This is a genomic window from Gemmatimonadaceae bacterium (assembly GCA_020846935.1).
Lineage (GTDB): Bacteria > Gemmatimonadota > Gemmatimonadetes > Gemmatimonadales > Gemmatimonadaceae > RBC101.
Map to the genome: position 1 here is coordinate 57,672 of JADLCY010000015.1, position 115,343 is coordinate 173,014.

At 67.9% G+C, this 115,343-nt stretch carries 89 protein-coding genes (2 of these 89 cut by a window edge); 41 read left to right on the plus strand and 48 right to left on the minus strand.

The window, feature by feature from the left end; genetic code table 11:
* Positions 1–151, plus strand: partial view of an aminoacyl-tRNA hydrolase gene (arfB, locus tag IT361_18370; protein ID MCC6319641.1) — the 3' end only. The gene continues 293 nt to the left of window position 1, outside the view; only the last 151 of its 444 coding nucleotides appear in the window; its start codon lies beyond the left edge, outside the window; the stop codon is at positions 149–151.
* A 3-nt stretch (positions 152–154) separates the two neighbouring features.
* On the opposite strand, the gene IT361_18375 is transcribed toward arfB, so the two are convergent.
* From IT361_18375 to IT361_18390, 4 genes are all read right to left on the minus strand, one after another.
* On the minus strand, positions 155–643 hold the full coding sequence (locus IT361_18375) for a tRNA (cytidine(34)-2'-O)-methyltransferase (GenBank protein ID MCC6319642.1): 489 nt from the start codon (positions 641–643) through the stop codon (positions 155–157).
* 3 nt (positions 644–646) lie between these two features.
* A complete protein-coding gene (locus IT361_18380; GenBank protein MCC6319643.1) occupies positions 647–3,058 on the minus strand; it encodes a glucan 1,4-alpha-glucosidase in 2,412 nt (803 codons plus the stop codon).
* Positions 3,059–3,121: 63 nt separating this feature from the next.
* Positions 3,122–6,157 (minus strand): glycoside hydrolase, encoded by a 3,036-nt coding sequence (locus tag IT361_18385; protein ID MCC6319644.1) that lies wholly within the window; start codon positions 6,155–6,157, stop codon positions 3,122–3,124.
* A 318-nt stretch (positions 6,158–6,475) separates the two neighbouring features.
* Entirely contained in the window at positions 6,476–8,914 is a 2,439-nt protein-coding gene (locus IT361_18390; GenBank protein MCC6319645.1) for an ABC transporter permease, read from the minus strand.
* 546 nt (positions 8,915–9,460) lie between these two features.
* Between IT361_18390 and IT361_18395 the strand changes: the two genes are divergently transcribed.
* Positions 9,461–10,282, plus strand: a complete 822-nt coding sequence (locus IT361_18395) for a flap endonuclease (GenBank protein MCC6319646.1) — start codon at positions 9,461–9,463, stop codon at positions 10,280–10,282.
* On the opposite strand, the gene IT361_18400 is transcribed toward IT361_18395, so the two are convergent.
* The 4 genes from IT361_18400 to IT361_18415 all read right to left on the minus strand — a co-directional run bounded on the left by IT361_18400 (position 10,279) and on the right by IT361_18415 (position 14,408).
* A complete protein-coding gene (locus IT361_18400; protein ID MCC6319647.1) occupies positions 10,279–11,502 on the minus strand; it encodes an RNA polymerase sigma factor in 1,224 nt (407 codons plus the stop codon). The two genes, IT361_18395 and IT361_18400, sit on opposite strands and share 4 nt — an antisense overlap.
* A gap of 48 nt (positions 11,503–11,550) precedes the next feature.
* Entirely contained in the window at positions 11,551–11,928 is a 378-nt protein-coding gene (locus IT361_18405; protein ID MCC6319648.1) for a YciI family protein, read from the minus strand.
* A 259-nt stretch (positions 11,929–12,187) separates the two neighbouring features.
* Positions 12,188–13,471 carry a dicarboxylate/amino acid:cation symporter gene (locus tag IT361_18410; GenBank protein ID MCC6319649.1) on the minus strand — a complete coding sequence of 428 codons (1,284 nt, stop codon included), beginning with the start codon at positions 13,469–13,471 and terminating at the stop codon, positions 12,188–12,190.
* A 199-nt stretch (positions 13,472–13,670) separates the two neighbouring features.
* The gene (locus IT361_18415) at positions 13,671–14,408 is read right to left on the minus strand and encodes an outer membrane beta-barrel protein (GenBank protein MCC6319650.1); all 738 of its coding nucleotides are present in this window, start codon (positions 14,406–14,408) and stop codon (positions 13,671–13,673) included.
* Between the two features lie 292 nt (positions 14,409–14,700).
* Between IT361_18415 and IT361_18420 the strand changes: the two genes are divergently transcribed.
* A complete protein-coding gene (locus IT361_18420) occupies positions 14,701–15,801 on the plus strand; it encodes a threonine/serine dehydratase (GenBank protein ID MCC6319651.1) in 1,101 nt (366 codons plus the stop codon).
* Here the strand turns inward: IT361_18420 and IT361_18425 are convergent.
* Both IT361_18425 and IT361_18430 read right to left on the minus strand, forming a co-directional pair.
* On the minus strand, positions 15,798–16,025 hold the full coding sequence (locus IT361_18425) for a hypothetical protein (protein ID MCC6319652.1): 228 nt from the start codon (positions 16,023–16,025) through the stop codon (positions 15,798–15,800). The two genes, IT361_18420 and IT361_18425, sit on opposite strands and share 4 nt — an antisense overlap.
* Complete coding sequence (locus IT361_18430; GenBank protein ID MCC6319653.1) at positions 16,022–16,741, minus strand: sigma-70 family RNA polymerase sigma factor; 720 nt, start codon at positions 16,739–16,741, stop codon at positions 16,022–16,024. Before IT361_18430 ends, IT361_18425 begins: the two co-directional genes overlap by 4 nt.
* 264 nt (positions 16,742–17,005) lie before the next feature.
* On the opposite strand from IT361_18430, the gene IT361_18435 reads away from it, so the two are divergent.
* On the plus strand, positions 17,006–17,389 hold the full coding sequence (locus IT361_18435; protein ID MCC6319654.1) for an RNA-binding S4 domain-containing protein: 384 nt from the start codon (positions 17,006–17,008) through the stop codon (positions 17,387–17,389).
* A 103-nt stretch (positions 17,390–17,492) separates the two neighbouring features.
* Here the strand turns inward: IT361_18435 and IT361_18440 are convergent, their stop codons facing one another.
* The 5 genes from IT361_18440 to IT361_18460 all read right to left on the minus strand — a co-directional run bounded on the left by IT361_18440 (position 17,493) and on the right by IT361_18460 (position 20,286).
* Complete coding sequence (locus IT361_18440) at positions 17,493–18,143, minus strand: hypothetical protein (GenBank protein ID MCC6319655.1); 651 nt, start codon at positions 18,141–18,143, stop codon at positions 17,493–17,495.
* Positions 18,140–18,892, minus strand: a complete 753-nt coding sequence (locus IT361_18445) for a LysM peptidoglycan-binding domain-containing protein (GenBank protein ID MCC6319656.1) — start codon at positions 18,890–18,892, stop codon at positions 18,140–18,142. The genes IT361_18440 and IT361_18445 overlap by 4 nt, the downstream gene beginning before the upstream one ends.
* Positions 18,889–19,404 carry a hypothetical protein gene (locus IT361_18450; GenBank protein ID MCC6319657.1) on the minus strand — a complete coding sequence of 172 codons (516 nt, stop codon included), beginning with the start codon at positions 19,402–19,404 and terminating at the stop codon, positions 18,889–18,891. Before IT361_18450 ends, IT361_18445 begins: the two co-directional genes overlap by 4 nt.
* Before the next feature lie 72 nt (positions 19,405–19,476).
* Positions 19,477–19,683, minus strand: a complete 207-nt coding sequence (locus tag IT361_18455; GenBank protein ID MCC6319658.1) for a hypothetical protein — start codon at positions 19,681–19,683, stop codon at positions 19,477–19,479.
* Positions 19,684–19,731: 48 nt separating this feature from the next.
* Positions 19,732–20,286 carry a thioredoxin family protein gene (locus IT361_18460; protein MCC6319659.1) on the minus strand — a complete coding sequence of 185 codons (555 nt, stop codon included), beginning with the start codon at positions 20,284–20,286 and terminating at the stop codon, positions 19,732–19,734.
* Positions 20,287–20,591: 305 nt separating this feature from the next.
* Here IT361_18460 and IT361_18465 point away from each other — a divergent pair, with 305 nt between their 5' ends.
* The 3 genes from IT361_18465 (at position 20,592) to nhaR (ending at position 24,705) form a co-directional block, all read left to right on the plus strand.
* Positions 20,592–22,724 carry a S9 family peptidase gene (locus IT361_18465; protein ID MCC6319660.1) on the plus strand — a complete coding sequence of 711 codons (2,133 nt, stop codon included), beginning with the start codon at positions 20,592–20,594 and terminating at the stop codon, positions 22,722–22,724.
* A 3-nt stretch (positions 22,725–22,727) separates the two neighbouring features.
* Positions 22,728–23,735 (plus strand): threonylcarbamoyl-AMP synthase, encoded by a 1,008-nt coding sequence (locus IT361_18470; protein ID MCC6319661.1) that lies wholly within the window; start codon positions 22,728–22,730, stop codon positions 23,733–23,735.
* Positions 23,736–23,805: 70 nt separating this feature from the next.
* Positions 23,806–24,705: a transcriptional activator NhaR gene (nhaR, locus tag IT361_18475; protein MCC6319662.1), complete on the plus strand. Its 900-nt coding sequence runs from the start codon at positions 23,806–23,808 to the stop codon at positions 24,703–24,705.
* A gap of 3 nt (positions 24,706–24,708) precedes the next feature.
* On the opposite strand, the gene IT361_18480 is transcribed toward nhaR, so the two are convergent.
* Positions 24,709–25,461 carry a DUF2490 domain-containing protein gene (locus tag IT361_18480; GenBank protein MCC6319663.1) on the minus strand — a complete coding sequence of 251 codons (753 nt, stop codon included), beginning with the start codon at positions 25,459–25,461 and terminating at the stop codon, positions 24,709–24,711.
* A 318-nt stretch (positions 25,462–25,779) separates the two neighbouring features.
* Here IT361_18480 and IT361_18485 point away from each other — a divergent pair, with 318 nt between their 5' ends.
* Complete coding sequence (locus IT361_18485; protein MCC6319664.1) at positions 25,780–27,576, plus strand: caspase family protein; 1,797 nt, start codon at positions 25,780–25,782, stop codon at positions 27,574–27,576.
* Positions 27,577–27,578: 2 nt separating this feature from the next.
* On the plus strand, positions 27,579–28,451 hold the full coding sequence (locus IT361_18490) for a hypothetical protein (GenBank protein MCC6319665.1): 873 nt from the start codon (positions 27,579–27,581) through the stop codon (positions 28,449–28,451).
* Between the two features lie 298 nt (positions 28,452–28,749).
* On the opposite strand, the gene IT361_18495 is transcribed toward IT361_18490, so the two are convergent.
* Positions 28,750–29,625 (minus strand): hypothetical protein, encoded by an 876-nt coding sequence (locus tag IT361_18495; GenBank protein ID MCC6319666.1) that lies wholly within the window; start codon positions 29,623–29,625, stop codon positions 28,750–28,752.
* A 346-nt stretch (positions 29,626–29,971) separates the two neighbouring features.
* Here IT361_18495 and IT361_18500 point away from each other — a divergent pair, with 346 nt between their 5' ends.
* The 6 genes from IT361_18500 (at position 29,972) to IT361_18525 (ending at position 40,993) form a co-directional block, all read left to right on the plus strand.
* The gene (locus tag IT361_18500; GenBank protein ID MCC6319667.1) at positions 29,972–30,550 is read left to right on the plus strand and encodes an LPP20 family lipoprotein; all 579 of its coding nucleotides are present in this window, start codon (positions 29,972–29,974) and stop codon (positions 30,548–30,550) included.
* A 154-nt stretch (positions 30,551–30,704) separates the two neighbouring features.
* Positions 30,705–31,868 carry a hypothetical protein gene (locus IT361_18505; protein ID MCC6319668.1) on the plus strand — a complete coding sequence of 388 codons (1,164 nt, stop codon included), beginning with the start codon at positions 30,705–30,707 and terminating at the stop codon, positions 31,866–31,868.
* Between the two features lie 478 nt (positions 31,869–32,346).
* Positions 32,347–33,429, plus strand: coding sequence for a hypothetical protein (locus IT361_18510; GenBank protein ID MCC6319669.1), 1,083 nt, complete (start codon positions 32,347–32,349; stop codon positions 33,427–33,429).
* A gap of 222 nt (positions 33,430–33,651) precedes the next feature.
* The gene (locus IT361_18515) at positions 33,652–34,827 is read left to right on the plus strand and encodes an efflux RND transporter periplasmic adaptor subunit (protein MCC6319670.1); all 1,176 of its coding nucleotides are present in this window, start codon (positions 33,652–33,654) and stop codon (positions 34,825–34,827) included.
* Between the two features lie 29 nt (positions 34,828–34,856).
* Complete coding sequence (locus IT361_18520; GenBank protein MCC6319671.1) at positions 34,857–37,904, plus strand: efflux RND transporter permease subunit; 3,048 nt, start codon at positions 34,857–34,859, stop codon at positions 37,902–37,904.
* Positions 37,901–40,993, plus strand: a complete 3,093-nt coding sequence (locus tag IT361_18525) for an efflux RND transporter permease subunit (GenBank protein MCC6319672.1) — start codon at positions 37,901–37,903, stop codon at positions 40,991–40,993. Before IT361_18520 ends, IT361_18525 begins: the two co-directional genes overlap by 4 nt.
* Positions 40,994–41,120: 127 nt before the next feature.
* Here the strand turns inward: IT361_18525 and IT361_18530 are convergent, their stop codons facing one another.
* Entirely contained in the window at positions 41,121–42,365 is a 1,245-nt protein-coding gene (locus IT361_18530; protein ID MCC6319673.1) for a diguanylate cyclase, read from the minus strand.
* Positions 42,366–42,453: 88 nt separating this feature from the next.
* Here IT361_18530 and IT361_18535 point away from each other — a divergent pair, with 88 nt between their 5' ends.
* Positions 42,454–43,851 carry an amidohydrolase gene (locus IT361_18535; GenBank protein ID MCC6319674.1) on the plus strand — a complete coding sequence of 466 codons (1,398 nt, stop codon included), beginning with the start codon at positions 42,454–42,456 and terminating at the stop codon, positions 43,849–43,851.
* 80 nt (positions 43,852–43,931) lie between these two features.
* On the opposite strand, the gene IT361_18540 is transcribed toward IT361_18535, so the two are convergent.
* From IT361_18540 to IT361_18580, 9 genes are all read right to left on the minus strand, one after another.
* On the minus strand, positions 43,932–45,473 hold the full coding sequence (locus IT361_18540) for an SAM-dependent DNA methyltransferase (protein MCC6319675.1): 1,542 nt from the start codon (positions 45,471–45,473) through the stop codon (positions 43,932–43,934).
* Positions 45,470–46,939, minus strand: coding sequence for an ATP-binding protein (locus IT361_18545; protein ID MCC6319676.1), 1,470 nt, complete (start codon positions 46,937–46,939; stop codon positions 45,470–45,472). Before IT361_18545 ends, IT361_18540 begins: the two co-directional genes overlap by 4 nt.
* 19 nt (positions 46,940–46,958) lie before the next feature.
* The gene (locus IT361_18550) at positions 46,959–48,488 is read right to left on the minus strand and encodes a restriction endonuclease subunit S (protein MCC6319677.1); all 1,530 of its coding nucleotides are present in this window, start codon (positions 48,486–48,488) and stop codon (positions 46,959–46,961) included.
* A 50-nt stretch (positions 48,489–48,538) separates the two neighbouring features.
* Positions 48,539–51,409 (minus strand): DEAD/DEAH box helicase family protein, encoded by a 2,871-nt coding sequence (locus tag IT361_18555; protein ID MCC6319678.1) that lies wholly within the window; start codon positions 51,407–51,409, stop codon positions 48,539–48,541.
* Between the two features lie 138 nt (positions 51,410–51,547).
* Positions 51,548–52,159, minus strand: a complete 612-nt coding sequence (locus IT361_18560; protein ID MCC6319679.1) for a thioredoxin family protein — start codon at positions 52,157–52,159, stop codon at positions 51,548–51,550.
* Positions 52,156–52,653, minus strand: coding sequence for a signal peptidase II (gene lspA / locus IT361_18565; protein MCC6319680.1), 498 nt, complete (start codon positions 52,651–52,653; stop codon positions 52,156–52,158). The genes IT361_18560 and lspA overlap by 4 nt, the downstream gene beginning before the upstream one ends.
* A gap of 132 nt (positions 52,654–52,785) precedes the next feature.
* A complete protein-coding gene (locus IT361_18570; protein MCC6319681.1) occupies positions 52,786–53,535 on the minus strand; it encodes a hypothetical protein in 750 nt (249 codons plus the stop codon).
* A 90-nt stretch (positions 53,536–53,625) separates the two neighbouring features.
* Positions 53,626–55,008 (minus strand): hypothetical protein, encoded by a 1,383-nt coding sequence (locus IT361_18575; GenBank protein ID MCC6319682.1) that lies wholly within the window; start codon positions 55,006–55,008, stop codon positions 53,626–53,628.
* 484 nt (positions 55,009–55,492) lie between these two features.
* On the minus strand, positions 55,493–56,506 hold the full coding sequence (locus IT361_18580) for a glycosyltransferase family 4 protein (GenBank protein ID MCC6319683.1): 1,014 nt from the start codon (positions 56,504–56,506) through the stop codon (positions 55,493–55,495).
* 310 nt (positions 56,507–56,816) lie between these two features.
* Between IT361_18580 and IT361_18585 the strand changes: the two genes are divergently transcribed.
* From IT361_18585 to IT361_18615, 7 genes are all read left to right on the plus strand, one after another.
* The gene (locus tag IT361_18585) at positions 56,817–57,836 is read left to right on the plus strand and encodes a hypothetical protein (protein MCC6319684.1); all 1,020 of its coding nucleotides are present in this window, start codon (positions 56,817–56,819) and stop codon (positions 57,834–57,836) included.
* A 280-nt stretch (positions 57,837–58,116) separates the two neighbouring features.
* Positions 58,117–60,114: a Sec-dependent nitrous-oxide reductase gene (gene nosZ / locus IT361_18590; protein MCC6319685.1), complete on the plus strand. Its 1,998-nt coding sequence runs from the start codon at positions 58,117–58,119 to the stop codon at positions 60,112–60,114.
* 55 nt (positions 60,115–60,169) lie between these two features.
* Positions 60,170–60,808, plus strand: coding sequence for a hypothetical protein (locus IT361_18595; GenBank protein ID MCC6319686.1), 639 nt, complete (start codon positions 60,170–60,172; stop codon positions 60,806–60,808).
* A 2-nt stretch (positions 60,809–60,810) separates the two neighbouring features.
* Positions 60,811–62,067 (plus strand): nitrous oxide reductase family maturation protein NosD, encoded by a 1,257-nt coding sequence (locus tag IT361_18600; GenBank protein ID MCC6319687.1) that lies wholly within the window; start codon positions 60,811–60,813, stop codon positions 62,065–62,067.
* On the plus strand, positions 62,064–62,795 hold the full coding sequence (locus IT361_18605) for an ABC transporter ATP-binding protein (GenBank protein MCC6319688.1): 732 nt from the start codon (positions 62,064–62,066) through the stop codon (positions 62,793–62,795). Before IT361_18600 ends, IT361_18605 begins: the two co-directional genes overlap by 4 nt.
* Positions 62,792–63,583 carry an ABC transporter permease subunit gene (locus tag IT361_18610; GenBank protein ID MCC6319689.1) on the plus strand — a complete coding sequence of 264 codons (792 nt, stop codon included), beginning with the start codon at positions 62,792–62,794 and terminating at the stop codon, positions 63,581–63,583. Before IT361_18605 ends, IT361_18610 begins: the two co-directional genes overlap by 4 nt.
* Before the next feature lie 30 nt (positions 63,584–63,613).
* A complete protein-coding gene (locus IT361_18615) occupies positions 63,614–64,054 on the plus strand; it encodes a hypothetical protein (protein MCC6319690.1) in 441 nt (146 codons plus the stop codon).
* Here the strand turns inward: IT361_18615 and IT361_18620 are convergent.
* From IT361_18620 to IT361_18635, 4 genes are read right to left on the minus strand one after another with little or no spacing between them, the layout of a single operon-like run.
* A complete protein-coding gene (locus IT361_18620) occupies positions 63,994–64,257 on the minus strand; it encodes a hypothetical protein (GenBank protein MCC6319691.1) in 264 nt (87 codons plus the stop codon). The two genes, IT361_18615 and IT361_18620, sit on opposite strands and share 61 nt — an antisense overlap.
* A gap of 54 nt (positions 64,258–64,311) precedes the next feature.
* The gene (locus IT361_18625) at positions 64,312–65,091 is read right to left on the minus strand and encodes a dimethylargininase (GenBank protein ID MCC6319692.1); all 780 of its coding nucleotides are present in this window, start codon (positions 65,089–65,091) and stop codon (positions 64,312–64,314) included.
* A gap of 4 nt (positions 65,092–65,095) precedes the next feature.
* Complete coding sequence (locus tag IT361_18630; protein MCC6319693.1) at positions 65,096–66,025, minus strand: branched-chain amino acid transaminase; 930 nt, start codon at positions 66,023–66,025, stop codon at positions 65,096–65,098.
* 1 nt (position 66,026) lies between these two features.
* A complete protein-coding gene (locus IT361_18635; GenBank protein ID MCC6319694.1) occupies positions 66,027–66,329 on the minus strand; it encodes a hypothetical protein in 303 nt (100 codons plus the stop codon).
* Positions 66,330–66,605: 276 nt separating this feature from the next.
* Here IT361_18635 and IT361_18640 point away from each other — a divergent pair, with 276 nt between their 5' ends.
* A complete protein-coding gene (locus IT361_18640; protein MCC6319695.1) occupies positions 66,606–67,670 on the plus strand; it encodes a hypothetical protein in 1,065 nt (354 codons plus the stop codon).
* 2 nt (positions 67,671–67,672) lie between these two features.
* Complete coding sequence (locus IT361_18645; GenBank protein ID MCC6319696.1) at positions 67,673–68,218, plus strand: hypothetical protein; 546 nt, start codon at positions 67,673–67,675, stop codon at positions 68,216–68,218.
* A gap of 19 nt (positions 68,219–68,237) precedes the next feature.
* On the opposite strand, the gene IT361_18650 is transcribed toward IT361_18645, so the two are convergent.
* The 4 genes from IT361_18650 to tadA form a co-directional block, all read right to left on the minus strand.
* Complete coding sequence (locus IT361_18650; GenBank protein MCC6319697.1) at positions 68,238–70,916, minus strand: carbohydrate binding family 9 domain-containing protein; 2,679 nt, start codon at positions 70,914–70,916, stop codon at positions 68,238–68,240.
* Between the two features lie 382 nt (positions 70,917–71,298).
* Complete coding sequence (locus IT361_18655; protein MCC6319698.1) at positions 71,299–72,492, minus strand: type II secretion system F family protein; 1,194 nt, start codon at positions 72,490–72,492, stop codon at positions 71,299–71,301.
* 21 nt (positions 72,493–72,513) lie between these two features.
* Positions 72,514–73,674 carry a type IV pilus twitching motility protein PilT gene (locus IT361_18660; GenBank protein ID MCC6319699.1) on the minus strand — a complete coding sequence of 387 codons (1,161 nt, stop codon included), beginning with the start codon at positions 73,672–73,674 and terminating at the stop codon, positions 72,514–72,516.
* A 276-nt stretch (positions 73,675–73,950) separates the two neighbouring features.
* Complete coding sequence (tadA, locus tag IT361_18665; GenBank protein ID MCC6319700.1) at positions 73,951–76,431, minus strand: Flp pilus assembly complex ATPase component TadA; 2,481 nt, start codon at positions 76,429–76,431, stop codon at positions 73,951–73,953.
* A 117-nt stretch (positions 76,432–76,548) separates the two neighbouring features.
* Between tadA and IT361_18670 the strand changes: the two genes are divergently transcribed.
* Entirely contained in the window at positions 76,549–79,047 is a 2,499-nt protein-coding gene (locus tag IT361_18670) for an MASE1 domain-containing protein (GenBank protein ID MCC6319701.1), read from the plus strand.
* Here IT361_18670 and IT361_18675 read toward each other — a convergent pair.
* Positions 79,037–79,942: a M28 family peptidase gene (locus IT361_18675; GenBank protein ID MCC6319702.1), complete on the minus strand. Its 906-nt coding sequence runs from the start codon at positions 79,940–79,942 to the stop codon at positions 79,037–79,039. The two genes, IT361_18670 and IT361_18675, sit on opposite strands and share 11 nt — an antisense overlap.
* Positions 79,939–85,857: a cell surface protein SprA gene (gene sprA, locus IT361_18680; GenBank protein MCC6319703.1), complete on the minus strand. Its 5,919-nt coding sequence runs from the start codon at positions 85,855–85,857 to the stop codon at positions 79,939–79,941. Before sprA ends, IT361_18675 begins: the two co-directional genes overlap by 4 nt.
* A 311-nt stretch (positions 85,858–86,168) precedes the next feature.
* Between sprA and IT361_18685 the strand changes: the two genes are divergently transcribed.
* Genes IT361_18685 through IT361_18700 form a run of 4 tightly spaced genes read left to right on the plus strand, consistent with a single transcriptional unit; the run spans position 86,169 to position 90,788 of the window.
* Positions 86,169–87,968, plus strand: coding sequence for an LptF/LptG family permease (locus IT361_18685; GenBank protein MCC6319704.1), 1,800 nt, complete (start codon positions 86,169–86,171; stop codon positions 87,966–87,968).
* The gene (locus IT361_18690; GenBank protein MCC6319705.1) at positions 87,968–89,062 is read left to right on the plus strand and encodes an LptF/LptG family permease; all 1,095 of its coding nucleotides are present in this window, start codon (positions 87,968–87,970) and stop codon (positions 89,060–89,062) included. The genes IT361_18685 and IT361_18690 overlap by 1 nt, the downstream gene beginning before the upstream one ends.
* Positions 89,059–89,910 (plus strand): ABC transporter permease, encoded by an 852-nt coding sequence (locus IT361_18695; protein MCC6319706.1) that lies wholly within the window; start codon positions 89,059–89,061, stop codon positions 89,908–89,910. Before IT361_18690 ends, IT361_18695 begins: the two co-directional genes overlap by 4 nt.
* Positions 89,907–90,788, plus strand: a complete 882-nt coding sequence (locus IT361_18700) for an MCE family protein (protein MCC6319707.1) — start codon at positions 89,907–89,909, stop codon at positions 90,786–90,788. Before IT361_18695 ends, IT361_18700 begins: the two co-directional genes overlap by 4 nt.
* Positions 90,789–90,990: 202 nt before the next feature.
* Here the strand turns inward: IT361_18700 and IT361_18705 are convergent, their stop codons facing one another.
* The 3 genes from IT361_18705 to IT361_18715 form a co-directional block, all read right to left on the minus strand.
* The gene (locus IT361_18705) at positions 90,991–92,736 is read right to left on the minus strand and encodes an Ig domain-containing protein (protein MCC6319708.1); all 1,746 of its coding nucleotides are present in this window, start codon (positions 92,734–92,736) and stop codon (positions 90,991–90,993) included.
* A 365-nt stretch (positions 92,737–93,101) separates the two neighbouring features.
* A complete protein-coding gene (locus IT361_18710) occupies positions 93,102–96,395 on the minus strand; it encodes a carboxypeptidase regulatory-like domain-containing protein (protein MCC6319709.1) in 3,294 nt (1,097 codons plus the stop codon).
* A 210-nt stretch (positions 96,396–96,605) separates the two neighbouring features.
* The gene (locus IT361_18715) at positions 96,606–97,955 is read right to left on the minus strand and encodes an amino acid permease (protein ID MCC6319710.1); all 1,350 of its coding nucleotides are present in this window, start codon (positions 97,953–97,955) and stop codon (positions 96,606–96,608) included.
* 82 nt (positions 97,956–98,037) lie between these two features.
* Here IT361_18715 and IT361_18720 point away from each other — a divergent pair, with 82 nt between their 5' ends.
* Genes IT361_18720 through IT361_18730 form a run of 3 tightly spaced genes read left to right on the plus strand, consistent with a single transcriptional unit; the run spans position 98,038 to position 99,531 of the window.
* The gene (locus IT361_18720) at positions 98,038–98,373 is read left to right on the plus strand and encodes a hypothetical protein (GenBank protein ID MCC6319711.1); all 336 of its coding nucleotides are present in this window, start codon (positions 98,038–98,040) and stop codon (positions 98,371–98,373) included.
* A gap of 2 nt (positions 98,374–98,375) precedes the next feature.
* Positions 98,376–99,266: a protoheme IX farnesyltransferase gene (locus IT361_18725; GenBank protein MCC6319712.1), complete on the plus strand. Its 891-nt coding sequence runs from the start codon at positions 98,376–98,378 to the stop codon at positions 99,264–99,266.
* Between the two features lies 1 nt (position 99,267).
* A complete protein-coding gene (locus IT361_18730; GenBank protein ID MCC6319713.1) occupies positions 99,268–99,531 on the plus strand; it encodes a hypothetical protein in 264 nt (87 codons plus the stop codon).
* 194 nt (positions 99,532–99,725) lie between these two features.
* Here IT361_18730 and IT361_18735 read toward each other — a convergent pair whose 3' ends face one another.
* The 3 genes from IT361_18735 to IT361_18745 form a co-directional block, all read right to left on the minus strand.
* Positions 99,726–101,066, minus strand: coding sequence for an amino acid permease (locus tag IT361_18735; GenBank protein MCC6319714.1), 1,341 nt, complete (start codon positions 101,064–101,066; stop codon positions 99,726–99,728).
* 135 nt (positions 101,067–101,201) lie between these two features.
* Positions 101,202–102,386 carry an aminopeptidase P family protein gene (locus tag IT361_18740; GenBank protein ID MCC6319715.1) on the minus strand — a complete coding sequence of 395 codons (1,185 nt, stop codon included), beginning with the start codon at positions 102,384–102,386 and terminating at the stop codon, positions 101,202–101,204.
* Between the two features lie 3 nt (positions 102,387–102,389).
* Positions 102,390–103,019, minus strand: coding sequence for a hypothetical protein (locus tag IT361_18745; protein MCC6319716.1), 630 nt, complete (start codon positions 103,017–103,019; stop codon positions 102,390–102,392).
* A 96-nt stretch (positions 103,020–103,115) separates the two neighbouring features.
* Here IT361_18745 and IT361_18750 point away from each other — a divergent pair, with 96 nt between their 5' ends.
* From IT361_18750 to IT361_18780, 7 genes are all read left to right on the plus strand, one after another.
* Positions 103,116–103,910, plus strand: a complete 795-nt coding sequence (locus IT361_18750) for a DUF92 domain-containing protein (GenBank protein ID MCC6319717.1) — start codon at positions 103,116–103,118, stop codon at positions 103,908–103,910.
* Positions 103,911–103,920: 10 nt separating this feature from the next.
* A complete protein-coding gene (locus tag IT361_18755) occupies positions 103,921–105,204 on the plus strand; it encodes an NAD(P)/FAD-dependent oxidoreductase (GenBank protein MCC6319718.1) in 1,284 nt (427 codons plus the stop codon).
* On the plus strand, positions 105,201–105,704 hold the full coding sequence (locus IT361_18760; protein MCC6319719.1) for a flavin reductase family protein: 504 nt from the start codon (positions 105,201–105,203) through the stop codon (positions 105,702–105,704). The genes IT361_18755 and IT361_18760 overlap by 4 nt, the downstream gene beginning before the upstream one ends.
* Before the next feature lie 10 nt (positions 105,705–105,714).
* Entirely contained in the window at positions 105,715–106,428 is a 714-nt protein-coding gene (locus IT361_18765; GenBank protein MCC6319720.1) for a methyltransferase domain-containing protein, read from the plus strand.
* 81 nt (positions 106,429–106,509) lie between these two features.
* On the plus strand, positions 106,510–107,004 hold the full coding sequence (locus IT361_18770; GenBank protein ID MCC6319721.1) for a hypothetical protein: 495 nt from the start codon (positions 106,510–106,512) through the stop codon (positions 107,002–107,004).
* Positions 107,001–108,254, plus strand: coding sequence for a beta-ketoacyl-ACP synthase II (gene fabF / locus IT361_18775; GenBank protein MCC6319722.1), 1,254 nt, complete (start codon positions 107,001–107,003; stop codon positions 108,252–108,254). Before IT361_18770 ends, fabF begins: the two co-directional genes overlap by 4 nt.
* Before the next feature lie 66 nt (positions 108,255–108,320).
* A complete protein-coding gene (locus IT361_18780) occupies positions 108,321–109,055 on the plus strand; it encodes an aquaporin (protein MCC6319723.1) in 735 nt (244 codons plus the stop codon).
* 245 nt (positions 109,056–109,300) lie between these two features.
* On the opposite strand, the gene IT361_18785 is transcribed toward IT361_18780, so the two are convergent.
* Entirely contained in the window at positions 109,301–109,843 is a 543-nt protein-coding gene (locus IT361_18785; GenBank protein ID MCC6319724.1) for an inorganic diphosphatase, read from the minus strand.
* Between the two features lie 347 nt (positions 109,844–110,190).
* Positions 110,191–111,324, minus strand: a complete 1,134-nt coding sequence (locus IT361_18790; protein ID MCC6319725.1) for an ABC transporter ATP-binding protein — start codon at positions 111,322–111,324, stop codon at positions 110,191–110,193.
* Between the two features lie 22 nt (positions 111,325–111,346).
* Between IT361_18790 and IT361_18795 the strand changes: the two genes are divergently transcribed.
* Complete coding sequence (locus IT361_18795; GenBank protein ID MCC6319726.1) at positions 111,347–112,693, plus strand: beta-glucosidase; 1,347 nt, start codon at positions 111,347–111,349, stop codon at positions 112,691–112,693.
* A 125-nt stretch (positions 112,694–112,818) separates the two neighbouring features.
* On the opposite strand, the gene IT361_18800 is transcribed toward IT361_18795, so the two are convergent.
* From IT361_18800 to IT361_18810, 3 genes are all read right to left on the minus strand, one after another.
* Positions 112,819–113,556, minus strand: a complete 738-nt coding sequence (locus tag IT361_18800) for a carbohydrate ABC transporter permease (protein ID MCC6319727.1) — start codon at positions 113,554–113,556, stop codon at positions 112,819–112,821.
* Positions 113,557–113,633: 77 nt separating this feature from the next.
* Entirely contained in the window at positions 113,634–114,566 is a 933-nt protein-coding gene (locus tag IT361_18805; protein MCC6319728.1) for a sugar ABC transporter permease, read from the minus strand.
* A gap of 41 nt (positions 114,567–114,607) precedes the next feature.
* Positions 114,608–115,343: the 3' portion of a sugar ABC transporter substrate-binding protein gene (locus tag IT361_18810; GenBank protein ID MCC6319729.1), read on the minus strand. The gene runs 557 nt beyond the window's last position; only the last 736 of its 1,293 coding nucleotides appear in the window; its start codon lies beyond the right edge, outside the window; the stop codon is at positions 114,608–114,610.

Sequence of the window (115,343 nt, forward strand, 5' to 3'; positions counted from 1 at the left end):
GCGGCTTGCTGCGCTCGTGCGGAACGCGCTGATCGTCCCCCGAACCCGCAAGGCCACGAAGCCGAGTCGTGCGTCGAAGCAGGCGCGGCTCGATGACAAGAAGAAGGCATCGAGGCGAAAGGCGGACCGGCGATCGCGAGACTGGGACTGAGCGTCAGGATCCGCGTGGCGCCTGGCGAACGCCGGCGAGGCGCTGCTGACGGAGAACTTCGTACGCCGCGATCGCGACGCTGGTCGAGAGGTTGAGCGAGCGGACCCTCGGCGACAGGATGGGCATGGCGAGGAAGCGGTCGGCGAAACGCTGATGCAGGCTATCAGGGAGCCCGCCGGTCTCGCGACCAAAGATCAGGACAGCGTCCTCGCCCGCGCCAAGTGGCGCGTCCCAGAGCACGCGTGGCGCCCTTGTCGAGAAGAACCACGGCGCGCCGAGGCGCGGCAGCTCGAGCTCGAACGCGTCCCACGACGGCCAGACGCGGAGGTCGATGTGCTCCCAGTAGTCGAGGCCCGCGCGCTTCACCTCACGGTCTGACAGGGAAAAACCGAGCGGTTCGATGAGGTGCATCGCGGCACCGACGGCCAGACAGGTGCGCCCCGCGTTGCCGGTGTTCCAGTGAATCTCCGGGTGAACGAGGACGACGTGCATGCGTCAGTGCGTCGGCGCTGTCGGCGACACAAGCACCACGGCGTAGTCACGGTTCTCCCAGCGAGCGGCGTCGAGCCAGTAGAACGTAAAGCGCACCGTGGTGGCGGCGCGCGCCCCGGCGACGGGCAGATCGATCACGTGCGTGCCAAAGGGGCGCTCGCGCGTTTCACTGTCATGGGTGGTTGCCCACTCATCCGTGCTCCAGTGCACCATGGCACGGGTGGGCAGCTCCACGCGCAGCAGCTTGCCGGCGGGCATCGCGGCGAGCTTGTGGTTGAATCGCCATGTGCGAAACGATGCCGTGGTGCCGCGGCGGATGTAGCGGTCGACGCCTTGCGGCGGCATGTCGAAGACCACGCCATCACGCAGCGATCGGCACAGCTTGATGTGCTCCGCGTGCGCCCACACGAGCGGCATCGCGCTGCCCGACGGGCGCCCGAAATGCAGTTCCCGCTGTGGAAGCTCTGGTCCATCCCATACCTGCTCGGGAATGAGTCCGCCTTCGTTCGCTGAGCCTTCGAGCGCAGCCAGAAGAAGTTCGGCGCTGGCACGCCGGCCGGCTGCCAGTTCGTAGTGCGCACGTTCGCCGGCGAGCAACGGCCACGGCCGGCCAACGCCAACGCCATCGAAAGGCGCCCCGTCCTCGTGTTCACCGTAGCCGTCGTCGGTGTAGCGGTACCAGAGCGACCCCTGCGGAAGCTCACGTCGCAACAGGCCATCGATCACCTTTACCGTGGCAAGCATGCGTGGATCACTGGCGTCCCGCAGGCCAAAGCGCACCAGCGCCAGCGCGTCAGGGCTGACCACGTGACGGGCGGGCAGACGCGAATTGCCTGGCGGCCGATTCTTGATCGGCACGTAGCCGTCCTTTGGCGACGTCGCCTCGGCGGTGTCTGGCGCGCCGATGCGAATGTAGTAGCCGTCGACGCCGTATCTGGCGGCGAGGTCGGTGTGCTCGACGTACGTCCACTGTTCGATCTGGTCGTTCCAGCAGTCGGCCGTCTCGCGCAGGTACTTCGCGGACTCCGCGTCATCGAACACTTCGTACATGTCCGCCGCGGCGAGGAGGGCGGCGATTTCCACAGCCAGTGTGAACGGACTGTAGCCGGCATCCTCTTCCCATCGATCTTCGCCCGTGACCGGGCCGTTGCGCACCACATAGCCGGCTGCCTTTTCGATCATCGGCATGAACGCGGCCAGCCGCTCCGTCGGCAGATGACCGCAGCGACGCAGGGCATCGGCGAGAAGAATCGGGAAGGCGCATTCGTCCATCTGCACGCCGTGCCAGTATGCGGTTCCGTCGAGCCACGCATTCTGCGGCCAGTGCCCATCGGGTTGCTGGATGCTGCGCAGGTAGGCAAGGATGTCGAGCGCTTCGTCGGATGCACCAGCGGCGAGGAATCCCCCGGCGGTCTCGACCAGGTCGCGAGGCCACACGAGGTGGTACCCACCGAGATCGTCGTCGCCCTTGGAGAATCCCCACGGCACCGAGAGACTGGCCACGGCCGCGCCCGGAGGCGACGACGAGGTGTGGGCGGCCAGGACCGCTGTCGACACGCGATAGGGCTCGAGGCCGGAGGGACATGGTCTCGCCCGGTCGAGTGGCACGAGGCTCTGCTGCCAGGCGCGCCACGAATCGACATAGGCGTCGGCCGCCACGTCGAACCCGCGCGCGAGCGATGCGAGCGCGCGCGACGCGGCTTCCTGAGCATCAGCGCCAAACCCCACCACCAACACCGCCGTGCCGGCGTCCATCGAGAATCCGAGCTCGCCGGTGATGGCCACGTTGCCTTCTTCGGCGCGCGCATGCTCGGGGAGCAGGCGGCCCGTGTTTCGCAGCTGCTGCCAGCCGTCGGACACACCGACGTAGCCCACCGAGCGACCGCGCCACGGCAGCGAGCACGCCATGGCGAGCGTGGTACCGCGGCCGGTGGCAAAGAGCATCGGAACGCCCTCGTGGTCACCGACCCAGGCGGTGTTGCCGGCGCCGGCATTCACGAGGTGGGGCGCGAGCAGACCGTACACGTGGTAGTCGGAGACCTTGCCCTGAAGCGCCGTGAACGTGACCTCCTGCAACAGACAGGGACGCTCGGTGTCGCTCACGATGCGCTTCGTGATCCGCCAGGCGCCGTTCAGCGCTTCATTCGTCATGCGGTAGCCCGGCACGCCGGGCTCCAGCGCGACGATCGCATGCTGCGCGCCGCGCTTCTCCTCGGTGAAGGCACCACCCGGCCCGGTGACGATCAGCCCGAAGTCGCGCGTGCAGGCACTGTCGACCCGAGGGTAGTAGATCTCGTTGAGGATACCGTGGCTGATCGTGAACCAGAGGGGGCTTGCAGCTGACCGCGCCGTGCCGACGCCGCATTTCGCACTCGACGTCCAGCGCGGCGGAATCCCCGGCGCCCCGGGCGCCATCGTCCCGTCCCCTGGCCGCGCGTCAGCGCCCACGACTGACTACCGGTCTCCCCGCCGCACTGCCTAACGCCGGTTGCCCACCTGCGCGAGCAGCCCGTCCAGTTGGGCGAGCAATCGCGTGGAGGCCGTGCGGACGCTGAGCGTGGGGAGGCGATCGGCCTCGTCCACGGTCTGCATCAGCGAGGTGAGGTTGTTGCGCAGGCTGGTGAGCGTGGTCGGACCGCCACCTCCACCTCCGAAGCCGCCACCGCCACCGCTGCCCGCCAGGCGGTCGAGCGTCGCCGCCCGCGTGCTGTCGCCGGCGCTGCGGGCCGTGCGCGCGAGCTCGCGGGCACGTGTGATCCCCTCGGCGGCGCGATTCACGCCGTCCCAGAGTCGCCAGGCGAGCGTCCCTTGCACGCGAATGTCCGCAGGCGACGTGCGCACTCTCGGATCCATGCGCACCGTGAGCGCATGTGTCAGCACCTGCCCGTCCACCGTCAGCCGGACGGTGTAGCGGCCGGGTGGGACAAACGGCCCCAGCGGCTCGGGAACCGTCTGGCCCGGAATCGCGCTGATCGGGTAGGAGAACGACGCCGCGTTCGGGCGCGGGTAGCGCAGATCCCAAACGAAGCGATGCAGCCCCGGTCCGGCATCGAGCACGGGGAACGGCCGGATCCACCACTCGGGCCAGTGGCCCTGGTCGCTCGGTTCAGGCTCAGGGTTCACGCCCTTGACGTACTTCCGCACCAGTCGCCCGCCAGCGTCGATGATCTCGAGCGTGAGGTCGTTGGCCGCGGAGCGAAGGCTGTAGTGAATGCTCACGCCATCCGGCGGATTTGGCGCCCGCGGCTCGTCCGGAGGAAGGGGCGTGTCCGTGTACATCGAGTAGCGCACCCGCGTCGCCAACGACGGCTTGAACAGATGCACCGCCTTCTGCAGCGGCGCGTCGGCCATCTCGCGCAACGCGGCGATGTCGTCGAGGATCCAGATGCCACGCCCATGCGTCCCGGCGATGAGGTCGTCGTCCTTGATGACCAGATCGCGGATCGAGGTAGCCGGCATGTTCACCTGCAGCGACTGCCAGTGATCACCATCATCGAACGACACCCAGACCTTCGTTTCGGACCCGGCGAAGAGGAGTCCGCGTCGCCTGGGATCTTCGCGCACCACGTTGATCGTTGCACCACTGTCGATGCCCGTCACGATGGACGTCCACGTTCGGCCGCCGTCGCGCGTGCGGTAGATGTACGGTCGCAGATCGTCGAGGCGCAGCGTGTTGATGGCAGCGTAGGCGGTGAGCGTATCGAAGTGCGAAGCGTCCATCAGCGACACCTTGGCCCACGGGACCAGCTGCGGCGGCGTGACATCGCGCCAGGTGCGACCGCCGTTGAAGGTCACGTGGATGAGGCCATCGTCGCTTCCCGCCCAGAGGATGTTCTCCCTGAGGTAGCTCGGGGCGATGGTATAGACCACGCCGGGGTGACGGGCGCGCGCCGAACGCTCGTTGGCGTATTTGCCGACGCTGGCCGGGACCACGGAATCCTTGCGCGTGAGGTCCGGCGAGATCTCTCGCCAGCTGTTCGCGCCGTCGATCGTCTCCCAGATGGTATTGGCGCCGAAGTACAACTTGCGCGGGTTGACCGGGGAAAAGAGGATCGGCGCCGTGCGCAACATTCGATAGTTGGGGTCACGGAACGGCTTTGGCGACACATTCTGCGTTTGACCGGTGCGGTAGTCGAATCGCGTGACCTTGCCGCCGTACATGATGTTCGGGTCCAGCGGGTCCGGAGCTACGTAGCCGTACTCCTCCACGCCAACGGGCCGCCACTCACGGAAGGTGATCTGCCCGTCGTTCCCGCGGCTTTGGACGCACGCCGAGCCCGACTCCTGCTGGCCCCCGCAGACGCGGTAGGGCCACGAGTTGTCGGCCGTGACGTGATAGAACTGTGCGGTCGGTTGGTTGTACCAGCTGCTCCACGTCTTTCCGCCGTTGACCGTCACGATCGCGCCCTGGTCGGCGGCGATCAGCATCACGTCAGGCGTGTCCGGGTTGATCCAGATGCGATGGTAGTCGTCGCCGCCGGGGGCGCCGCGGATCATCTCCCAGGTCACGCCCGCGTCGGTCGACTTCCACGTGACGATGCTGCCCGAGAACACGATGTCCGGATTCTTTGGGTGGACCTTCACCTCGGCGAAGTCAGAACCGCGGTTGTGCACCCGCGCATCGGTCGACGTCTTGTTCCACGAGGCGCCGGCGTCGTCAGAGCGATAGATGCCGCTCTTCTGCCCGGCGTCGACGGTTACGAACAGGCGTGAGGGGCGACTTGGAGCGACCGCGATGCCGATGCGCCCGAGCCCATCGGCTTCGAACGTCGGCAGGCCATTCATGATGCGTTGCCAGGTTTCGCCGCCGTCGGTGCTCTTGAAGAGGCCGGTGCCACTGCCCTGCCAGACGCCGTTCTCCCACGGACCCTGTCGCGCTTCCCACAGGGCGGCGTAGAGCGTGTTGGGATCGTCCGGCGCCATGACGACATCGATGGCGCCGGTATTCTCGTCTTTGCCGAGGACCTTGCGGAAGGTTCGGCCGCCATCGAGGGAGCGGTACAGCCCGCGTTCTTCGTTGGGACCGTACGGGTGACCAAGCACGGCGACGAAGAGACGATCTGGATTGCGCGGGTCGACGACGATTTGCGGAATCTGTTGCCCGTCGCGCAGGCCGAGGTGCTGCCAGGTGGCGCCGTTGTCGACGCTCTTGTAGATGCCGTTGCCGGTGGAGAGGTCGGGGCGCTGCAGTCCCTCACCGGATCCGACATAGATGATGTCGGGATTGGATGGCGCCACTGCGATCGCGCCGACCGACCCCGTGGACTGGCCGTCGAAGATGGGATCCCAGGTGCGGCCGTAGTCCGTGGAGCGCCAGACGCCGCCATTGACCGCGGCAAAGTAGAACGTGTTGGGGCGCTGGGGCACGCCGGTCGCCGCCTTGATGCGACCGCCGCGGAACGGGCCGATGTGGCGCCAGCGCAGTTCGGCGAACGGCGAGGAGGCACCCTGGGCGGCCGCGTCCAGGGAGACGAGGCTGACGGCGAGAAGGACGAAGGCAACGCGACGCAGCATGATCGTGAGGGAGGAGGCCTCCGGAATATGCAGCCGGTCGCGCGCCAGCGGCATTTCAGGATTCCCTCAGGGGCGATCCACGGTTCCGCCTATGGTCAGGAGGCGGATCTGACCACGGTGAGCGCCTCGCGGCGCGTGTCTGGCCCGGGGTCGAGCGCGGCCCATGGATTCATGCGTGTGCGGCCATCCGCGAGGCCCACGCAGTGGCCAGGCGCAGCCGCCCGCGTGGCAGCGGGGCGCACGCGACTGGTAGCGGGGCGCAGGCGCCCGCGTGGTAGCGGGGCACAGCCGCACGCGACGGCGCACACGACGGCGCGCCTAACGCGCGCGAATCGCGACGGCCGGATCGATGCTCGCGGCGCGCAACGCCGGCAGCCAGCACGCCGCGACGCCCACCGCCAGCATCGTCAGCGCCACACTCCCCAGGGTGATCGGATCGTTCGGCGTCACGCCGAACAACAGGCCGCGGATCAGCCGCGTCGTGAAGATCGCGCCAATCACGCCGATGACGAGCCCGGCGCCGAGCAGGACGCCACCCTCCTGCAGCACCATCCGCTGCACGCGCCCCCTGTCCGCGCCAAGGCTCATCCGAATGCCGATCTCGTTGGTACGCGCACTGACCGAGAACGCAAGGACGCCGGCGATTCCGACCGCAGCGATGATCACGGCCAGCGCGCCGAACGACGACACCAGCGTGGCGTTGAGGCGACGCGGGGCCACACTGCGTTCGTTCAGCTGCGAGATCGACAGGACATTCTCGATCGGGTCGTTCGGCACGATCTTGCGGACGATGCTGGTCGCCGTGGCCGCCAGCATGGCCGGATCCTGCTCGGCCCGAAGGACCATCGTGCCGCTGAACGCCGGCTCCTGCTCGAACGGCTGAAACACCGTCGCGGCAGGCGCGGCGTCGAGACCACCGTCCTTCGTGTCACCCACCACGCCGACCACGGTCCGCCAATCACCGCTGATGCCGATGAAGCGCAACACATCACCGGTCCACGCAACGCGCTGACCGACTGCGTCGCGCCCGGGGAACAGCAGATCGGCCAGCGTCTTGTTGATGATCACGACGAGCCCCGATCCCTTACGGTCGGTGCTCTGGAACTCGCGGCCGCTGAGCAGCGGGATGCCCGAGGCCCTGAAGTAGTCTGTGCCCGCGGTACGGAAATCAGCCCGCGGCACGGCCTCGCCCGCGGCGAGTGTGTGCCCTTCCCCCTTCACATCGAGCAGGATGCCCGCGGTACGCAGCGGACCGACCGAACCCATCGCCACCTTGCTGACGCCCGGAATGGTCGAGAGCTCCTGCTGCATGCGCGAGTACAGCTGCTTGATGTCGTCATCGGACCGGGCACCGCCGAAGAGCGGGACGTCGAGCGTGAGCACCTTCTCGGTCGTGAGACCGGTTTTCACTTCGGACAGCTCCAGCATGCTGCGCGTCAGCAGGCCCGCGCCCGCGAGCAGCACGACCGACACGGCCACCTGCGCCACCACGAGTACGCGCTGCAGACGCTGGCGACGGCCGTCACCACTGGAGCGGTTGGTGCCCGCCGCGATGAGTCCACCGAGCTTCCCCTCCCGGGCCAGCCGCGGCGCGTAGGCAAGCAGCACGGCGACGACGAGGGTGAGGGTCAGGGTGAACGCCAGCACCATGCCATCCACCCGAATCTCGTTGGCACGCGGCGAATAGCGCTCGGCGAATGCAATGAGCAGCTTCACTCCCCCGGCGGCGAGCAGCAGCCCGAGCAGCGCGCCGCCCACGGCCAACACGAGGTTCTCCACCAACAGCAGTTTGCGGAGCCTCGCCGCGCCAGAGCCCAGGGCGGCGCGCACCACCAGCTCATGTTCGCGGCGCACGCTGCGCATGAGCGTGAGGTTCGCCACGTTGGCCGCGGAGATGATCATGACGAAGGCGGCAGCGCCCATGAGCAGGTAGAGCGTCAGCCGCGCGCGCTCTCCCAGCACCTCCTGGAAGGGCGACACCGTCACCCGATAGTTGGAGTTCGGGTCGTAGTCCTGGGTGAACTCCGCCTGCACGCGCTTGCGGATCGTCGCCGCCTCGGTCCTGGCCTGCTCGATGGTCGCGCCCGGCGCGAGGCGCGCGATCATGTCGGTCATGCGGTGGCTGCGGCCATGCACCATCATCGCGCTCGTGTGGTGCTCGCTGATCACCATGTTCATGATCGCGTCCATCCGCTCGGGGAACGTGGGGGCGGGCTGAAGCACTCCCACCACTTCCACCGCACGATTGTCCACGCGGATGGTCTTCCCGACGATGCCGCTGTCGCCGCCAAAGCGCCGCAGCCAGTAGTCGTGCGTCAGGACGATCACCGGCGGGACGCCCGTGCCGTCGTCACCGTCGTTGAGGGGCCGACCCAGGATCGGCGAGAGCCCCATGACGGAGAAGTAGTTGCCGGTCACGAGTCCCACCTGCATACGTACCGCATCGCGTTCCCCCTGCAGCGTGAGCTGTACGCCCGAATACTCGGCGATGCCCTGGAGCGACTTGGCGTTATCTCGGAAGTCGAGGATCTCGGGGACGGAGAACCGGATGTTTTCGCCGCCAGGTCCGCTCACCGATTGGCGGAGGTACACGAGCCGATCGCCATCGCGGTGCGGCAGCGGCCGCAGCAACACGCCGCGGACCACGCTGAAGATGGCCGTATTGGCGCCGATGCCGAGGCCGAGCGTGAGCACCACGGCCATGGCGAACCCGCGGGCGCGGGACAGGCTGCGGAGTGCGTAGCGGAGATCGAACATTGGGGGTCCGTGGTGGGTGCCACTGATACGTCGTTTCCGCAGGTCCCGTTTCGACATCGCGGGCGAGTCGACCTGAGCCGTTGGAGCCGCGCGCCAGATGGGCACACCGGGCGCCGTGGGAATCGGACCCGGGACCGGAGTTCGGAGCCCGAGACCGGAACCCGAGACCGGAACCCGAGACGCTGGACCGGAGACCGGAGACCGGAGACCGAGAATGGAAATCGGGAACTCGAACAGCGGGGGCGCGAGCGTGACCGGGGAGAGGGTGCAGACGCCGCGTCTATCTCCCGTTGGGGCCTCGCAGCGGCACTCTACCGCCCTTTGACACTAAGGTCAATATCTAAGTATTGACCGTTGGAGCGCCTTCACTCCGGGAGCGGAGGAGACGAGCTACCGCGCAGTCCAACAGTTGATGTTGGCGTCTTCCGTCCGGGACGGGGATCGCACACTACCTTCCCCCTGTGATTGCCGCCCCCCCCCCGCGCTGGTGTTCTGCGCCCGGGTCGCGAAATGCCTGGCTCCGGCGCCCCTTCCGCACTCGTTGCAATGCTCGTTCACCTGGTCGACGGCACGTACGAGCTCTTCCGGCTCTTCTACGGGCTCAGGAAGGGGAACGAGTTTGACGGCTCGATGGCCGCGGCGGCGGGAGTGCTGCGCACCGTCACGAAGATGCTCGAAGACGGCGCCACCCACCTTGGGGTCGCGACGGACCACGTGATCGAGTCGTTTCGGAACGACCTGTGGCCAGGCTACAAGACCGGCGACGGCATCGATCCGGCGCTCTTTGCGCAGTTCCACCCGCTCGAAGACGCCCTGAGCGCGATGGGCGTCCTGACATGGCCCATGGTGGAGTTCGAGGCCGACGACGCGCTCGCGGCCGCGGCCCATCGCGCGGCCCTCGACGCTCGCGTCACGCGCACGTGCATCTGGACCCCGGACAAGGATCTCGCGCAGTGCGTGCTTGGGGATCGCGTCGTGCAAGTGGACCGGCGGAGCGGCGCCATTCGGACGGCCGACGGTGTGCGCGAGAAGTTCGGCGTCGACCCGCTGCGCATTCCCGACTACCTCGCGCTGGTTGGCGACTCCGCCGACGGCTACCCCGGGATTGCCGGGATCGGCGCCAGGACCGCGGCGCGGCTCATCGCAAGGCATGGCCCGATCGAGGAGTTTCCCGACGACGTCCTCGGCGCTCAGCGGGGAGCGGCCCTGCTCTTCAAGCGCCTCGCCACGCTGCGCACCGACGTGCCGGTGTTCGATGACGTGGAGGCCATGCGCTGGCGCGGCCCCTCCGCGGACTTCCCCGCCATCGCACGTGCGTTCGGCAGCGAAGGCCTCATCGGGCGGGTCGACGCCCTCGCGATGCGTTAGGCTCCGCCGGTGAGGGCGGCCACGCGATCGAGCAGCAGACGTCGCTCACGTTCGTTGCGGGCGAGCGAGGCGGCACGCGAGAACTCACCACGGGCTTCGTCGCGACGGCCCAGCTTGAGCAGCAGGTCACCTCGAACGCTGGGCAGCAGGTGATACCTCGCGAGCGACGGCTCCGCGAGCAGCGCATCGATGATCTCCAGCCCCGCCGCAGGCCCGAACGCCATCGAGACCGCAACAGCACGATTGAGTTCCACGATGGGTGAGGGCTGCAGCTGCGAGAGCGCGTCATACAGCGCCGTGATCCGGGCCCAGTCCGTGTCGGCGGGAGCGAGCGCGCGGGCATGACAGGCGGCGATGGCCGCCTGCAAGGCATACGGCCCAAGTGCGCCACCCAGCTTCTCGGCGCGATCGAGGGCCGTCAGACCACGCGTGATGAGCACGCGGTCCCACTTCGCCCGATCCTGGTCGAGGAGCAGCACCGGATCGCCGCCTGGGCCCACGCGCGCCCGAATGCGCGACGCCTGGATCTCCATGAGCGAGACGAGGCCGTGGACCTCCGGCTCCGCGGGCATCAGCTCCGCCAGGATGCGTCCCAGCCGCAGCGCATCTTCACACAGCGCCGGCCGCATCCAGTCGTCGCCGGCAGTCGCGGCGTAGCCCTCATTGAAGATCAGGTAGATCACGCCAAGCACCGCAGCGGTGCGCTCCAGCATCTCGTGCCCGCGCGGCACCTCGAACGGCACGCGCGCTTCGGATAAGGTGCGCTTGGCGCGCACGATGCGCTGGGCCACGGTGGACTCCGGGACGAGAAACGCGCGTGCGATCTCGTCGGTCGTGAGGCCTCCAAGCAGGCGCAGGGTCAGAGCGACACGCGCGTCAGGCGACAACACCGGGTGGCACGCCACGAACACGAGGCGCAGGAGGTCGTCACCCACGTGATCGTCGAGTGCATCGTCAAGCTTCCGCACCACATCGTCCTGGTTCGCATCGAGGTCGCGACCCAGCTCTTCGTGCTTGCGCTCGTGTCGTTGCCCGCGACGCAGGTGGTCGATCGCGCGATGCTTCGCGCTCGCCATGAGCCAGGCGCCCGGGTTGCGGGGAACGCCCGACTCCGGCCACTGATCGAGCGCGGCAAGCAACGCGTCCTGAGCGAGATCCTCGGCCACGCCGACATCGCGGACGATGCGGGCGAGCCCGGCGATCAGCCGGGCCGATTCCATGCGCCAGACCGCCTCGATGGTGCGATGGACCTCGGATCCTTCCACGCGTCAGGTCACCGCGTCCGACGAATCGTGGACCTGTCGCAGTTCGACCTCATGGTCCTCGTGGTCCGGATTGGGAATGCGCTTCGCCCACTCGATCGCCTCGGCCTTCGACTTCACCTGAATGATCCAGTAACCGGCAATGATCTCCTTCGCCTCGGTGAACGGACCATCGGTCACGGAGATGCGACCGTCACCGTGGAATCGCACCTTGCCTCCACGCGCGGAGGTGTGCAATCCCTCGCCGGCGAGGAGCGCGCCAGCCTGTACCAACTCCGTATTGTAGCGAGACATCTCGGTGTGGATCGCCTCGTTCATCGGTACGCCGGCATCGATTCGGGCCTCGAAATCAGGAGTGCTCTTGAGGATCATCATGAATCGCATGGGACGCCTCACTCGCATTGAATGTTTGACGGGCGACCCGTGAACCGTGTCGCCCTCTGCCTTGGCGTCGAACACCTGCGGCTGGAATCGACACGTCCGAACAACTCGGCAGGGCGAAGCCGAACGTCCAACGTGGCGCCGACGCGTTGGACGCCGTTGGGAGCCCGTCGGCGTGCTTGCATGTGATCTGGAGAAGGTGATGCGACGCGCGGCGGCTGTTTGCGTGGACGCAGTGCACCTGACATGGCGTACGCGTGTCTCAGCCAGACGCAATCGCACCCTTGCCTGACGTGCGGGCCACGATGGCCGTGGCCGTCATGTGCCCGGTGACGTTGAGCGTGGTCTTGAGCACGTCCGGCAGTGCGTCGAGCGCGATGAGGATGCCGACGCCCTCGACCGGGAGTCCGACCTGCGGAAACAAGGGCGCGATGATGAACAGGCTGCCACTCGGGATGCCCGGCACGCTGAAGCTCATGAGCACGGCCGCGACGCCGAAGGTGACCACGGACGCGAGCGGAAAGGCCACGTCGTAGAGCCTGGCGACGAAGAGGCCGCCCACGATCCACGACACCGCGAGGTTGAGTCGGAAGATCGACACGGCGAACGGGATCATGAACCCCGACGTCTCCCTGGGGAATGCGAGTTCGCGCTCGGCGGCATTCAGCATCGCCGGAATCGCGGCGAGGCTCGAGCGTGTGCTCGCGGCCACGGCCTGCGCCGGGAGAATGGCGCGCGCGAACCGCGCAACCGGCACGTCGCTGAGCAACAGCACGACGAGGTACATCACGGCGATGGCGACGGCGAGCAGCAGCAGGTGCGTCGCCAGATAGAACCCCACCGCGCCTGCCACACCGGTGCCCAGGCGTGCGCCGAGCGAAAGCGCGAGGGCGCCGATCCCCACCGGAGCGAGCCAGAGGATCCAGCGCACGAGCACCAGCATGGCTTCGCTCACGCCGCGGAAGAACCCGGTGATCGTCGTTCGTTCGCGTTCGCCGAGGAAGCGCACGGCAAAGGCGAACGCGAGCGTGAACACGATGAGCGGCAACATGGCGCCGTCGACCGCGGCCTTCACGGGGTTCACCGGGACGAGCCCGGTGAGCCACGCCGCGAACCCTGGCAGCTCCGGCACGGTCGTCACCGCACCGGCCACGGACTCACGAAGCCGCGCGGCGGCGTCGGGCTCGATGCGGAGCAGGCGGTACATCGGCGGCGCGAGCAGGCCCGTCAACGCGGAAATGCCGGCCAGCATCGCGACGAACACGGAAATGGCGCGTCCACCGAGGCGCCCGACATCGGCCGACGCGCGACTCCGCGTCACCCCAACGATCAGGAGCGACACGACCAGCGGGATGACCGTCATGCGGATGGCGTTCACCCACAGCGTGCCGATCGGGTCGGCCAGCGCCAACACCACGCCCGCGACCGACGTGCCGAGGGCGTGCAGCGCCGCACCGACGCCGAATCCGATGCCGAGTGACAGCACGGCCCGCAGTCCTTCACGCCCCGAGCGTGGAGCCTCCGACTGCGGGTTGGGAGTGGTCACGTGCGCCGATGTCCGCGATAAGGGCGCGTGAAGCTAGCGCCGCCGCGCGCCACCGTCGACCGTACGTACTGCACCGACGAGCGCCGGCGGACTGAGTTCGATGACGAGGGCGGCGCTCGAGCCCCCGACCGAGCCCCTTCAGCCTGCTCGGCTGTGTCGCTCGACCGGGCGACACTCGCGCGAGCCTTGTTGTTTCGTGCTATCGAAAGCCGGCGACGAAACCGACCCGCCAGGAGTAGAGGCGCGTCTGGCTCTCGATGGGCGTGATCAAGGGCGTCTGACCCGGCCGGTCCTGAATGCTGTCTTCGCGCAGGTACTGCCCGCGACCACCGTTGTGGTAGCGAACGCCGATGTCGAGCCCGGCCTCGCGCCGCGAGCCTAGCGGGATGTAGACCCCGGCGCCTCCGGTCGTCGCGAAGATGAAGTCGTCGAAGTTGTTGGTCTCGGCGAAGCTCTGGTTGTCGGAACTCGACCCGGAGACGGATGACTCGGTGAAGAAGTACGAGAACCCGACGCTCCCCGCAACGTACGGACGCACCGGCCCGCTGGGCGCGGTGAGCTGGGGGCCGGCCCCGAGGAAGACGATGTTGTTGGACGTTGTGACGTCGACCATGATGCGGCCGACCGTCGAGCTCAGAGGCGCGCGGATCGTCTCGCGGCCGTACTGCATCCAGCCGCCTTCGACACCTAACGAGAAAATGCCACGCCGATCGACCTTGTAGCGCGCAAAGCCGTCGAGGCCAAAGCCCTGGTCGACGTAGGTAGCGAACTCGCCAGTCGGGCGCCCATAGACGACGCTCACGCCACCAAACACCGGCGAACGACGAGGGCCGCCCTGCGCGTCCCGCTCGTCGCCTCCCACCCGAAATACCTGCGCCAACACGACCTGCGGCAGCGCAAATGCGCCCAGAGCCGCCCACCTGAACCACCGTGACATGCGAAACCCTCGAGTGTGTGACTGACGCCGAATCGGCGAGCGCCCGCAACGCAGGTTGTCCCGACCCTGGCAACTCTCCCAACGCCCCTGGCGATGTTGTACGCCGCGGAACTGCCCGGGTTTCACGGCCTGGAATCTGACCGCGCAGACGACTGGAATGGGGAACCAGATCATGTGTCGCCTCCGCGGCGAGCGTGGCCCCCGTTTGGTGCTCGTCGTCGCTCAGGGCACACGCGGGGCGCAGCAGTTCAACAAGATCCCCGTCGTCGAGAGGCGCGTCCCCCAACCGTGCATGTGCCGGCTGGTGAGCCAGAGGGCGAAGTTCCACGCCCGAGCCGCAGACGCGGAGAGTCGACGCGGCCTCCATAGATTCCACGAAGATGCGCCCGCCAGGTCAGCGGCACTCACCACGGCCCCCGTGACCCTCCCCATCTCGATCGCCGATGTTCGCGCCGCCAGTGAACGGCTCGCCCCGTTCCTCGCGCCGACCCCGCTCTACACCTACCCACTGCTCGACGCATGGGTCGGGCACGAGGTCCGGGTCTTCGTCAAGCACGAGAACTTCCACCCGACCAATGCCTTCAAGGTGCGGAATGGCCTCGCGTTCATGTCTGCGCTCGCCGAGCCCCAGCGTGCGTGCGGCGTGGTCGCGGCCACGCGCGGCAACCACGGGCTGGGGATTGCGTGGGCGGCGCGCGCCTTTGGGGCGAAGGCGACGATCTGCGTGCCGGTCGGGAACAATCCGGACAAGAACGCCGGGATCCGCGCGTTAGGCGCGCGACTCATCGAAGAAGGGCGCGACTACGACGAGTCGGTCGAGGTCGCCCGCCGCATCATTGACGCCGAGGGCGCAACGCTCGCGCATTCGACGAACAACGCCGACATCGTCGCCGGGGCCGCGACGCTCTCGCTCGAAGTCGTAGGGCAGCAGCCCGGACTCGACGCCATGGTCATCGCAGTCGGCGGAGGATCGCAGGCCGTCGGCGCCCTCACGGTCGCCGCGGAGCTCGAGCCGGGCATGCGCGTGTTTGGGGTGCAGGCGCAGGGCGCATCAGCCGCTCACGACTCCTGGCACGCGCGAGAACGCCGCACCACGTCACGGGCGGAGACGATCGCTGACGGCCTGGCCACACGGACCACCTACGACCTCACCTTTCCCGCCCTGCTCGCGGGGCTCGCCGGGTTCGAGCTGGTGAGCGACGCCGAGATCGCGGACGCCATGCGCGCACTCCTCCGCACGACGCATTCCCTGGTCGAACCGGCCGGAGCCGCCGGGCTCGCAGGCCTGCGGCGACTCGCGCCAACGCTCGCGGGGCGCAAGGTGGCGATCGTGATCAGCGGAGGCAACGTGGACGAGGCGACCCTGCGGCAGGTGCTCGAACGCGCGATCTAACCTTCTGCCGCTGCTCCGACGATGCGACGCCGCAGGGCATCAGGCGGCGCGCAGGGCGGCGCGGCCAGGGCCAGCATGGCGGCGACCCGAGCATACGCCTGGGCTTCGCGCGCGAGCCCGGGCTCGAGCGCGAGCCGCGCCTCGAAGGCGGCGCGCTCGCCATCGCTGACCGCCCCCAGCGCCCACGCGGCGGCGACGTCTCCCGCCCATGCGCCGGGCCTCACGAGCGGCCCCCCATGAGCGGGCCAAGTGCCACGCGCAGCTTCTCCATGCCACTCCGCATGCGCGTCTTCACGGTGCCTAACGGCTCACCCAGTCGCTCGGCGATCTCGCTCTGCGAGAGCCCACCGAAATAGGCCAACTCGAGCACCAGGCGCTGGGCGGCCGGCAGGTCACCCAGCGCCCGCCGCACGATCACCTGCGCCTCCGACGACTCGACCTCGCGATCCGGAAGCACCGGCGGAGTCGACAATCCCGGCGACGCATCCTCGTCCGACATCGCCGCCGCCTGATCCAGGACGCGTGCCCGTCGTTTCTGGGAGCGAATCAGGTCCAGCGATCGGGTGCGCACGATCGTCGAGATCCACGCGATCACGCTCCCGCGATTCGCATCGAACGTCGCCGCCGAGCGCCACACCTGCGCAAACGCGTCGGCCACGACCTCCTCGGCGTCGGCGGGATCCGAGACGATCGCCGAGGCCAGCGACCAGGCCAGCGCCCCGTGCCGATCGTACAAGACGCCAAGCGCGCGCTCGTCCCCGGCGATGAGCCGGGACATGACCTGCAGGTCGCTGGCCCCGCTGTCGTTCGGGACCGTCATCGGGTCGATGCGCGGCGGAGGTGGTTCACTGGAGCGGGCAAGCTCGCCTCCCCCGGCCGGTGGCGCAACTCGCGCCGAGCTCCCCGGCCCCGCGCTGAGCGGCTCCTGGTGCAGTCGCATGGAGGTCGGCCGTGGAAGCGCCAGGGTCAGCACGATACGCAGCGGGTTTGCGGTCCGTCTCGCACAGCATGCGCGCCGGTTGCGGTCACGCGTCACGACTGAATACGCCACCCGCCCTTCCATGGATTGCCTGCTCGGCAAACTCGTCCGTGGACCGCGTTACCTTCACGGAACCCCGTGCGCTCGCAGCGCGGGGCGAGCACCAACAACCCGGCCGGCCCATCGGGCACACAGGGACCGCACACGCTGACGGAGCAGCCACGCATGGAACAGGTCCGACTCGACAAGTGGCTTTGGGCAGCGCGCTTTTTCAAGACGCGCGCCCTGGCGGCCGACGCGATCGACATCGGACGCGTCGAGGTGAACGGCGAGCGGGTGAAGCGCGCGAAACACGTGAAGGTGGCAGACACGATCACGGTGCGGCGCCCCCCGTTTGCCCACGTGATCGTCGTCGACGGGCTGAGCGAACAGCGCGGCCCGGCCAGCGCGGCGCAGCAGCTCTACACCGAAACCGCGGACAGCGTGGCCGCCCGGGAGCGGCTCGCGGGACAGCTCCGGGCGGCGGGCACGGCGTCACCGGCCGACGCGGGCCGACCGACGCGGCAGGACCGGCGGGCCATCGACCGCTGGCGGGGACGGGACTCGTAGCGATCGACGGTGAGGCGGACGCCTGACGCTGGACGATGAGGCGGAACGCCTGACGCCGGACGATGAGGCGATAGCCCGGACGCCGGACGATGGCGCGTGACGCCTAACGATCGACGATGGCGCGGAGCGTCGCGTCGTCGAGTCGATGGCCGCCCTCGAACCCGAACCGGCGCACGGGGACGCCGGCGGCGTTCAGCTGCGCTTCCTGTTCCTCGAGCGCCGCCCAACCACCGTATGCATCGCGCGTCCCGCTCACGAGTTCGATCCCGTTCGCCGGGAGCCGGGGCGCGAGGTCACGCACGTCGAGATCGTGCGGGAACCGGCCGGCCCAGACGACCACCCGCTCAGCGCGCGCGGCGCCGAGCGCAAGCCAGCGGATCATGGTCGCCACCCCCTGCGAGAAGGCCAGCGTGCAGAGCCGGGCGCGCGGCGCCCTCGTGGCGTTCGTGACCGCGTCGAGGTACGCAACCGCATCGGCGATCTCGGCCTCGCGGTCCTCTCGCGTCATCCACGTGGCCCCGACGGCAGCGTCCTGATGCGAACCGGACGCGCCACTGGTCAGGTAGAATCGGTTGAGGGCCTCGGGCGCGACAAACGCGCGGCCCGCGGCCACGAGCGGCGTGAAGGTCGCGAGGAATTCGCGTGCCAACTGACCGTACCCGTGCAACACGACCCACACGTCCGACGCGGTCGTCAGGTCGCCGACGGAGTAGAAGCGCGCGCGGCGTTCGACCACGATCCGGTGTTCGTTCACGGCGTACGTCCCGGTCGCACGAGCAGGCGGCGCCCGCTGGTGATGCGCGAATTCGTGAGGCCGTTCCACACGCTGAGGGACTCGACACTCACTCCGTAGCGCCTGGCGATGAACTCCAGCGCCTCGCCACGCTGGACGAGGTGATAGATCGGCCGACGCGCCGCGGCTTCTGCGGCCTCGGTGGCACGACGCTCGGCGTCCGCGGCAGACCGGAGGGCGGCCTGCACGCGGTCCGCCACCGCGATCACCGCCTCGAGGCGCGGGACGTCGCGAGACGTGACGGCAAACTGCGACGTGCCGGTGCTCGCCGTCACCCGGACCGTCGGACCCTGCCGGCGGAATCGCGAGCCGCGCTGGACGGCGAGCCCGCGCGCATACGCGAACGCCTGGGTCACCAGCTCGGGAGGGCCGTTGTCCCGATGGAGAAACGGTTCGGGAGGCACGCCCACGTAAAGCAGGCGTCGATCCGTGGCGGCCAGCACCCCGTAGGTGTGGCGGAAGTAGTCCCACCAGAGCCGCTGCGATACGACGACGCGCGCCTCCACACGCTCACCGGGCTCGAGCCCCGCCTCGATCTCGGCATTGGCGAGACGGGCCGCGCCCTCCGGATCTCCGCGATGCAAGCCGGCGCCAAGCGTGCCGATCACGGCCACGAGCGCGAGAACGAGACCCCAGACCGAGGCGCTGAGCCACAGACTCGCCCGCGCCCGCGTCCTGGTGCCTGGGTGTGGCAGCGTGGCCCCGGTCATCGTGGGCGTCGATCCCGGACCCGATCCGTGCGCGCAGAGCGCATGCGCGTGGCGTCGTCGAGGGCGATCGAATCGAGGCGCCGTTGCTGGTCGGCATCCAGAAGCGAACGTGCCTCCACCCGCGCGATATCGATGTTCACTCGCATCGAATCCATCGTTGGCCGCGCCCATGACTCGAAGCGCGCAATCGCCTCGCGCTCCTTGCCGCTGATGCCGTTGGCGTCGCCGAGGTCGATGCCGGCCAGGTCGCGGAGCGAGTCGAGACGGGCCACATACGACTTGTTCGTCACGCGCAATCGCCGGCGGATGTCCATGAGCCGTGAGCGCTGGACGTCGGTGAGCGTCAACCGTCGCGCGTTCTCGAGGAAATACGAGATGGGCTCACCGTCGGCGAAGTCGAAGGTGTATCCACGGCCTCCCTCAGGCGCGGGCTGGCGACCACGTTGAGCGCACACGGTCGCGGGAAGCGCAAGTCCGAGGAACGCCAGCCACACCACGCGACGACGCAACATGGGAGACCTCACGCACGATGGCGGGGCGACCACGCATCGCCCCCACCCGCGACACGCCCGCGCTGCGCTTCCCTAGTGCTTTGCTTCGGGCGCCGCGGCGTCCGCCGGTGCCGGGGCATGGGACGCGCCGCCCGATGGCGCCGTGGGATCGTTCGGCGAGTGGAACGTGGAACTCTTGATGTAGCCGGCGAGCAGGAAGGCGCCCACGGCGAGCGCCGTGATCAGTCCGGCAATGCCCCATCCCTGCGAGAAGTTCGGCTGGTTCGAGTGCGTGGCCATGTCGTCCGGTCGGTGGCGCGCCCCGAGCGGGGCGCAGACGCACCCAATCTAGCCTCCGGTCGCGTCGGGCGACGAGCCCCCCGAAACTCCGGCCGCGGTCTCGAGCAGTTCCAGCACCTCCCGTGCGATGGAGACGCCACGGTCGCGGGCGTACCACTCGCGCTTGTAGCGCAACCGCTCCGCGGGCTCGACCTTCGGCCCCTGCTCGTAGTGCCAGGCCTGCAACACCGAGGGACGCGGCCCCCACCAGCCGCATTCGCGAAACCCGCCATCGAGCAGAATGACCACGGGAATCGATCGCGTGCCGCGTGTGAGGTGCGCCTGCATGAGGTCCTCATTGAGGTCGCGGCCTACGACACGGAGGTCGATTGCCGGCGCGTCCTCGATGAGCCTCGCGATCACCGGCAGCGCCTGCACGGCGTCGCTGCACCAGTCCTCGGCCAGGCACAGCAGATGCCATGCACCGGGGACGTCGCGCGCCCGCGCACGCAGCAGTGCATCGACACGCGCCAACCGCCGAACGCCGCGCCAGAACTCCTGGTTCGTTTCTGCGGCGTCGATGAAGGCATCGAGGCTCGCCGCCACAAACCATCGGCGGGCCATTGACTCTGAGCTATCGGGACGGGCCATGCGGGTAGACAGGGTACTCGTGCGCGAGAGCACCCGTCTCGGCAGTGCGTCGACGCAATCTCGGCGATGCGTCGGGCGCAATCTCGGCGGTGCGTCGGGCACACTCTCGGCGCAGGGTACGCGCGCGCGAGGGGCGCCCGGTGTGATTGTAGTCACTGTCGCAGGCCACTGCCTCATGCCGCTCTACGGTCGGGTTGGCTCCGCGTGATCGCCGAGGCTAGTTTCGCAGACCCTGATGTCCGGCGCGACGCCCGCAGCGCCATGGAGCATATGCATTGATGGCACGTCTCCTCTCGGGCTCGCTGTTCCTGGCCGCGACCCTCGTCCCACTCATGTCCCACGCCCAACGCGTCGCGTATCCGCCGACCCGCACGGTCGACGTATCCGATGACTTTCATGGCACGCGCGTCGCCGATCCATATCGCTGGCTCGAGGACCTCGGCAGCGACTCGACCAGGGCATGGGTGGCAGCGCAGAACGCCGTGACCATGCGCTGGCTGGCGGCCGCGCCCGACCGCGAGCGCATCCGCGCGCGCCTGACGACGCTCTGGAACTATCCACGCGTCGGTGTGCCGGTGCGGCTGCCGAACGGTGTGCTGTTTCATCAGCGCAACTCGGGCCTGCAAAAGCAGGCGGAGATCGTCGCGCGCTCGGCGCCGGGCACCGCGGCACGCCTGGTCCTCGACCCCAACGCGCTGAGTCCCGACGGCACCGTTGCCGTCTCGCAGTATTCGCCTTCACCCGATGGGCGGCACCTGGCCTACGCGCTGTCAGAAGGCGGCGCCGACTGGCAGGACGTGAAGGTCCGGCAGGTGCGCACGGGCACCGACCTGCCCGACGTGCTGCGGTGGGTGCGGTTCTCCGGGCTCTCGTGGACCCGTGATGGCAAGGGGTTCTTCTATTCGCGCTACCCGGCGCGCAACGAGGCGGACAAGCTCAGCGCGTCGCTCGAGCATCACGCGCTGTACTACCACCGGATCGGCACGCCGCAGGCGGAGGACGTCCTCGTGTTCGAGCGACGCGACCTTCCGACCTGGTTTGTCGTGGGCGCGACCAGCGACGACGGGCGCTACGCGTTCGTATACCTCAGCAAGGGCGCCGACGCACGCAACCGGCTGTACGTCATCCCGTTAGGCAACCCGATGGCGCCGACCATCGGCGCCACGCCGATCCCGCTCGTCGACACCGACGACGGCGAGTTCACCGTCGTCGGCTCACTCGGCAGCCGACTCTTTCTCCGCACCGACCTCGACGCGCCCCGGCGTCGGGTGGTCGCCGTCGATCTCACCGCGCCGGCGCGCACGTCCTGGCGGACGGTCGTTCCGGAGGGTCCGGCCGCGATCGCCGACGTCGCGCTGACCTCATCGGCCCTTGTCGTCCACCGCCTCGTCGACGTGACGAGCGAGCTGACGCTGTACACGCCCGCGGGAAAGCGGCTCGGTGAGGTCACCTTGCCTTCCGCCGGCACGGTCGCCGCGGTCAGCGCCTCGACCGAGGTCTCGACGTTCTACTACGCGTTCACGTCGCACCTCGCGCCGACCACCGTGTTCCGCTACGACGCCCGGGCGAAAATGAGCATCGCGTTCGACCCGCCGACCCTGGCGTTCGATCCGGCGGCCTACGAGACGCGCCGGGTGTTCGCGACCTCGAAGGACGGGACGCGTGTACCGCTTTTCGTCTCGTCGCGCCGCGGCCTCGCGCTCGACGGCGCCAATCCAACCCTGCTCTACGCCTACGGCGGCTTTGGCGTGAACCTGCAGCCAACGTTTTCGCCGGCGACCCTCGGGTGGATGGACATGGGCGGCGTCTATGTCACGGCGGCGCTCCGGGGCGGGAGTGAATACGGCGAAGCGTGGCACCACGCAGGCATGCTTGACCACAAGCAGAACGTGTTCGACGACTTTATCGCGGCCGCCGAATACCTCATCGCCGAGCGGATCACCTCGCCCGCAAAGCTCGTGATCAACGGAGGGTCCAACGGTGGACTGCTGGTGGGCGCCGTGATGACGCAGCGGCCGGACCTGTTTGCGGTGGCGATTCCCCAGGTCGGTGTGCTCGACATGCTCCGCTACCATCGATTCACCGGCGGTGCGGCGTGGGCCACGGAATACGGCTCGGCGGACGACGCCGAGGCCTTCGCGTGGCTCTACCGGTATTCGCCGCTGCATCGCGTGGTGCCGGGAACGTGTTATCCAGCCACGCTCATCACCACCGCGGACCACGACGATCGCGTGGTCCCCAGCCACTCCTACAAGTTCGCAGCGGCCCTGCAGGCCGCGCAGGGCTGCGACCGGCCGGTGCTGATCCGCGTGGAAACGCAAGGCTCGCACGGGTACCGCCCCACCGACCGCATGATCGAGGAGTACGCCGACCTCTGGGCCTTTGCCTGGAGCGTGGTCGGAGCGCGATAAGTCATGACGGCCGAGATCGTCGCCGTCGACGCGGCGTCTCCGGATCCCGAGGTGATCGCCAGGGCCGCGGCGACGCTGCGCCGCGGCGAACTCGTCGCCATTCCCACGGAAACGGTGTACGGCCTCGCGGCAAACGCCCTGGACGCCGACGCTGTCGCGCGCATCTACGCCGCCAAGGAGCGGCCAGCGTTCAATCCGGTCATCGTGCACCTCGCCGACACAAGCGACTTGCCGCGAGTGGCGCGGGAGGTACCGTCGATCGCGCACGACCTCATGCGCCGCTTCTGGCCCGGCCCGCTCACGCTCGTCCTGCATCGGCAGCCCGCGGTCCCGGACATTGTCACCGCCGGCCTCGATACGGTGGGGGTGCGCATTCCGGCCTCCGAGGTCACGCGCGCCCTGATCCGGACCGCGGGCGTTCCGCTCGCGGCGCCGAGCGCCAATCTCTTTACGCGCGTCTCCCCGACCACGGCCGCTCACGTGGCGCGGCAGCTCGGTGATCGCCTGTCGATGATCCTCGACGCCGGCCCGGCGCGCGTTGGCATCGAGTCGACCGTGCTCGACCTCACGAGGACGCCCCCGCGGCTCCTGAGACCGGGCGGAACGCCGCAGTCCGACATCGAATCGGTCATCGGGCCGGTCGAACGATCCATGGCCGCCTCCGGCGATGCACCGCGTCCGTCGCCAGGCATGGTCGAGCGCCACTACGCGCCGCGCACGACGCTCCGTCTCTTCGAGTCTGCGCGGCTGGATGAAGTGCTTGGAGTCGCCGAACGAATGCGCGGGCACGGCACGCGGGTGGTCGTCGTGACTCGGCAGGGAGCGAACGCGCATGGCGCGGGCATTCGCTTCATGCCCGATACCGTCGACGCCTACGCGGGCGCGCTGTACAGCATGTTGCACGAACTCGAGGAGCACGACGTCGAGGTCGCGTTCGTGGAGCAACCGCCGTCGGAGTCAGCGTGGGACGCGATCCGGGATCGATTACGGCGCGCGTCGACTTCGGACTGACGGTTGCGTGAGGGCGGTCCATCCGGGAACATGTCGTGCTCGGCGCTGTCGCCCCTGACGCCCCCTTCGCATGGCCTGGCTCAACTACCATCACCTGCTCTACTTCTGGACCGTGGCCCGAACGGGCAGCGTGACCAAGGCGTGCCAGGAACTGCACCTGACGCAGCCTGCCGTGAGCGCGCAGATCCGCATGCTCGAACGGTCGCTCGGCGAGAAGTTGTTCGTGAAGCGGGGTCGAAACCTTGCCCTCACCGACGTCGGGCGGCTCGTATACCGCTACGCCGACGAGATTTTCGTGCTCGGTCGCGAGATGCAGGAGACGCTCGCCGGTCGCAGCCCCGGTCGCCCTCAGCGACTGGTGGTGGGCGTTGCGGATCAGGTGCACAAGATCGCCGTGTTCCGGCTGCTCGAACCGGCGATTCGTGGCGAAGTGCCGGTGCATCTGGTGATCCGCGAAGACAAACTCGACCGCCTGCTTGGCGAGTTGGCGCTGCACAGCATCGACCTCGTCATTTCCGACGCGCCGGTGGGGACGGGCACGCACGTGAAGGCGTTCAATCACCTGCTCGGCGAGACGGACGTAACGATCTACGGCGCCCCGGCGATGGCGGCGCACTATCGCCGGAAGTTCCCGCAGTCCCTTGACGGCGCGCCGTTCATCCTGCCCACCGACGGCTCGCAGCTGCACCGCTCGATGGTGGCATGGTTCGACAGCCAGGGGATCAAGCCGAACGTCGTCGCCGAAATCGAGGACAGCTCGGTGCTCAAGATCTTTGGCCAGGGCGGGATTGGCCTGTTCCCCGGGCCGACGGCGCTGGACGCGGACATCACGCGCCGCTATCAGGTGAAGGCGGTGGGCCGCATCGAGAGCGTGCGCGAACGCTTCTACGCGATTTCGGTGGAGCGACGCATCACGCACCCGATCGTGAAGCAGATCACGGCGATCGCGCAGGACGACGTGTTCGGCTGAGCGTCAGTGGGCACTGCGCCGCAGCCGGAACGACGTGGACACGTTGGTGACGATGGTGTGGTTGCGCTCCAACTGCCGACCGTTTGGCCGCAGGACCAGGTGGTCCAGGTACTGCAGCTCGAGACGATAGTCGCGACCGAGGCGCCGGCCGATGCCGAGCTGCATGCGGTTCTGGTCGAACGTGTTGTTGGCGATGTTCGCGCCGAAGTTGAGCATCACTTCGTCGGCCACGTTCACGAACCACTCGTTGGCGTCGAGCGTCGCGCCCTGCAGCGGGATGGTTGCCCGGGCGAGGTAGCGGAGCCGACTCGTGCGGACCCAGTTTCGCACCGACGTATCGGTTCCGACGACCGCGACCCGGCCCGACCATCGCTGTTCAAAGCGATAGCGGTGGGTGAACTGCACGCGGCCCGCCGGGTGCGTGAGCTGCAGTTGCTGGAAGAGGCGGTGCTCGGGGGCGCGGAAGGCGACGGGGAGCTTGCCATAGGGGTGCGTGTCGCTCCCGGCGTAGCCCACCGAGGCGCGCACGTTCGCGCTCAGGTTACGCCGTACCGATGCCCGCCAGAGCACCTGCCCGAGCTGATCCACCGGTCCGCTTGCGCGAAGCGAACCGTCGAAGTCGATAGCCCAGCGCGGATCGAGCTCGATGTCGCCGATCCACGACAGCCAGGCGTTGACGTTTTCGAACGTCTCGCGCTGCGCGTGGACGAGCGCGGGGACGACCAGCAGCGAGACGGCGAGGCAGGCGCGGAACATCGCGGGAAGGTAACGGGCAGCAGGCTACCCGACGGCCAGGCGGGAAGAAGGCCTGCGGCTGCCTCTCCCCGGCCGTGCCCCTGCTTCGCCTGCGATCAGCGCGACCGGCGAGCTCGCCCGCCCTCACGCCGCGCGGGACGCGGACCCTGGGCGTCCCTCGACGGAAGGAAGCGCGGCCTGTCGGGTCAGGAGACGGCGCGCTCACTCGGTCCGTGAACCCGGCCATCGCACCGGCCCTCACGCCGCGCGGGGCGTGGACCCGGGCGCCGCTCGACGGACGGAACCTGCTGCACCCGTCAGGTCAGGAGGCGGCGCGCGGTGCCGATACTCCCTCTCATGGTGTTGCCGACAGCGTCGTTCGATCCGGCCGTGGCCGGCCGGCTGATCGCGCGCGCGGCGTCGTTCCTGCTGCTGGCAGGGGCGGCGCTGGCGGCGCAGGTGCCGTCGGGCTTCTCGTTAGGTGACGGCCGTGAGCGGGTGCGGCAGGTGCAGGGCTCGGCAGACCTGGTCGAGCGCCTCGCCTCGCAGGGCGTGGAACACTGGAGCTTTGACGGCGCCACGGTGACGTTCGACCTCGCCACCGGACGCGTCATCGAATGGAACGACCCGCGACGCGTCCTGCGCGTCGCACTGCGCTCGACCCCCGGGACCCGTGATTCCGTGCTCGCGCTCGGCGCCGGGATCGGCGACATCGCTCGGCTCTTCGGAACCCCGTGGGCCGTCACCCGCGACGGCACGCGCCGACAGATGTACCTCGCCTTTGGCCGGAGCGTCATCCGTGTCGACATCGCGTCCGGGCGGGTAACGGGTTGGGTACGCCGCGACGCCGCCATGCGCGTGCGCGCGAGCGACGACTCGCTGGCGCACGCGGCGCTTGCGGCGCGCGCTCCGGCTTCGCTCGCGATCGCCGCCGACCGCACGACCGCCCGCGCGTTACCCGCCCGCTTCGCCCTGGCCTCGGTCACCGTGCGCGATGCCACCGGCGACCAGCGACTCGCTCCTCGCGAGTTCGCCGACATCACCCTGCGTGTGCGCAATGTCGGTGCATCGGTCTCGCCTGCTGTGCCGGCGCACGTCGTCCGCTCCGCCGGCCTCGTGCTCATCGCTGGTGCGCCGGATACCGTCTGGCTGCCCGCGCTCGCGCCGGGCGATTCCACGGATGTCGTCGTAACCGCGTATGCCACGGGGGCGGTCGCGTCACCCGAGATCGCACTCGTGATCCTGGCCCCGGGTTCCGCGGTGCGGCTTGCGGCGCGCGTGCAGACCGTACCGCCGGAGGCGGCAGGCGGCGCGACCTCCACGCGTGACGACCTCGCGTCCGGAATCCCGGCGGCCGCCACGCGCAACGGCGACGCGCTCGCCGTCATCATCGGCATCGGATCGTACCAACGCCTGCCGGACGCACGATTCGCGGACGACGACGCCGCGCTCATGCGCGCGTACGCCGTCCAGGCCCTCGGCGTGCCCGACGACGGCGCGCACCTCATGTATCGTCGCGGCGCGGACGCATCAGGGAGCGAGTTGCGGCGCCTGCTCGGCGATCGGGGCTGGCTTGCTCGGCGCACCACCGACAACACCGACATCCTGGTCTACTTCGCCGGGCACGGCGCGATGGACGACGCCGAGCGCCGGCCGCACCTGCTGCCCGCTGACGGCGACGCGAACTATGTCGGAGAGACCGGCCTCGACCTCTACGCGCTGCTCGACCGACTGGCCCGACTCCCCGCCCGCTCCATCACCGTCCTGCTCGACGCCTGCTTTTCAGGGTTGGGGCGCTCGGGTCGCCCGCTGGTGCAAGGGACGCGCGCCTCGGTCGTTTCCATCGAGCACCCGGCACTTGTCAGGCGCAACATGGCCGTGCTGGTGGCCTCCCGGGGCGCGCAGGTGGCGGGCGACCTGCCGGCCGAGCGGCACGGCGCGTTTACGTGGTTCGTCGCGCGCGGACTTCGGGGCGCGGCCGACGACGATGGCGACCGCACGATCACCGTGGCCGAGCTCGGGCGGTACGTGGAGCGCGAGGTCACCCGCAGCGCGGCGGCGCTGGACCGGGAGCAGCAGCCCCTGACCATCGCCCGCGACTCGCTCCGGGCGGTGGCCCGCCTGGCGCCACGTTAGGCATGCGCCGACGCACCCAGGCGCTCATCGCTGTCTGCGGCTTCGCGTTCGCGGGTCGGTTGCGGGCGCAGGGCGAGACGATCGTCGTGGAACAGCGGGTGCTGCTGCACGACCGCGCCACACCGGCGGCGGTCAAGCGGCGCGCGCTCGAGGAAGCGATGGCCGAGGCCGTGCGTCGCGTCGCCGGCGTGCGGGTGCAGTCGTCGGCGGTGAGCACCACCACGGAGGATCGCACGGGCGTGCGCGGGGAATATCGGAGCGTAGTCCAACTCGACGCTGCTGGCCGCGCGACCGATGCGCGCCTGGTCGGTGAGGCATGGGAGTCCACCCAGGCGCCGGGCCTCGGCGCTCAGGTGTACTACCGCGCCTCGTGGGCGATTACCGTGGAGCGCGAGACGGGAACCCCCGACCCTGCCTTCACGCTCGACGTTTCGCTCCCGACAGAGGTGTATCTGGTGCGCGGCCATGACCCGCCGCGCAACGACGAACTCGTTGCCGTGGTGAAGAGCAGTGCTTCCGCGCGGATCTACGCGTTCTCCATCGTGGGCGACTCGGTGCATGCGCTGGTGCCCAATGCGTTCGTGCCGCCGGTGGAGGCCACGGCAGGCGCGCGCCTGGAACTTCCGGACGCGACCTGGCGCGCGCGTGGGCTGCACTGGCGCGTGACGCTCCCCGACGGCGAGGATGCGCGGGAAGAGCTGCTGGCCGTCGTTGCCGTACGGGGCGCGGGCCCCCCGCTCCCCTCGGCGGCGATGACCGTCATGGAGTTCCAGCGCTGGCTCGTGCGCATCCCGGCGGGCGACCGGGCGACGGGGTTCGTGCCGTATGACGTGCGGCGAGCCTCGGCGCGTGCAGTACCGCGCATGCTTCGGTAGCCGGGAACAGGCGTCCAGGCGGCCTCATACGGGGCACGTGTTCGGTGGACGCAGGACGCTTCCTTGGCTGTGGACCGCCAAGCTGCCACGCGCGACCTCTGCACGAGGTAGAACGAGCGTCAATCTTCCCTCCACCGCCTCGAGACCTCATCGCGCGGGTTCACGGGTTGCCGGCAAGGGCCGAACCCGCGTGGGCCCGCGGGAACATTCTCCGCGATGGAGCTACACGACATCATCGAAAATGTGGCAGCAGCGGCCGCACCAATGGCCAGCCAGGGTGGAAGCATACCTCCTATCCCTATCGGCGGGTGACGGGACGTACCTCGACCAAGCTTCGCGCCGCAGTGTCCCGGTAGCGCAGAAGGGCGCCCCCGCTCCCTGTCTCCTGCCTGCTCTGGACGCCAGCGCTCATGTCAGCGTTCGAAGCGATCGCGAACGTCGCTGCGTCCACGACATAGACCACGCGCGTGCGAACGGGGCTGACACCACGCACCGGGCGAACTTCGACCGCACCAGCGAGTTCCAGGCGCCACGCGCCCTCCTGCGGAAGGAACTCCAAGCCCTTTCGTTCGTAGATGGGGAGCGCGTCGACTGGCTGCCCGAACGACCGATACGAGATGCTCATGGCCTCTTCGGCTGTCAGCGCCGGCATGGGGGCAGACCGTTCTGGCACCGGCCACACGAGAAAGTCATTGCCTCTGATCTCCGCGCTCGTTCGAACCCCCATCGAGTCCACGACGATGTCTGAGGAAAGGGCGGACACCGCAACAGTGACGATGGGCTGGCCGTCGGTGCGCAATGTCACGATGTAGTATGGCCCTGCTCGCTTCCGCTCGGGCGGCGAGGTGCCCTCGTCAGGCACCTCGAAGGGACTCTCGGAGAGCAGCACGTACGGATCGGCGTGAAGTCGCCTGAAGTCGACGGGTTCCCCGCGCAGCCCCTCGATCCAGGTGCGCGCCTGCGGGCCAAACAGTCGGATGTAGGCCTCGGCAAGCTGAGCGGCTCTCGCGGGTGCAATGGCGCCAGCGACCGTGGCATGTCTCGATGGAACCCGCCCAGCGGAGTCCAGGAGTCTGCTCACCGCCGCGGTGACCATGACGGTTCGGTCAAACGGCTCGGCGGCGCTTCCGGTGGCCGACAGCCACTCGCGACTGCATCCCGGGAGAGTGAGCACAGCGAGAAGGATCAGTCCGTGACTGCGCACAATGCGGTGCCTCGCGTTCGTGGGACAAGCGGTTATGTGCGGTACACGTTGGGTGGGCGAACGTTCAGTCAGGAGAGAGGTCGCAGCTTCGAGTCAATTCGAGTGCGGGTGGAGTGGCCACTCACCGTTTGTTCCCGTGCGCGGGGCGTGCCCCGAATCCTCGTCCCCCAGCCACGATCGGGCTGCCGCATTCGTGCCATCCGAGTTGCGTCGCAACCGCTCCACCGTGCGCGGTCGGTCGTTCTGACTGCGGTGCAAGGTGCGACCGGCGCGGCCGATACTCCCGGGGAAGAACCGGACTCCAGCGCTTCCGCCCATGCGTCTCATTCGCCTGACCCTCGCTTCGTTGGTTGCCGCCGCGGCCTGCTCCGGTGGCCCCAGGCCTGCTACCGACCTGTTGCCTCCGGCAAACCGCGAGACGATCCGCAACCTGCCGTCGTGGTACCTCAAGCCACCGACGGAAGAGCACTTTCTGCTGGCGCCGGCCACGTCGGTGTCGCGGGACGTGCAGGTGGCGATCAACAAGGCGCAGGCCGATGCGCGCAACGCGATCGCCCAGCAGCTCGAGGTCAAGTACGGCGCGCTCAACAAGCGCTTCGTCGAAGAAGTCGGCCGCGAAGGTTCGCAGTTGCTCGACCAGTACACGCAGGTCTACAAGGCGGTCGTCTCTACCACACTCTACGGCAGTCGCCCCCGTCAGCAGATACTGCGGACGGAAGGCAGCGTGTATCGCGCGATCGTACTGATGGAGCTTCCGGTGGGCGAGATGTCCAAGCGACTGCTGGAACAGCTCCGTGCCCAGGAGCAGCTGTACACGCGCTTCCGCGCAGGCGAAGCGTTCAAGGAGCTTGACGCCGAGGTGCAGCGCTACGAGCAGTGGAAGCGGGAACGTTAGGTCGATGAGCGACGGGAGGAGCGCCCACCGGGCGATCGTACTCCGCGGACCTTCATGACCCCTTCACAGCTGCTCGACAGAGGCAACGTTCTGCCGTGCGCGCGTGATCCAACGGCGGTAGTCTCCAGACTCCACCACGCGCACCCTGTCGAACATGCATCGCTCTTTCCTGCTCCTCGCCGGGCTCGTCGCCGCGGGCGACCTCGCAGCCCAGGCCACCCGCGCCCTTGGCCGGCCAAATGCCGAGTTCGCGGAGCCCTTCTCCAACATCGCCGGTGTCCGTGAACTCAGGGACGGGCGCGTGCTGATCATCGACCCGCGGGACAAGGTGGTCCAGCTGATCGACTTCAAGGCGGGGGTGCGACAGGTCGGCCGCGAAGGATCCGGTCCCAAGGAGTACGCGCTCCCGATGGGGATCGTCGGACTCCCCGGGGATACCTCACTCGTCTACGATCCGCTCAACAGCCGCGCACTGGCCATACTGCCCGACGGCGAACCTGGGGCGTTCGTGACGATGGAGACCCGTCAGGCGGGCCCCGGTGGCGCCCCGATGATCTCGATGTCGCCCCCGCGCTATGCAGACGCACGCGGGCGTTTGTATTGGGCGGGGAACGGCGTGCGCATGGGCCCGGACGGCCCGATCAGCGCAGATTCGGCGCCCGTCCTGCGTCACGATCGTCGATTGAAGCAGACGGACACCGTCGCGTGGGTGCGGGTGCCCAGGGGCAACGTGCAATCGACCGGTTCCAGCGGCGGTGGACGCATGACCATGCGGGTGGGCGGTGCGAATCCCTTCACGCCGCGCGATGAGTGGTTCGTGTTGCCCGATGGTCGCGTAGGAATCGTTCGCTCGCCCGAATATCGTGTGGACTGGGCCGACACCAGGACGGCGGGCGCGCCCATCGCCTACGCGAAGATCAAGGTCACCGAAGAGCACAAGCAGGAGTGGCGTGACTCACGAAAGAACGCCACGGCGGTCGCCGTTTCGATGAACAACGGTCAGCGGTCGGTCCGCACCGGGCCCGGCGTGCTCGGCACCCTTCCCGAGCCCACGGACTGGCCGGAAGTCCTCCCGCCCTTCCTGGTCACCACCGGCAGCGTGCTGGCGGCACCCAACGGTCAGGTGTGGATCGCGCGCACGCGTGAGGCGAGCGATCGCACGCCAAACTACGACGTGCTGGACGCCACCGGGAAGCTCGCATTTCGCGTCGAGCTGCCGGAGCGTTCCCGCGTGGTCGGGTTCGGCAGCGGCACGCTGTACGTCGTCCGCACGGACGCCGATGACCTGCAGTATCTGCAGCGCTACCAGCTGCCGTAGAGTCGGGGGTTCGCCTTCGCTGTCGCACCCGGTAGATAGACCGACCCGAGAGTGCCTCCCTTCAAGACAAGACGACGGCTGGCCCATACCAACCTCCCTGCGTGCGCATGCCCGGGTCATGCGTTTGCATGGTGCGTGGCACCTGTCCGGCTACAGATGACTTGCGGCAAGGCTCCTGTGGGTCTCATTTCTCGCCACGACACCGTGAACGGAGTTGCGATGCGAGCATGGGGGAGGGGAAGAGGCGTAACGTTCAGCTGGCTGGGTAGAGTTGGCCGCCTGGCGTGGAGAGCTTCGATTGGGGGGGGGCAGGAATGAAGCCTGATGGTCGTGACTGCGGCAACTGTACGGCTCGCCACGAGCGCGATGTGGCTGCCGGAAGCGTCGCTGACGGCGAACGCGCGGTGACTCTGCGGTCGGGAAGCATGATCGCAACGGACCTTCTTACGTTGGGCGATGTCGGGGCGTCGCGTCGACCATGACGCCACCACTGGTGCCCGCGTGCCTGACGATGCTGGTGCTGGCGGTCATCGCCGCGGGTCGCTCGCCCCTGGACGCCCGGCGCGCTGAGCACTCGCACAGGGTTCCGCAGCCCCAGGCATTGGCGAGCCCCCGCACGACCGCTCAGGTGACCCTGCGCCCGCTCTGGCGCTCCGCACCCGACGAGCTGCTCTATCCCATCGACATTCAGTTCTCCGCAGCAGGACTGCTCGTTTTCGATCAGGGTGCACACGGCCTTCACGCGCTCGATAGCCGAACAGGGAGAATCCTCCGCTCGTTTGGCCGGCAGGGCACCGGCCCCGGTGAGTACACGCAACCCGCGCAACTCTTCGGGACCCGGAGGGAGCCGCACACGGTGCAGTTCAGCATTGGACGCGTCGCCGACGTGTCGAGCCTCGCGGTCACGCCGCGACGCACGCCTTCGGGCGGACGCTGGTCCTCGGCCTGTTCGTGGCGCGACCGATCGGTCCTGCTGCAGACTGCGGGCCACGCGACGCACGACGTTTTCATCGTCGCATTGGGTGACTCCGCGCGGCTCCTGGACTCCATCCCGGTCCCCTTCCCTCGCCTCTCGGGCCGCCCGTTCATGGAGCGACAGGCGCAACTGCGCCAGGTAGACGACAGCACGTGTGCGATCGTTCCGCTGTACCAACCGGAGTTTGCGCTGCTGAGTCCTGGTCGGCCGACACGCTCCGGCTCCAGTGTCGAGGTGCTTCCCGAGGCGAGACTGCAGGTGATCAAGACAGAAGGAGGACGCATCGAGCGCCTCCAGAGCGGAGCCCGCGCCGGCGCCATCGACGTTCGCGGGTGGCGGGATCTCGTACTCGTGCTGTTCAGTGGGACCACGCACCACAAGCGTCGGGTGATCGACGCGTACTCTCGGAGCAACCTCGGGTACGTGGGCAGCATACTCTTGCCACTCGAGTCCACGCGGATGGCGATCTCTGGCGACACGCTCGCGGTGGTCGGGGACGATCAAGGCGTCCCGGCGGTTGCGGCATTCCTGCTCTCGCGGACAAGGAATGGACGGCCGCGGGCACGCAAGGCCCCCGGAGGCTGACCGGACACGCGGACCTGCTGTGACCGGCCCGCGTCCGCTCCTTCACGACTCGTTCACAGGAAGCGCTCGCGAGGCAACCTTCAACCGCTTCGCGCTGCCGAACCCGTCGCCGCTCGCCACGCGAGTCCCGGTCCCATAGTCTCGAGCCGCTGGCCTCGGCAACTTGTGTGGTCCACGCGTCCGCGGTTCGATTCCAGCAACTCGACATCCCAAACGTCCACCATGCCCCTCGTCGCACTGCGCGTTGCTGCCTGCCGCGCTCCCCTGCTGGCGTGCGCCCTCCTGCTCGCGTGCGACCGGGTTGGGGAGACCACCACGGCTGACTCCACGCAGGCGACCGCCAGCGGCAGCGCTGACTCTGCGGCGAGCGATGCCCCGCGTGCGGCCACGGTCTCGCTGCCCGTGACCGTGAGCGAGGTGCGCCAGGGCGACCTCGTGCTGAGCGTGAGCACGACAGGCACCGTGCGCTCCGACGGCGAGGCCACGCTCAAGGCCGAAGTGGCCGGAACGATCACCGCCGTGCTGGTCCGCCCCGGTGACCGGGTGCGTCGGGGCCAGCCTCTGCTCCGCCTCGACGCGCGCCCCTTCGACCTGGCCGTCCAGGAAGCCGAGGCCGCCGTGGCTGAGGCCGAAGTGCGCTACCAGGACGCCATCGCACCGGATTCCATCGTGCTCGGCCGCGCCCCTTCACCCGAACAGCGACGCATTGCGCTCACGCGTTCCGGGCTGCAAGGCGCGCGCGTCCGCCTCGATCGCGCCAGGCTCGAGCGCGAGCGCGCGACGATCACCGCGCCGTTCGACGGCATGGTCGATCGCGTGGATCGCTCCACGGGCGAACGCGTGGGCGCGGGTGAGACGCTCACGCGCGTCGTGAACCTCGCGGCGCTGCGTATCGAAGCGTCGGTCCTCGAGCACGACCTGCCGCTCATTCGCGAGGGCGGCGTGGCGACGGTCAGCAGCGCGTCCGCACCGGGTCGCCAGGTCGCGGGTCGCGTCACCGCCGTGCTGCCGCTCATCGACTCCACCACACGCGCGGGACGCGTGTTCGTGCGCCTGACGAACCCCGGCCCGCTGCGGCCCGGCATGTACGCCGATGTGCGTCTCGAGTCGCAGCGACTCTCGAAGCGCCGCCTGGTACCGAGCCGTGCCGTGATCGAACGCGACGGCCGGCCGCTCGTCTTCGTGGTCAAGGACGGTCGTGCACAATGGGTGTACATCACGCCCGGTCGTTCCAACGGTGTCGACACCGAAGTGCTCCCGGACTCCTCGACCGGCACGATCCCCGTTGAGGTGGGCGACCATGTGATCGTCGCCGGCCACCTCACGCTGACGCACGACGCTCCGGTGCGGGAGGTCGTCGCCGACACCGCGCGCGGTGCACGCACGGTTCGCCAATAGGGCACGTCAAACTCTCCAAAGCCGAACCCGTGTCCCTCGTTTCCGCCGCCGTCAGGCGCCCGGTGTCCACGATCGCTTCGGTGTTCGCGATCGTGCTGCTCGGCTCCGTGTCGCTGAGTCGGCTTCCGGTGTCTCTGCTGCCCGACGTCACGCTGCCGGTCCTCACGATCCGCACGCTGTACCCGGGCTCGGCGGCCACCGAGGTCTCACGCTTCATTGCCGAGCCCATCGAGGAGGCAATCGCGGCCACGCCGGGGCTCGTGGAACTGCGATCGATCAGTCGAACGGGCGAGGCGACCACGATCGTGCGCTTTGCCTGGGGCACCGACATGCAGACGACGGTGCTCAACGTGCGCGAGCGACTCGACAACGCGCGCGCGCGGCTCCCGGAGCGCGCCGAGCGTCCGACGCTGCTGACGAGCGACCCCGGCGAACGACCGATCGCGGTGCTCGCGCTCGGCACCGACGGCGATCTGCGGACCTTGTCGCGCGCCGCCGAAGAGGTTTTTGCGCGACGCCTGGAACAGATCGCCGGCGTCGCCAGCGTGGCGGTCGTCGGCGCGCCCGAAGACGAGATTCGCGTCGAGGCTGACCCGGCGCGACTGCGCGCGCTGGGGCTCACGCCCAACGATCTCTCCACCGCTATCGCCGCGGCCAACCCGACCGGATCGAGCGGCACCATTCGACGCGGGCAATTTCGATTTGCCGTCCGCACGCTCACCGAGTTCAGGGACCCGTCGGACGTGCTCGAGGTGCCGATCGGGCCGGTGGGCGCTGGCATCAGGGTGCGCGACGTCGCCACGGTGTCGGTGACGACGGCCGACCCCAAGACGCTGACGAGACTCGACGGGCGAGGCGCGGTCGGCCTCGTCGTGTACAAGGACGCCGGGTCCAACACGGTCGCCGTCACGAAGGAGCTCCGAACGAGCGTCGAGGCGCTCACGAAGGAGTTCCCGGCGGTGAAGCTCACGCTCGTCGCCGCGCAGGCCGATTTCGTGGTCGACGCGCTGTCGAACCTCGGCCAGGAGATCGTGGCCGGCGGCATCATCTCCCTGCTCCTCATCCTGGTCTTCCTGCGCGACTGGCGGATGTCGCTGGCCATCGGCCTCATGGTGCCGCTGTCGGTGCTCGTCGCGCTGGTGCTGCTGCAGCTGCTCGACGTGTCGATCAACGTGCTGTCGCTGGGCGGGCTCGCGCTGGGGGTCGGGCTGCTGGTGGACAATGCCATCGTCGTCGCCGAAGCGTCGGCGCGAAAGCGCGAAGAAGGCTTGCCGTTGCTGCAGGCCACGATCGAGGCGACCGAGGAAGTGTCGGGCCCGCTGCTCGCCGGCACGCTCACCACCCTGCTCGTCTTTGGTCCGATCATCTTCGTGCGCGGGCTGGCGGCCGCGCTCTTTCGGGACCTGTCGCTGTCCGTGGTCACGTCAGTGGGCGCGTCGCTCGTGCTCGCCCTCACGCTGATGCCGGTGCTCATCGCCGGCCGTCGTCGGCCAGGCGCTACGGGGAGGGTCGCACCCCGCGCGCCCTCGCGGCTCACGGCCGTGGGCAATGTGCTCGTGCGCTGGTACGATCGCGGGATGCGCTGGTCGCTCGCTCATCCCGCGATGGTGTTCGGGATCTCGATCGCGGCGACCGTGGCCACGGCGTGGATTGGCATGCGCCTGCCGCGCGAGATCCTCCCGGCGGTCGACGAGCGGGTCGCGGTGGCGCAGCTGCATCTCGCGGAAGGCACCGCGATCGAGGAGACCACGCGCCAGGTGGCTCGCCTGGAGGAGAGCGCACGCGCGTTAGGCGCGCGCGGGATCTACGCGCGAGTCGGCGTCGCCACCGACGAGGAGGTGCTGGCGGGCGCGGAGCCCGGGTCGGCGGCCACGGCGCAGCTGCTGGTCCCCGTGCCCCCGTCGGTGGACGCAGCACGGTTCGCCCAACAGCTGCGGGCCGCCGTGCCCGACCTGGCATCGGGATCGCTCGCCATCGACCTCGCCGGCCAGTCGGAGTTCGGTTCCCTGATCGGCCGTGAGGGCCGCACGGTGCGCGTGGAGATCTCGGCGAGCAACCTCGAAGAGGCGGCCCGCTGGGCCGACACGACGCGCGCACGCCTGGGTTCGATCACCGCACTCACCGATATCCGATCGGCTCAGCAGGGCTCGCAACCGGTCGTCGAAGTGGGACTCGAGCGCGCCCGTATGGCCGAACGAGGCGTCTCGGTCGATGCCGTGGCCAATGCCCTCGCCGGTGGACTCGGCGGCGTCGAAGCCACCGAACTCCGCGAGACCGACCGCCGCACCCCAATCACCGTCCGGTACTCCGGGGCCGCCAACGAGGACCTCGGCGCCGCGTTAGGCACGGTGGTGGACGGCACGCCGGTCGAGGAGTACGTGCAGCCCCGCGAGACGCGCTCGCCGGTGGAGGTCGTCCGCGTGGGCCAGCGCCCGGTGGTCGCCGTCGAAGGACTCGTCGCGGACGGAGGAACCTCGGGCGCCACGGCCGCAGTCACCGACCTGATGAACACCCTCCGCCTGCCGGGTGGGGTGACGTGGAGTGTCACCGGCGCCGACGCCGAGCAGCGGCGGACGACGAGTGAACTGACGCTGGTGGCGCTGCTCTCGGTGGCGCTCGTCTTTCTCGTCCTGGCCGGTGAGTTCGGGTCGTTCCGCATCCCGCTGGTCGTGATGCTCACGGTGCCGCTCGCCGCGGCGGGCGGCATCGTGTTCCTGTGGCTGACCGGGCAGAGCATAAACGCGGTGTCCCTCATCGGCATCGTCGTGATGATCGGCATGGCCGACAACGAGGCCGTCGTCAAACTCGACGCGATCCGCCGGTTCCGCGAGCTGGGCCACCCGATCGACGAGGCCATCGTCCTCGGTGGGCACCAGCGGCTCCGCGCGATCGCTCTGACGAACCTGACGACGATCACCGGCGTGCTCCCGCTCGTGTTCGGCTGGGGCAGCGGCGGCACACTCTACCAACCGTTGGCAGCTGGCGTGATCGGCGGGTCGATCTCCGCGCTCCTGGTGACCTTCTTCCTGCTGCCGACCGCGTATGCGGTGCTGGAGCGGCGCGGCGCAGCGCGATGATCGCCTGGGGCATCCGCCGGCCGGCCGTGATCTGGGCAGCGAGCGCCGCCTTGCTCCTCGCCGGCCTCATGGCCTTCACGCGGCTGGCGCTCGCGACGCGCACGACCGTGGAACTCCCGACGCTGTCCGTCTCGGTGTCGTGGCCGGGCGCGTCCGCGGAGCTGAACGAGATGTACGTCGCCTCGCCGGTCGAGGCCGCGATCCAGGGCGTCCGCGGCATCCGGAAGACGCGCTCGGAGTCGACCGATGAAGGCGTGTCGCTCACCGTTGAGCTGCAGCCCGGTACGGACGTGCAGCTGGCGCGGCTGGGGATCCTGGAGCGCCTCGAGCTGCTGCGGCGCGAGTTTCCGCCGGGCGTGACACCGCCACGCGTGTCCAACTTCGTGCCCACCGAGCTGCAGGAGGAACCGCTGCTGCTCGTGACCATGGGCGGCCCCTACACACCGGGAGCGCTCCAGAAACTCGCCGACGAAGTGCTCGAGCCGCGCCTCTCGGCGATCCCGGGCGTGGCCGGCCTCACGGTGAGCGGCGGCGCCGAGTTCGGCGTGTCGGTGTCATACAACGCCCGGTTGCTGCGGCAGCTCGGCATCGAAGGCAGCGACATTGCGCGCGCCGTGAGCCAGGCGCGATCCGTGGCGGCGCTGGGCCGGGACGCGCGCGGGGCGACCGAGCGACCCGTGTCGCTGCGCGACCAGCCGGGCGCGATCGCCGCGCTGGAAGCGCTGCCGGTGCGCGGCCCCGGGGGACGCGTCTTTCGCGTGGGCGAACTGGCCTCGGTGCGACCACAGGAAGACCAGCGCGGACGCTTCTTCAGGATCAACGGCCAGCCCGCGATTGCCCTGCGCATCGCGCGGCTGCCTGACGCCGACGCGATCCGGACGGCGCGCAGCGTGCGCGCGACGCTCGACGACATTCGCCGCGGCCTCCCGACCGGCGTGACGCTCACCGTCGTGAACGACGACTCCGTGGAGCTCAGGGAACAGCTCACGGACCTCCTCATTCGCGGCGGCATCGCGTTCGCGGCGGTGATCCTCGTGCTGCTGTTCTTCCTGCGCGACGTGCGCGCGACGGGACTCGTGATGTTCAGCGCCGCGCTCGCCGTGGCGGGCACGGCGCTCGGCCTCTTCCTGTTTCGTATTCCGGCCAACCTGCTCACGCTCGCCGGTCTGGCGATGGGGATCGGCATCCTGGTGCAGAACGGGCTGATCGTGGCCGAGCGTCTCGGGACGACGCCCGATACGGAGGAGGGCCGCGCCAACGCGGCACGGCGCATCGCACCGGCGGTCGTGGGCGCCAGCCTGACCACGGCGGTCGTGCTCTTTCCGTTCCTGTACCTGCAGGGCGACGCGCGCGCGGCGTTCATGCCGTTCGCCTCGGCGTTCGTGCTGGGCCTTGGCTGGTCGATCGTGACCGCGGTGGTGATGATCCCCGCGCTCGCCGCGGGGCATCGCGTCCACGAGGCCGGATGGCCGCGCGCCCGACGCGTGTACCTGCGCACGTTGCGCCCGCTGGTGCGCTTCCGCCGGACGACGCTCCTGCTCACTCTGGCCGCGTTAGGCGGCCTCACCTGGGTCTTCGTGAAGAAGGTCCCGCGCTTTGCCTTTGGCGGCTTTGGCAGCGGGCAGCGCACGGTCATCCAGGCGTTCATTTCGTTTCCCCGCGGCTCCGACCCCGCGTCGCTCGACGCCGCGATGCGGGAACTCGAGCACGTCGCCGTCGGTCAGCCGGGTGTCGAGCGCGTCTCGGCCCAGAGCTACGGCGCGTTCGGCGCGGGCATGCAGGTGCTCTATCGGCGCGAAGACGAGCTGAGCGCGCTGCCCCTGCAACTCGAAGAAGCGCTCACGCAGCGCGCTGTCTTCATCGGCGGTGCGTCCGTGTCGGTGCGCGGGCAGGGGCCCGGGTTCGCCTCGGGGCTCGGCGGCGCGAGCATCGCCACGTTCCGCATCCGCGTACTCGGCTATTCGTTCTCCGGCGTCGAACGGCTCGCGCTCGACCTCAAGGAGCGGCTCGAGGGCATCCCCCGCGTGCGCGACGTCGACATCAACAGCTCGTCGTTCTTTGGCAACGACAAGGCGAGCACGGTGACGGTCACGCCCGATCGCGCGGCCCTGGCGCGCTTCGGCCTCACGGCGCGGGACTTTGCTCTCGCGGCCGCGCGGGAGATGCGCAGCCAGTCGGGCGCGATTCGCCTCGAGATCGGCGACGAAGAGTTGCCGGTCACCGTGCAGGTCGAAGGCTCGAACGACCGCTCGCTCGATGAGCTGAGCGACGCGCTCGTGTCCACGCCGACCGGTGCGCCGGTGCGCCTGAGTGCTCTCGCCGCGGTGAGCGAAGCCGAAGGATTGAGCGCGATCAGTCGGGAGGATCAGCAATACGTGCGATTCGTCGCCTACGAGTTTCGCGGCCCCAACAAGCTTGCGCAGCGCACGCACGACGCCTTCATGGCTTCGGTCACCCTGCCGCCCGGCTATTCGGTGGCCGATGCCGGCTTCGGACGCTTCGAGCCTGACGAGAGCGAGAAGGGACTCTGGCTCGTGTTTGCCATCGGGATCGCGCTCGTGGTCCTGAGCGTCGCGATCGTGTTCGACTCCGTCTGGGGCGCGGCCGCCGTCTTCCTCTCGCTGCCGGTCTCGCTGGGCGGTGTGATGGCGGCGTTCTGGCTCTTCGACGCCGCGTTCACCCGTGAGGCGGCCGTGGGCGTGATCCTCGTGATCGGCCTCGCCGTGAACCAGTCGATTCTCGTCGTCGATGCCGCGCTCGAGCGTCGGCGGCGCCTGCAGGCTGCGGGACGCGACCGGCGGCTCGACGGCGGCATGGTCTTGCGTGCGGCCCTCGATCGATCGGGCATGGTCGTGCTCGTGACCCTGACGTCGCTCGCGTCACTCGTGCCGCTCGCGGTCGGCGTCAAGACGACGTCGCTCTTTGGCGCGATCGCACTCGCCACCGCCGGAGGAACGGTGGCCGGGACGCTGGGGGCGATGTTCATCGTGCCGCCGATGCTCGCCGGCCGTCCGCGTCGCCGATCGCAGCGTCGCATTCCTCCGACCGCCGACGCACCGCCATCGGCGCCGGACGTCGGCAGCACATAGCGCACACCGAGCCCGTCACCCACAGCGCCTAACGCACGATCGTCGCTCATGCGCGCAGATCCTGGCGCGCGCAACCGCCTGACGCACACCGCGACCGATGAGCGCAGAATGTGGCGGGCGCGGTCGCCTAACGCCGGCCGCGCCCGCGCTTGCCGGCCAGCAGGCGTCCGTCGGCCTCCTCCAGCAGTTGCGCGAGCGTGCGAGGGTGCTCGGCACTGTGCCAGGCCACGCCCCGCCCAATCGAGAGCGCGTACGGTCGCCCCGCGGCCGCGTTACGCTGCGCGAGTTGCCGGTCGAGTCGGGACAGAAGCACCTCGCCCGTCGCGTCCTGGGTATTCACCGCGAGCACTACAAACTCGTCGCCGCCGAGACGGCCAATCAGGTCCGCCTCGCGGAACGTCTCCCGCAGCAAGTCGGCCACGTCCACCAGCGCCTGATCGCCCACATGGTGCCCAAACTCGTCGTTGATCGCCTTGAAACGATCCAGATCGAGATAGAGCAGGACCGCCGGATGCGGCTGACGCGCGGCGACGGTAAGAAGCTGCTGCGCCAGCAGCGTAAAGCCGCGTCGGTTGTAGAGCCCGGTCAGCGAATCCGTGAGCGACAGACGGTGGAGCGCCTCTTCGTGAGCGGAACGTTCGGTGATGTCCCGAACGACCATCGCCATGCCACCCGAGATCAGCGAGACCGTGAGTTCCTGCGGATACGTCGTGCCGTCGGCGCGTCGGCCGGTCACCTCGCCATGCCAGTGCTCCTGCATGACGAGTTCCTGCAGGATCGACCGATCAAAGACGTCCAGTTGCTCCGGCGAATAGAACTCGCGCCAGCTCCGCCCCTGCAGTTCGGCGCCGGTCGCATGACCGTGCATGCGGGCGAACGCACCGTTGGCCATGCGAACGCGCTGCGTGTCGTCGAGCACCAGGATGCCGTCGATCGAGAGTTCCATCACGGACGACAGCTCAACGAAGCGTCGGGCCAGTGTGCGTCGCTCGGACACGTCGCGGCCGCTCCAGAGCCGGTGGGATGCCGCAGCCGCGCTCCCGCCGAGCGGTGCGATCGAGACCTCGTGCCAGAACGGTGTTCCATCCCGGCGGTGGTGCTGCACCTCGACGCGTCCCCTCGATCCCGTGCGAAGCAGGCCCGCCAGGCGCGCCGAAGCGAGCCGATCGGTCTCCGGACCTGCGAGCAGGTCGAGCGGCACGGCACCCAGCGACTCGTCAGGCCGAAACCCTGTCACCTGCTCGAACGCCGCGTTGGCCCACACGACGCGACCCGCACCGTCGATGACAAGCATGGCGTCGGTGGCGTGGTGCGCCGCGGCGGCGACCACCTCGTCGAGGGTGGCCCGGGCGGAATCGGTGGCGTGCGACATGGGCAGGTGGGTCCTGCTGCGAGTATCGGCAGCGATATCGTCCGGTTGACCTGTTTCCGCTCTGGAGGCACCACTGGGGGCGTGGCTCATGCAGCCGGCCTGTACGTCGGGCGTGCCATGGAGCAACGTTGAGCGCGCGATCTGCTCACCCTCGCTGCCCCGAACCCACGTGCCCGCCTACTTCCGCTCCCTGCCCTTCCTCGCCGCCGTGCTCGGTGCAGCTCCGTTGGCCGCTCAGGCCCCGGCTCCCCTCGTCGCCGACATGGAGCGCAGGATCGCGGCCGCTTCGCCCGCGGTCGTGGCGTGGCGTCGCGACTTCCACCAGAACCCCGAGCTATCCAACCAGGAAGTGCGCACGTCGGCCAAGATCGCCGAGCAGCTCAAGCGCATGGGGCTCGAGGTGAAGACCGGCGTGGCCAAACACGGCGTGGTCGGCATCCTGCGCGGCGGCAAGCCGGGGCCGGTCGTCGCACTGCGCGCTGACATGGACGCCCTCCCTGTGGTGGAAGAGGTCGACCTTCCGTTCAAGTCCACCGTCCGCTCGACGTACAACGGGCAGTCGGTCGGCGTGATGCACGCCTGCGGTCACGACAATCACATGGCGATCCTGCTGGGCATCGCCGAAGTCTTCGCCGGCATGAAGGCCGATCTCCCGGGAACGGTGAAGTTCGTGTTCCAGCCCGCCGAAGAGGGCGTGCCGATCGGTGAAACCGGTGGTGCGAGCGAAATGGTCGCGGAAGGCGTGCTCGAGAACCCCCGAGTCGACGCGATCTTTGGCCTCCACGTGTTCCCGTTCCCCGCGGGCAAGGTGGTCTATCGCTCGGGCGGGCTCATGGCGAGCGCCGACACGTGGCGCATGGTGGTTCGCGGCCGGCAGACGCATGGCGCGCTGCCCTGGAACGGCGTCGACCCCATCGTGATCGCGGCCCAGATCGTCACCAACATGCAATCGATCGTGAGTCGTCAGACCGACCTCACGCTCACGCCCGCGATCCTGACGACGGGGTTCATTCGCGGCGGCATCCGGACGAACATCATCCCGGACTCGGTGGAACTCGGCGGCACGATCCGCACCTTCGACGAGGCGACGCGGGACTCGATCCACGCGCGCTTTACGCGGCTCGCGACGTCACTGGCCGCGGCCGCCGGCGGATCGGCGACGCTGGAGATCGACAAGGCCTACGCCGTGACGTACAACGATCCCGCGCTGACGGCTCGCATGGTGCCGTCGCTGCAGCGCGCGGTTGGTGCCGCCAATGTCTCGGAAGGACGGCCGACGACCACCGCCGAAGATTTTTCGGCGTACCAGAAGAAGGTGCCGGGGCTGTTCTTTTTTCTCGGCGTCAACCCACCGGGCGCCGACGAGTCCATGGCGGCGCCTAACCATTCGCCGAAGTTCTTTGCCGACGAATCGGCGCTGGTGCCGGGCATGAAGGCGCTGGGGCGCCTGGCGCTGGATTACTTGTCCGGGACGAAGGCGATGTAGACAGGCATCGCGACGTGATGCGGCGGTGCGCTCACGCGCGGCCGCCCGCGGCAGCCGAGGGTATCGCGCGTGCGGCGCAATCAGTCTCCGTCGTGGCCGCCCCCCCCGCTCGGGCCGACCTGCAGCCTCTGCTCCAGATCCCCGAGCACGTCTTCGATCTGCGCGAGCGCCGAGCGTAGGTCGTCGGCGATCTCCTGCGCAAGCAGGTGCGGCTCGGGAAGACTCGCCGAATCCTCCAGGCTCTCGTCCCGCAGCCAGAAGAGGTCCAGGCTCACCTTGTCGCGGGCGAGGATCTCGTCGTAGGTGTACGGCCGCCAGCGGCCCTCGGGCGTCGCGTCGGACCAAGTCGCCTGTCGATTGTTCCGATCGCCGGGGCGGTAACACGCGACAAACTCGTCGAGGTCCGCGCGTGCCATGCGTTTGGTCTTGAGCGTGAAGTGCCTGTTGGTGCGCAGGTCGTAGACCCACACCGTTTTCGTCCACGGATCCTTCGCGCCGGGCCGGCGGTCGAAAAAGAGCACGTTGGCCTTCACGCCCTGCGCGTAGAAGATGCCGGTCGGCAGCCGCAGCAGCGTGTGCACCTCGCACTCCTGAAGCAGGTTCCGGCGCACCGTCTCGCCCGCTCCACCCTCGAACAGCACGTTGTCCGGCACGACGACGGCGGCCCTGCCGTGGACCTTGAGCAGCGACTTCACGTGCTGGACGAAGTTGAGCTGCTTGTTCGAGGTCGTCGTCCAGAAGTCGGGGCGGTTGTAGGTGAGCGATTGGCGGTCGGTGTCGCCTTCTTCGTTCACGATCGTGATCGACGACTTCTTGCCGAAGGGCGGATTGGTGACGACCACGTCCGCGTGCGTGCCCGGTTCGTCGCGCAGCGCATCGTCGGTGCGGATTGGCGGCTCGTGGTCGTCGCCGGCGTTGGGGCCGATGCCGTGCAGGTAGAGGTTCATCCCGCAGAGGCGTGCGACGTTAGGTACCAGCTCCGTGCCGCGCAGCGCCTCGAAGCGCAGGTGGCGCTTCTGGTCGCGGTCCAGCTCAGAGTGGTTCTTCACGTACTCGTGCGCCGAGAGCAGGAACCCGCCCGTGCCGCACGCAGGGTCGGCGACGATCTCGCCCGGTTGCGGGCGCACGCAGTCCACGATGGCGTCAATGAGCACGCGGGGCGTGAAGTACTGCCCGGCGCCGCCCTTCACGTCCTGCGCGTTCCGCTCGAGCAGCCCTTCGTACGCGTCGCCCTTCACGTCGGCCGACATCGCCGACCAGTTCTCCTTGCCGATCAGCTCCACCACGAGCTGCCGCAGCTTGGCCGGGTCCTGAATCTTGTTCTGCGCCTTCTCGAAGATCAGGCCGAGCATCCCGCCCTCCTGGCCGAGCACGCGCAGCGTCTCGCGGTAGTGCTGTTCCAGCTCTACGCCCTCCATCTGCGGCGACGCGAGGTCGGCCCAGCGATGGCCCTCCGGGATCGGCTGCGGTTCGCCGGTGAGCTGTGCGCGCTCGTCGGCCATCTTGAGGAACAGCAGGAAGGTGAGCTGCTCCAGGTAGTCCTGATACGACAGCCCGTCGTCGCGCAGGACGTTGCAGTAGGACCAGAGCTTCTGGACGATGCGATTGGCGGCGTCGCTCATAGATCCTTGATCAGCTCCTCGATGTCCTGATGCATGTACCCCGCGCGCTCGGCGTCCCGACGGGAATCCGCCGTGTGTCGTGTGGTGATCGCGACCTTCTCGATGCGCCAGCCGCTCACGGCGTCATGGCGACCAAGAAACCGCGCGACGTGCTCGTCGAAGCGCGCGTAGTCCGGTGCCAGACGCTCGGCGGCCCGCTTGCATGTCCCGACTCGAACGATGCGATCCTCCTCGTTCAGGGCCACCAGGTCCAGTTCGGTGTCGCCGCGATCCCAGTAGCCGTGAATTCGCGCCGTCAGACGGAATCCGTCGAGCCCCTTGCGGCTGCGTTCCTCGTACAGTGCGCCAACCAGCTTCTCCAGTCCGTACCCCTCGGTGTCGGCCAGGCGACGGTCCGCCTCGCCGACGAGCTCGCCGAGTGGACGGAAATGCACCGATGCCGCAGGGGTCGCGAGCGCCGCGAGCCACGACCGCAGGAAGTTGTCAGCGATGTAATACCGCCCATTGCGGGCCGACGCCTTGGCGAACACGGGCTGGCGCTGCTCGATCATGCGATACCGGTCGCGCAGCACCTGCAGGTAGCCGCCCACCTGCTTCTCGCGTTCCGCGTCCACCTGACGCGCATGCGCCAGGATCTCGCCATTGGAACAGCCGGGATTCCGGGCGACGTACTTCAGCACGAGGTCGTAGCGTCCGCTCAGTTCGCGCAGGAACCAGTTCTCCGCCTCCGTGCGCAATGGAGAGGAGCTGGAGAAGAACAGTTCGCGCACGAGATCACCGCGGTCGGCGCCGATGACGCCCTCCTCGTACGCGTCGCGATAGAACTTCGGCACGCCCTCGAAGAGGTTCCACAAGAAGAGCAGACGACTCGCCGACGGCTCCGCGTGCACCCGGATGATTTCGAGGACCGAGGCGATGTCGAGGTGCTGCACGTCCAGCGTGTCCGTGACACGCGCGAAGAGCGGTGCGCTGCGCTCTTCGAGCAGTGCCGCCATCTCGGTGTGGATGGAGCCGAGGACGATCAGTCCCCCCTGCACATCGGCGGCGTCGCGTGCCAACTGGTCCACCTCGTACTGCAGATGTGAGGTGAACTCGTACAGCACCTTGCGGTGGAAGTACTGGAACTCGTCGAGTGCGACGACGAATCCCCGGCGGACCAGCGCGCCGATCGCCGCCGCAAGGGTGCGCAGGTCGGTCGGCGGTGACACTTCGACGCCGAACAGTTCGAAGAAGTCGCGCGCGGCAGAGACGACGCCCGCCGGGTCGGAGTCCGGCACCTGCAGGTAGAGGACGCGATCGCGCCCTTCGGCCTGTAGGGCCTGATGCACGAGGCTGGTCTTCCCGATCCGGCGGCGCCCCGAGACTTTGAGGAAGAACCAGCGCCGACGGCGCAGGATATCCCGCAGCGTTTCCAGTTCGTGGCGTCGGCCGTAAAATGTCCATGGGGAACGACTTACGGCGCTCATGAAGGTAAGGTAATAGTTTCTACCTTAGGCGCCAAGTGCTTCGGGTCGCGTCACGCCGGTCGCGACTTTTGCCGCCCGCCCGAGGAGTGCGAGGCGATTCGGCGCGCTCGGCGCGGATGCGTTCGAGGAGGACGGAGGCCGGCTCGTCGGACGGGTCTTGGTCCACGAGTCGGCCGTCGAAGGCCCACTTGAGGATGGATTGGCGGAGACGAACGGCCCTGAGCCGATTCGCTGACGTTACCGAGAGAGCATTCTCCGCGAGCGACAGCAGTGCGTTCACATTCTCCACGATCCGGGCTTGCTCGACCTGCGGCGGCAGTCGAATGGCGAGGGGAGCTATATCACCATGATTGATCTGTGGCACGTTCGAGCCATCAGCGAGTGAGCCAAGGTCCAGATCACTGAACCAGAGCCACAAATAGCTCCCAACCCCTCCGACGGGGACCACACCCATTGTGTTCAAATCGTATGTACTCGGGCATGCTAATAGCCGCTTCTTGTTGGTGCCGATAGCGCCACCTCGCTTCGGGAAAATGATCGTTCCAGCCGGACGAACGTGAAGGCCCAATGCAGCGACCTGCTCAGCCGTCAACCACTCCTTGGCGACATTCATCCGCAACTCGTTATTAGGAGTGTTCATATCGCCGATGCGAAACCACGGAATAGCGCCCTCTGCCGCCCCAGCCGATGTAACGCCACTTGGCGTTTGCCCTGAAGCGATGAAGCCGAGCTGCTCAACGGATGCCCAGCACCACCCCTCCGGCAGCTCGGGCAGCCCGCTCGTATCCGGCGCGGCCGGCTCCACGTACTTCGCTTTCCACTCGTTGTCCTTCGGCGCCTTGCCCTTGGCCGTCATCTTCGCCAGCTCGGATTCCTCCCACCGACGACGGCGTTCGGCGAGGATGCGCGTGAGGAGCACCGAGGCCGGCTCGTAGCTGCGGCCCTCGGCGCGGGCCAGCTCCGCCTCGGTCGGCACCAGTCGCCCTTCGACGGCAGCCTTGAGCACCGAGGCCCGGTAGCGCTTCAGGTTGCGCTGCACCCGCTCCAGCGTCGCCGCCGCGTCGTCGAGCCGGGTGAAGTAGGACTCGAGGGCGGAGACGATGCGACGCTGCTCGGAAAGCCCCGGGAGTGGTATCGAGAGTGATTCGACATCACCCTTACGAAGCGAAGGCACTGTCGTTGCACGCGCGAGATCGCCAAGACGTAGTGTGCAGGTGAAGTAGAACAGGTACTCGGGGTCAAGGACGTCGACGTCCGGTGCCATCCCGAAAACGTTGTTGTCAACCAATGACGGCCGGCCGAGCATCGCTCGACGGTTCAGAGCGATTGCCGCGCCGATCTTTGCGAAAACAGTGGTTTGGGCAGGCAGCGGACGCGCACCAAGCCCGTTCGCTACTTCATCGGTGACGTAGTGTTGTGCGGCTGACAGAACCTTGTGTCCTTGCCGCCACGCCTCGGAGATGTCTCCAACCTTGTAGAACGGGATCGCACCACTCGTCTGACCTTGGAGATGAACAGGGAAACCAACCCCTGCGAGTAAACGACCCAAGTCTCTAAGTAGTGCTGTTGTCCACCCGGTAGGCATAGCGACCTCGCCGCTCATGCCGCCAGCGCCCCATTCAATTCATCCAGCATCTCGCGCAGCTTCCCCCCAAACACCTGCGCCGCCCTCCCCCGCCCGCCGGCCTCCGCGAACGGTGCGTAATCCAGATCCTCCACCGTCATCTCCACGCTGGTCGCAATGTGGTCGCGCATCATCTCGAGCCAGCGGCGCTGCTCGGCGGTGAACGCCCGCCCGCGGTTCTCCTGCTGCGCCATCCATTCATCGAACCTCGCACGCACCTGCTCGCCGAACGGCACCAGCTCGTCGTCCCGGTGCGTCGCGAAGCGCACCAGCGAGACGATGTCCGTCAGCAGCTTCCCCGACCCACCACGCACTCGGTCCTTCCGTAAGGTCTCATAGGCGCGCCAGAGTTTGTCCGGCGTCCACGCGCGCGGCGGTGCCTTGATCGCCTCGGCCAGCGCCTTGATGTCATTGAACGAGAGACGCTTTGAATACGGCTGCGCATAGAAGAACTGGAGCGCGTCGATCTCGTCCTTGTGCTCACCAATGAAGCGCTCGAAGTCGGCCACGAGCGACTGCGCCTTCTCCCTGGCCTCGGGGCTCGCGCCCGCTTCGAGTAGCTCGTCCTGCGATACTTCGTCGATCACCTGCTCCAGCTCGCGCTTGAGATCGACGAGCAGCGTACGCAACGAGGGGTTAGTGGCCAGCGGCTCGGTAGCACGCTTGAGCAGGGTCTCGGCGGCCTGCCTTATCTGCAGATCGGTCGGCTCCGCATCCGCCGGCACCGCGAAGACGCGGCGCGCTTCGACAATCTGCCGGTCGGGGTCGAGGCCCTCAACGACAGCGCCACAGATCGCAGCGAGTGTCACTCCGCCCGACGCTTCCGCGATGCGCGCCCGCTCCGCAGGTCCGCACTGCTTGTCGAGCCGCGCGAGGCGGCTCGCGAGCGACGAGAGCGCCTCCGGGTCGGTGCCGCCCATCGCCACGTGCTCCAGCAGCGCCTTGAGGCTCACCGTACGTTGCCGGTCGAGCGGCTGCGTGTCGGCGAGCTGCGCCTCGGTCATCCCCACGCAATCCACGATCACGAAGTGCGTCTTGGCGACGGCGTCCTCGCCGCTCACAGCACGCAGGTCGTTCGGGTCGATGATGCGCACGCCGCGCCCCTTCATCTGCTCGAAGAGCACGCGACTCCTCACCGCGCGCATGAACATCACGATCTCGATCGGCTTGATGTCCGTGCCGGTGGCCACCATGTCCACGGTCACGGCGATGCGCGGCTCGTACTGGTTGCGGAATGCCTGGATCAGGTCCCGCGGATTCGACTCCGTCACCTTGTAGGTGATCTTCTGGCAGAAGGCATTGCCACGGCCGAACTCGTCGCGCACGATCTCGACGATGTCCTCGGCGTGGCTGTCGTCCTTGGCGAAGATCAGCGTCTTGGGGACTTCCTTGCGGCCGGGGAAGATGTCCACCGGCAACCGGTCGCGGAACGTGCGGATGATGGTGCGGATCTGATCCCTCGCCACCACGCGGCGATCCAACTCGTTAGGGTCATACGAGAGGTCCTCGTCGGGCGCCTCCCAACGCATCGCGCGGGTGCGGCGGTCCCGGTAGCCGAGCATCGTGTCGGGCTTTGCCTCCACCGTGGAGCCCTGCGCGGTGATCTTTGTGCGGATGTTGTAGACCTCGAAGTCCACGTTGACGCCGTCGGCCACCGCCCTCGCGTGGTCGTACTCCATCACGAGGTTCTTGTTGAAGAAGCCGAGTGTCTGCTTGCTCGGCGTGGCGGTGAGGCCCACGAGGAAGGCGTCGAAGTACTCCACCACCTGACGCCACAGGGTGTAGATCGAGCGGTGCACCTCGTCGATCACCACCACGTCGAAATACTCGGGCGGGTACGCGGCGTTGTACACCACCGGCAGCGGCTCCTTCATGGCGGCGCCGCTGCTCTCGAACTGCGAACCTTCTTCCAGCGAGGGATCGAGATCGGCCTCCCCCTTGAGCATGGAGTACACGCGCTGGATCGTCGAGATGACGACCCGGCTCGAGTCCATGATCGTGTTGGAGGAGAGGCGCTGGACGTTGTACAGCTCAGTGAAGAGCCGGTGGCTGTCGGGGGCTCGATATCCCTGGAACTCCGTCTCGGCTTGTTGCCCGAGGTTGCTCCGGTCCACGAGGAAGAGCACGCGGCGCGCGCCGCCGTACTTGATGAGCCGGTAGATGGCGGTGATGGCGGCGATCGTCTTGCCCGAGCCGGTCGCCATCTGGATCAGCGCGCGGGGACGGTTCTTTTTGAACGAATGATCGAGCTTCGTCACCGCCTCGATCTGGTTCGGATAGAGCGAACCCGGTTCGAGCGGCGGCATCGTGCTGATTCGCGCCCGGAAGGAGGCCGGCCTGGTGTCGTCTGCCGCCGTGTAGAGACCGCCGCCGTCGGCGTGCAGTCGCTTCACCCAGGTATCGAGCGTTTCGGCCTGGATCCACTCGGCGAGGGTTTCCGGGCGATGGATCTCCGACAGATTGCCTGAGATGGCGCGCGTCTTGGGGTCTGGATCGAGGTCGTTGATGAAGCGGGTCTCGACGCCGGTGCTCAAATAGAGGAACGGAAGCGGCTGTACGGGTGGGTTGAGCCCGGCGGGGAGGCCGGTCGCGTACTTGTCGACCTGCAGCTCCACGTTGGTCAGTGCGAATCCGGCCGGCTTGGCCTCGAGCACGCCAACCGCCTTGCCGTTCACGAAGAGCAGGTAGTCGGCGAAGCCGTGTCCCGGCGCCATCCTGAACTCGCGGACGGCCACGCCGGTGCCGGCGGAGAGGTTCATCGCAACACGGTCCTGGACGATCCACCCCGCGGCCTCCAGGGCCGCGTCGATTTCAACGCGGGCCTCTTGCTCGGGCGTCGGACTCATGCGAGGCCTCGCTCGGTCAGGACGTAGCGTCGCCGCGCGACACGATCAGGTCCAGGATGCTCGGCACCGCGCTCGGAAGTCACCGGTCGCTTCAAGCTTCCGAGTCGCCTGGTCGAGGTGCAGGGTCGGTCGGTGCGCTCAACTCGCGGCAGCGCAGGCGCGCTCGCCCTTCGCGGCGCGTTCCATGACGGAGACGATGTCCGACAGCGTCTTCTGCCCCTTGTCCTCGTCGTACCACTTCATCTTGCCGTCGAAAGACCCGGAGCCCTTGCTCATCCACTCCTGCAGCTCGGCCGGCCGTTCGATCCAGCACCCGCGCTCCTCGTAGTTGCCGTCGAGCAGGATCACCGTCGGCGTCGCCGCGCGACCGTCCGGTGTGCGATGCGACTCCATCACGTGGCGCCCGGTGTCGCTGCCGATGATCTGCAGCTCGACGCCCATGAGCTGCTGTACGAGCTTCGCGAGATACGGAATGGTGTTCACCGAGTCGGAGCACCCATCGACGGCGACCACCAGGAACTTCCACGGCCCGCCGGCGGCGCGGGCGCGCGTCAGCAGCGCGTCGGGAACTGCTGCATCACGAAAGTTTCCCTCCCACTGCTGCTTGCGCTGCTGGGCGGCGGCGAGGAAGGACGCGAAGTTCTTCCCGCCTTCGAACAGCGCGCGATAGGTGGAGTTGGCGTTGACGGCAGCGACGGGTTCCTGGCACGCCAGCGCGGCGCCGAGGACTGCGGAGAGAAGGGCGCTCATTTCAGGTGCGGCTCGGTGGAGTGGGAGCGGCGGAGCATGAGATACAATAGCAGTGCCGCGCCGGTCGTGACGCCGACGTCGGCGATGTTGAACACCCAGAATCGCGCATCGCCGATGCCCACGTCGATGAAGTCGACGACGCCCCGCGGAGAGCGGAGGCGATCGACCAGGTTGCCGACCGCGCCGCCGACGATGAGGCCAAGGGCCGCGCCCAGGGCGCGGTCGTGGGCGTCGGCGTCCCGGTACATGCGATAGAGCACCGCGACGATCACCATCGCGAGCGCCGAGAAGACCACGCGCGAGTAGTCGCCTAACGACGTGGAGAACGCGGCCCCGGTATTGTAGATGAGCGTGAGGCGCAGCGTGTTGCCGATCACCTCGTGCGGGAGGTGCTCCACGGTCAGCTGCTCTTCGACCAGTTGTTTCGTGCCGCAGTCGGCCAGGAGCAGCAATGCAGCGAGGGGCCAGAACCAGCGGGCCTTGGGAGCGGTCATGCGAAGGAGGCGTGGCTTTGGTGAGCTAGTCTGCCGCGATGTCCGGCGCCAGTACCGATGCGCCGAGGGCGGAGCGCGATCGACTCGCCCTCCGCCCTCGTATGGGACACTGCGACGATGGTCCGCGTTTCCCTACGGCTTCTTCACCAGCGCCTTTACCTCGGGGGGCAGCTCGAACTCCTTGACGTTCACCGTGTCCCACTCCCAGCCCTGGAGCGTGATGATGAACTGCTGCCCGGCCTGTTCGACCGTTGTGGTCGTGGCGCGCTTGACGCCCCCGAAATCCTTGTAGGCCCCAAAGGTCGTCACCACTTCCATCTCACCCATCGGGGTCGCGGTCTTGGTTTGCGACCAGACGATCATGCCGTCGGCAACCGAAAAACAGTCATGGCTGACACGCCCGCTCTTCCAGGTGTGCTTGACCTTGTAGCAATCCTGGTCGTTGAGCTTGGTCTTCTCCACGGTCTCGGAGCTCACGATGGCCGGCGAGAGGCGGGAGTAGTTGCCCGGGTCGCCGTCTTCGCGCTGGGCCGCCGCCATCTCCTCGGGCAGGACCTGTGCGCCCTGCATCGGGTTCAGCGACCACGAGGTCGTTCCGTCAAAGCCCTGACGCATCTCGCCCATGCCCGGGAGGTCGATCTTGGTCACCGTCATCGGCGGATCGAAGGACTGCGCGAGCTCCATCTTGGCGCTCATGCCCATCGCCGGCATGTCGAACGCCGCCGTCGACCGCGCCGACTTGTGACCCTTCCAGCCGTCGGCATTCACCGCCTTGGCCCACGCCTGGACCAGATCCTTTGCGGCCGGCAGCGCCTGGGCGTGGACATACCCGGGCAGGACCGATGCGAGGGCCGCGGTTGCCAATACCCGACGAACGTTCATGACTGATGTTCTCCGAATGAGGGGAGGTCGGAACTCACCGACCCGAGGACAGGAATCTAGTGCGGAAAGGCCGCGAGGGTTCCGGTCGCTTTACGGACGTATGGTGCGCTGGGTTACACGCGCTCCGGCCTCGACGCGTGCCCCGCCGACCCATGTGAGGGCGGCCGTGAGCGCGACATCGCGGCCCTTGAGCAGGTCCCGGCGCGTCATCGGCACCACGACGTCCGGCGCGACTCCGCTCGCCTCGATGCGAGCCCCGTTCGCCGAGTGAAAGTCGGCAATCGCGTGGATCAGCAGATCGCCGTTGGGCAGCTTCTGGAGCGTGGCGGGCAGCGCCTCACCCGCGGTCGTGTCGCCAAAGACCTTCACCCGCCCGATGTCGCGCATCCCCTCGGCGAAGATCTCGGATGTGCTCGCCGAGAGCCCGTCGACGAGGATCGCCAGCGCACCGCTGTAGGGTTCGACCGATTCACCGCGTCGGTTGCTGCGCCGCGGGTTCACGAGGTAGCGGAGCGTCGTCCCGCGCGCCTGCAAGGTGCCTAACGCCACCGGTCGGTCCACGAAGAAGCCGGACACGCCCATCACCAGCGCCGCCACACCGCCGGTGTTGCCCCGCAGGTCGAGCACGATGCCGCGACAGCTCGCCAGCTCGTCCATCGCGCCTTCGAGCGCTGGCAGCAGCGGAAGCATCCACACCGAAAACCGGATCACGCCAACGCACCCGCGATCGTCCGCATGGCGCGAGTGACTGAACGCGAAGTACTGCGGCGGCAGCGGCCCGTAGCGCACCACCTGGCCGTCGAACGCCGCGCGCGCCACGTCGAGCTGCACCTCGCGGCCATCGTCACGCCTGAATCGCATGTGCACGATACCACCCGGTGCGCCATGGGTCGCGGACTCGGCGCGCAGCGGAATCTGCAGTCCGGCCCGGCGCACGTCGCGCGCATGATCCAGTCGGCGCCGCGCGGCGAGCATGGCGATCAGGTCCACGCCTTCGATCGCGCGCACTTCCCATCCCGCGCGCACTCCGGCCTGCTCCGCCGGCGAGCCCGGCACGACGCGGGAAACCAGGAGCCGCTCGTCGATGAGCCGGAACTCGAGCCCAGTGGTGCCCGGACGATCGCTCTCTTCGTCCGAACTGGCGCGCATTGCCTGCGCCACGTCTCCGGGGACGATGTAGAAATGTGAATCACCCAGTCTCACGAACAGCGACTCGATGGCCTGGCGAACCTCGATGGGTGAGGTCGCACGTTCGGCCAGGGGGCGGAACGTGGCGCGCAACTCGCGCCAGTCGTGTCCACGGAACGTCGTGTCGTAGTACGTCGCGCCGATGCGGGACCACGCGGTGTCGAACGAGGCCACGGCCGTGGCGGCGTCCATGCGCGCGGGCGCGGGGACCGTCGCCGGTCCGCGGCCGCAGGCCGCCGAGATCAGCGCCGTGGCGAGAAGGGAGGGTGGGAAACGCCGAGGCATCAGGGAATGGACGATCAGCGGGCTCGACCGGTCATTCCTCACATTCCCCGCGCCGTCACGCCGGCGTCACGGAGGTGCGGCGGGGCCATGAGCGGAGACAGCGAGCGGGCTCCACCGTGACGCGTGGCCCACCGACGCAGCCGCGGCCCCTGGGAATTGCGCCGGTCCGCCTGGTGGGGCAGCCGGCGTGACGGCGCGGTAACGTCTGCCGCCGAGGCCGTCGCGGCGCGGGCAGATGGCGTGACGGCGCGGTAACGTCTGCCGCCGAGGCCGTCGCGGCGCGGGCAGATGGCGTGACGGCGAGGTGACGTCCGCCGCCCAAGCCGTTTCGGCGCGGGCAGCCGCCCGACGGCGAGGTGACCTCGGGCGCCGAATCCGTAGCAGAGCGGGTAAGCCGCTCGACGGTGAGGCGACAGTCGGGCGCCCGATCCGTAGCGGCGCCGGCAGCCCGCCTGACGCGGAGGTGACGGCCGGCCCCGCGATCCTACGGCGCGCGGTCGCGCCCGCCGGTGCCTGCGCCGGCCTTGGCGGCCCGGCGCGACCACTTCTTTCGGGCCTCCTGGATTGCCCGGGCGAGTTCCACGCGGAAGCGTCCCGGCGAATAGCTCCGTTGGACGAACTCTCGGGCGCGTTCTCCCATCGAGTGGGCGAGGTCCGCGTCATCCAGCAGGCGACGCGCGTATTCGCGCATGTCGAGGGGCGTGGTGGCGATGAAACCGGTGACTCCGTGCTCCACGATCGTGCTCGGGTGCTGGTTGGTCACCACCGGCAGCCCGGCGGCCATGGCCTCGAGCACGGCCATGTTGTAGCCGTCTTCGTAGCGCGGGTCGGCCGTGTGGACGAGAAACCGATGTGACGCCAGCATCCGCTTGAGGTGCTCCCAGTCGTCCGCGGCGCTCACGCCCGGCATGTCCGGATTGTGGCCAACAAGCCGGATCGGCATGTCGGCGAGGGCCGCCTCGTGGAAGTCCCAGGCGAGAAACACGCGCTTGGACGTGACGTGGTTGGCCACGCGAATGCCGGAGTCCACGTCGCCGATGTGCGGCGGGTACGCATCCACGTCGACGGAGTTGTGCACGACGGTGTGCGTGACGCCCCAGCTCTTGGCCTTCATGCGCGAGATGGCGATGGCGTGGCCACCCACCGACGCGAGGTAGGTGTTGAGCAGCGCGCGCATGTCGCGGGCATCGAACTCGGCGGCCTGCTGCTGCATGCGACCCTCGAGCGTCTCATGCAGCACCAGAAGCTTGGGTGCCGCAATGGCGCGCGTGTCGAGCAGATCCGTGATGTTGTGATTGATGACGCAGTCGTACGCCTGACCTGAGGCGATGGCTTCCTCGAGCGTCAGTGTGCGGGCGCCAGCCGGCAGCGGGCGCATGCGTGTGTCCCACGCCGAGGTGTAGCGGCCGGGAAGACCGATGACGATGTCCAGCTCGGCGTTGAGTACACCCAGCTGGTGCACCCATGCCTCATGACAGTTCAGGACGAGCAGCTTCACGGCGACAAGACGCGCGACGGACCCGTCTGGTATCGAAATCGGAGACTCCTCATGAATGCGGGGTACGAGGGAGATGTACGTCGATCCGGATCGTCCATTGAAGGGCCGTCACAGATCATGGTGGTGGCCCCACGCCCGGCGATTGCGCGAATCGCAGCGTCTGCGCCGTGACGTCGCGATCGACCGGGACGAACGTGCTCTGCCAGCGGAGCATGGCGACGGCGAGGGCCAGCCGATTTCGCGCGCGTTCGACTGTTCCCGGCGGCAGGACTCGATTAGCCTGCCCTCCAACCGCTCAGAGGTTTCTGTCGTGATCCAACGTTCGCTCCTGCTCCTCGCGCTCTCTGTCGCAGCCCCCGTCGTACCGGAGGTCGTGGGTCCGGATCCGATCGCCGCGCAGAGCACCAAGGCGAAGTCACCGCCGCGGAGTGGTGCGCGCCCGAAAGCGAAGACAGGCAACGGCTCGGGCACGGCGAACGCCAAGCCAGCTCGGCCAGCGCGTCCGGCGCCGGAGTGGCCCGTGAAGGGACCTGCACCGCTGCCCGGTAGCATCCTCCCGGCGCGGCGCATCGTGGCGTATTACGGAAACCCCCGTTCGACGCGCATGGGCATCCTGGGCGAGGTGCGCCCCGAAGAAATGCTCCGCCGCCTGGACCGTGAAGTAGCCGCATGGACCAAGGCGGATACCACGACGCCGGCCATCCCCGCGCTCCATCTGATCGCCGTGGTGGCGCAGGGGTCGCCTGGCGCCGACGGCATGTGGCGCGCCCGCATGGGCGATTCGCTGATCGCCGAGGTGGCGGAGTGGGCGCAGCGCCGGAACGCGCTCCTGTTCCTCGATATCCAGGTGGGCAAGAGCAACCTGCGGTCCGAACTCCCGCGCCTCGCCCACTGGTTCGCGAAGCCAAACGTGCACCTCGGCATCGACCCCGAGTTCTCCATGAAATCCGGGCACGCGCCGGGCAAGCGCATCGGGACCATGGACGCGAGCGACGTGAACTACGCGAGCGAGTTTCTGCAGGAACTGGTCACGAAGCACGACCTTCCGCCAAAGGTGCTCGTGGTCCATCGCTTCACGCGCGCCATGCTCACGAACTATCGAAACATCCGCCTCGATCCGCGGGTGCAGGTGGTGGTGCAGATGGACGGCTGGGGGAACGCGGAGCTCAAGCGTGGCAGCTACGTGAACTTCGTCTACAGCGAGCCGGTGCAGTTCACGGGCTTCAAGATTTTCTACAAGAACGACGTCCGGAAGAAGGGCTGGGTGCTGATGGGCCCCGCGGACGTGCTCGCCCTGAACCCGAAGCCACTCTACATCCAGTACCAGTAGCTCCGGGGGATTTCGGCGCGCGCAGGACCTGGCTCACCCGCGCCCGTTGGTGGCCGACTTTCCGGCGGCTCGGCGTCATCGGAGCGCGCCACCTCACTGGCGCCAGTGGTATGTCGCGCAGGTGATCGGAGGGCTGTCGGGTAATCCCTGAGGCGGTCGTGCGGAGTCCTGCTGCCGGGTTCGGGGATTCTCCCATGCTGGCGCAGGCCATTGGAAATGATCCTTGAGGTGCAGCCGGACGTCCGGGCCTGCAGAACCCCGAGATCGAGGATCACACTCCATGACATCGTCACGCCGAACCAGGTGGCATGCCTGCGCGCTGGCGGGGCTGCTCGTCGCCGCGGCTGCCTGCGGGCCCGCGCGACCCAACACTTCCATGGCCGGCGCGAGCGACGCCGCGAACCGCGTCTACGTCGCCCCGGGCGCGAAGGACGAGTTCTACGCCTTCATGTCCGGCGGCTTCTCCGGGCAGGTGAGCGTGTACGGCCTGCCCTCAGGTCGCCTGCTCAAGGTCATCCCCGTGTTCGCCCAGAACCCGGAGAACGGCTACGGCTACAACGTGGAGACCAAGGCGCTGCTGAACTCGTCGTTCGGCAACATTCCGTGGGACGATACGCACCACCCGTCGCTGTCGCAGACCGACGGCGCACATGACGGCCGCTGGCTGTTCATCAATGCGAACAACACGCCGCGCTTTGCCCGCATCGATCTCGCGACCTTCGAGACGGTCGAGACGATCGAGGTGCCGAACACCGGCGGCAACCATGGCGCGCCGTTCGTGACCGAGAACAGCGAATACCTCATCGGCGCGACGCGATTCTCGGTCCCGATTCCGCAGGCGGACGTCGCCATCAGCGACCGCGCCTCGAAGTTCAAGGGTACGATCTCCTTCGTGAAGGCGAATGAGGCGGGCAAGATGGACATCGCGTTCCAGCTGCTCGTCCCCGGCATCGACTACGATCTCGGTCGCCCCGGCAAGGGCCCATCGCACGGCTGGGCGTTCTTCACTTCGTACAACACCGAGCAGGCCTTCACCAAGCTCGAGGTGAACGCGTCGAAGAACGACTACGACTACATCGCCGCCGTGAACTGGAAGGCGCTGGAAGCGTGCGCGGCGGGTGGCAAGGCCAGGTCCTGGCCGGCGCGGTATGCGCACAACGTGATGAGCCACACGACGCACCAGGCGACCACCGAGTTCAAGACCGCGGTGAACGTGATCGACCCGAAGGACTGCGCGGGCAGCATCTACTACCTGCCGACGCCCAAGTCCCCGCACGGCGTGGACATCGATCCGACCGGTGAATACATCGTCGGCGGCGGCAAGCTGGCCACGGTGATCCCGGTCCACTCGTTCTCGAAGATGATGAAGGCCATCGAGGAGAAGGCCTTCGAGAAGGACGTGGAGGGCATCCCGGTGCTCGCCTACGCCAAGGTCATGGCCGGCGAGGTCCAGAACCCCGGGCTCGGCCCCCTGCATAACGAGTTCGACGACAAGGGCTGCGCCTACACCTCGGTCTTCATCTCGTCGGAGATCGTGAAGTGGTGCTTCAGCGACTTCAAGGTCGTCGATCGCGTCCCGACGTACTACTCGATCGGTCACCTCATGGTGCCTGGCGGCGACACAAAGAAGCCCTACGGCAAGTACGTGGTCGCCATGAACAAGATCACCAAGGATCGTTACCTCGGCACGGGTCCCGAACTGACCCAGGCCGGGCAGCTGTACGACATCAGCGGCGCCAAGATGAAGCTCCTGCTCGACTTCCCGCTGATCGGCGAGCCGCACTACGCGCAGGCGATCGACGCGAACCTGCTGAAGGACAAGGAGACCAAGTTCTTCACGCTGGCCGACAACGCGCACCCGTGGGCCACGAAGCGTGAACAGGACGCCGGGATCTCGCGCCAGGGCAAGACCGTGCACGTGAAAATGACCGCGATCCGCTCGCACTTCGCGCCGGACAACATCGAAGGCGTCCAGGTTGGTGATACGGTGCTCTTCCACGTCACGAACCTCGAACAGGACTGGGACGTGCCCCACGGCTTCGCGGCCATGGGCAACTGGAGCGACGCCGAGCTGCTGGTGATGCCCGGCCAGACCAGAACGTTGACGTGGATCCCGAAGTATCCGGGCGTCTACCCCTTCTACTGCACCGATTTCTGCAGTGCGCTGCACCAGGAGATGATGGGCTACGTCCGGGTCTCACCAGCCGGACGCGCGGTCGCCCTCCAGGCGAACGTGCCACGTCCCGCGGCGGCTCCACCCGCTGCCGGAAAACGCTAGCTCACCGCATGGGGGTGGTCCGAACGACCACCCCCGTGCACTCACCCGCTGGACCATGCTTCCCCTGCGTTCCCGGATCCTGCTCGCTGCCGCTGCCATCCTGATGGCCGGCATGTTTGTTTTCCCCATCTGGTCCGTGGCCCTGTCGGCACCGCAGTATCCTGAGGGCCTCGCGATGGACATCCGCATCAACACCATCACGGGCCGCACGCCGAACGACCTCGGCAACATCAACAACCTGAACCACTACATCGGCATGAAACGGATCGAGCCGGATACGATCCGCGAACTCCGACTGATGCCATACGTAGTCGCCGCACTGGCCGGCCTCGCGCTGCTCGCGGCCGCCACCGGACGACGCAGCTTGGCGTGGGTCTTTGCCGGTTGCCTGGCGGTGTTCGCCGTCGCCGGCCTGGCCGATTTCTGGTGGTGGACGTGGGACTACGGCCACAACCTCGACGTGGAGAATGCCATCATTCGTGTTCCCGGGATGTCGTATCAGCCGCCCCTCATCGGGACGAAGCAACTGCTGAACTTCACGGCCACGTCGTGGCCGGCGGCGGGCGGCCTGTTCGCCTTTGCCGCCGCGGGGCTCACGGGACTCGCTATCTGGTTCGCGCGCACCGACGCCTTGCGCCAGCGCCATGCGGCCGCGGCAGTTGCCGCGGTGACGGGCGCGGAACGAGTCGCCTGAGCGTGCACACCCCTCGGGCGGCCGGACTCGTCCTGCTCCTCGCCAGTGCCGCGCCCGTGGTCGCCCAGGAGGGCGCGGTGGTGCGCGTGGGCCCGGGCTCGCGCTACGCGCGCATCGGAGAGGCCGTTGCTGCCGCGCCGCACGGCGCCCGCATCGTCATCGGCGCGGCCACCTACCGCGAACCAATGATCGTGGTGCGTCGACCGATGACGCTCGTGGGTGAACCCGGCGCCCGCCTCGATGGCGAAGGCGCCCGAACCATTCTGCTCATCGAGGCCGACGACGTGACCGTCGAGGGTCTCACGTTCGTGAACACCGGCTCTTCGCAGGTCGATGAACGCGCCGGGATCCGCGCGCGCAATGCCAGGGCATGCACGATCCGCGGCAACCGCCTCGAGGCCACGGCCTTCGCGATCTCGCTCGAGCGCACGGTCGGCTGCCGGGTGTCCGACAACACGATCCGCGGCACGGGCGGCGGTCAGATGGAGACCGGCAACGGCATCCACGCCTGGTACAGCGACAGCCTCACGATCACCGGCAATGCCGTCAGCGGCCACCGCGACGGTATCTACTTCGAGTTTGTCACCGCGGGCCAGATCCACCGAAATGTCGCCGAGCGCAATGCGCGCTACGGGCTGCATTTCATGTTCTCCCACGACTGCACCTACGACACCAACACGTTCCGCGCCAACGGCAACGGGGTCGCCGTGATGTATTCGCACACGGTGACCATGACGGCCAACACCTTCGAGAAGAACATCGGGAGCGCCGCCTACGGGCTCCTCCTCAAGGACATCGACGAGTCACAGGTCCGGGGCAACCGCTTTCTCGGCAATTCGGTCGGACTCTACCTCGAGGATGCCGGTCGCAACCAGGTGATCGGCAATCGTTTCGCCGCGAACGGCTGGGGCCTCAAGGTGCTGGCCAGCGCCCAGGGCAACGTGTTCAGCGACAATGTTTTCGAGGGCAACGCCTTCGACGTGGGCACGAACAGCCGCTCCAACTACTCGACGTTCCGCGGCAACTACTGGGACCGCTACACGGGTTACGACCTGGATCGCGACGGCATCGGCGACGTCCCGTTCGCGCCGGTGCGCCTCTTCGCACTCGTCGTCGAGCAGAGCCCGGCCAGCCTCGTGCTGCTCCGCAGCATGCTGGTCGACCTTCTCGATCTCGCGGAGCGCGCCCTGCCGGCGATCGCGCCGGACGTGCGTGACGAAGCGCCCCGGACCCGCGCGCCGCAGGAGGCCGCGAGATGATCGAGGCCCGCAACCTGCACAAGTCGTTTGGCCGGCTGTCCGTGCTGCGCGGGGTCGACATCGACATTCCGCGCGGCGAGGTCACCGCGATCATCGGCCCCAACGCGTCCGGAAAGACCACGTTCAACAAGATGGTGCTCGGCCTCGTCCGGCCGGATGCCGGTGAACTGCGGCTCGACGGACGCCGCATCGAAGGCGACGCCGGATATCGGGCGCGCGTCGGCTACATGCCACAGGCGGCCCGCTACCCCGACAACCTGACCGCGGCGAACGTGTTCGCGATGCTGACCGATCTGCGCGGCGGACGCGTAGAGCGGGACGATGAACTGATCGACACCCTGGCGCTCGCGCCGGTGCTGCACGCGCCGATGCGCCACCTGTCGGGCGGGACGCGCCAGCGCATCAACGCGGCACTCGCGTTCCTGTTCTCGCCGGACGTACTGATCCTGGACGAACCCACCGCCGCGCTCGACCCGGTCTCCAGCTCAACACTCAAGGACAAGATCCGGCGCGTGCGCGACCAGGGCCGCACGGTCCTCGTGACTTCACATGTCCTGAGCGAGGTCGAGGAGCTGGCCGACCACGTCGTCTTCCTCCTCGACGGCGGCGTGCGCTTCAGCGGACGCCCGCGCGCGCTGATGGCCGAGGCCGGTGAACCGACGCTCGAACGCGCCGCCGCGCGGTTGATGCGCGACCACCGTCCCGTCATGCGCGTGGAGGCCCCATGACCATGATCCTGAGGATCGGCCGCTACGTGCTGATCGACGTGCTCCGCAATCGGTGGATCCTCGCGTACCTGGGCTTCTTTCTCCTCGCCACCGATCTGCTCCTCCGGCTCGCCGGCTCGGGTCCGCGCGCGCTGGTGAGCCTGCTCAATCTGGTGCTCCTCCTCGTACCGCTGGTCACGATCGTGTTCGGCACGATCTACTGGCACGGTGCCCGGGAGTTCAACACGCTGCTCCTGACGCAGCCGGTGGACCGCGGACGGCTCTTCCACGGGCTGTTCGCCGGGCTCGTCCTCCCGCTCTCCATGGCGTTCGTTGGCGGCGTGACGGTCCCGCTGCTGCTGCACCGCGCGATTGGCCCCGAGGCGGTGCCGTTGCTGGTGCTCATGCTCGTGGCCGGGGTCGCGCTGACCGCCGTGTTCGCGGCCATCGCGGTCCTCATCGGCGGCCTGGTCGAAGATCGCCTTCGAGGCCTTGCCGCTGCACTCGGCGTGTGGATCCTGCTCACCGTTGCTTACGACGCGGTCGTGCTCTGGATCGCGGTCGCGTGGCGTGATGCCGCGCTGGAAGGTCCGCTGCTCGCGCTGACCTTCCTCAACCCGGTTGACCTCGCGCGTGTGCTCCTCGTGTCGCGCCTCGATGTGGCTGCCCTGCTCGGTTACACCGGGGCGGTCTTCACCCGTGCCTTCGGCGGTGCCACTGGTGTGACACTCGCCGTCGCCGGCCTTGCGATGTGGGCGCTCGTCCCCGGGCTGCTGGCCCTGCGGGCGTTTCGACGTCGCGATTTCTGAAGTCTGAACTCACTACCCGTACTCGACACCATGACCACGAACCGACTGCTCACCATTGCCCTCGCCTCGATCACGCTCGCTGCCTGCGGAGGAGGTACGGAACAGGCCGCGGACACCGCCACGACGCCGGCGGCGGCGCCTGCCGCCACCGGCCAGACCCCTGATCCCGGCGGCACGATCATCCCGGTCGACATGATCACCGACGATCAGGGCAACAACCGGTTCGAGCCCGCGACGTTCGAGGCAAAGCGTGGAGACGTGATCCGGTTCAAGCTGGTGGTTGGCGTGCACAACGTGCACTTCCTGCCGGACTCAAACCCCGGCGTGCAGGGGCTGCCCCCGGCCGGCCAGATGCTCCAGGCCCCCGGTCAGGTGGAAGACGTGAAGGTCACGTGGGGCCCGGGCTCCTACTACTTCCAGTGCGACCCCCATGCGCTGCTCGGCATGGTCGGCCGCGTGACCGTGAAGTAACTGAGACGTGGAAGGGGAGCGGCGCACCGAGGCCGCCCCCCTTCCCTGTGATCCGGCCGGTGAATCCGGCCGGGACCGGCCCCCTGCATCTGCGTCGACGTGTCGATCACCGCAGTCCGCAAGATCACCACGTGCGACGACGTCTCACTGCCGGCGACGGCCGCGTTGTGGCCCGAGGTCCGATAGCCGGAGGTGACGCGGATCGGTCGGTTGGCAAACGCCGTTCCCGCAGTTGGCGATCGCGCCCGGTCGCGGACCTACGCCTCGCTGCCGCGAACGAGCAGCGAACAGCACGTCACACCACCCTCGGCTTTTGCGAGTTCCGAGGCGTCGACCGTGACAACCTCGATGCCGGCGGCACGCAACCGCTGATGCGTGCGTGGAAACGCGGTGGAGTGAATCACCCGGTCACCGATCAGCATCGCGTTCGCGGCGAACGGTTCGGTCGGGTCGACCTCGATGAGCGATACACCGCCGAATACCGAGGCGTCGACCCAGTCGCGATTCACGAGCAGATGACGGGGACCAACACGCGTCACCGCCGTCTTGAGGTGCAAGGCGCCGGCCACGCCGATTGAACGCACGACATAGCCCGCGCCCTCCACGCAGCGCGTGAGTTGGGAGATTCCCTCGGCGTTGGTTCGCGACGTGCGCCCGACCCAGAGCGTCCGGTCGACCACCAGAACATCACCCCCATCGAGCGTCGCAGGTGCTTCGAGCGCGGCGAGCCGTCGATACGGTCTCAACGCCTCCGCCATCGGCGGCACCTCGTCGCGCCTTGACGGTGCGCCGGGTCGTGTGAGGACGGCCAGATCATCGAGCACGATCGCGACGTCTTCGACAAACACCGAGTCCGGGCTCGCGCGCAGTTCGGGGAGCTGCACGACCGTACAACCGCAGGTGCGCAGCGCGTCCTCGTACTCCGCGTGTTGCGCCCGCGCACGCTCCACATCGATCGGCGTGCGCGAGATGTGCGTCAGTTGGCAGTCGACGATGCTCTGCGGCACTGGCCGCGTGAGCGCCACCCAGCCAGACACGCGTTCAGTCGTTGACGTGCGTGAGCCAGCCGTGCGCGTCAGGAATCTCGCCGGTCACCGTCTGCCGGAAGCGCTCCTGCAACGCGCGCGTCACGGGGCCCGGCTTCCCCGTCCCCACCGGCAGCTTGTCCACCGAGCGCACCGGCGTGATCTCGGCGGCCGTACCGCAGAAGAAGACCTCGTCGGCGAGGTAGAGCGACTCACGCGGCATGTCCTGCACGTTCACCTGCACCCCGACGTCGCCCGCGAGAGAGAGGACCGTGTCGCGGGTGATCCCCGGCAAGAGCGTGCCGTCGACCGGTGCGGTGAAGATGCGACCACCCTTCACCAGGAAGAGGTTTGCGCCCGACGCCTCGGACAGCAGACCGTCGGGGCCGAGCGAGATCCCCTCGGCGTAGCCGTCGGCCAGCGCCTGCATCTTCACGAGCATTCCCGAGAGGTAGTTGCCCGCGATCTTTGCCATCGTGGGGATCGTGTTCGGCGCGACGCGATTCCACGACGACACCTGCGCATCCACACCATCTTCGAGCGCACTGGCGCCGAGGTAGGCGCCCCATGGCCAGCACGGCAGGAAGACTTCGACCGGCGACGCGAAGGGCACCATCGACGACGCGCCGTATCCGCGGATGACCATGGGTCGGATGTAGCACGCGTCGAGCGCGTTCTTGCGCACGAGCGCGCGACAGGCGTCCACGAGTTCGTCCAGGGCATAGGGAGGGTCCATGCGGTAGACCCTACAGCTCCCGAGCAGCCGCTCGAGGTGCGCCTGCAGCCGGAAGATCGCCGGGCCCTTCGGCGTGGAGTAGCAGCGTATGCCCTCGAACACCGCGGAGCCGTACTGGACGGAGTGACTCAGGACGTGAATCGTGGCATCCGCCCAGCGGATGAAGGTGCCATCGCGCCAGATCCACTCGGTTGCGGTCAGTTGGGACATGTCAGGTTCCTATGGTGGGCACGGTGGCATCGGCGCCGACGATGGTGGTCCATTCGCGCACCGTCCATCGTTTGACCACGCCGTTCAGCACGAACGGGTCGGTGGCCGCAAAGCGCTTGGCGACCTCGGATGAATCGCCGCGGAAGACCAGGACGGAGCCGTCGGTGGGGTGCATGAGTGCGCCGGCCTGCACCAGCTCCCCGCGTGCATACGCGTCTCTTGCGTGCTGGAGATGCGCGGGCCGGAACGGCGCGCGCACCTCGGCGTATGAGTCGACGCCTTCGTAGGTGAGGATGTAGTACATAGCCGAGGAATCTAGGCGGCGGCGAGAATGCCCGCCCTGTGATCAGCGCGACCAGAGCGCGCGGATGTCAGGCCATCCCGTCGCCGCTTCCGGTCCGACCAACCGTTTCCCTGCATCCGGCGGGCCACGTGCCTGGCTCTTGACAAACGCGCCCCCCCCCCCGCGCATAGTGGCGACGGTTGATGGAACGCTTGCCGGGGTTCGTGCGCGATGAACCACGCCGGGGAGATGATGCCGACTGGCCATTGGGGCGCGGGACTGCGAGGGAGGGTCGCCATGGTGCGGAGGTCGATCGTCGCGTTTCTGGCGCTCATGGTGGCGCCGGGCGGGATTGCGGGGGCGCAGGATGTCGATCTTGCACCGAGCCTTGATCTGCGCGGCGTGGCCGGGCGCTTCGACCTGCTGGCTGGCAGCGTCATCGTGGCAGAGGGTAAGACGCGAATCGCGATCTCACAGGTCTCCGAACGCGGCGCCATCGCCCTGTACGACATCTCCGGTGCATTCATTGCCTTGCTCGGCAGACGTGGCAAGGGGCCCGGAGAGTTCCTGCAGCACGATGGGCTGGCTTTCGGGGACGGGGATTCCCTGTTCGTCCTCGACGGCCTGAACCTGCGCGCCACGGTGTTTGCTCCGGATGGCCGCCTCGCTCGAACCTTCCCCCTCGAAGCGCACGCGCTGAATCCGGCCCGCGTGGGGCATCAGTTCTTCGTAAGTGTGCCGAACGCATCGACAAAGGGACGGCAGGGGCTGGTGTTTCCGCTCCTCGTCAAAGGGGGCTTCGGGCCAAGCGTGCAGCCCGGGGACAACGACGGAGAGGAGGACTTTGATCGTATCCGTCTCCTTGCCGGCGCGGGCGACTCCGGCGTGGTGATCAGCAAGGTGTATGCATACCACGTCACGCTCGCTTCGTCCTCTGGACACCAGCTCGCTGAGGTACGGCCGCGCGTCGACTGGTTTCCTGCGGGTCGAGTGGCCATGCGAGAACCGCCATGGCTCGTGAGGCCCATGCCGATGATTCTTGGCGCACGCGTACTTGGGTCCGATCTGTTCGTCCTCATTCAGCGGGCGAAGGCGCGATGGAAGCCGTTGACGATGGGCGGGTCGCTCGTCAGCCCGAAGGGGCCCAACCTTGCACGCGAGAACTTCTTCGAGATCGTGCTGGAGAGGCGTTCGATCCCTGAGGGGAAGCTAAAGGCTCAGCAGATCCTGAGCCCCTTTGTCGTCGCCATGGCTGGCGCGGACAAACTCGTCAGCGTAGTGGATGCGCCAGATGGCACGAACATCGTACGGCTCTCGCGCATCAGACTAGCGACCAGGAACAACCCACCGAGGAGAGATTGACCATGCGACTGCCATCCCTCTTGGCCATGTCCCTCGTTGTCACGAGTTACGGCAACTCCGATGCGAGTGTCAGTGTCGCTCGCACCTCTCCTGTCGAACTCGGCGCCGCCATTCCAGTTGATGACTGCGCCGCGTGCTACAACGGGATCAATGTCACGTTTGCCTACTCCTTTCACGCACACTACGAATGCCCGGAACAGCCCGCCGGACAGATCATCATCTGTCTTTATGATGGCTACCGGTTTCAGCCCTGGGGCGGCCACCAGTACGGCACGGGCAACTGCAGCCAGCATACCGCGTGCTACCTGGTGCGTGGTGCAGAGCACCGTGGGAGAGAGGTCCTGGCCATGCTGAGTCGGGGTGAGGGAACCGTCGATGACCTGCGCGGCGCGTTTCGCATCGTCGATGTTCTCGCCCCGAAGCGCCCGCGTACGAGACTGTCCTGGCAACGTGCTCGCGGACATCACCCTGACCGCCCCGGCGGATGGGACCAGCCAGTAGGCCGTGGACGCGGGCAGCCAGCGAGCCCGGACTTGTGCGTGTGCTGACTCACCGGCCTGCGCCAGCCTATCGCCCCAGCCAGTAGCTCACCTTCACGAGGAACACGTTGCGCGCCGGATCGCGGAAGGCGCTCGACAAATCGCGTGACGCAGCAAGGTCGGCGACATCGCGAAAACCCTCGCGCTGCTGTTGCCACACGACGAACAGCGTGGAGCCCGGACGGTACTCCCACCGCAACACCGCGTTGCCGCGCAGCGATCGCACCAGGAAGTCCTGCTCGCCAAAGGAGAACGCGGGTGCGAGCCCGGAGCCATCGGGATCGACGCGCACCTGATCGCCGTTCGCGCCGGTGTGCCGCGTGATGGTGCCGCGATCCCGACCGTACACATCAAAGTCGAAGCGACCTGGCGTCCGAAACTCCTTGAAGCTCCGATAGCGACCCGATGCCACGAAGGGTTGGGCCCAGAGCTGCAAGGTCAGCATCGGACTGAACGTCCACTCGGCGCGCGTTTCAAGCGAAAACTCGCTCTGGTCGATGTCGCCAAAGACCCAGCGCGATCCATAGGTCGCCGAGGCGGGGTCGCGCACCACGGTCACGTACTGATCCACATCGAACTGGCGCACCAGCTGTGGGCGGAACTGGATGCGCGCGGCCGAGGACGGCCGGATCTCGACGCCGGCTTCCACCGTGTGCCGCCACTCCCGCGCGGCGTTGCCGTTGTACTCGTAGGCCGCCGAGCCCACCACCACGCGACGGTTGTCCGTCTCGGTGCCGACCCGCGCCTGGTACTCGGTCGGCTTTCGCGAGAGGGGCCCGCCACGCAGGAGCCGGTCGTCCCATGCTTCGGGCTGAATGAAGAGCCAGGTATTCAGCCCCCAAAAGGAGTTGAGCAGGCCGTTGGCGAGCACGGAGAGGCGCTTCTCGACGACATTGCCGTCGGCGTTGGCCGCTCCGGTGACGAAGGCCTGCATCTGGTAGTTGCGGAACACGGCACCTGGCCTGGTCTCCCGGAACTGGACGGCCGAAGACAGGGAACGGATATCGGCGCGGGTCTGGAACCCGAGGTCGTTGACCTCGAAGCCGGGACTGGTGTGCTCGTAGGTCAGGGAGCCCAGCCAGTGCTCGCCGGCGGTTCGCGCGAGCGAGAGCGTCCCGAAGATGCCATCGAGAGACGTCTTCGTGGTGTCCAGACGCAGCGCGCGTGAATCGGGACGCTGGAACGACCGGATGGGAGAGCGCTGGAGCGCGGTGATCACCGGGGCGTCAGCGGCCACACGGCTCCCCGCAAGGAACCCGCTCAGAGCCCACGTGCGCCGCCCCCACCGGTGCTCGAAGTCCGCACCGGAGACGACCGCGTCGCGCACGAAGAAGGAGGCAAGCGCGGGATCGTCGAGCGAGCGGCGGACGGCGGTCGCTACACCGCCAATGACGGTATTCCCCTGGCGGAAGTCCTGTCGCAGCCGCGTGACCAGGAAGCCCGTGCGTGGTTCCACCGGCGCCTTGCCGATGCCGCCACTCGGCAGCGTGAACCGTCCCTGCACCTCGCGCGTGAGCGCTCCCAGCGCGCCAACCGAGAGGCCGCCCGCCGTCTTGCCAGAGACCTTGGCCGCCGCGACGATGTCCGAGCGCGACGGCACGTCAGAATATGCCGCCCCCGTCGTCGCCAGCGATCGACGCGGCGCTCGACCTACACGTCGAGTGTAGAAGAAGTTGCTTGGGTTGTTGTCGTTGAACGTGACGCTCTGGCCAAAGCGAAAGATGTCGACGCCCTCGAGGAAGAACGGCCGCCGTTCGGGGAAGAAGACCTCGAACGCGGAGAGGTTCACGACGGCAGGATCCACCTCGACCTGTCCGAAGTCCGGAGTGACCGTGGCCGTGAGCGTGAGCCCGGCCGGGAGGCCGTAACGCACGTCGGCGCCGACGCGGACATCGGCCGCGGTGGCCTGGTAGAACGGGTTCGCTCGGTTGCCCGGAGCGCGTTCGACCTGCGAGGAGACGTACGGAAGCACCTCGAGCCGACGCGGCGACACCAGGGAGTCGAGCCCCACGAGGTCACCGTAGCGCGAAACGACACCGGGCTGCTGCGGCGGCATCGGTGACCAGAGATCGGCCTCGTTGTTCCGCGCGAACATGCGACCGAACTGGATGCCCCAGCGGGCCGTCGCGCCGTTCGACACCGAAAACCGGAGCTGCGACAGCGGGATGCGGACCTCGACACTCCATCCCGCGCTGTCGATGTGCGCGGCGCTTTCCCAGACCGCGTCCCAGAGGGGATCGTTCTCGTTGTCGTTGTACCGGAACTCATCGCGCTGGATCCCGCGTGGCGAGACCGCAAAGATGAACGACGTACGACGATCGAAGTACGAGTCGATGCCGATCCGGATCCAGTCGGAGTAGATGTCGACCGCATCGCGACGCGCCATTTGCTGTGCGATCGAGTCCGGCCGTGGGTCGGACATGCGGACCCCGATGTAGAGCGCCGCGCGGTCGTACAGGACGCGCGCCTCGGTGGGGTGTGTTCCCGGTGCGCCCGGATTCGGCGAGTTCTGCACGAAGTCCTTCGCCGCCTCGGCGCGCTCCCAGTCCGCTTCGTCGAGCCGACCGTCGATGCGGATGTCGCCCGAACGAAAGGCGGCCCGGAGCGTGGGGCGCGGTAGCGTGTCTGCCACCTGCGCAGCCGTGCCCAGTGGGGCAAACGCGATGCAGGCAGCAAGAAGGAGATGCAGGCGGAAAGACTCGACCATGGGCGCAGGGTTGGCGGGCGGCGGGAGTCTAGCGGCCGGACCGCGGCGGCAGAATCGCCCGAGACCACGCCTTACGGCGACCGAAGCCCCGCCCTGCCGTCAGCCGCCGCCATCTTGACTCCGCCGCGCCCGCGCGAGGACCACCGGCCCGAACCATGTTGCCTCCGCCGCGCCCACTCGAGGACCACCGTCCTGCATCACGCAAACCAAAAACGCCCCCGGGATTGCTCCCGGGAGGCGTTTCTCGGTTCCCCAGCACGAGGGCGAAAGGGAACGAAGCTATCAGTACATCAGCAATTGTTTCTCAATCCACCGATCCAATCCGTCCCCCTTCATCCCTCCACCCCTCAATCCAGCATCCGTATCCTGGAAGGCCTTTGCCTTACTGGACCGCGTTGATCATGTCGAAGATCGGCAGGTACATGGCTACAACCATACCACCGACGACGACGCCAAGGAAGACGATCATGACGGGCTCAAGCAGAGAAAGCAGCCCGGACACCGCGGCGTCGACTTCTTCGTCATAGAAGTCCGCGATCTTGGAAAGCATCTCATCGAGCCCACCGGTCTGTTCACCGACGGCGATCATCGAAATGACCATTGGCGGGAAGACCTGGGACTTCTGCAGCGGGGCCGCGATGGTATCACCTCCGGCGATCGACGCTCGCGAGGCCATGATGGCGTCCTGAATGACGCGATTGCCCGCGGTCTTCGCCGTGATCTCGAGACCGTCGAGGATGCTGACACCCGAGGAGATGAGTGTGCCGAGCGTGCGGGTGAAGCGCGAGACGGCAGACTTGCGGAGTACGTCACCAAGCACCGGAAGCCGGAGCATGATGCGATCGATCACGAGCCGACCGTTGGACGTGCCGTAGTAGCGCTTGAGCATGAACACGCCGCCACCTACGCCCGCGCCCACGGCCCACCAGTAGCCCTTGAGGAACCGTGAGAGGCCGATGACGATGCGGGTCGGCACCGGCAGGGCCAGGCCGACGCTTGCGAACATGCTCTCGAAGACCGGGATGACGAAGATGAGCAGCACCATGATCGCGATGGCCGCGACCGACATGATGACGCCCGGGTAGATCATCGCGCCCTTCACCTTGCGCACGAGGGCGTCGTTCTTTTCCATGAACGTCGCCAATCGGAGCAGGATGGTATCGAGGATACCGCCCGCCTCACCGGCCGCGACCATGTTCACGTAGAGTTCGCTGAACGCGTTGGGGTGCTTGGCCAGTGCGTCGGCGACGGTGTGACCCGACTCCACGTCGAAGACCACGGCCCGCGTGACGTCCTGCAACACCTTGTTCTCGGACTGCTTGGCCAGGATATCGAGGGCCTGAACGAGCGGCAGACCGGCGTTGATCATCGTCGAGAACTGACGGGTGAAGATGACGATGTCGCGCATCTTCACGCTGCCCTTCGTCTTCTTCGGCTTGGCGTCCTCGTCGACCTTGACCACGGAGAGGCGCTGGCGTCGCAGCTGCGCGACCACGTCCTCCTTTGATGCGGCTTCGATCGTCGCAGTTTTCAGTTCGCCGCTCTGCGACCTGGCGGTGTAGGTAAAGTTCGGCATTTCGGCTCCTGGCCCGTCGTGCTACCGGCGGCCGCCGGCCACGGCGGCCGTGCGCTGCGAAGTGGACTTGCTGCGATCTTCCCCCTCGTCGAGCGGCGCGCGCCCGATCATCCGGAGGAACTCGTTGGGGTCGCCGGAGGTGCGGAGGCACTCCTCCTCGACGACCTCGCGGGCGACGTACAGTTGGTACAACGCGTCGTTCAGGGTCTGCATCCCGAACTTCTTGCCGGACTGCATGAGCGAGTAGATCTGGTGGATCTTGTCGTCACGGATCAACGCGCGGATCGCGGCGGTGATCACCAGGATTTCAGCGGCCATGACGCGACCGCGGCCCCGGGCACGCGGCAGAAGCGTCTGCGTGACGATGCCCTCGAGCACGAACGCGAGCTGCGCGCGTACCTGCGACTGCTGATGGCTCGGGAACACGTCGATGATGCGGTTGATCGCTTCGGCCGACGAGTTGGTGTGCAGCGTCGCGAACACCAGGTGGCCGGTCTCGGCGATCGTCAGCGCCGCCTGGATGGTCTCCAGGTCGCGCATTTCGCCGATGAGGATGACGTCGGGATCTTCGCGCAGGGCGTACTTGAGCGCGTTGGCGAAGGTCCGGGTATCGGTGCCCACCTCGCGTTGGTTGACGATGCAGCTCTGGTGCCGGTGAATGAACTCGATCGGGTCTTCCACCGTGATGATGTGGCCTTTTCGCTCCCGGTTGATCTTGTCGATCATCGCGGCGAGCGTGGTGGACTTGCCGGAGCCCGTGGGACCGGTGACGAGGACGAGCCCGCGCGGCTTTTCGGCCATTCGGGCGATCACGCCGGGCAGACCGAGGTCGGCGAACGACCGGATGTTGAAGGGAATCTGCCGGATGACCATCGACACGCAGCCGCGCTGCTTGAAGCAGTTGCCGCGGAAGCGCGCGAGGTTCTGGATGCCGAACGAGAAGTCCAGCTCGTCGTCCATCTCGAAGCGCTTCTTCTGGTTCTCGGTGAGCACCGAGTAGGCCAGCTGCAGCGTGTCCTTTGGCGTGAGGACGTATTCGCCATTGGAGTTCACGATGTCACCGTCGACGCGCAGCTTGGCGCGCTCACCGGCGGTGATGTGCAGGTCAGACGCATCGCGCTCGATCATCTCCTCGAGCAGAGCGCGAAGATTGACGGCCGGCGCGGACGAGGGCTTGGTCATCGTGCGCGCCCGGACGCGTGAGCGAGTGAATGAACGGGTCTGGCCGCGACAAGCGGCTTCCCGGGCCACGATGGGTTCATGAGCTGCATGGTTCAGTCTCCTCCCAGGATCCTGCACGACCGCTGACCACTAAAGGACGTGCGCATACCGCGCCCGTCACGACGGTGACAAAGCACACACTCTCACACCCCTCCGGGCGGCTCCCTGCGCCACCACCCGTCGATACGCCGGAGCGGATCTCCCTCGCGTATTCATCCGTCCACGCGTCCATCCGCCCTAGACTGACGTCTCGCGGATCACCTGCTCCAGCGTGGTGACGCCCTTGAGCACCTTGAGCCAGCCGTCCATACGCAGCGTCAGCATGCCTTGCTCGATCGCCGCGTCCTTGACTTCCTGAGCGCCGACATTCATCAGGATCAGCTTTCGCAGTTCCGGCGTCATGAACATGACCTCATAGAGGCCCTGGCGACCCCGGAGCCCGGTGCCCGCGCACTCCTCGCAGCCGCGCCCCTTGAAGAACGGCAGGTCGCCGATGCGCGTGTCGAGCGACAGGTGCTCGAGGTGCGGCGCGGCCTCCGCCGTTGCCCGGGCCTTGGCGTCGACGACCGCGCGTTCGGTGAACCGCAGCTCGCGCAGCGTCGTGTCGACCGACACCTTCGCGCCCGCCAGCTCCGTTTCGTCCGGCGTGTACTTCTTCTTGCATCGCGGACAGATGCGACGCACGAGGCGTTGGGCGAGAATCAGGTTCAGCGCCGACGCGACGTTGAAGGGCTCGAGGCCCATGTCGAGCAGACGGGTCACTGTCTCCGGCGCCGAGTTCGTGTGGAGCGTCGAGAGCACCAGGTGGCCGGTGAGGGCCGCCTTGATCGCGATGCCACCGGTCTCGAGATCGCGGATCTCGCCGACCATGATGATGTTCGGATCCTGCCGCAGGAACGCCTTGAGCGCCGCGGCAAACGTCATTCCGATCTCGTTGCGAACCTGGACCTGGTTGATCCCGAAGAGGTTGTACTCGACGGGATCCTCCGCCGTCATGATGTTGACGTCGATGTTGTTGATCTTTGACAGCGCCGAATACAGCGTCGTCGTCTTGCCTGAACCCGTCGGCCCGGTCACCAGCACCATGCCATACGGGTTCATGATCGCTTCCATCAGCGACTGCTCGGCGGACGGCTCGATGCCGAACTTCTCGAGGTCGAGCGTCAGGTTCCCCTTGTCGAGGATCCGGAGCACGACCTTCTCGCCGAACAGCGTCGGCAGCGTGGAGACGCGGTAGTCGATGACCTTGTTGCCGATCTTCAGCTTGATGCGGCCGTCCTGCGGCACGCGACGCTCGGCGATGTTGAGCTGCGCCATGATCTTGAAGCGCGAGATGAGCGCCGCCTTGAGCTTGAGGGGCGGCTTCATCACTTCCTGCAGCGCCCCGTCGATGCGATAGCGAACGCGCAGCTCGTGCTCGAAACACTCGAAGTGGATGTCGGACGCGCCCCGTTTGACCGCGTCGGTCAGGATCGCGTTGATCAGCTTGACGACCGGCGCATCATCGACCGCCGCGGCCAGGGCGGCCGCGGAGACATCCTCTTCCTGCTCCTCGACGACCTCGACATCTCCTTCGAGATTGATGTCGTCGAGGAGCGACTTCATGTTCTGGTCGCCCTGGTCGTACTGCTTGTCGATGACGTTGCGGAGCGTGAACTCACCCGCCAGGACCGGAAAGATGTCGTAGCGGGTGATGAACTTGAGATCTTCCAGGATCCCGAGGTTCGTCGGATCCGCCACCGCCACCGTCAGCGTCCGGCCGTCGCGCTTGAGCGGCAGGACCAGATGCTTGATGGCCTGCTCGGCGGGCACGAGCTTGATGATGCGCGGGTCGACCTCGAACTTCGTGAGGTCGACCGCGGGCATCCGCGACCCGCGCGCCACGTATTTGGTGAGCTCGACCTCGGGGAGGAGCCCAAGCTTCACCAGGGCATAGGCGAAGCTCGTCGAACCCTGTTTGGCTTCCTGACGCGCCCGCTCGTACTGCTCCCTGGTGATCAGTCCATCCCGGAGCAGGGCATCCGCGAGCTTCTCTGGAGCTGCCACCGGTGGCGCTGCCATGTGCGAGTCGGAAGTCGGTGCGAGGACGGAGAAGGCGGCACGGGGCGACGCCGGCAAGGCTCGGCGTGCGCCGTTCAGGGACGTATGCGACACCGGGGACGCCGCAACGGGCGTCCCGGATGACACACGAGAGGGACGCATCGACCGACCGAAGGTCACGTGCGGGGCCAGCCGCGCCAGCAACCTCGGACCGAGCCCTTTCACCTCACCGAGCGCCTGAAGAGTTGCGTAGGGTCCGTGAGCCTGGCGGTGCTCCACGATGCGACGGGCGAGCGAGGGGCCGACGCCAGGCAGGGCAACCAGCTCGGGCACGCCCGCCATGTTGACGTCGACCCGCACCGTCGAGCGCTGATCGTCAGGCGCTGCCCGCGTCGCCGTGGGTGCGCGGACGCTCCCTGGGTCCAGCGCGCCGGCCGGAGTCCGCTCGCGCCGCGGTCCGGCGACAGAATCGGCTGGAGGCGTGCCCGCGACCTTCGCGCGCTTCCTGGACCTCTTTCGGTCATCCAGACGGGCGCTGTCGAGGCGAGCGCGGTGCTCGCGCAACTCGGGCGCTTCCGTTGCCTGTCGCCCTGCGTGATTGGACACGGCGCGGAAGCCGACGCCCAGGGCGAGCAGGAGTCCGAGCACGAGATGCAGGCGATCCACCTTCATGGGCATGCGACAAGCTCGCGCGGCCAAAGGCCGGTCGCGCCATCGATTCCTTGCGCCCGGTGTCGATTGGTTGCAATCTCGCGCCGCCCCGTCGAACGGGTGCGCTCCTTCACCCACCCTCCGGTGAGCGACGACAGGACCACGCCGCAGGTGCGATCCCTGCTCCTCGCGAACCTGCTGACGTTCCTCGCCAGCGTGACGGGCGTCGCCTACGGCCTGTTCATCGCGCGGCCCGAGGACAACGTCGTCGCGATCGCGTGGCCGGCGAGCGCGGTGGCGTTCACAGTGATTGCGCTCTACGGCTGGCGCCTCTTCCCCGGGGTGGCCGCGGGAACGTTTGTCGCCGCCATTCTCGACAAGCAGCCGCTCGTTGGGGCGTTGGCGTTGATGCTGCCGACCGCCATCGAGGTCGCGATTGCGCGCGCACTGATCCGACCGTCCCGCATCGACCTGCAATTCCGCAGCAGCGGCGATTCAATCCGCCTGGCGCTGATCGCCGCACTGGGCAGCATGGGCGGCGCGGCGTGCGGGGTGCTGATCCTGTTCGTCCTGGGCGAACTGCCGCGCGATGGCATGCTCCGGGCGTTCGGGTCCTGGTCGCTCGGCGACGCGATCGGAATCCTCGCGTTCGGCCCGCCGCTGCTGCTCTGGCTGCAGAACCGGGATCCCATCGCGCGGCCGCGGCGCCTCGAGTTCGCGGCGATGATCGCCGGCACGCTGTTCCTGAGCGGGTTCGTGCTCTTCTCGTACGAACTCGGGACTTCGTCACGTGTGGTGGCGATGTGGATCGCGCTCTTCCCGATGCTGCTGTGGATGAGCGTTCGCGCCGAACTGCGGGTGGCTGCGGTGCTCGTGGCCGTGTTGACCATCGCGGCGACCCTCGGTGTGTGGCACGGGACCGGAGCGCTCGCCAGCCCGAGCGGCGCTGTGCGAGTGGTCGACGTGCAGGCCTTCCATGTCATGACGGTACTCATGGTCCTGGTGGGCGCGTCGTCGATGTCGGCGCGAGAACGCGCGTTGCGCCGGTCGCAGGACACCGAACGCAAGCTCTCACTGGTGTTCGAGGGGACGCGCGACGCACAGGTACTCTACGAGATCGGCGCCGACGGCGAGCCGCGCGTGCTGATGGCCAACCGTGCCTGGCTTTCGGCAATGGCTGCACTCCGGGGCGGCACGGGCGAGCGCGACCTCCTCGGCCGCACGGTCGACGAGAATCGCCGGCAGGTCGGGGGTCCTGCCGAGACGGCGGCAGCGCACCGTGCGCGGATGGACGAGGCCATCACACGTGGCGACGTGGTCGTGTACGAGATGACGGCGCCAAGCCCCATCGGGGAACGGAGCGTGCTGACCACGCTGGTGCCCATGCGTGAGGGTGAGCGCACACAGTACCTGCTCTCCACCGCCCGCGACGTCACCGAAACACGCGCATCGGAGCGACAACTGCGGGAGAGCGAAGTCCGCTTTGCCGCTGTGTCCGACGCGACACATGAGGTGCAGCACCTTTTCGTCGTTGGGCGCGATGGCGAGTTGCGCCTCGTGCATCACAATCGCGCCGCGCGCGAGCTGCAGCAGCAGCTCTGGCCCACCCTGCCGCACCACGCCTCGCTAGGGCTTTCGGCGGAGATGCTGCTGCGTGGCTGGCCGGGCTTCACGGACACGCATCTCGAGCGCAACCTGGGTCACGCGCGCGACGCCAGCGCGTCGGGACTCCTGCAGCGCTTCGAGGAACCGGTCGTCGTTGGAGGTGACGAGTCCTGGTGGGAGGTCACCCTGCTGCCGATCACGAACGAGCACGGGGCCGTCACGCACGTGTTGCGATCGTCGGTGGAAATTTCGGATCGCAAGCGCGCCGAGGAGACCGCGCGCCGTTTCAGCGCCGATCTCGAACGAAGGGTGCTGGAACGTACCGCGCAGCTGGCGATGGCCAACACGGAGCTGGAAGCGTTTGGCTATTCGTTGTCACACGACCTGCGTGCGCCGCTGCGGAGCGTCGAGGGATTCAGCCGGGCGCTGCTCGAGGATCTCGAGGGCGGTGAGACGGCGCATGCCCGCGATCACGCGCGGCGTATCCACCAGGCGGCCCTGCGGATGCAGAGACTGGTGGACGACCTGCTGCGACTCAGTCAGCTCTCCACGCAGCTGATCGAACGTACCATGGTCGACGTGAGCGCCATGGCCGGCGAGATCGCGCGTGAGATCGGGGCGGCACAGCCGGCCCGACAGGTGGCGGTGACCATCGACCCGGGAATGCGATCGCGCGCCGACGCGCGCCTCGTGGCGATCGCGCTCCACAACCTGCTCGACAACGCGTGGAAGTACACCGCGCGCCGCGACGATGGCGCGGTGCACGTTGGGCACATCCGTGACGAGGCCGAGACGCGGATCTTCGTGCGTGACAACGGCGTCGGGTTCGATCCTCGCTATGCCGCGCGCCTGTTCACCCCGTTCCAGCGCCTGCACAAGCCCGAGGAGTTCGAGGGCGCCGGCATCGGGCTCGCCACCGTGCACCGGGTCATCGCCGCGCACGGTGGTCGCGTGTGGGCCGAGAGCGCCCCGGGCGAAGGAGCGACGTTCTGGTTCACGCTCGAGCCGGACCCGCGCGCCGCCACGCCTACGGGCTGAGCAGCGCCCACGCCACGTCGCCCACGATCTTGAGCGAGACGGACGACACCTTGTCGATCGTGTCGTCAGGCGTGTGGTGCCAGGGGAACGCGAGGTCGATCACGTCGATCACCGGCAACCCCTTCGCCAGCAGCGGCACGTGGTCGTCCGTGATCGCGCCGATGTTGTCCGGAGTGAAATACTGCCCGTAGCCCAACTCTCCCGCCACGCGCCAGACCCGCTCCACCACGTCGCCGGCTTTCTCCACCGAGTGCCCTTCCTTGCCGATGGAGAGATCGCGATCGCCGATCATGTCCCACAGCACGCCAAACAACGGCCGGTATCCTGGCGATGGCAGGTGCTCGGCGAAATACGCGGCGCCGACAAGGACATCGGTATCGGGCGGGCCGAACGTGCCGTAGTCCTCACCGTCGGTGAACAGGAAGTCGACCCCGATCGAGGGAGGTGCCTTGACCAGCAGGTCGCCGAGCGCGATGAGCAACGCGACACCCGACGCGCCGTCGTTGGCGCCCGGGACCGGCAGGTGCCGCTGCGACGTGTCGCTCGCGTTCTCGGATCGCGGACGGCTGTCCCAGTGCGCCACGTAGAGTACGCGGTCGGTAAGCTCTGGCCGGTAGCGCGCAAGGATGTTGCGCATCGGCACCGTGTCGCCCGACGCCGTCACGTGCGTCCATCGTTGTTCGATGACGGTGTCCGCGCGCTCGCGCATCATCTGCACGATCCAGTCGCCGGCCTTCTGCGCCGCCTCCGTGCCCGGCACGCGCGGCCCGAATGCCAGTTGCTGGCGCACATACTCCAGCGCCTGTGCGCCGTCGAACGGTCGTGGCGCGGCTGACGGTCGCTCGCAGGCGACGAGCGCGGCGAGGGCCATCGGAACGAAACGTGAGATACTCACCTGCTGGCTCCGGCGAAGAACTGCATCTGAAAGACTGCGGTCAATATGTTCTGCACGATCCGGCGGTTGAAGTTCCGATCGAAGGTGGCGACACGTGAGGCCTGCAGGCTGAACTGCATGGTCTCCGAGAGATCGGTGTCGAAGTTGAGGTTGAAGGCGCGCCGCCCGTTGTCGGTGAGCCGGCTGCGCGCGCCAACGACCGCGGCGTTCGACACGAAGTTCTCGGCCAGCGTCTCCTGGTAGGACAGGCGCGCTCGCAGGGGAGAGTGCAGGCCCCAGGCGGCGGGGAGCCCGAAGGACTTCGCAATGTCCGTCACCAGATCGCTCGAACGTCCCTTGGCCAGGCTGCCGGGGAGCGAGTCCACACGACGCGACCAGGCGTACGTGCCACTGAGCGCGACATTGCCCCACACGGTCACCAGGTTGCCGGTCAGCGGCACGCTGAATTGTTCTGACCGCCGCACCTCGCTGCTCGCCAACCGCAGGTCGCTCGGCGTGGTCCACTCCTGTCGGGCGCGCAGGGCGCGCGCCGTGAGCCCGAGAGACGTGAACATGCCGCGCAGTGCGAGCGGCAGGCCGCTCCAACGCAGGGCAACATCCGGAAAGACCTGCTGCTCCCCTTCGATGCGCGTCGTGCGGTCCTCGCCGCGGCGATTCCAGTGGCGGCTCACGGTCCGTTGCGCGCGCTGGGTGATTGACACGCCGCCGCCCAGCGCGAAGGCGTTGGTCACGACGTAGTCGGTACTGGCTCCGGCATTGGCCGCGACGAACCCGCGCAGTGAACGGAAACCGTCGACAGGGCCGAGGCCGAACTGAAAGCCGAGTCCGGGGGCCACGGGGACGCCGTCGTATGAGGCCAGCTGGTTCCGCGTCACGGTCACATCGAACGGTCGGATCACCCGTGCCATTCGGGCCCAGGCGGAGCTGTCGCCGAGCCACGCACCGATGCCGAGCCCCGGATCGATCGTCGCCGCGGCCGTGAGATACTGCGTGTTCCCTGTGCGCCTGACGAGTGCCGGCGGTGCACCGAGTGGGTCATCGGACGACACGGCGAGCGAGCGGTTGTTCGGGTCGCGGAGCATGCCGTAGGTGGAGCCCAGGGCCAGGCGGGGCCTGATCCACGCCTGGACCGCCGGAGCAAAGGTGACGGAACTCGTCATCGTGCGCTCACGCTCGAGCCCAACGTCGACGCCGAGCAGGCTCCCCCGCTCGCGTCGCGCAGCGAGCGCATTCGGCGACGATCCGTCGTAGCTCCGGAGGTCGTGCACCGTCGCCACATCCCATCTGGCCGTGACCGCCGGCAGCAGCTTCCACTCGAGCACGCTCGACGACTGCCAGAGCGTCTGGTCGCTGGTGACGCGCGTCTCGGCATCGTCAGCGGCATCGGCCGGCTTGAGGAACGCAGATCGCCGATCGTCCGCGGAGACGAGCGACGAGGTCACGCGCACGTAGCTGGGTGACAACCGTAGCATCGTGGTAGCGCCGAGGAGGTTCAGGGGAATGCCTCCCGCGTCGGGTCGCGGCGCCGCGGGGGTATCGAAGAACCCCGTACTCGCCACGTCGAACCCGAAACGCATGTCGCGCAGCGCCGCGTCCTGGTATTCGGTCCGGTGGCTGGCGAGCGTCGCGGAGCCGTCGACGACGACGTTGTTCAGCGCGGCGAGATACCACGGACCTTCGGCCTCGGTACGCCGGACGTTGATGCCGATGCTGGTACTGCGCTCGCGCGGCGAGCGGAGCCCGGCCACGGAGGCGCCGCGAATGTCACTCCGTGTGAGGAACTCGGGGCCCGCGTGTGACGCGCGATGCGAGATGGTGAGCGGGATCGCGAGTCCGAGGCCCGGTGGCAGCGAGCGATCCAGCCGCCACGTCGCCGAGACCTCCAGGTCGTCGTTGGTGAGGAATGACGGCGCCTCGCCCAGTTGCCGGAAGTTTGGGTCTCGCCGCCGCATCGACACCCTGAGCGATCCGACATCGCCGGCGCTCAGCGTGGCGCTCACCTCCCCGGCGTACCCGATCGTGCTGACGAGGTCCGCCAGGCGGATGTCGTCCACCCACACCTCGGCGGTGTCGGCCGGAAACAGCGGGTCGGTGCCGCGCAGTGAATCCACGCGAATGATGCCCACGGCCAGCTCCTGCACCGCCGCAAGGTTGGGCGGTGTCACGGCTGGGTCCACCGTGTACACCATGTATCCGTCTTCACACGCGGCCAGTCGGCGCGCTCGCAACCCCATCGGTGGTGCGCTGCGCGCAATGATCACCGAGTCGACGCCGGTGCAGGTGCTCGACGTGGAGTCGCCGCGAAGGAAGGCCTCCTGCAGGCGCGCCCGCAACGCATAGAAGCGGTCGAAGCGCACGCGCACCTCGGGCTCCCACGCCGCGCGCGTCGTGCCTGACGAGGCCGGCGCGCGGTAGAGGTAGAAGTTGTCGGCGTCGCGGCCGAGCTTCACGAACACCTGCAGGTCGCTCACCTGCCCCCACCCGCGTCCACGGCCCCGGGCCCACAGGCGCAGTTCCCGGTAGCCCATGAAGCTCCGTTGTCCCTCAGGAAACCTGAAGAACGCCTCGGCGCGCGCGCCGACCTGCAGCTGCGTGGACAGGAGCCGAAGCGAACGCTCGTTGACCTGCTGCTGCTGGCTGCCAAACACCGATGAGGACTGATCGGGAGCGTCAGTGACGCCGGGCGGCGATTCGTAGAAGATGCCGCGCGTGGTGTCCCGGTCCTGCGTGCCGATCGTGGACGCGATGACGGTGCCGGTCAGCGACGTGCGTGTCCCGGCCACGCCCTCGATCGGTCGATCCGCGCGCTTGAGCCACGGCGCTCCGGCCACGCGCAGACGGGCGATCGGTGTCATCGAAAAGGCCGCGTCATCGAGCTGTTCGCCGGACACCACGGTGAGGCGCAGCGCGCGAATGCGTCGGATCGCCGGACCACCTCCGGTGGAGTCCGTCGGCGTGCCGAACGGGAGCCGCACGTGCACCCAGCACAGTCGTGCATCGGCCGGGATGCCACCGTTCACGTCGCGCACGACGGCCCCGCACTTGCCGACGCGTGTGTAGGCGCGCGTGTCGGCGAGGTTCACCACGAACCGCCGCACACGCTCGTTCTCGCGCTCGGCCGCACTGAAGTTCAGGGCGTTGTCCTGGTCGATGTCCTCCTCGTCGAGCCGCCCGTTGTGCGCCGTGCAGTTGCCCTGATTGTCGCCGAGTGGTCGCGTGCGGGAGCGACCGACGGTGCAGATCGCCACGTTGGAGTGCACGACCGGCTCCGGCGGACGCACGACCAGCAGCCGTTCGATCACGTCGCCGGCAAGGCCAAGGTCGTTCACGTCGGCGTTGAAGGCGCGGGAGAACGGATCCCGTTCGCTGTCGAGGCGATCATAGCCTTCGAGGTGACGTCCGAGGTACAGGGAGTCCGCGCCGCTGACGACGACGCTGTCGGGGCCCACGGCCACGGTGTTCTCCGACGGATCGCCGAAGTCGAACACCAGCGTCGGGTTGCGTCCCCGGCGCACTGCCGAGGTATCGACCAGCGTCCAGAACTCGAGGTGCTCGCCGCGGGACAGGTCGATGCCGCTCCCGGCCACACCGAACGTGGTCCGGATCGAGCGCCAACGGCGCCCGCCCAGGGTGGATCCGGTTTGCCACGCGTAGCGATTCCGCGTCGCGTCGTACTTGCCACCGATCGACAGAGGATAGAGCGAGAGCCAGAGGATCTGCTCTACAGCCGCAATGCCGGTGCCGGCGAGCGCGGCCTGCGGGTCGATATCCTGGATCGTGAACTGCACCAGGCGCCCGTCCAGCCCGGTGCCCGAGTTCTGCCAGGCCAGCGACGTCGCACGCATCGTGTCGAGGGTGCTGGCGCCGACTCGCGCACCGAGCACGCGACCGAGCGCCGGCTGCGACCCGAGCAGCCACTGCGCATCGAGCAGGTTCACATTGACGCTGCCCTCGTTGTCGAAGTCGAAGATGTAGGCCTGCTGGCCTTTGCGTTGTCGCGGTTGTGAAACGGCGACTTCGGCGGTCACGTCGAGGCGCGTGGTGGGCGGCGGCGCCGTCGGGTCGCGCGGCCGGAAGAGGAGCCGCGACAGTCGGGGAAGCTCCCAGCCGATCACGCCCGAGAGTCCCGCCACGACCGCCGCCTGCGGCTCCAGGCCTAACGAGGGCCGAGTGAAGGTCGTGCGCTGCGACTGCGAGATCGCCGTGAAGGCCAGGTGTCCTGATCCGAAGTTCCACAGCGACGACACACCCAGGATCGAGGTCGGCACGGTCGCGAACAGCGGATTTTCCTCGTATCGGACCACCAGCCGGCGCGTCACGCGGGCAAGCGTGTCCGGCCGCAGGAGCACCACGCGCCCCAGCTCGTAATCGATCTCGTAGTCCACGCCCTTGACGAGCGCGCGGCCCTCCAGGGCCAGTCGCTCGCTTCCCGGCCGGATCTGCACCGAGTTGAGCGCGATGGTGCCCGCCGACCCACCCGACACGTCGTAGCGCGCCGCGAGCCGGTAGAACGACTGGGGGTGCTGCGCCGAGTAGATGTATTCACTCGGCGTCCGGTAGATCGTGTCATTGGCCGCCACTTCGCTCGGCCGCGCGAGGCCGCGGCGCGCGAAGGGCTCGAGCGACGGGAACACCACGAAGCGGTCACGAAAGAGACGTGACCCGGGAACCGCCGCGACCAGCAGGTTCGGATCGTCGGGACGCGGCCACAGCCTGTTGTCGGCGTCGAAGCTCGCGGGGTTGTTCACCTGGGCGAGTCCAAAGAGCTGCAGGTATGTCGATGCGAAGCCGCCGGGAGGTTTCTCCTGCTCGGCGCTCGTCCCGGCCACGATGCGCAGCTGCACCGTCTCGCGGCGCAGGTCGTCGCCACCCAGGCGGTACACCGAACGGATCTCGCGCCGGAACGCCGGCTGTGCAGGGGTCACCTGCGGATCCCACACCAGGTGCGCCAACTGCGTCTTGCCGGTCTCGAACTCGAGGTCCGGCGTCCCGCCAAGCCGGGCAATCGTGGTGTCGCGGCCGGCCACCGTAAAGCGATACGCGACCACCAGTCGCTCGTTGTTGAGCGACAGCGGCCGCACGAGCGCGAGCCACAGGAGCGACGGGTCGATGTAGTAGTCCACGCCCTCGCGCAGGAGTTCGTAGACCTGGCCGCTGCGCGAGAGCGGATCACCAATCAGCTGGAAGCGCGGGCCATTGGGGTTGGGCGGCTGGCCCCCGAGGATCAGGCGATACACGAACATGCGCGTCGGCCGCACCGTGTCTGGCAGGGCATTCGCCAGCCGTTGCATCGCCCGGCCGTCGAGGATGTCGATGTTCGGATACTCGGCGCCCAGCAGCGTGGGGTCGATCGTGAAGAAGAATCGTCGCGGCTCGATCTGGTAGTCCTCGATCTCGCGCTGCTCCGTGCGAATCGTGCCGGCGCCGACGTGAAACACCTGGTCACGGATCACGTTGCCCTTCTGCTGCGCGGCGATCGCGGTAACGCCCACCGGTCCGAACCGCGCGGCCGCCTGCAACCCGAAGTTGCCACTCGGAATCCCGGCCGTAATGAAGCGCGACGGCGCCGGCGTGAAGAACACGTTGCCGACTTCCACTTGCTGCAGGATGTCCTTCTCCTTTCCGCGGTACGACAGCGAAATCGTGTTCGACCCGTCGAACTCGCGCTGAGAGTCGTAGTCCACGTCCACGTTCGTGCGGTCCGTGAACCCGCCGCTCGACCGCAGGTTGAACTGCGCATCGAGGGCCGGCGTGTAGGGCGCGCGACAACTGAACCCGGCGCGAAAGAGCACACTCGTGGCGCAGCGCTCGTTCTTCGTCTGCTGCGCCTTGGCCTCGAGTCGGGTGTTCAGTTCGATCCGCAGATCGCTGAGGGCGGCCAGGCGATCACGGAGACGGTGGGCCAGCGAGTCCACGGCCCCGTCGCGCCCGCGCGCCCGAGCCGAATCCCGGGGCGAGGCCACCCGTGCCGAGTCGCGGCGGGGTGACTGCGCCCCGAGCGCGGGCACGACCCCCACAGCAACCGCCAGCCACACGCCGGCACTGCGGCGTATTACCTGCCGGGCCAAGCCCATCATGCCGCCAGGGAGGGCTTGAAGGCGGCGCTGACGCTCAGCGGCTCGTTTCGCACCAATCGCAGGGGGCAGGGGTAGAAGCCCCCCGACCGTCGTCGGTGGCTCCGGGGTGGAAGCTATATTGCCGGGGCTGCGGGGAGCCCGAGAAACGCGTGAAAATACTCCACAAGTACGTCCTTCGAGAGCATCTGGGACCCTTACTGTTCGCCGTCTCGGCGCTCACGTCCCTGATGCTGCTCAACTACATCGCCAAGCGTCTTGGGGACCTCGTCGGCAAGGGGCTCTCCTGGCAGGTGGTCACCGAGTTCTTCCTCCTGTCCCTGCCCTTCACCGTGGCCATGACGCTGCCGATGGCCGTGCTGGTCGCTGTGCTCTACGCGTTCTCACGCCTGGCCGCCGAGAACGAGATCACGGCCATGAAGGCGAACGGCGTCTCCATGCGCCGGATCATGCTCCCCGTGCTCGGCTGGGGTTTCGTGTTCACGCTCGGCATGATCGCGTTCAACGATCGCATCCTCCCGCTGACCAACCACCGGCTGCGGACGTTGCAGGCCGACATCGCCCGAAAGAAGCCTTCGTTCGCCATTCGGGAGCAGATCATCAACGAGGTGTCACCGGGACAGTTCTTTCTGCGCACCAACCATCTCGATCCCGCCACCAACAAGATGCGGGACGTCACCATCTACGACCTCAGCGACGTCCTGCGCCGTCACACCATTTACGCCGATAGCGGCGAGATGGCCTTTGCCGGCAACGGAAACGACCTCAAGCTCACGCTGTACAACGGCTTCATCCAGGAAGTCCCCAAGGAAGAGCCGACCAAGATGCAGCGGCTCTACTATCTCGTGGACGAGATTCGCGTGAAAGGCGTCGCCAACGCGTTCGAGCGTGATTCGAGCGACACCTACAAGAGCGATCGCGAGATGTCGGTGTGCGAGCTGCAGGGCGAGGTGGCGCGCGCCGAACAGGACTTCTTTCGCGCGCGCGAGCGCTATGATCGCGCCCTCGAGGTCGCGCGCAAGAATCCCAATGGACACGTGGAAGTCGTGACCAACGCGACCGCGCCGACACCGGACCAACGTGCCCCGCGTCGCGCACGCGTGGGATCCCTCGGCCGATCGTACTGCGATGCCATGCAGCTCGTCGATACGCTCGCCGTTCCCTGGGTCAGGCGACAGGCGCAACGCGTGGCCATGGCCGTGTTGCCCGGGACCGCATACGCGCAGTCCTCGCAGGGGCAGGATACCGTGAAAGCGCGTCAGGATTCGGTGCGCCGAGCCGACTCCCTCAAGGCGGCGCAGCGCGTCGACTCGCTGCGTGCCGACAGCGCAAGCGCCCGTCGCGATTCGACCGCCCTGGTACCGCCGGTGGTTCCGGGGGCCATGCCGCCCACGACGATCCCGGGCCTCATAGTCACACCGCAGGGCGACACCATCTACCCCGGCGTGTCCGCGCCTCCGACCGCCGTCATGCCCGATCCGCTGGGGATCGCGCCGTCGACCGGACTCGCCCCCACCGTCCCGGCTTCTGTCGAGATGGAGACCGCACGCAGTGAGATGCTTCGCTGGCGCGCACAGATCAATCAGTACGCGGTGGAGATCCACAAGAAGTTCGCGATCTCCGCGGCATGCACCGTGTTTGTGCTGCTGGGCGCGCCGCTCGCGCTTCGGTTCCCGCGAGGCGGCGTGGGGCTCGTGATCGGCGTGAGCCTCATCGTGTTTGCGCTGTACTACGTTGGGCTCATCGCCGGAGAGTCGTTGTCCGATCGCGACATCCTGCCGCCCTCGCTGTCGATGTGGGCGGCCAACATTGTGTTCACGCTGGCCGGGCTGATCCTGGTGGCGCGCATGGAGCGCGACGGCGGCACCGCGCGCGGCGCCGATGCGTCGGAGATGTTTGGGGCCCTGCGCCGGTTTGGCCGGCGACTCGCGTTCCGCAAGGGGGACGCCTGATGCTGCGTTGGTTCCTGCGCCCCCTCGATCGCTACGTGCTGACCGAATGGGGAAAGATCTTTCTCGGCACCTCGCTCGGCTTCCCGCTGATTGTCACGATCTTCGATCTCACCGACAATCTCGACAAGTACCTCAACCGGGCATTGTCACCGAAAACCATCGCGTTGAGCTACGCGTACTGGTTCCCGGAGTCGATGCTCCTCGTGCTGCCGGCGGCCGTGCTGTTTGCGACCGTGTTCTCGATCGGCGCCTTTTCACGACACTCCGAACTCACGGCCGCCAAGGCATCGGGCGTCTCGTTCCATCGCTTCACGCTGCCGATCGTATTTGGCGCGTGCTTCGCGTCCGCGGTGGCCCTTGGGCTGAGCGAGTTTGTGCCGCGCTTCAACAAGCGGAGGAGCGAACTGCTGCAGGAGCGCAAGTTCACCACCGGGAACGAACGCTACAACTTTGCGTTTGCCGCCGAGCGTGGACGTGTGTACCGGGCCACGATGCTCAACGTGGAACGGGGCTACCTGGAGGGCCTGGAGATCGAGCGCAAGGGGCTGGAGTCCGACTCCACCTATCCCACGTGGATCCTCTCGGCCAACAACGCCATGTACCACCAGGGGTCCGGGTGGATGGTGCGAGAGGGCGCGTTCCACGTGGTACCGGAGCGCGGACGCAACCTCGCGATCAAGTTTGATTCCCTGCGCGATCGGTCGATGCGGGAAAGCCCGCGGGAGCTGATGGCCTCTCCCAAGGCGCCGGCCGACATGGGCTACGAGGACCTCGGGCGGTTCATCGAGGCGCTGGAACGCTCCGGGAGCGACGTGAATACGTTGCGCGTGGAACGTGCCCTCAAGATCGCGGTGCCGATCACCTGCGTCATCATCGCCTTCTTCGGGATGCCCCTGGCGACCAGCAACCAGCGGGGCGGCGCGGCCTACGGCATCGGCATCTCGCTCGGCACGACGGTCGTCTTCCTGATCATGATCCAGCTGACCAAAGCGGTCGGTGGCCGCGGCGTGCTGTCGCCGGAAATGGCCGCGTGGGTACCGAACATCGTGTTCGGTGTGCTCGGGCTCATCATGCTCTCGCGCGTGCGCACGTGAACGCACCCCTGTTTGGTTCGCACCGGGAGACGAGCGAGTTCCCGGTCATGCAGCGCACCGGTTTCCTCTTCCTCCGGAAGATGTCGAACCTGGGGCGCGGCATCCTGGGCGGGGCTGGACTGCGCGTCCTGTTTCTCGCGGAGATGCTTCGTGCGCTCGTCTTCGATGTGCGCACCTGGCTGCCGCTGGTGGCCCGCCAGATGTACGCGATCGGCGTCGGGTCGCTCCCGCTGACCGCCATCGTCGCTGCCTTCATCGGCAGCGTCATTGCGCTGCAGACGCGCTACCAGCTCTTTCCGGGCGTGGTGCTGTCGGTCGTTGGCCTCATCTCGCGGCAGATGATCATCCTCGAGCTGGGTCCACTGCTCACGGGGCTCGTGCTCACCGGTCGCGTGGGCGCTCGCATGACCGCCGAGATCGGGACGATGCGCGTGACCGAGCAGATCGACGCACTCGAGACACTGGCCTACAACCCGATTGCCTACCTCGTCGTCCCGCGCGTGCTCGCCGCGGTGATCATGCTGCCCCTGCTCGTGATCTTTGCCAACGCGGTCGGCATCATGACCGCGTACCTCACGTCCGTGTACGCCACCGACGTCACGTGGCAGCAGTTCGGCGAGGGACTTCGCCTCTCGTATGCGCCGTTCCAGGTCTTCTATTCGCTGCTCAAGGCCACGATGTTCGGTGGTGCGATCGCCTTCCTGTGTTCCTACGAGGGCTACATCACCGATGTCGGCGCCGAGGGCGTCGGCCGATCGACGGCCAGGGCGGTCGTCGTCACCTCGGTGGCCATCCTCGTGCTCGACGCCCTGACCGCTACGCTGCTCGCCCCGCAACTCCAAGGATGAAACGACGCGACGAAGTCATCGTGGGCCTGTTCACCATCGCCGCCCTTTCCGTGGCCACCCTCGGCGCGATCTGGCTGGCGCGAGGCGGACTCGCCCAGGGGTATCCTCTCTATTCACGATTTGCCTGGGGCCAGGGCCTCAAGCAAGGCCAGCCCGTATGGCTCTCCGGCGCGACCGTCGGGTTCGTCGACCGCATCACGTTCGAACCGGGCGGCACCCTTCTCGTTACGTACCGCCTCGAGGACCAATACCGAGTACCGAAGGGGGCGCAGGCGTCCATCATGCCCAACGGCTTCTTTGGCGATGTCGCGATCGGCCTGACGCCCACGGTACCCTCGACCGAGTTCCACGCAGAAGGCGACACCATTCCCGTCGGCCCACCGGCGGCCAGCCTCGCCAGGCTCGCGGCGAATGCCGACACCATCACCCAGGGTGTCAACACGCTGCTGCGCGGGGCAAACACTCAGCTCGTCGACTCCGGGGGACTCCGTGAGGTGCGCCGCACCATGGAGGCGATGAATCGGCTCGTCGTACAGCTCGGCGAAGTCACGGCCCTCCAGTCACGCGAACTCCAGGCCACGCTCGTTGCGGTCCGCGCCAAGGCCGCCGCCGTCGACTCGCAGCAGGTCGACTCCACCGTGCGGGCATTGCGCGCTACGGCCGCCAACCTGCAGGTCGCGACCGCAGAGATGAAAACCACGACCGGCGAGCTGAACGCTCTGCTGCGAAAGGTGCAGGCCGGTGAAGGCACCGCTGGCAAGCTCGTCAACGACCCCGCGCTCTACAACGACCTGCGCCGTGTGTTGCTGCGCGTCGACTCCCTGACTGTCGAGTTCAGAAAGAACCCGCGCCGGTTCATCAATCTCGAGATCTTCTAACGTCGACCTGGCGTCGGAGGGCGAGGCCCTCCGAGAAGGCATTGGACTGTCGAGCCAGGCGCATCGTGCGTGGAGGATCGGCGCGGCCCTGACTCGGTGCATCAACAGTGCGTGCGCCCAGGGTCGCGCCGTTGCGCGGCGCATCGACGCCCGAGGCCAGCGAGCCGGTACGGCCCAGGTGCTCGCTGGCCGAAATGAAGGATCAATAGATCGCCGAGACCGCGAACGCGTTGTCGCGTAAGCCCGCGCCGCCGTCGCGGCATTCCACCCGCGCCTCCACCGTGGCCGGGATCGGCCGCGTCAGCGTCACGACGCGGCATCCCACCGAAGCCGCGGAGGGGTTCCGCACCCCGGTGACGATCACCGCGGGAAAGCGCGTCGTGGCAAGCCCCGGAGGCGCCACGCGCACGCGATAGACGCCGGCTGAGAGCCGCGACACGGTCGGTGCGGTCGCCGAAGGCGACGCGGTGACGACACCGGACTCCGACACCATCGCGTCGGCACGAGGCATGGCCGCGCGACCGTTGAGCAGGACAAACAATCCGTTGCGGCTCCTCGCGCGCCCGCTGTTCACGTTCGTGCAGTCCTGCTCCACGCCCCGTGTGGTGCCTGCACCGATCACCTGTAGTACGCCGCACGTCAGGCCAGGACTGAGCGACAGCGCATGCCAGACGTCGTTGCCCGCAGGCACCGGCGACATCTGCAGCCGGTACACATCCCCGGCCAGCCGCGTGCCTGTGGCGGTGCCTGCCCCCGGCACGAACGTGTTGGTCGTGGTGCCACCCACCGAATCGACCACCTCGGTGAACGCCCACGGGATCGTCGAATAGTTGCTGCCGAACACGGCAACCAGGAACGGCCGGGTCAGCGGACCACCCCCTGCCCCCGTGCACGACACGTCGACGAAGTACACATCGCCGAAGGTCTGGTTGAACGGACCCGAGCCACGCGACGATGTGCCGCACTGCCCCACGCTCACGCCCATCGGCCGCACCAGCGGCAGGATGGGCTCTCCGGGCGCATCGAGTCGCAGGCCGGGGAAGATGATGCGCCACGTACCACCCTGACGCCGCTGCACCACGACCTGACCGCCCGACGAGTTGAACGCATGGTCGGTGGTGTCAAAGGCCTGCGGGGCGAGCGAAGACGCGGAGTCGTTGACGTAGGCGTACGCAAACCGCGGACGCCGCGCGACCACGGTCAGCGCCAATCCGGCCGTCTGCCCGTCGAGGCTGGCCGCAACACTCACGGTGCCGGTGCTGAGCAGTTCCACGCTCGCCACGTTGTTCGCCGACGTGACGACACCGGCGATCGCGGGGTTCGAGACGGTGAATGTCACCGGCCGATTCACCGGCGCGCCGGACGCATCCATGGGCCGCGCCTCGACCAGGAGCGTCGTGCCCGCATCGACCGTCCGCGGTCCAGGCGACAGCGTCAGCGTCGCCGCCAGCGGACCGGTGACCGTCAGCGTCGCCGTCGCCGCCTTGCCGCCCGCACTTGCGGTGATCGTGGCCGAACCCGATTTCACTCCGGTCACGAGCCCTGCGCCAGAGACCGTCGCCACGGTGGCGTCCGACGTCGCCCACGTCACCGAACCCGTGGCCGCGTTCCCAAGCGAGTCCCGCAGCGTGGTGTTCAGCTGCAACGTCGCACGCTCAGCGACCGTCGGGTTGGCGGGCGTGATGGCGATGCTGAACACCGGACCGGCAACGACCGTGATCGCCGCATCACCACTGCGACCTCCCGCGCTCGCGGTCACCGTCGCCGTCCCCGTGGCGAGGCCGGCCACGCGCCCCGTCGAGGACACCGATGCCACGTTCGGCGCCGACGACGTCCACGTGACAGGCAGCGTGCCGCAGTTCTGCTGCGTCACGCCCGCAGTGAGGTCCACCGTCCGCCCAGACTGGATGTTGGCGCTCGCGGGCGCGACGCTGACCGACTGGACCACACACGCCGGTGGTGGTGTCGTTCCCCCGTCACCGCCTCCACCACACGCAACCAACAGCGTCAGCGAGCCCAACAGCGCGGCCCGGCATGACCAGGAACCCAACCGGCCTGTATCGGTCGACAGCACGTTCCTTCCTCCTCTGAGCAGCTGAACAGCACATCAGCGAACGGCAACCTGCGGACCACGGCACGCTGGCGCTGTGATCCATCTCCCGTTTGCCGCCCACGTTGCCGGGACAAGCGCGATGACCTCCCCGCCGTTGAGGAGCGAGCGCCGACGATCGCGCCGAAATCGACCGCTCCCGAGACGCCGTAAACAAGAACGCCCCGGCCAACTGGCCGGGGCGCTCCGTGACCCGAGGCAGCCTAGAAGGCGAGACGGAACGAGATCTGAGTCCGCCAGAAGTTGCCGACGAAGTTGCCGTTGATGTATTCGCCACCGGCCGGCGGCGAGAACTGGACGACCGGCACCGCGGTGGCCGCGTTGGTCGTCGAGTACCCGACGTGGCGCAGGAGCGGGATGTTGCTGTTGCCGGAGAGCGGGGACACACGTGTGACGCCCCACTTGTCGTTGAGCAGGTTGCCGAAGTTGAAGATGTCGACCTGTGCCGAGATACGCTGGCCGGCGATTTCGGGCAACGACTGACGGATGGAGACGTTCACCTCGTTGGTGAACGGCAGGCGGCAGACGTTGCGCGTCAGGATGGCGCCCCGCTTCCCCTTGAGGCACTCTGAGCCGTCGATGAAGGCGTCGAGCTGCGCGGCCTGGTTTGCCGCCGAGCTGATGATCTGGTTCGGCACGCCGTTCACGGTCCCCGTGATGTCGCGGAACTGGATCTGCGCAGGGTCGCTCGACCGCGTGGGAACGTAGATCAGGTCGTTCGAGGACGAGCCGTCGCCGTTGAGGTCGCCCGAGGTGCTGCCGCTGCTCGCGTAGATGTAGTCGTGGGGCGAGCCGGAGGCGCCCTGGTAGTTCACCGTGAAGTCGGTGGTGAGCCGCTGCTTGAGCCACCGGAGGGTGTACGTACCCGCGGCCATGACCTTGTGCGGCTGGTCAAACAGGCTGACGCCGGTGAACGCATCCTCCTGCCGTCCGGAGAGCGTGCGCCCGAACTGCCAGTTGGAGATCGCCGTGCTGGAGGAGAAGCTCTGTACGTCGCGGGCACGCGAGTAGGTGTACGCAACCTGCGCTTCCCAGTTGTTCGAGTATCGCTTGCGGAGCTGCGCGGTGAGGTTGTAGGCGTAGTCCTTGTTCTGGTTCTGGAGGTCGATCGCGGTGGAGAATCGGCCCGTGCCACCATTGGCGACGACCGCCGCCGGCGGCGTGAGCGTGATGCGACCGTTGCCCGTGTTCACCGCGCTCGCGTACAGTACGCGACCACCCTGCCCGGTCTGCGCGAGCGGCGCCGTGACGTTCTTGCTCACGAAGAACAGCTGGTTGACGTTCTTGGAGAACAGGCCTTCGAAGGTCGCTACGAGGTCGCCGGGGAGCTGGCGATCGAAGCCGAGCGATGCGCGCAGCGGCTGTGGGAACTTGAGGCCGTCCGCCAGGAAGTTCACGTCGCCGATCGGCTTGCTCGGCGTCGCGCTGCGGCACGAGTTGACCTGGCTCGCATCCTTGTTGAACGCCGGCGCGGTGAGCGTGCTGCCGCTGGTGTTGCAGTTGAGGAAGGTGATGAAGTTGCCCGAGTTCACATAGGCGTTCTCGAGCCACACATACGGTGGCGTGCCGACGAAGAGGCCCACACCACCACGCAGCTGGTTCTTCTGGTCACCGGTGAGATCCCAGTTGAAGCCCAGTCGCGGCGAGAACTGCACCGTGGTGCCCGGCACGTTGTCGGTGCGGCGCCCATACGCGCTGTCGATCGCCGCGTTGTACGCGACGTCCGTCATGTACGTCGTGATGTCGAAGCGCAAGCCGGCCGTGATGGCGAGACGCGGATTCACCTGGAAGAAGTCCTGCGCGTAGAACGCGTTCTGCAGGGCATCGAAGTAGACGTTGCCGCCCTCGGACAGGATGAGCGCCTTGCGGAACGAGTTCGCGTTGCCGGCGTCGAGCGAGTCGAGGTTGGCAAAGCTCCACACGCCGTAGGACGACTGCGTGAACAGGTTGCGGAGCTTCACATATTCGTTGCGCGTGCCGACGGTGATGGTGTGCCGACCCATGGGGCGGAACGTGAAGTTCTCGGTCAGCTCCCACGTTTCGGTGTCGAGCTCGTTGCCCTGCGAGAACTGGTCCGCGCCCGCGAGGATGCTGGCGTTGCCGTTGGGCCCGACCACCGTGTTGACGCGGATCTGCGGGAAGCTCGAGACCGGCGTGCGGCGGTTGTACCAGTTGTTGTAACTCAGGAACAGCTCGTTCGACGAACCGTTCGCAAAGTTCGAGTACAGCTGGAGCACCGGCGCGTTCTTGATGTTCTTGAAGTTGTGGAAGTTGCTCGAGTACACCGCGGCCGTCGACCCACGATTGTTCTGCTGGCGCAGACGCTCGGCGTTCGAGTAGTTGTAGCGGAACACGAGGCGGTGCGCGTCGTTGATGCGATAGTCCAGGCGTCCGAACAGGTTGCTCAGCGGATTCGGGATGTTCACCGCTCCCGCGCTCCCGAGGCTCGTCTCACCCAGCCGCGTCATGATGGACTCGAACCGCGTGCGGTCGGCGTCCGAAATGGCAAAGCGCGGAATCTGCGCCGATGGCTGGCCGGCGTAGGGGCCGGTGACCGGGCTGTTTTCCTTCTGGAACTCGGGCGTGATGAAGAAGTGCAGCTTGTCCTTGATGATCGGACCGCCGAGCGAGAAGCCGTACTGCGTGCGATCGAACGGCGTGGCGCGAAGCACCGATGTATCGGCGCCGAACTTCTCGTTGCGATAGAAGTAGAACGCCGAGCCGTGCAGCTGGTTCGTGCCGCTCTTGGTGACGGCGTTCAGCAGGAGGCCACCAAAGTTGCCCTGCCGCACGTCGAACGGCGCCAGCAGCACCTGGAACTCCTTCACTGCCTCGAGTGACACCGACTTCGCATTCACCTCGGCGCCCGGTTGACCGGTCGAGCCAAGGCCGAACACGTCGCGCTCCGACGCGCCGTCGATCTGCACGTTGTTCATGCGGTTCGACATGCCGCCACCGGAGAAGCCCGGGCCCGACGCCGAAACCTGCGGCGTGAGCCTGATGAAGTCGACCAGGTTGCGCGTCAGTGTGGGGGCGCGCTGCAACGTGGTGTCCGAGATGATGGTGCGCACGCCCGTGTTGGTCGGCGTGAACGTCTCGGTGCCGGTGATCGCCGTGATCGTCACGCCTGCCACCTGCGTCACCTGCTGCGTCAGCGTGAAATCCGCGCGGAGGGTCTGGCTGAGCGCGACGTATTGCCCGCTCTTGGTCGCGGGAGCGAACCCGATTCGGCGGGCCAGAATCTCGTACGGCCCGCCCACTTCGAGTCCCTGCACGAAGTAGCGGCCGTCGGCGCGCGTCTGACCGCCGGTCACGTACCCGGTCGTGGTGTTGGTGATGCGGATCTGGACGTCGCTGAGCGGGTTACCGAGGCTGTCGGTGACCACGCCACCGACGGCGCCCGTCGTGACGCCCTGGGCAGCGGCCGTGGTCCAACTCGCGCTCGCGGCGACCAGGAGCATCGCGGCGATCGCCTTGCATTGACGGAACTTGGTCATGTGAGGGGATCCTGAGGAGCGGAAAACATCAGGCCGGCCCCTCGTGGGGCCGGGATCGTGATGGTGCCAGTCGCCGTGACGGGATGGCCGGAAGTGTCACGGAGATCACAGGCGAGGGAAACCTACAGCGTTTCCAGAGAGTGCACAGGTCCGGAAGTATCCGGTTGGTCACGGCACTCCGTCAGCCCGTCCGCCTGTCGGTTCGTCGCGTCAACTCGACCGCGGTCGGTCTACGAACAGGTGATAGACCGGGATCCCGAGCAGCAGGACCACGAAGATGCCGAGCGTCCAGTAGCGCGTCCCGGGATCGAGTAACCCGTTCGCCAGCAAGTAGATGACCGACAGGAGGAAGATCGCCGGCACCCACGGGTACCCGGGGGTCCGGAACGACGGCGTGTACCCCGGACGCGCCCGAAGCTTGTACACGGCCGCGACGCCCCCGGCGTAAAACGGCAGCATCGCGAACACGAACGCGTCGGCGAGCTTCTCGAATTCGATGAACAGCACGAACGTCATGCCGAGGAGTGCGACGAACGCGATCGCGGCATACGGCGTCTGGTACTTCGGGTGCACCTTCGCGATCGCACGCGGCAACATGCCGTCTTCCGCCGCGGCAAACAGGATTCGCGGACTCGTAAGGAGGACGGCGTTGAGCGTGCCGAACGTCGAGGCCATCACGGTGATCGCCACGAACGACACGCCGGCCTGCCCCATCAGCTTCTGCGCCACGTCGGCCGCCACGAGGCGCGACTCGCGCATCTCATTGATCGGGAGCACAGCCAGGTAGGCCACGTTGGCGAGCACGAATACGGCGATGATCGCCAGCGTCCCGTAGATCAGCGCGCGCGGCATGTTGCGCTGCGGATCCTTGACCTCGCCGGCGATATACGAGAGGTCCATCCAGCCGTCGTACGCCCACAACAGGGAGACGAGTGCGGCGCCGTACGCCGTCACCGGCACGACTTCCTGCGGCATGGCCGGCGTGAAATTTCCGCCGGTCTGCGACAGTCCGAGCGTCAGGGCCAGGATGATCAGGAGGGCGAGGCCGCCGGTCTTGGCGATGGTTGTCACGTTCACGACCGCCGCGCCCATCTTGACGCCCCGGATATTGAACGCGGCCGTGAGCACAATCGCCACGGCCGCGGTATATCGCGCCCAGCTGTCGTACGGCGCCACGGTCGGGTCGTACCCGAAGACGCGCCAGAAGTACTGCGCGAAGGTGATGGAGATCGCGCCTAACGCGGCGCCGCGCACCACGGTGAGCTGCGCCCATCCGAACAGGAACGCGGGCAACCGCCCCCATCCGACCTTGAGGAAAGCATAGATCCCCCCGGTCTTTGGCACTTCGCTGGCCACCTCGGCCAGCGTCAGCGCTCCACACAGTGAGATCAGTCCGCCGATCACCCACAGGCTGAGCAGCGGAAAGGGGCCAGGCACCCGGTCGGCGATGCCGGCCGGCGAACGGAAGATCCCGGAGCCGATGGCGGAACCGACGACGACCGCCACGGCGCTCCAGAGGCCGAGGCGTCGCGGGAGGCTGTCTGGCGAAGGTGAGGTCATGGCGGCCAATGGTAGCCTGACGCGGCCGATCTGTCAGGTGCGGTCGGTTGAATACCCTGGTCGCAACGGCGAGCTTTCCCGGGTGCGGCGCTGCCGTGTGCGCCTGCCCTACCTGACGCTCGTGCTCTCGTCGACGCTCACCATTCCGCTCTTTGCCATCGCCGCCGTGATCGCGGTGGTCGGGCAGATCTTCATCCTCCGCGACGCACTGGCGGGCCGAACGCCGGCCGCATCGAACACGCCGGCCGGTCGGGCACGCGAGATCATCTGGATCGCGCTCCCGGCGCTCACCCTGGCGCTGCTCCTCGTCGCAACCTGGCGCGCGATTCCACCTCGCGCCCCCGTTTTCACGCCGACCTCGAACCCCGGCATTCCCGCGACCCCACCGGCCGCTCGAATGCCCACCGCGGGCGCCTGACGATGGCCCAACCCATCGCCGGACCCGACGCCGAACCCGGCGTGCTCCGCGACTTCATCGCGCTCACGAAGCCGCGCATCATCTCGCTGCTGCTGCTGACGACCATCGGACCGATGTTCGTCGCCGGCACGCCGAGCGCGCTCGATGTGCTGCTCGTTGCCCTCGGCGGCTACCTGATGGCTGGCGGAGCGAACGCGGTGAACATGTACGTCGACCGCGATATCGATGATCGCATGTCGCGCACGCGCCTTCGCCCGATCCCCAGCGGTCGCATGGGACCACGCGCCGTGCTCGCGTTTGGCATCGCGCTGGCCACCGGCGCCACGTGGCTCCTCGGGCGATTCATCAACCCGCTGACCGCCGCCCTCGCGCTCGGCGGGTTCTACTTCTACGTGGTCATCTACACGCGCTGGCTCAAGCGGACCACGCCGCAGAACATCGTGATCGGCGGCGCGGCCGGCGCGTTCCCGCCCCTCGTCGGATGGGCCGCGGTCACCGGTCGCATCGACCTCACGGCGATCTACCTGTTCCTCATCGTGTTCTTCTGGACCCCGCCGCACTTCTGGGCGCTGGCGCTGCTCAAGCAGAAGGATTACGGACGGGCCGGCGTGCCGATGGCGCCACTCGTGTGGGGCGAACGCGAGACCATGGACCAGATGTTGTGGTACACGCTGATCCTGCTCGCGCTGACGGTCCTTCCGGTTACCTACGGCGCCTTTGGCCTCATGTATCTGGCCGCGGCGCTCGTGCTCGGCGGCATCCTGCTCGTCGGTGTGCTGCGCATGCGCAACACGCCAAACTGGACGCAGCGAGCGTGGTGGGTGTACAAGTATTCGCTGTTGTACCTCGCGCTGCTCTTTGTCGCGATGGTTGTCGATGGTGCGCTGACCTGACGTGAGCACGCCCTTCGCCGAAGACGAGTTCCTCACCCTGCGTGTCGGTGGCGATGCCGCCACGCCGGAGCGCCTGCTGCTCATCGGCCGACCGCGCGACGGGCGGGTCCGCATCCGGGAATGGACGTCCAACACGCTCAACACGGCGGGAGCAGACCACGACCTGCCGGCCGCCGAGTTGCTCGCCGGGATCGAACAGGCCTACGCGTCGCGCCGACCGGTGAGCGAAGAGATGTACCGCATCCGGAGCTGGCTCGGCGCCTGACCGCCCGCACGCGAACGCGCGGACATTTCCGCCGCGGTCTGGCGGCACTGCGTTCGCGACGCGCACCGGGGCGCATGCGAAATGGTCCTGGCTGCGATCCCGGACCGGACAGCGCGAGGTGGCGAGAGGTGGGTGAGTTGACGATGAACCGCGTTACTCTCGCCCCTGTTGCGGCGGCGACGGCGGCGAACCCTTCAGCTGGAGCGCCGACGCGTCGCGACGTAGATCACCACCCCTGCCCCTAACAGGCCGCAACCGAGGAGTGACATCCCGGGCGCCGCGATGAAGGCGCTGGCGACGCCGCCCGCCGCCGCGACCACAAAGAGGCCCGGAACCAGCGGATAGCCGGGCACACGATATGGACGCTCCAGGTGCGGCTCGGTCCGGCGCAGCACAAAGACACTCGCGGCCCCAAGGCCGAAGAAGATCCAGTCGGCGAACACCACGCCACTCAACAGATCCCCGATCCGGCCGCGACTCCCGATGAGCAGCACCAGGGACCACGCGCCCAGCAGCAGGATCGAGACCCACGGGGTGCCCAGTCGCGGATGCACGTGACCGGCCATGGCGACGAACAAACCGTCGACCGCCAGCGCGTACGGCAGTCGCGAGTTGGAGATGATCGCAACATTCACGAAACCCAGAATCGACAACATCGCCGCCAGCGCGATGAACGTCGCGCCCACCGGCCCCACCATGCGTCGCATCGCATCGGCCGCCACCGCGCTGCTCGCCGCCAGGCCATCGCGGCCGAGCGTATGCAGGTACACCGCGTTTGCGCCAAGGTAAATCGCGACCACGATCGCCACGCCGACCACGAGCGCGCGTGGAATGCTGCGCTGCGGATCGCGGATCTCGCCCGCCACCATGTTCATCTGCTGCCAGCCACCGATGGTGAACAGTACGGCGACAAACGCCGCGGCCGCCCCGGCCACCAGTGACTCGCGGGGCGCCGGGGCACCGGGCACGGGCAGCGGATCGGCCACCGCGGCCCATGCGACCAACCCACCGCACACCAGCACGGCCAGCGCCACGATCTTGGCCGTCGTGAGCACGTTCTGGAGGACGAGCCCCGGCCGAAGGCCCAACACGTTGGTGAGGGTGAGCACGGCGATCGTCCCTGCGGCCGCACCCAGCTGGCCGCCGACAGCCTCGAGGTCCACGAACTGCGCGAGGTAGCCGGCGAACCCCATCGACACCGCCGCAATCGCCCCCGACGCGATGCTCATCAGCGCCATCCATCCATAGAGAAAGGCTGGCAGCGACCCGAACGCCCGTCGGATGTACACGTACGGGCCGCCGGCGTCTGGCAGCATGGCGCCGAGTTCGGCGTAGGTGAGCGCACCCGCAAAGGCGAGGACTCCGCCAAGCACCCACACACCCATGATCCATCCGCCACTCGGCAGCGCGCGCGCCACCTCGGCCGGCGTGAAGAAGATCCCGCTCCCGATGATCCCTCCTACCACCATCAGGGCAGCGGACCCCGCCCCCAGCGAGCGGCGAAGGTTCCGCGGCGCGGACTCCCGGTCGGTCATCCGGCCAAGGTGCGGCCGGCCGGCGTCAGGGGGAAGGACCGGGCACGGACGCCGTTGCCATGGCGGTGGGCTTCACCGTGACAGTGGAGCTGACGTCGGCCGAGCGTGAGTCCGAGGTGCCGCGGCTCCGACCGATCAGAGGATGATCAGCTCGGCCTGGATCTCGCGCGGGGTGATGAGCAGGTCGCGTCCCTGGATGAAACCGTTGACCTCGGTGCGCATGCCGAGCTCGCCGCGCAGGTAGATCCCCGGCTCGATGGAGAAGCCGACGCCATCGATGAGGGTGCGCAGGTCACGCGTCTCGAGGTTGTCCAGATTTGGCCCCGAGCCGTGGACCTCACGCGCGTCGATGGAATGCCCGGTGCGATGCGTGAAGACGTCACCGTATCCGCGGCCGGTGATCACCGCGCGCGCCGCGTCATCTGCCGCGGCGCCACTCACCGCATCTCCGGCGGCAAGACGCTCCCGAATGTAGGTGACGGCGGCGTCACGGGCATCGCGAATGGCCAGCCAGATCTCCCGGGCGCGCTCGCTCGGCGCGCCAAGCACTGCCATCCAGGTCTGGTCGGCGTAAACGCCGCCTGGCTCGCGGGCCCACAGGTCGATCAGCACGATGTTGCCCGAGGTGATGAGCTGCGGGTGGTCGGCGGAGGGCTCGTAGTGCGGATCCGCTGCGTTGGCGCCGACCGACACGTTGGGCGGCGAGTAGGTCTCGAGCCCCGCGCGCGCGAAGCCCTCGAGGATCCGCGACTGGACTTCGTGCTCATGCACGGGCGCGCCGCGTCGAGCCTCATCGCCCGCGAACGCGAACGCCTCGTGCGCGATGCGACGGAGGTGCTCGGCGGCGCGCTCGTGTGACGCGAGTTGCTCCGGGCTCCAGGTGGCATTGAAGCGCGAGACGAGGTCGGCCGAGGACACGACCGTGGCGCCCATGCCGCGAATCATCTCCAGCATCCCGGCCGGCACCCGGTCGACGAAGGGCACAGCGTTGCCCGGCGAGTACTCCATGGCGATGCGCCGGCCCCCAACGATCTGCTGCAGGAGTTCCTCGAGTGTGGTCCAGGCACTGTAGCGCTCCCGACGCCACGCGGCCGGCCAGGCGTGCCACACGGTCTGCTCGATGTGGTGGGTGATGGCCACCGGCACGCCCTCGGCCGGTACATAGACAAAGACCCGCCGCGACAGGAAGGCATCGAGCCCGATCACCTGCAGGGCGATCGGGTTGAGGCCGCGGAACTCGAAGAGGAGCCACCCATCGAGGCCGGCGTCCCTGAGGGCCTGCTGGACGGCCGGCAGGCTCGTCGGAGTCAGCGTTGGCATGCGTTACTCCGACCTGGGGGACGGTTTCCACTCGGCGCGCCACTGGCACGAGCCCTCGCCGCGCACCGCGCACCGGACGTGCTCCACCGCCCCGCTGCTGTTCACCATCAGCCGCAGCAGCTCCTTGAGCCCCGCTTCGTAGTACGTGCAACCTGTCGAGCGCGCCGCGGCGTCGGCGGTCACCGGGGACGGCACCTCGAGGTAGACCATCGCGCCTACACGCGAAATGCGCCCATTGAGGTAACGATGCGCGAGGCGGCGCGTATTGCGCAGAGCGATCGGTCGCGCCAGGATCGACGGCAGCAGCAACATTACGCGGCGGCTGACGCCGTTGATCGTGCGGTAGGATTCCACCGCCAGATGGCGCCCGGCCGCGCGGAATACCGCCTCGGCGTCCGGTCGTCGGCCCAGCAGTCGGGCGAGCCCCGTGGCCTCCTCGAACGACGTGCGCTGGCCCCGGCGCACCGCCTCCGAGAACCGCTTGATCTGGTTGTAGATCGTGTCGCTCAGGCCCAGGCGCTTGTTGCGCAGGTCGCTCACGAGCTCCGCCTCGAAGTCCTCTACCGGGGTATCGACGTTGCGGACCGCCTCGAGGAACGACAGGGGGAGCAGGGGGTCGACCGTATCGGACATAGCGTGCGTGCGAAGCTAACGGCCGCTCACGGGGGCTTCAAGTTGATTCCACCCCCGCTGCCGACACATCGTTGGCGTCATGCACGCCCTGCCCTCGTGACACTGCCCGAACGCCTCGCCGCCGGCGCGGGATTCGCGGCCCTGATCACGCTCACCGCGCGCCGTGCGCGCCTGCTCACCACGGGTGGCGCTCTGGCCGCGTTCGTGAGCGGCACCGTTGCGACCGCGGCCGGTTGGACCTGGGCGGCTGCCCTGTTGACGTTCTTCACCACCTCGGTGTTGCTGTCGCGCTGGAGGCGCCAGGCCAGGGTGGCGCGCACGGCCGACGTGGTGGAGAAGTCGGGTGCCCGCGATGCGTGGCAGGTCGGGGCCAACGGTGGCGTCTTCGCTGCGTTTGGCGCGGCGAGCCTCGTCATTGACCATCCCGTGGTGCAGGTGGCGGGGCTCGGGGCCATCGCGGCGTCGACGGCGGATACGTGGGCGACCGAGATCGGGACGGCCATCGGCGGCACGCCACGCTCGATCACCGGGTTCCGGCAGGTCGCACCGGGCACATCGGGCGGTATCAGCGGGGTCGGCACGCTCGCGATGTTCGGCGGCGCCGCGGCGATGGGAACGGTCGCCGTCGTTGTCGGGTTTGAGGCTCGTGTGGCGCTGGCGATCGCTGCCGGCGGCGTGAGTGGCGCCGTCGCAGACACGCTGCTCGGCGCCACCCTGCAGGCGCGGCGCTGGTGCCCGGCCTGCGGATGCACCACCGAACAATCTGTCCACCGCTGCGGCGCAGCATCCACGCGGGCCGGGGGAATGGCCGCCATGACCAACGACACCGTGAACCTCGTGAGTACACTCGTGGGAGCCGTGGTCGCCGCGTGGGTCGCTTCGCTCCGATGATCGAGGGCACGTGAGCGATCGCCGGCACGCGGAAGTCATCGTCGTTGGGGCCGGCCCGGCCGGTGCGGCAACCGCAACCTTCCTCGCCCGCAACGGTATCGAGGTCACCCTCGTCGATCGCGCGCGATTTCCGCGCGACAAGCCGTGCGCCGAGTACCTCAGCCCGCAGGCCACGCGGCTGCTCGATGAACTCGGTGCGCTTTCGGCGATCGAGGCCGCGGGCCCGGCGCAGCTCACCGGCATGCGTGTCACCGCACCCGATGGCACCGCGTTCCTCGGCGAGTTTGCGGCGCGTCACGGGTTTCGCGGCTTTCGCGATCGCGGGCTGGCGCTGCGACGCACCGTCCTCGATGCCATCCTGGTCGACCGGGCGCGTGAAGCCGGCGCGCAGATCCAGGAAGGGGTCGCGGTCCGGGACCTCGTGCGTGACGGAGCGGCCGTGCGCGGCGTGGTCGTCACCGGGGACGCGCACACGACGACGCTGCGGGCGCCGCTCGTCATCGGTGCCGACGGCCTGCGCAGCGTGGTATCACGGCGGCTGGGCCTCGCGCGCCAGGGGCGGTGGCCACGCCGCTATGCCGTGGTCACGCACTACACAGGTGTTGCTGGCATCGGCCCGCAAGGCGAGATGCACGTGTTTGCCGATGGGTACGCCGGGCTGGCCGACGTGGGACACGGCGTCACCAACGTGGCCGTCGTCGTGCCTGCGTCGCTGGCCCGCGACCTGTCCGGCGATCCCTCGGCGTTTCTCGAACGCTGGCTCGACGGTCACGCCGCGCTCAACGCGCGGTTCGCCAGCGCACAGCGCGTGTCACCGGTGGTCGTGACCGGACCGTTCAACCAGCGGGCGGCCCGCGCGTGGGCCCCCGGTGCCGCGCTCGTTGGCGACGCTGCCGACTTCTTTGATCCCTTCACGGGGGAAGGAATCTACGCCGCGCTCCGCGGCGCGGAGTTGCTCGCACCGTACGCCTTCGAAGTCGCGCGCAACCACGCCGACGCCCGCCGCGCCGCGGTGGCCCTCGCCGCCTGGGACCGCGCGCGCCGCGACGAGTTCCGCGGCAAAGCGCGCGTGGAGCGACTCGTGGGCGCCGCGGTCGGTGCGCCGGCGATCTTCACACACGTGGCGCACTCGCTGGCGCGACGACGCGATATGGCCGACCTTCTGGTGGGCGTCGCCGGTGACTTCGTGCCACCTGATCGCGTGCTCCGTCCTGGGTTCCTTTTCCGACTCCTCGTTCCCGGCCGCGCGCCCGACCGCGCCGGCGACGACGCACCATCGTCGCACCCGGCATGACCCCATCCGAGTCGCAGCAGTTCTTGTCGCCCGATCGATTCCGGGAGCTGATGAGTCGCTTCGCCAGCGGCGTCACCATTCTCACGACCCTCGACGACCGCGACCGCCCGCACGGCATGACCGTGAGCGCATTCTCCTCGCTTTCGCTCGTTCCTCCGCTCGTGCTCGTCTGCGTTGACCGCAGTGCGACCATGCTCGACGTGCTCGATCGCGCGACGTATTTCGCGGTGAGCGTGCTGTCCGAATCGCAGGTCGCGCTCTCGCGCCGCTTCTCGCTCGAGGAGATGGAACTCCGCTTCGAGGGCGTCGCCCACTCGTCAGGCATCAGCGGGGTGCCCCGGATCGACGGCGCCCTCATGGTGGTCGAGTGTCGTCGGCGCGAACGCTTCGATGCCGGGGATCACGCGATCTTCGTCGGCGAAGTGATCGGCGGATCGCACGACCCCGAAGGCCGCCCGCTGGTGCACTGGAGCGGAACCTACGGCCGCATGGAGCGCTGAGCCCGCACGCATGTTCGCCCCCGCTCGCCGGCGCGGCCACGAGATTCTCGATGCGCCCGACGTGCCGGAGACGCTGCGTCGTCGCTCGCACCGGGACATCGCCATCTCGAACCGCTGGCTCGGCGGGTCGCGCGCGCTCTCGCATGCCCTGCGCGCCGCCTTCGAGCCCTTTCGCGGGACCTCGCTTTCGCTGCTCGACGTCGGGAGTGGATCGGGCGAGAACCTCGACCTCGCGCACCGCGTCGCGGCACGATCGTCGACCGACATCCGATCGGTTGCGCTCGACGTAGACGAACGATTGGCGCGAGTCTGCGGGAGCCGCGGGAGCGGCGTCTGTGGCTCGGCGCTCGCCCTCCCCTTTGCCGATCGCGCGATCGACGTCGTTGTGTGTTCGCTCCTCGTGCATCACTTCAGCGGCGACGACCTCACCCGCGTCGTGCGCGAGCTGCATCGCGTCGCCAGATACCGCGTCATCATCCACGACCTGCGCCGCTCGTGGGTGGCGGCCGGCGGGCTCTGGCTCGCCTCGTTCCCGCTGGGCTTCCATCCGGTGAGCCGGCACGATGGCGTCACCTCGGTCCTGCGCGGCTTCACGGAACGCGAACTCGAACGGCTCGTCACAGACGCCACCGGGACGCGACCGATGGTCACGCGCCGACTCGGCTATCGGCTCATAGCGAGCTGGGCCGGGGAACGCCCCGCCGCCGAACAGGGTTCTACCTGACGCCCCCCGGCACCCAACATTTCATTAGCCGACACGTTGCGAGATCCGTATCCGATCGGCCCCATGCCGGTGGGGCGAACCATGGAGACAGTCGACGTCCAGCGCGTCCGCGCGGACGTCCGCACGGTCTTCGACGTCGCGCGCGAGGTGGAGCGTTGGCCCGAACACCTTGCGCACTATCGGTTCGTGCGTTTCCGCGAGCGCGCGCGCGATGATGGCGGGCTCGTGGAGATGAGCGCGAACCGCCCGTTCGGTGCGCTGAACTGGCCCACGTGGTGGCTCTCGGAGATGTCGGTGGACATGATGAGGCCTGCCATTCGGTTTCGGCACGTCGGCGGCATCACCACCGGCATGGACGTGGAGTGGGCCTTTGCATCCGAGGGGGACGACACGCTCGTGACGCTCCTTCACGTGTGGAATGGCCCGGGCTGGCCCGTCATCGGGCGCCTGGCCGCCTCGCAGGTGATCGGTCCGATATTCGTTCACGGGATCGCGAGCCGAACCCTGGCCGGTCTTGCCGCCGTAGCCGAGGGCCGTGGATCAGGCGTGTCGCGCGCGACGGGCGTCGGCGCATGACGAGACGCCGAGTAGTGGTCACGGGGATCGGGGCGATCACGCCGATCGGCACGACGCGCGATGGCTTGTGGACGGGGTTGCGGGCCCAGCGCAGCGCCGTGGGCCCGATCACCCGTTTCGACCCGTCGATCTTTCGATCGCACATTGCCGCCGAAGTGCCGGACTTCTCCGCGTCGGACTTCATCGAGGCGCGCCGCGCGCGCCGGCTGGATCGCTTCGGCCAGTTTTCCGTGGCCGCGTCGCGGCTCGCGCTCAACGATGCCGGGATCGACCTCGCCGCCGAAGACCGCGATCGCATCGGTGCCATGATGGGGACCGCGTTAGGCGGCGTCGGATACGCGGAACAGCAGCTCGGGGTCTTTCTCCGTGACGGACTCCGCGCGGTGGATGCCATGCTGGCGCTCACCGTGTTCGGCGGGGCGGCGAGCTGCAACATCGCCATCGAGTTCGGCGTACACGGCCCCAACTCGACCAATGCGATGAGCTGCGCCTCCGGCACCATTGCGATCGGCGAGGCGTTCCGGCAGGTCAGGGACGGGTACGCCGACGTCATGATCTGCGGTGGCGCCGAAGCCCCGCTGGCGCCACTCTGTTTTGGCGCGTTTTCGCTGATCCGGGCCATGTCCACGCGCAACGACGACCCGGCCTCGGCCTCGCGCCCGTTCGACAGGGACCGCGACGGGTTCGTGATGGGTGAGGGGGCGGCGGTGCTCATCCTCGAAGCGCGCGATCGCGCGATTGCCCGCGGCGCTCCCGTGTACGCGGAAATGCTCGGCTTCGGCATGACCAACGATGCGCACCACATGACCGCGCCGCGACCGGATGGCGTGCAGGCCGCCCGCGCCATGCAGCTCGCGCTCGACGATGCGCACGCCGCACCGGGCGAGATCGACTACGTGAACGCCCACGGCTCGTCCACGCCGCTCAACGACCCCACCGAGACCCTCGCCATCAAGGCCACACTGGGCGAGCACGCGGGCGCGATCCCCGTGTCAGGCACCAAGGGGTACTACGGTCATGCGTTAGGCGCGTCGGGCGCGATCGAGGCGGCGATCTGCGCCCTCGCCCTCGACCGGGAGTGGCTCCCTCCGACGGTCAACCTTCGCTCGGCCGACCCAGGGTGCGACCTGGATTTCGTCCCGGGGAACGGCCGCCCGGCGCGCATCACGCAGCTGATCTCCAACTCGTTCGGCTTTGGCGGCATCAACGCAGCGCTCGTGATGCGCCGTTCCGACCAGGGCGGCAGCTGACCCTCCATCTGGTCCGACCGCACAGGTCGGCGTAGCTTCGCCGGCCACCCGCCCACTGAGGCCTGCATGGTCACCCATCGTCGCGCCGCAATCTCGGAGTTCATCGGCACGTTCGCCATCGTGTTCGTCGGCAGCGGATCGCTGATGATGTCCTCCCATTCCGGGAGCCAGGCGTCGCTGCTGGCCGCCGGGATCGCCTACGCGATGACACTGGCCGGCGTGATCGCGGCGCTCGCTGCCGTGTCCGCGCACTTCAATCCCGCGCTCACCGCGGCCTTTGTGCTCACACGACGCACGAAGCCGATGGACGGCGCGGTGAAAGTCGCCGCACAGCTCGCCGGCGCCATCTCGGGCGCCTACCTGCTGGCAGCCACCTTTCCCCCCGAGGTGGCCCAGGCCACGCGGCTCGGCGGTACGCAGTTCTCGCTCGACGTGTCCCTCGCCAGCGGGATCGCCCTCGAAGCCGTGACCACCGCGATGCTCGCTATCACGGTCTGCGGGCTCGGGGCCATCGGCGCGAGGCCGCCCATCGTCGGTGTCGTCGTCGGATTCATCGTCGGCGCCCTGATCCTGTGCATCGGGCCGCTCACCGGTGCCTCGCTCAACCCCGCGCGCTCGTTAGGCCCGGCACTGGCTTCGGGAATCTGGGAGGGCCACCTCGCCTACTGGATCGGCCCCATCATCGGCGCCATCGGCGGAACGCTGCTCTGGGACTTTGGGCTGGCAGAGCGCGCGGCGGCCCCGGTAGCCGTCCCGGTGCCCGACGCGGACACCAGCGTCAGGCACGGAAAGCGCAAGTAACAACGCACGTACAGAGGAAATCTGGCGCGCACCCTCCCTTTCGCGCGCATCGGCAGGCGGTCACGCCGGCTGATCACCGGTGGCCCGCCTCGAGCTGAACGGCCTGTGCCGTTGCCGGAGGCGCTCCTCGCGGAATCTCCTTTGTCCTTGCCGCTGAATCCGGCAAGTTCAGGAGCACCTCTGCCTGCTGAATGACGTTTGGTGACGCTGCGGCAGGTCTGAGCGCCGCTCTTGTCGTCGTGCGTCTACGGTCCCGTTTCCAGGTACGTCACCCGATAGCGCTCGATGCACTCGATGACCACCTGCATCGCCACGTCGCTTTTCTCCCACCCCACGATCTGCATGCGCTTGCCTTCCAGATCCTTGTAGATCTGGAAGAAGTGCTCGACCTCGCTCAGGTAATGCTGCGGCAGGTCGGCGATGTCGAACCACTCCTGGTGCAACGGATCGGCCGCCGGTACGGCGAGGATCTTGTCGTCCGGCTCGCCGCGATCGAGCATCTTGAGCACGCCGATCGGCCGCGAGGCGATCTGACAACCCGTAAACGTCGGCTCGTCGATGCGCACGATGATGTCGAGCGGGTCGCCGTCTTCGTGCAGCGTGCGCGGAATGAACCCGTAGTCACCAGGGTAGTGGACCGCCGAGTACAGCACGCGATCCAGCTTGAAGAAGCCGCTCTCCTTGTCGAGTTCGTACTTGTTGCGGCTGCCGCGCGGGATCTCGATGACCGCGGTCACTTCGTCGGGGGGATGGTGACCGGGCTGGAGGTCGCGCCAGGGATGGATCATGAATTCTGGAGAGTTTGTCGGACGGCGACGGGATGTGCCGCGCGTGCAGAAACATAGCGACTCCCCGGCTCCGATCGGCACGCCTCTCCGTGCCGTCCACGGCAACAGCCGTCAGCTGGGTCGACCACCCTCGCGCGCAACGAGCGGCAGCGCTCGGGGCAGCGGTGATCCATGCGCCGGAGCCGATCACCCGCGCGCACAACAGTGTCAACGGCGTTTCGGTGGGTTGATCATCGCGCGCAGCCAGCGGCAACAGCCATCAGCCCCCGCACGCTCATTCGCGCGCGCTCGCCAGGCAACGACCGCCAGCCAGCCCGACTGCTCCGCGTGTACCCTGACCGCGACCGCTACTCGGCCAGGCGCGCGCCCGAAGCGACGTCGAACAGGTGAATCCTCGCCGAAGCCACCTGCACTTCGACGGCATCGCCCACCAGCACCACGCGCCTGTCGCGCGCTGATGCGCGCGCCAGCAGCGTTGCGCCCTTCTCCCCGACTCGACGCCCCACCGCTACATGCACCAGCAGGTCGCTCCCGAGCGTCTCCACATAGTCCACGACGCCGTTCACGCGATTCGCGCTGCGCTCGACCGTCGGCTCGACGACCTCGAGGTCTTCGGCGCGCACTCCGAGTTCGACCTCGATGGCCCCCAGTCGGGCGCTGGCCGCTCCGCTGCCCTGCCATGAAACGACGGTGTCAGGCGCCGCGTGCAGCCGCACACCACCCGCGACCGGATCGATCGTGCCCCGGGCGAAGTTCATGCCCGGTGTCCCGATGAAGCCCGCGGTGAACCGATCGGCCGGGTGATCGTAGAGGCGGCGCGGGGTGTCGACTTGCAGCAGCCTGCCCTCGCGCATGACCGCGATGCGCTGGCCCAGGGTCATGGCCTCGACCTGATCGTGGGTGACGTAGATCATGGTCGTGCCGAGCGTGCGGTGCAGCGCGGCCAGCTCGCGGCGCATCTGGGCCCGGAGGCCGGCGTCGAGGTTGGACAGCGGCTCATCGAAGAGGAACACCGCCGGCTCGCGCACGATGGCCCGACCGAGGGCCACGCGTTGCCGCTGGCCTCCGGAGAGCTGACGCGGTTTGCGATCCAGCAGGGCCTCCAGGCCGAGCATGGTGGCGGCGCGCGACACCCGATCCTGGATCCGGGAGCGGGGCTGTTTCTGGAGGGTGAGGGCGAATGCCATGTTCTCGCGCACCGTCATGTGCGGATACAGGGCATAGCTCTGGAAGACCATGGCGACATCCCGGGCACTGGGCGCAACGTCCGTCACTCGGCGATCTCCGATCCAGATGTCCCCTCGCGTGGGGGTTTCGAGGCCGGCAATGAGGCGGAGGGTCGTGCTCTTGCCGCACCCGGAGGGTCCGACGAGGACCAGGAATTCGCCGTCGGCCACGTCGAAGGAGACGTCGTTCACGGCCGGCGAAGCCTTGCTGGCCGCGTATATTCTGGAAACGTTTTCAGCGCGAACGCGCGCCATTCTGCCTCCCGTGACGGGACCCATGCGATTTCCGCCCGACTTCCTCTGGGGTGCGTCGACGTCGGCGTACCAGGTTGAAGGCTCTCCCCTCGCCGATGGCGCGGGACCGAGCATCTGGCATCGATTTGCTCACTCCCCCGGTCTGACGGCCAACAACGAAACCGGCGACGTCGCCTGCGATCACTACCGACGTTATGCCGACGACGTCGCGCTGATGCGCGACCTCGGCCTCAACGCGTACCGGTTCAGCATCTCGTGGTCGCGCGTGCTCCCCGAAGGCACCGGGCGCGTGAACGAGAAGGGCCTCGACTTCTACCGTCGACTCGTCGACGCGCTGCTCGCCGCGGGCATCACGCCGAACGCCACGCTCTACCACTGGGATCTCCCGGCAGCCCTGGATGATCGCGGCGGGTGGCTCAATCGTGACATCGCCGACTGGTTCGCCGACTACGCGTCGGTGATGGGTCACGCGCTGGGTGACCGTGTGGGGATGTGGGCGACGCTCAACGAGCCGTGGGTCGTCACCGACGGCGGCTACCTCTTTGGCGCCCTCGCGCCGGGACATCGCAATCGCTTCGAGGCGCCGATCGCCTCGCATCAGTTGATGCGGGCGCACGGTGCCGGCGTGCAGGCGTTGCGCGCCGCCGGCGCCAGGTCCGTGGGCCTCGTCGTGAACATCGAGCCCAAGTATCCGGCCACCGACTCCGCGGCCGACGCGGCCGCCGTGTCGCGCGCCGACGCGTACATGAACCGACAGTACCTCGACCCGGCGATCTGCGGCGCCTATCCGACCGAGATGCTCGACGTCTTTGGTGACGCGTGGCCCGCGCACGCGCCCGCCGACCTTGCGCTCATCCGGCAGCCCCTCGACTTCGTGGGCATCAACTACTACACGCGCGGCGTGATCCGCGACGAGCCTTCGGCGCACCCGGTTCGGGCCGCGTACGTGAAGCAGCCCCACGCGACCTACACCGAGACGGGCTGGGAGGTGTTCCCCGAAGCCCTCACGCGCACGTTGTGCTGGTTCCGTGATCGGTACGGCGACATTCCGCTCTACGTAACCGAAAATGGCGCGGCCTTCTACGACCCGCCGAAGGCCAGCAACGGTCGCGTGCAGGATCCGTTGCGCGTGGCGTACTTCCGTGCACACTTGCGCGCCGTCGCCGAGGCCATGGCCGCGGGCGTGAACGTGCGCGGATACTTCGCATGGTCGCTGCTCGACAACTTCGAATGGAGCCTGGGCTACTCCAAGCGCTTCGGGATCGTCCACGTCGACTACGAAACGCTCGCCCGCACGCCCAAGGACAGCGCGCATTTCTACCGGGACGTGATCCGCTCCCACGGCGAGGCCCTCTCGAACGGCGACTGACCAACGGCCGACCCAGCCCGGCTCAGAGCCCTCATCACCGCACCGGCAGGCCGGCGCGCGGGTCTGTCCGCTGCTTCCGGCCGGCATCAGTGGGATGCGCGCGTTGCCACACCGTGCAGGCCGCGTCACTTCACGCTCCCGGCCGTGATGCCGTCCATGTAGTAGCGCTGCATCGCGAGAAACAGCACGAGCACCGGCAACACGGTGAGCACCGCACCGGCCATCATCAGCTCCGTATCCTGCACGTGCTCGAGCGAGAGGTTGGCCAGGGCAACGGGGAGCGTGTATCGCTGATCGTTGCTCAACACGATGAGGGGCCACAGGAAGTCGTTCCACGCGCCCATGAACGTGAACACGGCGAGCGTGAGCAGAATCGGCCGGATGACCGGCACCACGATGCTCCGGAAGATGCGCCACTCGCTCGCCCCGTCCACCCGCGCGGCATCGATCAGATCCTCCGGAATCGAGAACGCGTACTGCCTGACGAGGAAGATGCCGAAGATCGAGGCCAGCCAGGGAATCATCGCACCGGCCCACGTATTCACCAGCCCGAGCTGCTTCACCATGAGGAACAGCGGCAGCATGGTCACCTGGCCCGGGATCACGAGCGCTCCGGCCAGCGCGCGATAGAGGCCGTCGCGGCCGCGAAAGCGGAGCTTCGCGAACGCGTAGCCTGCCATGCCGTTCAGGAGCACGGAGATGAGCGTCACGGTCGAAGCGAGGAACGCGGAGTTGGCGACGTAGCGCCACATGTCCATGCGCGTGAACAGCGTGCGGTAGTGCTCGAAGGTCACGCGTGTGGGCAGCAGCCGTGGCGGGAACGCGTTGGCTTCGCCCGTCGGCATGAGCGAGAGGGAGAGCATCCAGAGCAGCGGCGCCACGGCAAGGACGGCGATCACGCCAAGCGCCAGCAGCAGGACGATCCGGCGCCGTCGCACGCTCACGCGTCCTCGCGCATCAGGCGCCGCTGCAGCAGGGTACCGGCCAGCACGAGAGCAAAGAGCACGACGGCCACGGCCGCGGCGACGCCCATGCGCCACCAGCGAAACCCTTCCTCGTACATCAGCAGGACCAGGCTCGTCGTGCTCCGCAGCGGACCACCCTGCGTCATCACGTACGGTTCGGCGAACAGCTGGAAGTAGTTGATGAGCGTGATGACGGACACGAACCCGAGCGTCGGCCCGAGCATGGGCAGCGTCACGTGCCGAAAGCGCGTCCAGCCTTTCGCGCCGTCGAGCGATGCGGCCTCGTACAGCTCTTCGGGTATCGTCTGCAGCCCCGCCACGAAGATGACCATGTTGTATCCGAAGCTCTTCCAGATGGACATGAGCACGATCGCCGGGAGCGCCCACCGCGCATCGCCCAGCCAGTCGACGGGACCGATGCCTAACGCGCCGAGTCCGTGGTTGACGAGGCCGTAGCGCGTGTGGAGCATGAAGCGCCAGATCACCGCCGCCGCCACGAGCGTGGTCACGTAGGGCGCAAAGTAGACCGTGCGGAAGAAGCCCCGGAACGGCGCCAGCCGTGCGTTCACGAGCAGCGCCGCGCCGAGCGACACCGCAACCGACAGCGGTCCGCCGATCAGCCCGTAGAACAGCGTGTTGCGCAGGGCGCCGAGGAAGTCCGGGTTGGTGAGCAGCTGATGGTAGTTCGCCAGCCCGATCACCCGGAGGACACCACGGTCGGCGAGCGCATATAGGTCGAAGTCGGTGAAGCTGAGCAGGAGCGCCGCGACGACGGGCACGAAGAAGAAGACGCCGATGAGCGCGAGCGCTGGCGCAAGGAATCCCCAGGCCGCCCGCTGCCGCCCACCACCGTCCCGGCCCTTCGTCACGCCTTCGACATGGTGCGCGGCGGCGCCTTGTTGTTTCATGGCCTCGGCCACGTGCTCAGCCGTGCTCCGGACGTCTCCGCTCATCGTGGATCCGCCCCCTGACCCCGCTCGGCGATCCAGCGGCGCTTCTCCAGCAACCGATCGACGTCGCGATTCATTGCCACCACCGCCTGATCGATGGTCAACACGCCCCGCACCACGCGTTCCTGGTATTCGATGACCTTGGTGGCGACCTGTTCCCACTCCGGCACGGCCGGCAGCGGCCGCAGGCGGTCGAGCTGGGTGCGAAAGGCGGCGGCGTGCGCGTTGTTCGCCAGGAGTGGGTCCTGCCAGGCGGCGTAGGTTGGCGGGAGGTTGCCGCTGATCCGGTAGAACTCGAGCTGTGTCGAAGGCTGTGAGAGCCATTCGATGAGCGCCCAGGCTTCGGCCGGATGCCGGCTGCCGCGGAACATCACCAGCGACGATCCTCCGGCCATCGAGATGCCTGACGAGTCCCCGCGGGGGCCGGGCATCGGCGCCGTTGCCCACGCGCCCCGAAGGGCAGGAGGCATGCGCGTGGCGAACTCGCCGAGCTGCCACGGGCCGGTGATGTACATCGCGAACGTTCCGCGCGCGAACTCCTGATGTACGTTGGCGAGCTGCTGCTGGCCGGCGCGCGGCGCGAGCCCCTCGTCGAAGATGCGCGCGTAGAACGCGAACGCGTCGCGGAACGGTGCGTCGGTGAACGCACCGCGCAGGCCGCCCGGCGTCAGCAACGGCGAGCCTGCCTGCATGGCGAAGATGACCAGCGGGTTCCACTCGCTGAGCGGCAGAAAG

Excerpts from the sequence above, each read along its gene's own strand:
- IT361_18375 (MCC6319642.1), bottom strand. The coding sequence starts at position 643 with ATGCACGTCGTCCTCGTTCACCCGGAGATTCACTGGAACACCGGCAAC.
- IT361_18380 (MCC6319643.1), bottom strand. The coding sequence starts at position 3,058 with ATGGCGCCCGGGGCGCCGGGGATTCCGCCGCGCTGGACGTCGAGTGCG.
- IT361_18385 (MCC6319644.1), bottom strand. The coding sequence starts at position 6,157 with ATGCTGCGTCGCGTTGCCTTCGTCCTTCTCGCCGTCAGCCTCGTCTCC.
- IT361_18390 (MCC6319645.1), bottom strand. The coding sequence starts at position 8,914 with ATGTTCGATCTCCGCTACGCACTCCGCAGCCTGTCCCGCGCCCGCGGG.
- IT361_18395 (MCC6319646.1), top strand. The coding sequence starts at position 9,461 with ATGCTCGTTCACCTGGTCGACGGCACGTACGAGCTCTTCCGGCTCTTC.
- IT361_18400 (MCC6319647.1), bottom strand. The coding sequence starts at position 11,502 with ATGGAATCGGCCCGGCTGATCGCCGGGCTCGCCCGCATCGTCCGCGAT.
- IT361_18405 (MCC6319648.1), bottom strand. The coding sequence starts at position 11,928 with ATGCGATTCATGATGATCCTCAAGAGCACTCCTGATTTCGAGGCCCGA.
- IT361_18415 (MCC6319650.1), bottom strand. The coding sequence starts at position 14,408 with ATGTCACGGTGGTTCAGGTGGGCGGCTCTGGGCGCATTTGCGCTGCCG.
- IT361_18420 (MCC6319651.1), top strand. The coding sequence starts at position 14,701 with ATGTGCCGGCTGGTGAGCCAGAGGGCGAAGTTCCACGCCCGAGCCGCA.
- IT361_18430 (MCC6319653.1), bottom strand. The coding sequence starts at position 16,741 with ATGCGACTGCACCAGGAGCCGCTCAGCGCGGGGCCGGGGAGCTCGGCG.
- IT361_18435 (MCC6319654.1), top strand. The coding sequence starts at position 17,006 with ATGGAACAGGTCCGACTCGACAAGTGGCTTTGGGCAGCGCGCTTTTTC.
- IT361_18445 (MCC6319656.1), bottom strand. The coding sequence starts at position 18,892 with ATGACCGGGGCCACGCTGCCACACCCAGGCACCAGGACGCGGGCGCGG.
- IT361_18450 (MCC6319657.1), bottom strand. The coding sequence starts at position 19,404 with ATGTTGCGTCGTCGCGTGGTGTGGCTGGCGTTCCTCGGACTTGCGCTT.
- IT361_18455 (MCC6319658.1), bottom strand. The coding sequence starts at position 19,683 with ATGGCCACGCACTCGAACCAGCCGAACTTCTCGCAGGGATGGGGCATT.
- IT361_18460 (MCC6319659.1), bottom strand. The coding sequence starts at position 20,286 with ATGGCCCGCCGATGGTTTGTGGCGGCGAGCCTCGATGCCTTCATCGAC.
- IT361_18465 (MCC6319660.1), top strand. The coding sequence starts at position 20,592 with ATGGCACGTCTCCTCTCGGGCTCGCTGTTCCTGGCCGCGACCCTCGTC.
- IT361_18470 (MCC6319661.1), top strand. The coding sequence starts at position 22,728 with ATGACGGCCGAGATCGTCGCCGTCGACGCGGCGTCTCCGGATCCCGAG.
- nhaR (MCC6319662.1), top strand. The coding sequence starts at position 23,806 with ATGGCCTGGCTCAACTACCATCACCTGCTCTACTTCTGGACCGTGGCC.
- IT361_18480 (MCC6319663.1), bottom strand. The coding sequence starts at position 25,461 with ATGTTCCGCGCCTGCCTCGCCGTCTCGCTGCTGGTCGTCCCCGCGCTC.
- IT361_18490 (MCC6319665.1), top strand. The coding sequence starts at position 27,579 with ATGCGCCGACGCACCCAGGCGCTCATCGCTGTCTGCGGCTTCGCGTTC.
- IT361_18500 (MCC6319667.1), top strand. The coding sequence starts at position 29,972 with ATGCGTCTCATTCGCCTGACCCTCGCTTCGTTGGTTGCCGCCGCGGCC.
- IT361_18505 (MCC6319668.1), top strand. The coding sequence starts at position 30,705 with ATGCATCGCTCTTTCCTGCTCCTCGCCGGGCTCGTCGCCGCGGGCGAC.
- IT361_18510 (MCC6319669.1), top strand. The coding sequence starts at position 32,347 with ATGACGCCACCACTGGTGCCCGCGTGCCTGACGATGCTGGTGCTGGCG.
- IT361_18515 (MCC6319670.1), top strand. The coding sequence starts at position 33,652 with ATGCCCCTCGTCGCACTGCGCGTTGCTGCCTGCCGCGCTCCCCTGCTG.
- IT361_18525 (MCC6319672.1), top strand. The coding sequence starts at position 37,901 with ATGATCGCCTGGGGCATCCGCCGGCCGGCCGTGATCTGGGCAGCGAGC.
- IT361_18530 (MCC6319673.1), bottom strand. The coding sequence starts at position 42,365 with ATGTCGCACGCCACCGATTCCGCCCGGGCCACCCTCGACGAGGTGGTC.
- IT361_18535 (MCC6319674.1), top strand. The coding sequence starts at position 42,454 with ATGCAGCCGGCCTGTACGTCGGGCGTGCCATGGAGCAACGTTGAGCGC.
- IT361_18540 (MCC6319675.1), bottom strand. The coding sequence starts at position 45,473 with ATGAGCGACGCCGCCAATCGCATCGTCCAGAAGCTCTGGTCCTACTGC.
- IT361_18545 (MCC6319676.1), bottom strand. The coding sequence starts at position 46,939 with ATGAGCGCCGTAAGTCGTTCCCCATGGACATTTTACGGCCGACGCCAC.
- IT361_18555 (MCC6319678.1), bottom strand. The coding sequence starts at position 51,409 with ATGAGTCCGACGCCCGAGCAAGAGGCCCGCGTTGAAATCGACGCGGCC.
- IT361_18560 (MCC6319679.1), bottom strand. The coding sequence starts at position 52,159 with ATGAGCGCCCTTCTCTCCGCAGTCCTCGGCGCCGCGCTGGCGTGCCAG.
- lspA (MCC6319680.1), bottom strand. The coding sequence starts at position 52,653 with ATGACCGCTCCCAAGGCCCGCTGGTTCTGGCCCCTCGCTGCATTGCTG.
- IT361_18570 (MCC6319681.1), bottom strand. The coding sequence starts at position 53,535 with ATGAACGTTCGTCGGGTATTGGCAACCGCGGCCCTCGCATCGGTCCTG.
- IT361_18575 (MCC6319682.1), bottom strand. The coding sequence starts at position 55,008 with ATGCCTCGGCGTTTCCCACCCTCCCTTCTCGCCACGGCGCTGATCTCG.
- nosZ (MCC6319685.1), top strand. The coding sequence starts at position 58,117 with ATGACATCGTCACGCCGAACCAGGTGGCATGCCTGCGCGCTGGCGGGG.
- IT361_18595 (MCC6319686.1), top strand. The coding sequence starts at position 60,170 with ATGCTTCCCCTGCGTTCCCGGATCCTGCTCGCTGCCGCTGCCATCCTG.
- IT361_18605 (MCC6319688.1), top strand. The coding sequence starts at position 62,064 with ATGATCGAGGCCCGCAACCTGCACAAGTCGTTTGGCCGGCTGTCCGTG.
- IT361_18610 (MCC6319689.1), top strand. The coding sequence starts at position 62,792 with ATGACCATGATCCTGAGGATCGGCCGCTACGTGCTGATCGACGTGCTC.
- IT361_18615 (MCC6319690.1), top strand. The coding sequence starts at position 63,614 with ATGACCACGAACCGACTGCTCACCATTGCCCTCGCCTCGATCACGCTC.
- IT361_18630 (MCC6319693.1), bottom strand. The coding sequence starts at position 66,025 with ATGTCCCAACTGACCGCAACCGAGTGGATCTGGCGCGATGGCACCTTC.
- IT361_18635 (MCC6319694.1), bottom strand. The coding sequence starts at position 66,329 with ATGTACTACATCCTCACCTACGAAGGCGTCGACTCATACGCCGAGGTG.
- IT361_18640 (MCC6319695.1), top strand. The coding sequence starts at position 66,606 with ATGGTGCGGAGGTCGATCGTCGCGTTTCTGGCGCTCATGGTGGCGCCG.
- IT361_18645 (MCC6319696.1), top strand. The coding sequence starts at position 67,673 with ATGCGACTGCCATCCCTCTTGGCCATGTCCCTCGTTGTCACGAGTTAC.
- IT361_18650 (MCC6319697.1), bottom strand. The coding sequence starts at position 70,916 with ATGGTCGAGTCTTTCCGCCTGCATCTCCTTCTTGCTGCCTGCATCGCG.
- IT361_18655 (MCC6319698.1), bottom strand. The coding sequence starts at position 72,492 with ATGCCGAACTTTACCTACACCGCCAGGTCGCAGAGCGGCGAACTGAAA.
- IT361_18660 (MCC6319699.1), bottom strand. The coding sequence starts at position 73,674 with ATGACCAAGCCCTCGTCCGCGCCGGCCGTCAATCTTCGCGCTCTGCTC.
- tadA (MCC6319700.1), bottom strand. The coding sequence starts at position 76,431 with ATGCCCATGAAGGTGGATCGCCTGCATCTCGTGCTCGGACTCCTGCTC.
- IT361_18690 (MCC6319705.1), top strand. The coding sequence starts at position 87,968 with ATGCTGCGTTGGTTCCTGCGCCCCCTCGATCGCTACGTGCTGACCGAA.
- IT361_18700 (MCC6319707.1), top strand. The coding sequence starts at position 89,907 with ATGAAACGACGCGACGAAGTCATCGTGGGCCTGTTCACCATCGCCGCC.
- IT361_18710 (MCC6319709.1), bottom strand. The coding sequence starts at position 96,395 with ATGACCAAGTTCCGTCAATGCAAGGCGATCGCCGCGATGCTCCTGGTC.
- IT361_18715 (MCC6319710.1), bottom strand. The coding sequence starts at position 97,955 with ATGACCTCACCTTCGCCAGACAGCCTCCCGCGACGCCTCGGCCTCTGG.
- IT361_18725 (MCC6319712.1), top strand. The coding sequence starts at position 98,376 with ATGGCCCAACCCATCGCCGGACCCGACGCCGAACCCGGCGTGCTCCGC.
- IT361_18735 (MCC6319714.1), bottom strand. The coding sequence starts at position 101,066 with ATGACCGACCGGGAGTCCGCGCCGCGGAACCTTCGCCGCTCGCTGGGG.
- IT361_18740 (MCC6319715.1), bottom strand. The coding sequence starts at position 102,386 with ATGCCAACGCTGACTCCGACGAGCCTGCCGGCCGTCCAGCAGGCCCTC.
- IT361_18745 (MCC6319716.1), bottom strand. The coding sequence starts at position 103,019 with ATGTCCGATACGGTCGACCCCCTGCTCCCCCTGTCGTTCCTCGAGGCG.
- IT361_18760 (MCC6319719.1), top strand. The coding sequence starts at position 105,201 with ATGACCCCATCCGAGTCGCAGCAGTTCTTGTCGCCCGATCGATTCCGG.
- IT361_18765 (MCC6319720.1), top strand. The coding sequence starts at position 105,715 with ATGTTCGCCCCCGCTCGCCGGCGCGGCCACGAGATTCTCGATGCGCCC.
- IT361_18770 (MCC6319721.1), top strand. The coding sequence starts at position 106,510 with ATGGAGACAGTCGACGTCCAGCGCGTCCGCGCGGACGTCCGCACGGTC.
- fabF (MCC6319722.1), top strand. The coding sequence starts at position 107,001 with ATGACGAGACGCCGAGTAGTGGTCACGGGGATCGGGGCGATCACGCCG.
- IT361_18780 (MCC6319723.1), top strand. The coding sequence starts at position 108,321 with ATGGTCACCCATCGTCGCGCCGCAATCTCGGAGTTCATCGGCACGTTC.
- IT361_18785 (MCC6319724.1), bottom strand. The coding sequence starts at position 109,843 with ATGATCCATCCCTGGCGCGACCTCCAGCCCGGTCACCATCCCCCCGAC.
- IT361_18790 (MCC6319725.1), bottom strand. The coding sequence starts at position 111,324 with ATGGCGCGCGTTCGCGCTGAAAACGTTTCCAGAATATACGCGGCCAGC.
- IT361_18795 (MCC6319726.1), top strand. The coding sequence starts at position 111,347 with ATGCGATTTCCGCCCGACTTCCTCTGGGGTGCGTCGACGTCGGCGTAC.
- IT361_18800 (MCC6319727.1), bottom strand. The coding sequence starts at position 113,556 with ATGCTCTCCCTCTCGCTCATGCCGACGGGCGAAGCCAACGCGTTCCCG.
- IT361_18805 (MCC6319728.1), bottom strand. The coding sequence starts at position 114,566 with ATGAAACAACAAGGCGCCGCCGCGCACCATGTCGAAGGCGTGACGAAG.